Source organism: Variovorax sp. 160MFSha2.1 (assembly GCF_048305075.1).
GTDB lineage: Bacteria > Pseudomonadota > Gammaproteobacteria > Burkholderiales > Burkholderiaceae_C > Variovorax > Variovorax guangxiensis.
In genome coordinates, this window is record NZ_CP157624.1 from 2,780,281 (window position 1) to 2,891,685 (window position 111,405).

The window sequence follows — 111,405 nt, forward strand, 5'->3', positions numbered from 1 at the left end:
ATGGCCATCCGGCACAGTGAAGAGACGTCCAGTGACGCTTGGGAAGTGCTGTATGCGAGGGCGGCGATACGCCGACCGGATTGCAAGAGCCTTCCCGCTCCGTTCGCAAAAAGCAGTGTATCAGCCGATGTGGGCGGTGGTCCTTTCCTGGTCTGTCGTTGTTGTTGTCGTCGTGTTCGCGGTGATCGAAGGCGCGGCCGACAGGCGCAGCGCGAGCATGTGCTCGCACGGCCCCTTGGTCATGCGGTGGCGCACGAAGTGGCTGCACTGGCATTCGCCCGAGGCGACGCGCTGGTCGGCGTCGAGCTGCAGGCTCATGAAGTACTCGCGCTGCCCGGACGCGCCCTTGCACTTGCCGCTGATGGAAACGCCGCCGTCGGCGCGCGCCTGCGTCTTCACGCCCGCGATGCGGCGCGCGCGCACCAGTTCGGCCGCGGCTTCCTCCTCGGGGCTGGCGTAGCGCAGCTTGTCCATGGGCAGCGGCTCGCGGCTGAGCTCGCGCAGCCGCCACACGCCGTGCGCGATGTCGTACACCACGCGCCCTGCCTGCACGTAGCCGCCGAGCGCGGCATCGACCGTGAGCGTCGAAAGACCCGTGGCCGCCGCCAGCTCGGCGGTGGTGGCGCGCCAGCGTTCGCCCAGCGCCGCGAACACGCGCAGCAGGCTGTCCTGGTCGACCGCCTGCCGCGGCTGCAGCAGTTCGAAGTGGCCGTTGCGCGACCAGTCGTTGGCGGTCCAGCCCGAGAGGCCGAGGGTGAATTCCATGTCGGGCATCTGCGCGACCCAGAAGCTGGGCATGCCGGTGCCCAGCAGGTGCACGGTGAAGCCCTGTGCCACCGGCACCAGGCGTTCGAGCTGCAGCAGGCGGCGCCGGCCCCACACGCGGATGTCGATGTCGGCGGCGGCACTGTGCGTGGAGCGCGGGCACACCAGCTCGTGGCCCCAGGGCTCGAACACGATGCGCACCGGCTGCCCCGGCCGAAGCACGAAGCGTAGCGAACGCGGGCCCACGCGCTCCTTGCGGCGGCGCAGCACCAGGCAGATGTTGTGGATGTCCATCGGGTGCAGCTGCAGCCGGTGCGCGGGCAGCAGCATCGCGCTGCTCACCTGCAGGAAGCCGCGCACCCAGCTGTCGGGCACGTCGATCTTTGGCTCGTGGAAGGCCGGATCGTTGTCGCTCTGAACCTGGAAGCCGCCGGGGTCGATGGCCAGCCGAGTCGTCTTGTAGTCGCGGATCTTCTGGAACTCGTCGTACAGCGACTCGGAGTAGTCGACGTTGGTGGTGCCGTACGCATGGTCGCTCACCCGGTCGAAGATGTCGTGGCTGCACGAGAACATGCCGTAGCTCGACTCGTCCTGGCTGAAGCACTCGAAGAACACGCGGTCGGGGTGCACCGTGATGACCGGATCGAGCACGAACCACGCCTCGCGGTTGACCCTGTAGAGGTGGTCGAAGTAGCGCTTCTGCGCGCTCATGAAGGGCTGCAGCACCGACTGCTTGCGCTTGCGCAGCTCGGCCAGCTCCTTGCTGATGGGCTCCATCTGCGCCTTGAGCTCATCGCTGCGCGCCATGAACTGCGCGAGCAGCTGGCCCTCCTGCCCGGCCAGCCATTCGAGGTACGCGCTCTTGTCGCGCGGCTTGAAGCGCAGGTCGCCTACCACCACGTCGTGCAGCGCCGACATGCCTTCGCGGAACGGCAGGTGGCGGTTGATGTCGGCGACGAAGTGCACCGGCGCGCGCAGCGTATCGGGCGCGAACTGCAGCGCGGTGCTGTTGGCCGTGTGCTGTGCGCCTGAATGGCCGAAGTAGCGGTACTGGAATCTCATGCGGCGGGCCCTCCGGTCAGGGCGGAGGAAGAGGGCGGAGGCGCGCGGCGCGGCGCGATGCTGCGCACCGGCGCGGTCTGCAAGGGGTTGTCCAGCCCGGGGAAGGCTTCCTGGATGCTGCGCAGCCCCGCCACGTATTGCGCGCGCTCCGTGATCGCGCCGGTCACGGCCTGCCGTGCGAACACGCGGGCGACGATGCGCGCGATGTCTTCCGAGTGCATCGCCTGCGCGGCCAGGAACTCCATGACGCGCGCCTTGGCCAGCCGGCCCCGGTTGGCCTGCGAGAGCACGCTGAGGAAGTAGGGCTCCAGCCGCGCGAGCACGTCGGCATTGCGGCTCGCGGCCGAGGCCAGCCAGTTGGTCACGAAGAGCTGCATGCCCGGCGAAGGATGCTGGCTCAGCTGCAGCATGTAGGTGGTGACGTCGGTCACGTCGAAATGCGTGGTGAGCAACTCGCGGCCCAGGCGCTGGGCGCCGGCGTCCTTGTGGTCGCACAGGCGCACGAGCAGCGCAGGCGTCCACAGGCTGGATTCGCCCTGGGCGCCGAACCACTGGCGCGCCCAGTCGCGCGCGTCGTCCCAGCGGCTGTCGAAGATGCGCAGCGCGTCGCCGAGTTCGGCGAGCGTGCGTTCCGGGCTCGCTGCCAGCTGCTCGGTGGCCCACTGCCGCGCGGCGGCGGTGTCGACAAGGCCGAAGCTCGCGGTCTGCAGCACGCTGAAGCTCAATGCATCCTGTTGCGGCAGCAGCCATGCACCCAGGCGCTGAGCACCCTTGCTGCGCGCTTCGAGCAGGCGCAGCGTCACGGCGGGCTCGCCGCGGCGCGTGTGCTCGGCCAGCGGGCCGCACAGCCATTGCAGCAGCGAATCGAACACGCCCTCGGCGGCTTCGGCGCGGAACAGCTCGTCGCGCAGCAGCGGCATCAGCGCGGCGGCGAAAGCCGGGTGCGCGGGCAGCAACTGCGCAAGGCGCGGTGCGACGGCGGCACGCACGACCGGCATCGGGCTGCTGCAGAAGGCGGCAAAGAGTTCGGGCTGGGTGACCAGCGACTCGTCGGGCAGCGATGTGAAGAGCCTCACGCCGGCGCCGCGCAGCCGCTCGTCGTCGGAATGCAGCAGCCGCGTGAGCACGCTCACCGGCAGGCCCTGCACCGAGGCCGGATGCAGCAGCAGCCACTCTGCGGCGGTGCGCACGACTTCGGGGCTCGCATGATCGAAGAGCGCCAGCAGCCTGTCGAGCGGCGCCTTGGCGGCAGCCGTGCGCAGCAGGCCCTGCAGCGCCCATTGCACGTTCTCGCAGATGGCGTCGAGCTGCGGCTGCGCGGCATCGCAGGCCGACAGCCACGAGAGCAGTTCGGAGGCGAGCACATCGAGCGTCGAAGGGTTCGGCGCGGCGGCCTGCAGCAGCAGGCGCGAGGCGCGGCGCACTTCGGCGTCGGCCGAGGTCAGCAGCATCAGCAGCAGGCCGACGTGCTGGCTGTAGAGGCCCGGGTCCTGCCCGATGTATTCGAGCGCGAGCGTGCGCGCCTCGGCCAGCGGGGAGCCCAGCAGCGCTGGCAGCCAGGGTAGGGGGGCTTCGCCCGCCGCGATGCGCCGCCGTGCGATGCCCAGCGCGAAGCGCGCCGTGTCTTCCCAGGTGCTGGCCAGCAGGCGCCAGACGGTGGGCGCTTCGAGCGCTTCGCAGAAGGGCTTGTTGTCCTGCAGCGCGCGCGCGGCGAAGGCGTGCACGGCGGCGCAGCGGCCCTGCTGCATCAGCTGCAGCAGTGCCTGCGGATGGCGATCCCAGCGTTCGGGCCAGGCTTCGGTGCGGTTCAGGCGCTGCGCGGGCAGCGGCGTGCCGCGGCGCCACTGCAGGCCACCGCGCTGGGCTTCCCATTCGGGGTCGTGGCGATGCAGCAGCTGCATCAGCACCAGCCAGCGGCTGTAGGGGCCGGTGTGCCAGCTGCGCGGCTCGGGCGTCCAGCGCGACTCGCGCTGTTGGCCGGCGGTGCCGGCTTCGGCGTCGTCGGCCGCGAGCAGCACGCCCATGGCGAGCCGGAGCCAGTCGGCTTCATCGGCCGCGCCGGCCAGGGCAAGCCTGCGCAGGTTGCGCCAGGTGCGGCGGCGCAGGTAGTCGCGTGTGCGCTGGCTGTAGGCGAGGCGGCTGTCGGGCCGCACGATTTCCTTGGCGATTTCGACGTAGCGTCCGTTGACCTGCGCCCAGCGACCGCCGGTGCGGAATGCCGCGCGCTGCGTTTCGAGGCGCTGGTGCAGCACGCCGAGCAACTCATAGTCGCCCGCGAACTCCGCGCCCTTGTAGAGGCGCCGCCATGCGCGGAAGCTGCCGGCCGCGAGCTGCAGCGTCGGCGCGATCTGGAGCAGCGCGGCATGCGCGAGCCCGTCGGCGCGGCGGCCTTCGAGCAGCGACAGGTCGAAGAGCTGTTCGACCCAGACGGCGTACTTCAGTCCGTTCCAGAGCGCCGGGTCGGCCAGGTGTTGCTGGAGCAGCGGCATGGCCTGTGCGGCAGGCACTTTGCCCATCGCGGCCCAGGCGCGTCGCAGCGGGGCGGGCCAGTCGTCGATGATGCGCGCCGCCTCGGCTGCGCGCTGCTCCTCGGGCCAGAGTGCGAGCGCTGCCCATCGCGCGGCGCGCGTGACCACCGGCGTGCGGCCGCGCTTCGACAGCTCGCGCATCGCCTCGAAGGCGCCAGCGTCGCCGCATCGGCCGACGGCCCAGGCGATGCAGTAGTCGAGCATCGGCTCGCCGGTCTCGATGTGGTCGATGAGCTGCGGCACGGCGGCAGCGAGCCGGCGTTCCCCGATGCGCCACACGACTCGGGTGCGGCGCACTGGGGGCAGCAGCCGCCATGCGTCGGGGCGGATGGCTGCCAGCAGCACGGCGTCGCCGGGGTGCGCGACGGCGGCAGCGGTGGGCGGGGTTGCCGCCGGAGCCGGTGAGGCGGAGCCTTCGGGCACATAGCCCTGCGCGATCTGCGCGGCAACGGCATGCTCGAATGCGGTGCTGGCTGCCTCGAAGGGCAGCGGCGACGGGGTGAAGACCGTTTCCTTCCATTGCAGCCCGTCGCGGCTGGTGCTCACGTGCACCACATGGCCGGGAGCTTCCGGCAGGGCGAACAGTTCCACTGTGCTGAAGCCGGCGGCGCCTGCCACGCCGGGCTTCGTGCGGATCAATTTCTCTGAGCGAATGCGCTTCACGCGGAGGCCTCCCCTGCCTTCGGTTGGTGCTTGTGCTGCTTTCTTGTGTCGCCGCGCATCTTAGCGGGCGTTTGCGGAGTTCACGGCGATCACTTCGCTCTTGCCTGTGTAGCATGCGCGCTCCGGCAACCACGCAGCGATTCTCCAGATGTCGAACACCGCGCAGACTCCGCAGTCGAGCTTTCTCTACTTCACGGGCGCAGGCTCGGACAAGGTCTACCAGGTGCACCTGCGTCCCAAGGACGACGGATGGGTGGTCGACTACGGCAACGGCCGGCGCGGCGGCACGCTATCCACCGGCACCAAGACCAGCAGCCCGGTCGCCTACGAGGCCGCGCTGAAGATCTACGACAAGGTCGTCAAGGAGAAGACTTCCAAGGGCTACACGACCGACCAGTCCGGCGCGCTCTACACCTCCACCGACCTTGCTGGCCGCGTGAGCGGGGAGCTGCCGCAGCTGCCCACGCTGATCCTCGAGGAGCAGGCCGCGCGCTATTTCGACGACCCGGGCTGGGGCCTGCAGGAAAAGGCCGATGGAGAAAACCGCATCCTGCTGATCGAGGGCGAGACTGTGCGCGGCACCAACCGGCGCGGACTGTTCGTCGACATTCCGCAGGCCTGGCTCGCAGCGGCCGCAGCACAGCCTGGGCGCACCGTGATCGCGGGCGAGCACGTGGGCGATGCCTTCATGGCCTTCGACCTCCTGGAGTTGCACGGCGAGGACCTGCGCGGCGTGCCCTTCATCGAGCGATTCGGCCATCTGCGCACGGTCGCGCCGTCGATGCCGTGGATCAGCCTGCTCGAACTCGAGCTCACGGCCGAGGGCAAGCGCCGCCGTGCTGCCGAGCTGCTGGCCGCGCACGGCGAAGGCTATGTGCTCAAGTCGCTCGACGCACCCTTCGCCGCAGGCCGCAGCACGAGCAGCCTGAAGTTCAAGTTCAACCAGAGCGCGACCTGCGAAGTGATCCGTGTGAACGCCCAGCGCTCGGTGGCCGTGGGACTGCGCGACGATGGCGGCGAAATGATCGACCTGGGCAACGTGACGGTGCCGCCCAACGAGGCGCTGCCGGCCGTGGGCACGCTGGTGGAGGTGCGCTATCTCTACCGCTATGCCGGCGGCAAGTTCGAGCAGCCGGTCTACAAGGGGCAGCGGCCGGACATGACGGCGGAAGACGCTGTGCTGTCGCAGGTCACGCGCATCAAGGACCGAAGCGCCGCGGCTGGCGACGACGACGCCTGACGCCGGCCATTCAGCCCAGCGCCGCGCGCAGCCTGGCAGCGAGCCGGTTGGCCTCGGCGGCGGTCGCGATGTTGGTGAAGCCCATCAGCAGCCCCTGCGCGCCGGGCCCCGAGACGCCGCGTGCCGACAGCGGCTGGCAGTTGAGCCCCGCCTGCTGCGCGCGGCGGGCCAGCGCGACGTCGTCTTCCTCGCGCCCGTCGAAGCGCGCGATGAGGTGCATGCCGCCGCTGCGCAGGTCGAGGTGCACTGCATCGCCGAAAGCCTTCTGCAGCGCGGCAACGAGCATCGCGCGGCGGCGCGCATAGAGCAGGCGCATCTTCTTCAGGTGGCGCGGGAAGTGGCCCTCGCGCATGAAGTCGGCCACCACTGCCTGCGTGCTCTGCGGGCTGCCGTTCGACCATGTGCGCGCCGCTTCCTCGAAGCGCGGGCACAGCGATTCGGGAACGACGAGGTAGCCCAGCGCCAGCCCGGGGAAGAGCACCTTCGAGAAGCTGCCGGCGTACAGCACGCGGTCGTGGCCATCCAGGCTCTTGAGCGCGGGCAGCGGTGCGCCGGCGTAGCGGTACTCGCCGTCGTAGTCGTCCTCGACGATCCAGGCGTTCGCCTTCGAGGCCCAGTCGAGCAGCTGGAGCCGCCGCGCGAGCGTCATCGACACGCCCAGCGGTGCCTGGTGTGAAGGCGTCACGACAGCCATCCGGGCTTCGGGCGCCTTGCGCAGGCCGCGCGCGACGACGAGGCCGTCTTCGTCCACGGGCACCGGCACCGTGCGGTGGCCGGCAGCGCGCAACACCTCCTGCGTCGGCGGAAAACCGGGGTCCTCGATCCACACGCGCTCGTCCTTCTTCAGCAGCGTGCGCGCGACGAGCGCGAGCGAGGCGCGGTAGCCGCCCGTCACCAGCACCTGCGAGGCATAGCACGAGACGCCGCGCGACACCTGCAGGTAGGCCGCGATGGCTTCGCGCAGCGGCGGGTAGCCGCCGGGGTCGCCGTAGAACATGTCGGCCGCGTTCATGGCCCGCGCGCGGCGGGCGGCGAGGCGCGACCACAGCTTGCGCGGAAACGCATCGAGCGCCGGGATGCCCAGCTGCATGAGCGGCGGCTCGCCCGGGTGCTTGAGCGCATCGGGCGCCGGCTTGTCGATGCGGCGGGGCGGCTCCCGCCTTGCCGGCCGATGCTGCGGCAGCGATGGCGACACCACCGTGCCCGCCTGTCCGCGAGAAGAGAAATAGCCTTCGCCGGTCAGCTGGTTGTAGGCGGCCTCGATAGTGCCGCGCGCCACGCCGAGCTCGGCCGCGAGGCTGCGCGCCGAGGCGACGCGGTCGCCGGGGCGCAGCGTGCCTTGCTCGATGGCGCTGCGGTAGCGCTCGTAGATCTGCCGGAACAGCGGCGTCTTCCTGGCCCGGTCGATTCCCGGTACGTCCTTCGGTGCTTGGGGCTGGGTCATCATGGCCTGGTCATTTTGGCGAATCTTGGCTCTTTTGGATGGGGCATCGTAGACCTAAGCTCGTCCTCATGGACAGCCTGGAAGGAAGAATGCAATGAGCGAGAAGGTATTTCTGGCGGGAGCGACCGGCGCGGTGGGCGTCGCGCTGGTGCCGATGCTGATCGAGGCGGGCTACACCGTTCACGGCAGCACCCGGCGCGCGAACCGGGTGGGTGCATTGGAGGCGATGGGCGTGCACCCGGTCGTCGTCGACGTGTTCGACGCGGCGGCCCTGCGCGAGGCGCTGGTGCGCATCGCGCCCTGGGGCGTGATCCACCAGCTCACCGACCTGCCCAAGGACCTGGACCCGGCCCGCATGGCCGATGCCGCCGTGCTCAATGCGCGAGTGCGCACCGAGGGCACGCGCAACCTCGTGGCCGCGGCGCAGGCGGCGGGCGCGAAGCGGCTGGTGGCGCAGAGCATCGCCTGGGCCTACGCGCCGGGGCCGAAGCCCTTCACCGAAGCGCAGCCGCTGGACATCGGGGCCGAAGGCGCGCGCCGCGTCAGCGTGGGCGGCGTGGCCGCCCTGGAGCAGAGCGTGATGGGCGCACATGGCATGACCGCCACGGTGCTGCGCTACGGCCTGCTGTACGGGCCGAACACTTCGACCGAGACATCCAAGGGCCCGAGCCCGCTGCATGTGGAAGCCGCCGCGCGAGCCGCCTTGCTGGCGCTGCAGCGCTCCATGGGCGGCATCTTCAACATCGCGGAAGACGGCAACGAAGTCAGCAGCGAGAAGGCGAAGCAGGCGCTGGGCTGGCGGGCCGAGGCGCGGTCGGGAGCCACGCCGTGAATGCGCTGCCGCTGTTGATGCAGCGCCGCGCGGGCATCGGCTTTGCCGCGCTGGCGTTCGTGGCGGCGGGCTGGGCCTTGCTGCCGCATGCGAACAGGCAGTCGACGGCGCGGCTCATCGACGACATCTGCAGCACCGTGAGCCGCCCGATGTTCTCGTCGGCGCCCGCGCCCGAAGGCTCCGCCGCCGCCGCGCGGCCGCGCACCTCGGTGAAGGTGATCTCCTGCGAGGCGCTGCCCCATGTGCCCGGCAAGTCGGTGACCACTGCGATCGTCGACTTTCCGCCCATGGCTTACTCGCCGGCGCATCGGCATCCCGGCTCGGTGACGGCGATCATTCTCGAAGGCATGGTGCGCTCGCAGCTGGCCGGTGGACCGGCGGGCGACTACAAGCCCGGCGAGACCTTCTTCGAGCCGCCCGGCACGCTGCACCTGTTCGCGGAGAACCCCGATCCGGTGAAGCACGCCAGGCTGGTGTCGGTGTTCGTGACCGAGGAGAACTGCGGCCCGCTGGTGCTGCCGCCCTGATCAGGCGGTCGCTTCGAAGGCCGCGTGATACGCGACTGTGCCCGATGGCATCGTGCCGTTCAGGAGCAGCGCCTGGAAATACTGCGGCGGTACGCCGGGGTAGACCAGCGCGGGCGTTGCCGCGAAGCCGAAGCGGCCGTAATAGGCCGGCTCGCCCAGTACCACGCAGCCGGCCGCGCCCAAATCGCGCAATGCAGCCAGCGCCTTGTTCACGAGCTGCGCGCCGATGCCTTGCCCTTGATGTTCGGGCGCAACCGAAACCGGCCCGAGCCCGTACCAGCCGGCCGAGTCGTCCGAGATTCGTACCGGCGAGATGGCGACATGGCCGACGACTTGCCCGCCGGCATTCTCGGCAACGAGCGAGACGGAAAGCTGGCCGGCACTGCGCAACGCATTGACGATGAATTGTTCGGTGCGGCTCGAATGCCCGGCATCGAGAAATGCCGCGGCCGTCACTGCCTCGATGGCTGGCGCGTCGGACGCCGCTTCGTTCCTGATCGTGATGTTCATCGTGGTCTTGCGGCTGCCGGCTATCGCATCTTCTCGCCGTCGCGCACCGATTCGACAGCGCCGTTGTAGAACCGGACGATGCCGAGGAAGTTGCCCTGGCCCCGGTGGTACACCCAGTCTTCCATCGGCACGCACTGCTGCGTCACCACCTGCTGCGCCGGGCCGCCCGGGTAGGGCGAGAGCACCCACGCCACCTGCGGGCGCGGCACGCAGACGAATTCCTTCGACATCGGCTCGCCGCATTTCTGCACCACCGAGAACTTGGAGTCGCCCACGCCGGAAAGCGTGCCGCCGCAGCTCAGCGACTGGGCCGATGCGCCGTTGGCCTGCATGAGGGCGACAAGACAGAAGAGGGCGCTTGCGGCGAATGTGCGCATGGTGCGAATGGACTCCTTGTGCGGGCTGGGACCGTGGCCGGCTCCGATAGTTTCCCCGGGCTTCATCAGGACCTCGGCCCGCGCAGTCTGGTGACTCCGAAGCCCAGTGCGATGGCCGCGCAAAGAAAGACAAGCAGCGTCAGCCAGATAGAGCGCGTGAACGCATAGGTTCCCAGCGCCGCGCCCGATGACAGCGCGACAGCCAGCCATTCGAGCACCGGGTCGATCCAGCTCCTGGGTTTGCTCTTGCGTTCCTCCGCGTGCCGGGCGCTTCCTTGTTTGCGAGGCGCTCGCTGCCTCGGGTCGGGAAAGATGGCTCTCACCGCCGGCGTGGGCCAGGGGCCGCCCGGCGAGGCGCCGATGCCCGCGAGCTGCCAGACCGGGTCGGTGTCATGGCGCGAGAGATCGGACACGAGCCCGGCGAGTGCGCCGGTGTCGTTCAGCTTGTCGACGAGGGCCAATTCGGAGCGAAGCCACGGCTCGGCATCGGCGGCATCGGGCAGGCCTTCGGTCCGCAGCAGGATGTGGTCCGCGAAGCCTTGCGCGGTCCAGGTCTCGAAGCCTTCGTAGAGAGGCCTGTAGCGCTCGCCGATGGCCGCGACGATGGCTTCGCGCCGCGCAGCGAGCCGCGACAGCGCCGTGGCCTTGTCGGTGACGAGGTAGGGATAGGCGGCTTCGGGGCCGTAGTCCTGCTGGCACTCCTCGCGTTCGATGGCGCTGTCTTCGTCATCGATGTCGTAGGTCTCGACGAAGCGTGCGTGGCGGATGTCGCCTTCGCTGAAGAGCGCCCGCCAGAACAGCGGGAAGAAGGCGTTGGCCTCCAGTTCCCCGCCGTGGCCGAAGAAGCTGCGCCACTCGTTGCGGCTGCCTTCGGGCATGCGTGGCTGCTTCGAGCTGGAAAGGTAGACGGGGTGGGACATCTTTTTCTTCTTCGCTCCAGGATGGCCCCGGGAGGGGGGCGGGCGCCATCTTACGGGCGGGTGCGCGGATTACGCCCTTGTAATCCGCGCGAAAGGCGCTGGCCGGATGGGCTTTCCAGAATCCGATGCGTTGGTCTGACTTCTTTCTTATTCATTCGCCAATCGTCCATTGCGTCCATCGCCACTTCAAGGAGCATCGAATCATGAAACACGCATTCCTCGCCACCTCCGTCTTCGCAACGCTGCTGGCTTTGTCTGCCACCGGCGCGTCGGCCTCGGGCTCGCACAGCGACGCCATCGGCAAACCCGGCGTGGCCGCCAAGGCGACCCGCACGGTAGAGGTCGACATGACGGACAGCATGCGCTTCACGCCCGCCGACATCACGGTCAAGAAAGGCGAGACCGTGCGCTTCGTCGTGAAGAACTCGGGCAAGCTGAAGCACGAGCTGGTGCTCGGCACCGCGCAGGAACTGAAGTCGCACTACGCCGCGATGATGAAGAACCCCGAGATGGAGCACGCCGAGCCGAACATGGTGACGCTGGCGCCGGGCAAGACGGGCGAAGTCGTCTGGCAGTTCACGAAGGCAGGGAAGGTCGATTTCGGCTGCCTGCAGCCGGGGCACTACGACGCGGGCATGAAGGGTGTGGTGAACGTGGCGCAAGCCGGCCAGTAGTTGGCGGGATAGGGGAATTGGGCGCGTGGCCGGCGGAACTGGATAGGCTCCTTCGCATGAGTCTGCCCACATCGGCCCTTCCTGATCCCCGTCTCCTTCTTCCCGCATTGCCAGTCGGCATGGAGTGGCTCTGCGTGAATCATGGAGAGTCGGGCGACAGCGTCTATCGCCGCAGCGATGCCTCGGTGTTCGCCAAGGTCTCCGTCGGCGGTGTGGAGTCGCTGGCCGGGGAGCGGCTTCGCACCGAGTGGCTCGCGCCTTTCGATCTCGGGTCCGCGAAAGTGCTCGACTGGCATGCGTCGCACGAGGGCGCTTGCCTCGTCATGAGCGCGGTGCCGGGCATACCGGCCAGCGAGCTGCCGGCCGACAAGCTGCTGCGGGCGTGGCCCTCCATGGCGCGGCGGCTCAGGCTGCTGCACGAAGTTCCCGTAGCGGATTGCCCCTTCGCGCGCCCCCTCTCGGCGATGTTCGATCGCGCTGTCGACGTGGTCGGGCGCAATGCGGTCAACAAGGAGTTCCTGGATCCGGACCAGCAGGACATTCCGCCGCCGCAACTTCTGGAAGTCGTGCGCATGCAGATGCCGCAGCGCCTTGCGCAGGAGGCGCGCGATCGTGTCGTGTGCCACGGCGATGCATGCATGCCGAACTTCATGGTCGATCCGCGGACGCTGCGCTGCACGGGGCTCATCGACCTCGGCCGGCTCGGCACCGCCGACCGGTATGTGGATCTCTCGCTCTTTCTTGCGAACGCTCGCGACAGCTGGCGCGGACCCGACGACGAACTTGCCGCGCGCAGGAGCCTGTTCGACACCCTGGAGATCGGCGAGCCCGACGACGCGCGCCTCGACTTCTATCTGCGCCTGGACCCATTGACCTGGGGCTGATGAAACGCGCCTTCGGGTGCGGCGATTGTTTCCACCGCATGAACACCGCGGTTCTTTTTGCTTCGGGTTTTTACCTATCTGCAGGCTCACAATTCATCTCACAGACCAGCCCACGACAAACAAGCAAGCCAGTCTGGATGAACAGGCCCCGAGCGAGGTGGCTGCCCCCGAGAGGGACGGCGCCCCACCCAAGACCGGTTCGAAACCATCCCGTATGCAAAGAACTGAATTGAAGGAAATCCAAATGACCGCCTCGAAGCTCCTCTCCGCCATCTCCCTCGCCCTGCTGGCCGCCGCCGGTGCCGCCCATGCCGAAAGCTATGACGGCGTGCATCAGCTGACCTCGGCCGCCAGCCGTGCCGACGTTGCCAGCCAGGCTGTGGTCGCCGCGCGCAGCGGCAACCCGTATGCAGACGGCGCCAACCAAGGCCCCGTGCAACTGATCGCATCGACCACCAGCCGCGCCGCCGTCCGTGCCGAAGCAGTGGCCGCTGCCCACAGCGAGAACCCGTATGCCGAAGGCGTGACCTCGCGCGTCGCGCCGGTATTGGCCAGCGGCCTCGATCGCTCCACCGTGCGTGCCGCTGCCCGTGCGGCGGCCCGCGGTGACGCACTGCCGCTGTAATAGGCGCCGGCGCTGGAAGAAGCGCAAAAGAAAAAGCCGGGCCCTGCGAAAGCGGGGCCCGGCTTTTTGTTTGCTTTGCTGAAAGATGCGTGCTCGCGTGCAATGGTCAGTAGACGCGCTCTTCGATCGGCCCGACGCGATCGGGATAGAACGCCACGTAGTCCTTGAGCTGCGAGACCGAGTCGTACGGCGACTCGTAGGTCCACACCGCATTCACCGAGCGCTCGCCGCCGGCCGGGATGCTGTAGTAGTTGCACTCGCCCTTGTACGGGCAGTAGGTTGCGTGAGAGGTGCGTTCCAGCAGCGACATCTTCACGTCCTTGCGAGGGAAGTAATGCACGGTGCCGAAATGGGCTTCACGCACTGTCAGCGCCTCGCGGGTATCGGCGACGATGCAGCCATCGACCGACACCACCACGCGCAGCGGGTTCGGTGTGATGGTGATGGGATGGTCGGGGCCGGGGGTCTTGATGGTGCGCTCTGCTGTAGCGAACATGGAAAGCTCCTTAGTCCTCAGGTCAGATCGGGTGACACAAGAATCGGGGGATGCGCATATTGCCGCGACCGGATGTCGATTTGAAGTCCCCCGAAAATCAGCCCATTCCCGACGTGGTTAAAGACCGAATGCCTGTCAGAAGCGCTCTGCAAGCCTTTCGGCTTCATTTCGTGCCCGGGCCAGCGAGGCCGCGACAGCCTGCGGCGATGCGAGCGTCGGTGCCGCCGCTATCTCGGCAACGTCGTGGATTCCGAGGAAGCCGAGCCAGGCGCGCATATACGGTTTCTGGAAATCCTTATCGTGCGACGGCATGCCTACCGGATAGTCGCCCGCACTCGAATAGACGAGGGCTGCACGCTTGCCGCGCAGCAGTCCGCTATAGCCTTCCTGGGGCGTCCAAAGCCAGTTCTCGCCGGGCAAGGTAACGATATCGATGTAGTGCTTCAGTATGTAAGGAATGCCGAAGTTCCACATCGGAAGGCTGAAGACGTATTTGTCCGCGGCATTGAAGGCGCGCGCGAACTGCACGGCGCTCTGCCAGCGGCGCCTCTGGTCCTGGGTGGCACCGGTGGAGCGCAGCACCGCGAACTTGGCTTCGATCATCGTGGCGTCGAAGGCGGGCAGGTCCAGGTCCCAGAGGCGCAACGTCTCGACTTCCACCTCGGGATGCAGCGCCCGATGTTGCTGAAGGAAGTAACGCGCCGTATCCGCGGAGCGCGATCTCTCGCCGGAAGGTGATGCCTCGATGTGCAGGATGCGTGTGGTCACGATTGTGTTTCCTTTCCGCATCACCCATTGACCAGGCGCAGGCCCACGGTGCCGCCGATCACCATTGAGATGCATGCAAGCCGCGCGGCGGAGAGCGCTTCGCCGAAGAAGAGCACGCCCATGAGCACGACGCCCACCGAGCCGATGCCGGTCCAGATCGCGTAGGCCGGCCCCAGCGGCAGGTAGCGCAGCGCCCGTGCCAGCAGGTAGATGCTGAGCAACGCGGTCAGCACGCCGACCACCGAGGGCACGAGCCGCGACCAGTCTTCCGATTGCTTGAGCGCGGCGGCCATCGCGATCTCGACCAGGCCCGCTGCCAGCAGAAATATCCAACCCATGAAAAAACTCCTTCGTTGTCGTTGGTTGCTGAAAAGAGGAACTGGATAATTCCGGCCCGGGCACCGAGCTACAAGTACGCACCTTCTGGTAACCATGGGAAATTCAAAGATGCCGTCGAAGAAGAACCTGGATGTGGCAGAGGCGGAGGCAGAAGCCGAAGCAGCCTCCGCCGACGTGTGGAGCGCGGACTGCCCCTCGCGCCGCGTCCTGGAACTCATCGCCAACAAGTGGGCACTGCTGCTGATTCCGCTGCTGCGCGGCAAGCCGCAGCGCAACAACGAACTGCTGCGCAAGGTGGGCGGCATCTCTCAGAAGATGCTCACGCAGACCCTGCGCGACCTGGAGCTCAACGGGCTGGTGCTGCGCGAGGACCACCAGACCGTGCCGCCGCACGTCGATTACAGGCTGAGCCCTCTGGGCCTGTCGCTGAGCAGGACGCTGATCGCGGTCGACCGATGGGCCGAGGCCAATCATGCGCAGATCGATGCCGCGCGGGAGGAGGCGAGAAAGTGAAGATGAAGAACCCGCTCCCGTTTCTTGCCGTCTTTCTGTTCGCCGCCGCTCTCTCGGCGGGCGCATGGGCGCAGCAGCAACAGGCATGGCCCTCGAAGCCGGTGCGCGTGATCGTGCCCGCGCCGGCCGGCAGCTCGCTCGACCTGATCGCCCGCACGCTCGCCGACCGCCTGCGCGTGACGTGGAAGCAGCCCGTGGTGATCGAGACCAAGGCCGGCGCCGGCGGCCTGATCGGCATGGACACCGTGGCCAAGGCGCCGCACGACGGCTACACGCTGGGCATCGGCTTCAACGGGCCGATCGCCTTCGGACCCTACATGTACGCCCGCATGCCCTATGCGCCGGCGCGCGATCTCATCCCGATCGTGCTCACCACCTCGCAGCCCAATGTGCTCGCGGTGCAGGCCGACAACCCCGCGAACACGCTGCCCGAGTTCGTCGAATGGGCGAAGAAGCGCGGCAACAGATTCAGCTACGCGTCGGTGGGCGCGGGCAGTTCGTCGCACCTCACCATGGAGCTGTTTCGCAGCGCGACGCACATCGAGGCGGTGCACGTGCCGTACTCTGGCTCGCCGCCGGCCGGTCTCTCGCTCGCGGCCGGCGACACGCAGGCGCTGTTCACGGTGGCGCCCGCGCTGCTGCCGCTGATCCAGGGGCAGCGCGTGAAGCTCATCGCCATCACGAGCGCGAAGCGCTCCGAGCTCATGAAAGACCTGCCGACCGTGGCCGAGTCGGGCTACCCCGGATTCGAATCGCTGGCCTGGAACGGCCTTTTCACCGCTGCCGGCACGCCGCCCGAAGTGGTGCAGCGCATCAACGCCGACGTCAATGCCGTGCTGCAGGAGCCCGCGGTGCGCGAACTTCTGGCCAACCAGGGGCTGGTGGCGGGCGGCGGTTCGCCCGAGGAGTTCAGGGCCTTCATCGATGCCGAGGGGCGCAAGTGGGGCGCGATCATCGCGAAGGTCGGCATCCGGCTCGACCAGTGAGCGGCAGGCGAGTCAGGGAAGCCGAAGGTTGATGAGCGACACTCCTGCCCCATACAGCAAGCCCCTTCGAGGAGAGAAGAACATGGAACAGCAGCAAGCCGCGACGCAATTCCCGCGCGACATTTACACAGAGCCGGAACCCGATCCGAACACGCTCGCCAACCTGGGCCCGCTCACCGCGCTGGCCGGCATCTGGACCGGCTCGGCCGGCCACGACGTGAGCCCGAAGGAGGACGGCCCCGAGGCCGAGGCCTACATCGAGCACGCGGAGTTCCAACCCATCGATGCGCAGACCAACGGCCCGCAGATCTTCTACGGCCTGCGCTACCACCTGCGCATCGTCAAGCCCGACGACGTGGAGACCTTCCATGACCAGGTCGGCTACTGGCTCTGGGAGCCCTCCACCGGCGCGCTGATCCAGACGCTCACCATTCCGCGTGGCCTCACCGCCATGGCCACCGGCCGTGCGAAGGCCGACGACCGCAGCTTCAGGCTCGAAGCCGTGCGCGGCAGCGAGAACAACGGCATCGTGGACAACCCCTTTCTGCAGCATGCGTTCAAGACGCTGCGCTACGGCATCGAGGTGACGGTGCACGACGACGGCAGCTGGTCGTACGAGCTCGAAACGGTGCTCGAGGTGCTCGGCAAGCCCGAGCCCTTCAGCCACACCGACCGCAACACGATGCGCAAGATCGGCGAGCCCACGCCGAACCCGACCGCGCTCGCCGCGATGAAGGCGCAGGCGGAGGCCGCGGTGGAGTCGGTGGTGGAAGCCGCAGTGGAGGCGGTGGCGGCGACCGGGAAGGCAACGGACAAGGCGACAGGAACGGGCACCGAGGCTGGCACCGAACCAGCCTGAACCGTTTTCGATTTCTCCTGAGGCGGCGAGCAGCGCTCGCCCGCCTTCAGTCCAGCCGCAGCGACCCGAGCCGCTCCACGATGAGGTCGTGCAGCGTCTGCGCCGCCACCGACAGGCTGCCCTCGCGCCGCTGCACCAGGTAGAGCGTGCGTGTGAGCGAAGGCAGCGGCAGCGGCCGCGTCACCAGCGTTTCGCGCTGGAAGTGGAAGAGCGTGAGCGCGGGCACCACGCTGATGCCCAGGCCGGCTTCGATGAGCCCCATCACCGTGGCGAGGTGTTCCACCTCGAACACCGAGTTCAGCCGCTGCGGATGCAGCGCCGCGTCGAGCGCCTGGCGCACGCTGCTGTTGCGCGTCATCTGGATGAACGGGTGCGGCGCGATCTTCTTCAGCGTCAGGCGCGGTTCGTGCGCGAGCGGGTGGTCGGCGCGGCACACGAGATGGAAGCGGTCGGTGCACAGCCTGCTCGCGCGCAGGTCGCTGTCGGCCGTGCCGCCCGCGCCCGAGGCGGCGAGCGCGAAGTCGGCCTGGCCGCTGCGCACGAGCGCGATGCAGGCGTCCGACAGCGCATCGTCCAGGTCGACGCGGATGCCGGGCCACGCCTGCATGAACTCGGCGAAGACGGCGGGCAGCCAGCCGGCCGCGAGCGAGGGCAGGGCGGCCACGCGCACACGGCCCTTGCGGCGCTCCACGTGATCGGCAAGGTCGTCCATGGCGCTGCCCATGTCGTCGAGCAGCCGGCGCGCCGAGCTTTCGAACAGCCGGCCTTCGGGCGTGAGCTGCACGCTGCGCGTGTCGCGATCGAACAGGCGCGTGCCGACGGCGTCTTCGAGAGTGCGGATCAGCGCGCTGAAGGCGGGCTGCGAGAGATGGCTGCCCTGCGCCGCGCGCGTGAAGTTGCGGTGCTCGGCCAGCGCGAGAAAGGCGCGCAACTGGCGCGTGGAGAGGTCGGGCGTCTTTCGCATGTCTGTCCTGTCTCTGGTGCTGGTAGCTGGCTTCTTATTTGAAAAGCAGATCAATCGATCCGTATTTTCGATTTTACGGATGAGAACACGCTGCCTACAGTGCACGGCGATGAATCCCATAGACACGCCAACGCTGCTGATCGGCTGCGCCGCAGGCTTCTCGGGCGACCGCACCGACGCCGCCGGACCGGTGGTCGACACGCTGATCGCGCGGCTGGCCGCAGGGCCCGAAGGCCGGCGCGCCTTCCTGATCTTCGAGACGCTGGCCGAACGCACGCTCGCGCTGGCCCAGCTGCGCCGGCGCGACAACCCCGAGGCGGGCTACGAGCCGCTGCTAGACCCCATGCTGCGGCCCGTGCTGGCGCGCTGCCTGGCGCACGGCATCCGCATCGTCAGCAACTTCGGCGCAGCGAATCCACGTGCCGCTGCCCGGCACATCGCACGCATGGCGCGCGAGTTGGGCGCGAGCGCGCCGCGCATCGCGGTGGTGGAGGGCGACGACCTGTCGGGGCCCGAGCATCGCGCGATGTTCCAGGAAGCTCTGGGCGCACGGATGGAAGGCCTGCGCGTGGTCAGCGCCAACGCCTACATTGGTGCCGAGCCCATCGCCGCCGCGCTCGACGCGGGCGCGCAGATCGTGGTGTGCGGCCGCGTGGCCGATCCGTCGCTCACGGTCGGCCCGGCCATGTCGCACTTCGGCTGGCGCGCCGACGACTGGAACAGGCTCGCCCGCGCGACCATGGCGGGCCATCTGCTCGAATGCGGCGCGCAGGTGTGCGGCGGCTACTTCGCCGATCCGGGCTACAAGGACGTGCCCGGCCTGGAGTCCGTCGGCTTCCCCATCGCCGAGATCGACGCCGAAGGCCGCTGCACCATCGGCAAGGCCGACGGCACCGGCGGCCTCGTGAGCGAGCCGACGGTGAAGGAGCAACTGCTCTACGAGGTGCACGACCCGGCCGCCTACTTGACCCCCGACGTGGTCGCCGACATCTCGGAGGCCGAGGTGCACGCGTTCGACGGCATCGAGCGAGTGGCGCTCTCGGGCGTGCGCGGCCATGCGCGGCCTGAGCGCTACAAGGTCAACGTGTGCCATGAAGGCGGCTGGCTGGCCGAGGGCGAGATCTCCTACGCCGGCCCGCGTGCCGAGGCCCGTGCGCGGCTCGCGGCGGAGGTGCTGAGGAAGCGCCTCGACGGCCTCTCGCTGCGCGTGGACCTCATCGGCGCGCTGAGCATCTTCGGCGACGACGCCGGCCGCGCGCTGGCGGACACGCCCGATGCCGGCCTGCGCGACGTGCGCCTGCGCGTCGCGGCCTCGCACACCGAGCGCGCGCAAGCCGAGCGGCTGGCGCGCGAGGTGATGGCGCTCTACACCTGCGGCCCGGCGGGCGGCGGCGGCGTGCGCACCGCGCTCACGCCGCGGCTCAACACGCTGTCGTGCCTGCTGCCGCGCGAGGCGATACCGGTGCGCTTCGCGCTGCTCTCGCAGGAGGAACTGGCATGACGAACACGGCAGACACCATCGAAGTGCCGCTGTACCGCGCCGCCCACGGCCGCACTGGCGACAAGGGCGACCGCTCCAACATCAGCGTCATCGCCTGGCATGCGCAGCTGTATCCCATGCTGGTCGAGCAACTCACGCCCGAGCGCGTGGCGGCGCAGTTCCACCACCGCTCGCCCTCACAGGTGCAGCGCTTCCTGCTGCCGAAGCTCAGTGCGATGAATTTCGTGCTCGACGCGGTGCTCGACGGCGGCGTCAACGACGCGTTGAACCTCGATGCGCACGGCAAGGCGCTTTCCTTCCTGCTGCTCGACATGCCGGTGCGCGTGCCGCGCGAGCTGGTGCCGCTGCTGGCGGGGCCGTAGCGGCAACCCTTTTTTCCTTCCCCAAGCCATTCCATACGGAGACAAGACAATGAAGCGATTCCCCCTCACCGTGCTGACCGCCGCGCTGGCCGTGGTGCCATTGCTGGCACAGGCGCAAGCCTTTCCCGAGAAGCCGATCACCTTCGTCGTGCCCTTCGCGGCCGGCACCGCCACTGACCAGATCGCGCGCGCGCTTGGCACCCAGATCACCGCGGAGACCAAGCAGGCCGTGGTCATCGACAACAAGGCGGGCGCCAGCGGCTTCATCGCCTCGCAGAGCGTGGCGAAGGCGCCGGCCGACGGCTACACGGTGCTCATCACCACCAACACCACGCACGCCGCCAACGAGCACCTGTTCAAGAAGCTGCCCTATGACCCGGTGAAGGATTTCGCGCCCGTCGCCGCGCTCGGCAAGGGCGGCCAGATCATGGTGGTGAACCCCAGCTTCCCCGCGAAGAGCGTGGCCGAGTTCATCGCGCTCGCCAAGAAGGAGCCGGGCAAGTACAGCTTCGGCAGCGGCAGTTCATCGAGCCGCATGGCGGGCGAGCTGCTGCAGCAGATGGCCGACATCAAGCTGCTGCATGTGCCTTACAAGAGCAACACGCTCGCCGTGACCGACCTGCTGGGCGGGCAGATCAACATGATGATCACCGACACCGCCACCGGCCTGCCGCAGGTCAAGGCCGGCAAGCTGCGCGCGCTGGGCTTCTCCAGCTCCACGCGCTCGGCGCTCGCGCCCGACGTGCCCACCATCGCCGAGGCGGGTGTGAAGGGCTACGAGATGGGCTACTGGTTCGCCGCCTACGCGCCCGCGAAGACGCCGCCGGCCGTGGTCAAGCGGCTCAACGAGCTGCTGGTGAAGGCCGCGAAGAGCGAAGCCGCGAAGACCGCGTTCTACGAGCCGACCGGCACGGAGGTGTTCACCAGCTCGCCCGAGGAACTGGCGAAGTTCCAGGCCGGCGAGTCGCAGAAATGGGGCCGCATCGTGAAGGCGGCCGGCATCGAGGCCGAGTGATCTGACGGCCCACGCGCCGTAGCGGGGATCGGCGCCGCACGCAGACAAAGACCCACAACGAAGGAGACAAACCATGAAACGCTGGAGCCTCAGGGCTGCCACGGTGGCTTCGGCCGCCCTTTTTCTTCTGAGCGCCTGCGGCGGAAGCGGCGGAGGAGGGGGCGGCCTGCTGCTGCCGCCGTCCACCGGCACGCCGCCTGCCACCACGCCGCCCGCAGCCGCCACGGCGCCGAAATACAAGCTCGTCGTTACCGCGACGGAAGACGTGGCGGGCACCTTCGGCAGCGTCGGTGCCTACGAGAAGATCACCGGTACCTTCACCGGCGAGGTCGACCCGAAGGACGCGCGCAACGCGATCATCCAGGACCTGCAGCTCGCGCCGCTCAACGCCAACGGCAAGGTCGAGTACACCTCCGACTTCGTGCTCTTCAAGCCCAAGGACATGGGCAAGGCCAGCGGCGTGCTGCGCTACGACGCGCCGAATCGCGGCAACATCGTGAACCTCGATCCGTACTTCGCCTCGCGCGGCTACGTGTTCCTCACGGCCGCATGGCAGGGCGACGTGCCGGCGGCAGCCGGCAAGCTCACGCTGAAGGTGCCGGTCGCGAAGAATGCCGACGGCAGCAGCATCACCGGCACCTACCGCGCCGAACTGCTGCCCACCGCGGCCACCAACGATTCGCTGCCGCTGCCCGGCGGCCCGTTCAACGCGGCGATGCAGGCCTACCCGACCGCGAGCCTCGACAACACGAAGCCCGGCTACGTGCTCACGCGTCGCATCAACGAAGGCGATGCGCGCCAGCTCATTCCCGCGAGCGACTGGAAGTTCGCCAAGTGCAGCGCCGCCACGCCATTCCCGGGCACGCCCGACGAGACGAACGTGTGCCTGAAGGACAAGTGGGACCCGGCCTACCTGTACGAGCTGGTCTACGTCGCGAAGGACCCGAAGGTCATGGGCCTGGGCCTGGGCCTCGCGGCGCTGCGCGACATGATCAGCTTCTTCCACCGCGACGCGAGCGACTCGTCCGGCACGGCGAACCCGGTGGCCGCGGCGATCAAGAACACGATCGCCTCCGGCGTCTCGCAGTGCGGCAACTTCATGAAGACCTTCGTGCACCTGGGCTTCAACGAGGACCGCGCGGGCCAGAAGGTGTTCGACGGCGTGTTCGCGCAGATCGCGGCGCGGCAGACCAACATCAACATGCGCTTCTCCATTCCGGGCGGCGGCGGCGGCGTGCGTGCCGACCACACGGCCTTCGGGCAGGCCGGCACGCGCGGCCTCTCGAAGGACTACGTGGACGACGTGGCGCAGCGCCGTGGCGGCATCCTGTCGCGCTGCGAGGCCAGCGGCACCTGCCCGAAGCTCTTCATCGGCTTCAGCGGCACCGAGTTCTACGTGCTGCAGGGCTCGCCGCTGCTGACCGACGCCTGGGGCACCACCGACCTCGTGCAGCCCTCGAACGCCCGCGTCTACTACTACGCGAGCACGCACCATCTGCTGGGCCTGGCCTCGCTGCCGGGCTCGAGCGCCGGCGCGCTCTACGCGACCAACGGCAATGCCGGCGTGATCCCGGTGGTGCGCGCGCTGTACCAGAACCTGGAAGACTGGGTCGTCAAGGGCACGACGCCGCCCGACAGCCAGGTGCCGAAGATCGCCGACACCACACTCGTGCGGCCGCAGCAGGTCAAGTTCCCGGCCATTCCCGGCGTGAGCTACACGGGCCTGGTCAACAACTACTCGCTGCTCGACTGGGGCCCCAGCTACCGTCCGCAGGACGAGAGCGGCATCGCAACCCAGGTGCCGCCGGCCTACCTGGGCCGCGACTACGCGATCCTGGTGCCGCAGGTGGACACCGACGGCAACGACCTCGCCGGTATCCGCAGCCTCGACGTGGCCGTGCCGCTGGGCACGAACACCGGCTGGAACTACACGGGCGTGCCGGGCCGCATCGACCAGGCGGGCCTGTTCGGCTCGTACTTCCCGTTCGCGAAGACGGCCGCCCTGCGCGGTGCCGATCCGCGCCCCTCGCTGCAGGAGCGCTACACCGACCAGGCCGGCTACGTGGCCGCGGTGACCGCCGCCGCCAACGACCTGGTGGCGAAGCGCTTCATGCTGCGCGTGGATGCCGATGCGGCCATCGCGAACGCGGTGGCGAATCCGGTGCTGCCCTGAGGCTGGCTCAGCCGGCGGTGTGCGCCGCGAAGCCCGTCTTGCCCGGCGCGATGTGCTCGCGCAGGGTGAGCGCGGGGATCTCGTAGTCGCCGGCATTCTGGCGACGGAACGGAATCGGCTCGGCGGTGAAGAGCGTGTCGAGCCGCTCGCCCAGTTCCTGCGTGATGCGCGCATACGCGGCCTCGTCGACCTTGTGGGTACGGTGCACCACGTAGGGTGGCAGCACGTCGAAGCCGGGGTAGTAGAGGATGCCGTGGTGGATCGGGAAGAGCAGGTCGTCCATCGGCCCGTTGATGCCGCGCGGCGCGTAGTGCGAGGCCCAGCCGCCGGTGGTCACGACCAGCATGGCGCGCTTGCCGGCCATGACGCCTTCGCCGAAGCGGTCGCCCCAGTGGGTGTCGGAGTGCTCGCCGACGCCGTATGCGAAGCCGTAGGCGTAGATGCGCTCGATCCAGCCCTTGAGGATGGCGGGCATCGAGTACCACCAGAGCGGGAACTGCAGCACCACCGCGTCGGCCCAGAGCAGCTTTTCCTGCTCGGCGGCGATGTCGGCGGTTTGCGTGCCGGCCTGGAAGGCCTGCTGCGAATCGAGGGCGGGGTCGAAGCGCGTGGCGGTGTCGCGCGCGGGAAAGTCGTCGGCGTCGAGCGCGGGTTTCCAGCGCATGGCATAGAGGTCGGACACGCGCACCGTGTGGCCGGCGGCCGTGAGGCGGTCGACCATGAAGCGGTGCAATGCGCCGTTGAGCGAAGCTGTTTCGGGATGGGCGAGGACGAGCAGGACGTTCATGATTTCTGGAAGGTTCGAGTGGAGATGCCCTCAGGTTAGGTGCCGCGGCGATATATTGGAAATGAATAGTCTGAATTCCAGGAATTGCCATGAACAATTTCAGCCGCCTCGACCTGAACCTGCTGGTCACGCTCGACACCCTGCTGGCCGAACGCAACGTCACCCGCGCGGCCGAGCGGCTGAACCTGTCGCAGCCCTCGGTGAGCGTGCAGCTCGCCAAGCTGCGGGAGGTATTCGGCGATCCGCTGCTGCTGCCCGCGCAGCGCGGCATGCGGCCCACCGCGCGGGCCGACGAACTGCGCGAGCCGCTGCGCGAAGCGCTGGAGGCGCTGGGCCGCGCGGTGGCGCCGACGCGGCCCTTCGAGCCGGCCGGGGCCAGCACCACCTGGCGCGTCGCCGCGGCCGACTACGCCGAGTCGGCCATCCTGCTGCCGTCGCTGGCCGGGCTGCGCGCCGCCGCGCCGAACACGCGGCTGGCGGTGGTGGAGGCGGTGCCTTCGCGCATGGCGCGGCAGCTGGAGAGCGGCGAGATCGACCTGTTCTTCCACACCAGCGTGGGCGCGCCGCCGGGCCTGCACGCGCGGGTGCTCTTCAACGAGCGCTATGTGCTCGTCGGCCGAGCCGGCCATCCGCGCCTGAAGCGCCGGCCGACGCTGGCGCAGTTCTGCGCGCTGGAGCACGTGGTGGTGTCGCTGGCCGGCGGAGGCTTCGCGGGGCCCACCGACGAGGCGCTGGCCGAGAGGGGCCTGGCACGCCGCGTGGTGCTGTCGGTGCCGCACTTTCTCTTCATGATGTCGGCGGTGGCCGGCACCGACATGGTCGCGATGCTGCCCGAGCGGCTGGCGCGCAGCGCACCCGGGCTGAGCGTGGTCGAGGCGCCGCTGGAGGTGCCGGGCTACGAAATGGCGATGCTCTGGCACGAGCGCCGGCATCGCGATCCTGCGCACCGGTGGCTGCGCGAGCATATCGCGTCGAGTCTCTGAGCCGTCAGGCCACGCCCAGGACCCTGCCGGCTCCGGCCGTGCGCTCCAGCGGGAGCCAGAGCACGAAGCGAGTTCCTGCGGCGCCGGCCTCCCAGCTCACGGTGCCCCCGATTTCCTGCGCGCGACGCTGCTGGTTGCGCAGGCCGCGGCCGCCGCGCCGCAGGGCTTCGCTCACGTCGAAGCCGCCGCCGTTGTCTTCGACGATCACGCACACGCCTTCGTCCACAACGGTGGTGCTCACGCAGATGGTGGTCGCGCGCGTGTGGCGCAGCACGTTGGCCACGCACTCCTGCACGATGCGCAGGATGTGCAGCGCGCCATCCGGGTCCAGCCAGTCGAGGGCGGGCACGGGCTGCACTTCCCACTGGAGCGTGATGCCGGCGCTCTCGATGCGCGGCGCGAGGCGGAAACGCATGGTCGCCAGCAGCAGCAGCAGGTCGGCGTCGACGCTTTCCATGGAGTCGATCACCAGCCGCAGGTCTTCCATGCAGCCCTTGAGCACGTGGGAGATCTCGGCCTCCGTCATGGCGCCGCGCTCCACCGAGCGGATCGCGCTGATCAGCGATGAGCCCAGCCCGTCGTGCATGTCCTGCATCAGGCGGCGGCGCTCGGCGCTGAGCATGTGCTGGTTCTCGCTCGCGCGAAGGCGCTGGTAGCTCTGCTCCAGTTCGGCCTCGCGCTCCTTCAGCCGCAGCGCCAGGCCCCGGTTGAGCCGGCCCACCTCGGCGAAGGCGCCGGTGTAGCGCTGGAACATGATGTACGAGAAGACGAAGAACAGGCTGATGATGGCGTAGGGCGACATGTACACGCTCTCCGGGCTCACCAGGTTGTTCTGCAGCAGCCCGTCGTAGGAAGTGAGCGCGAGCGCGAACACCGTCCAGACCGCCACCAGCCGCCCCTCGGTCTGCTGGGTGCCCAGCGACCTGCGCAGGTTGACGGTGAAGATCAGCACCGCCACGGGCAGTACCGCCAGGTTGAGCAGCGGCGTGAACAGGTACAGGCTGACGATCTTCGACGACAGGTGCGGCAGCGTCGAGACGCTGCAGGCCACGGCCAGCGTGACCGCGATGCGGGTGAGCCACACCGAGGGCTGCTGGTGCAGGCGCTGCAGGAAGAGGTGGATGAGGATCACCAGCCAGAGCAGGCTGGAGACGGTCATCCATTCGAACCATTCGTCCGAGATCGGTATGTAGCTGCCGCCCGCGTAGTAATGCAGCGTCCTGAAGAAGGCGAGCGCCGAGATGGCGAAGAACAGCAGGTAGAGCAGCTCGCGCCGACGGCCCACCCAGACCGCGAAAGCGAAGGCACCGACCGCGAGGAAGGCGGCGCTGCCCATGAAAGGCAACTGCACCTGCAGCAGCTGGCGGATCTGGTAGCGCCAGCTCAACGACTCTTCGCTGCCCACCCAGACGGTGGAGAAGCCGCTGCCGCTGTTGCGCAAGCGGTCGATGCGGATCAGCACGGTCTTCGGCGGCGGCGTGTCGGCGGTCGGGTTCAGCGGCAGCAGCAGCGGATGGTTGTAGCCGTTGTGGATGGGGCTGCCATGCGACTGGTAGAGCAGGGTGCCGTCGCCGTACACCGCGATGTGGCCCAGTGTCTTCCAGCGCGGGAGATAGAGCAGCTGAGGCTCGCGCACCGAAGCCCTTCCGGACAGGTCGATGCGGTACCAGTCGGTCACGGTGCGTGCGCCGCTGCCTTCGTCGGGCACCAGCTCGCGTCCCACCGTGTACGGGAGGTTGACCTTCCTCCAGCCCTTTTCGGGCAGCGCCGCTTCCTGCACGTTGCGTGGAGGCGCGGTGTAGCCGCGGCCCGGCACGGAAAGCAGCTCGGCCCGGGTGATGTGGACGGCTTCGTCGGCTTCGGGTGATTGCTGCGCGACCGGCTCGGCGGCATTCGCGCAAGGCAGGAGTACCGGCGCGGCGGCCAGCAAAAGCTTTGCGATCCACCTGCCGATTCGCCAACAGCTCTTGCTGCCAAGCCTCATAGATCGCTCTGCCTTGGAAGTCGCTTCTTTGTGATTTGCACCGGCCCGAAACCGCTGCGTTGCGGCTTCGGGCCGTGGAGCCCGGATCCCGCCCTCGCGAGACGGGCGCGATTATGTTCCCCGTCGAATACGCGCGCGATTACGACCTCTAACACGGCCGCGACCCGGGGCGGGCCGCGAGCCGGGGCCGTGCACAACGGGTGCCCGGCGGGGTGTCCGACGGGTGGTGCGCGGCATAGGCCGTCCGTCGAATGCACAGCGACGGCGGCATTGCCTAGCATGGAAAGGACGCCGCTTTCCGCCTCCATTCATCTTCCAGGCCCGCCGATGAAACAGTCCGCCTTCATGGTTCTCGTTGCCCGCCTGGCCGCAGGCGCGCTGCTGATCTCGGCTTCCGCAGGCAGCTTCGCCGCCGAGCCGGCCAAGGACAACCCCCTCGTCGGCCGCTACGAAGGCTCGGTGCTCGACGGCTACAAGGCCGCCGCCTACGACGAGGTCGGCCTGATCAAGGAGCCGTTGCAGAACTGGGGCGGCGGCAAGCCCGACCTGCTCAAGGTGGAGGGCAAGGTCACGCTCTATCTATACAGGCTGCCCAAGGAGCGCTCGCTGCTGGAAGTGCAGCGCAACTACGAGTCCAGCCTCAAGGCCAAGGGCTTCGAGATCGTGTTCAGCTGCGGCACCGCCAATGGCTCGTGCTACAAGCCGCGCGACGGCAGCGTGGACACCACCACGCCCTACGACTTCGCGCTGGCCTTCGACCAGCCCGAATGGCCGCGCCTGGGCAGCCGGGGCGACTATGCGCGCAACTATTTCGCAGTGAGCGGGCGCTATCTGCTCGCGCGGAAGACCGGCCCCTCGGGCACCGTCTACGCCAGCATCGCGCTGGCCGAGCACAACGCCGAGGTCGGCAACCATGCCTTCGTGCGCGTGGTGGAAAGCAAAGCGATGGAGGAGAACAAGATCGTGTTCCTCGACGCCACGGCCATGCAGAAGAGCCTGGCGGAGACGGGGCGTGTCAATCTCTACGGCATCCTGTTCGACCTCGACAAGGACGTGATCCGCCCCGAGTCGCAGCCCACCCTCGACGAGATGACCAAGCTGATGCGCAACAACCCGCCGCTGAAGCTCTCGGTGGTCGGCCACACCGACGCGCAGGGCGAGGCGAAGCACAACGACGATCTTTCGAAGCGCCGCGCGCTGGCGGTGATCTCGGTACTCGTGAAGGCCGGCGTCGATCCGCGCCGCTTCACCACCCGCGGCGCGGGCGCCTCGGAGCCGGTGGCGCCCAACGACAGCGAGGCGGGGCGGGCGAAGAACCGCCGGGTGGAGCTGATCCGGCTCTGAGCCCGGCCACGGCGGCGTGCCTCAGATGATGGGCACGCTCGCTTCCTTCAGCACCCGCAGCACGAAGTGCGACTTGCTGTGGCGGATGCCCGGGATCTTGTAGAGCTTCTCTCGCAGCAGCCGCTCGTAGTCGCGCGTGTCGCGCACCGCGATGCGGATGTAGTAGTCGTAGTCGCCCGAGACCAGATAGGCCTCTTGGATCTCCGGAATGGTGGCGAGCGTGCGGCCGAAGTCGTAGAGGGTCTCGTCGGTGTGGCTCTCCAGCGTGACCTGCACGATCACCGAGTCGTGATAGCCCAGCTTGGCCGGGTCGACGTCCACCGTGTAGCGCTTGATGACGCCCGTGGCCTCCAGTTTCTTGATGCGCGTCCAGCAACTGGTGGGCGAGAGGCCGACCTCGTTGCCGATCTCCTGCAGGGTCTTGCGCGAGTCGAGCAGGAGCACCCGCAGGATCGCCAGGTCGGTCTTGTCGAAAGATCCTTCGCTGTCGCTCGGTGTTTGCCGATTGGTTTTCATGAATCGAGCTTAAAGGGCCAAAAGAAAGATGCATATTCTGCGCCCGAAACGGAAAAATTGACGGCATGCGACTGCTCGACCTACCCCCCACGTCCTCCCCGTCCCTTCACCCCGACACGACGCCGGTTCGCATCCGCAACGGCGCCGAAGCACTGCTCGACACCCTGGTCGAGTGCGGCGTGGACACCATCTTCGGCTACCCCGGCGGGGCGGCGCTGCCGCTGTACGACGCGCTGCACGGCGAGCCCCGGCTGCGCCACGTGCTGGTGCGCCACGAGCAGGCGGCCGTGCACGCGGCCGAGGGCTATGCGCGCAGCACCGGCCGCGTGGGCGTGGTGCTGGTCACCTCGGGGCCGGGCGTGGGCAACACCATCACCGGGCTGCTGGACGCGATGAGCGATTCGGTGCCGGTGCTGTGCATCAGCGGGCAGGTCGCCACCGCCGTCATCGGTACGCAGGCGTTCCAGGAAAGCGATGCGCTGGGCATGTCGCGCCCGGTGACGAAGTGGAACCGCCAGGTCCGTGCCGCCGACGACGTGCCCGCGCTGGTGCGCCGCGCGCTGGAGATCGCTTCCACCGGCCGCCCCGGACCCGTGCTGCTGGACGTGCCGAAGGACATCCAGCTGCAACGCCTGGGCCGTGCCCCCGAGCCCGCCCCGCTGCGCGCCCTGCGCACCAGCCGTACCGCCTTGCCGCCGAAGGCCATGGTGCAGCGCGCGGCCGACCTGCTTTCCACCGCGCGCCGGCCCGTCATCTATGGCGGGGGCGGGCTGGTCAACTCGGGGCCGGCGGCCTGCGAGGCCTTCACCAAGCTGGTGAACCTGATGCATGCGCCGTGCACGCTCACGCTGATGGGGCTGGGCGCCTTTCCGGCGTCGGACCCGAAGTTCATCGGCATGCTGGGCATGCACGGCATGCTCGAAGCCAACCTCGCGATGCACGAGGCCGACCTGGTGGTGTGCGTCGGCGCGCGCTTCGACGACCGCGTGACCGGCAAGCTCGACGAGTTCTGCCCGCACGCCCGCAAGATCCACATCGACATCGACCCCGGCAGCATCAACAAGGTGGTGCGCGTGGACGTGCCGATGGTGGGCGATTGCGCCGCGATCCTGGAAAGCCTGCTCGCGCTGCTGCCCGCCGAGGGCTTTGCGCCCGAGCGCCTGGCGCCGTGGTGGGAGCGCATCGAACGCTGGCGCGCCGTCGACTGCCTGGCCTTCGAGCCGAAGGCCGGCTCGATCCTGCCGCAGCAGCTGATGTCTTCGCTGCAGCGCGCCATCGCCGGGCTCGCCGGGCGCGACGCCATCGTGTCGACCGACGTGGGCCAGCACCAGATGTGGGCCGCGCAATACCTGCGCTTCGACAGCCCGCGCCGCTGGCTCACCTCGGGCGGTGCCGGCACCATGGGCTACGGGCTGCCCGCCGCCATCGGCGCGCAGATCGGCCACCCCGGCGCGCTGACCGTGTGCGTGAGCGGCGACGCCTCGGTGCTGATGAATATCCAGGAGCTTTCGACAGCGGTGCAGCACCGCGTGCCGGTGAAGCTGGTGCTGAGCAACAACGGCTACATGGGCATGGTGCGCCAGTGGCAGGAGCTGAACCACGGCAACCGCCTGAGCCACAGCTGGAACGAGGCGCTGCCCGACTTCGTGGCGCTGGCCAAGGCCTTCGGCTGGGGTGCGCGGCGGGTGAGCGACCCGGCGGAGCTGGAGGATGCTTTGGCCGAGTGCCTTGCCAGCGAGGGCCCGTTCTTCCTCGACGTGCAGGTCGAAGCGCAGGAAAACTGCTTTCCGATGATGCCCTCGGGGCATGGGCACCACCGGGTGATGCTGGCGAAGGACCGGTGGTACGAGGAGGTCTGAAAGTCTTGTCCCCTCTCCCTCAGGGAGAGGGCCAGGGTGAGGGCGCTGTGCCATCGATGAGGCGCGGCCTTGGCGTTGAGGCCGATGCCCTCACCCCAACCCTCTCCCCGAGGGGAGAGGGAGCAGTGCGCGTCAGACGCTCTGCAGCCGCACGTCGTTCGCCGGAATGGCGCTGAGTTCGGCCCAGTCCATCTCCTCCTCGAGCTGGTGGTAGGCGTCGTCCTCGATCTCGCCGGCGCGGCGCAGCGAGTCGAGCGCCTCCCGCTGCGCGCGGATGGCCACGGCGCGCAGCCGGTCGTGCGCGGTCTTGGCCTGCGGCTGGCGCTGGTCCTGCGCGAGGGCGCGCGCGGCGCGGTATTCGTCGCGCACGGCGTCGGCCTCGCGCCCGTCCTCGGCTTCGATGGCGGCGAGCGCCGCATCCATCATCGCGGTGCGGGCGAGCGAGAGTTCCCTGTCCAGCGAGTCGTCGGGCTCGATCTTCAGCGCGCGGATCAGCGGCCCGATGGTGAAGCCCTGGATCACCAGCGTGCCCAGCACCACCGAGAACGCGCTGAGCACGATGAGATCGCGCCCCGGAAAGTCCGCCGGCAGCGCGAAGGCGGTGGCCAGCGTGACCAGCCCGCGCATGCCCGACCAGCCGACCAGCAGGCTGATGCGCTTGGAGGGCAGCGCAACCTTGCGTCCGCGCGCGATCAGCCGCAGCTTGTACCGGTGCATCGCCGCGCCATAGATCAGCACCCACGCCACCCGCACCGCGATGACCAGCACCAGCACGAGGACCGCGAACTCCAGCGCATGCGCCAGCTGCGGCCCCGACAGGCGCGTGATGATGCCGCGCGCCTGCAGCCCCATGAGAAAGAAGGCCAGCACGTTGAGCGTGAACACCACCGCGCCCCACACCGCGTAGGAATGCACGCGGTCGCGCGGTGCATGGCGCTTCGGCGCGAACTGGCCCAGCGTCATGCCGAAGGCCACCACCGAGATGATGGGCGACAGGTGTAGCCGCTCGGCCACGATCCACGCGCCGAAAGTCATCACGAACTGGAAGATGATGGCCGAGCGCGTGCCCGCGAAGAGTGGCGCGCCGAAGTGCAGATTGAGCTTGGCGAAGGCGAAGCCCACCAGCGCGCCGCCCGGCACCGCCACCAGCAGCATCGGCAGCGAGCTCGTCATCGGCACATGCGCGGCGCCGGCCGCCGACACCGCCACGCCGAACACCAGCAGCGCCACCGCGTCGTTGAGCAGGCTCTCGCCGTTGATGAGCGACAGCGTGCGCCGCGGAATGCGGAACTGCTGCATCACCGCTGCCGCGGCCACCGCGTCGGGCGGCGCGACGATGGCGCCGAGCGTGATCGCCGCGGCCAGCGGCAGCCCCGCGAAAGCCCAGCCGGCCCACGCGACCACGGCGGTGGTCAGCAGCACCGCCACCAGCACCAGCGAGACCAGCGACATCCAGTTGCGCCGCAGCTCGCGCGGCGAGGTGTCGAAGGCCGAGTCGAGCAGGGCGGGCGCGATGAAGAGCGCCAGCGCCAGGTGCGGATCGAGGCTCACGTGCGGCACCCAGGGCATCGCGCCCAGGCATACGCCGGCCAGCGCCAGCATCGACGGGTAGGGCAGTGCAAGACGTCGCGAGAGCTGCAGCAGCAGGCAGGCGGCGATCAGCATGACGAGCACGTTCTCGAAGACGTCCATCGGGGCCTCGGTCTTGGTGTTGTTTGCCCCGAATACTAAGAGGTCGCGTTGTCGCGCCCGGCAAAAGAAGAAGGGGCCCGTGCGGGCCCCTTCTTCGTCAACGCATCAGCGCATCAGGACTTGACGAACGCCAGCAGGTCGGCGTTGAACTTGTCCTTGTGCGTGTCGGTCAGGCCGTGCGGCGCGCCGGGGTAGACGATCAGCTTGTTGTTCTTCACCAGCTTGGCCGAGGCCAGGCCGGCGGCGCCGATCGGCACGATCTGGTCGTCGTCGCCGTGCACGATGAGCGTGGGCACGTCGAACTTCTTCAGGTCTTCGGTGAAGTCGGTTTCCGAGAAGGCCTTGATCGAGTCGTAGGTGTTCTTGTGGCCGCCCATCATGCCCTGTGCCCACCACGAGTCGATGAGGCCCTGCGACACCTTCGCGCCGGGGCGGTTGAAGCCGAAGAAGGGGCCCGAGGGCACGTCCTTGTAGAACTGCGAGCGGTTCGCCAGCTGCGCGGCGCGCAGGCCGTCGAACACTTCGATCGGCAGGCCGCCGGGGTTGGCGGCGGTCTTCAGCATCTGCGGCGGCACGGCGGAGATCAGGGCCGCCTTGGCCACGCGCTTCGTGCCGTGGCGGCCGATGTAGCGCGCCACCTCGCCGCCGCCGGTCGAGAAGCCGACCAGGATCGCGTTCTTCAGGTCCAGCGTCTCGATGACGGTGGCGAGGTCGTCGGCGTAGGTGTCCATGTCGTTGCCGTTCCACGGCTGGCTGGAGCGGCCGTGGCCGCGGCGGTCGTGCGCCACGGTGCGGAAGCCTTGCGATGCGAGGAAGAGCATCTGCGATTCCCAGCTGTCGGAGTTCAGCGGCCAGCCGTGGCTGAACACGACGGGCTGGCCGGTGCTGGGGCCCCAGTCCTTGTAATAGAGCTCGGTGCCGTCCTTGGTGACGATGATGTTCTTGCTCATGGTTTGCTTTCCTTTCGAAGAGGCGTTGGCCGCGCCCGATGCGGGCGCGGCGGCGGATGCGGCGGATGCCGCGCTGGAGAAGCCGGTGCCCACGAGGGCGCCGGCTGCGACGGAGGCTCCGCCCAGCAGCAGGCTGCGGCGGGTGGGAGCGGTGGAGTCGATGGTCTGGGTGCGTTGTTCGGTCATGGTGCTTTCCTTTTGCTGGCAGGTCGAGTGGTGAAGTGGTGCGATGCGGTAAATATCGTATGAATTAATATCGCATGCGATGTATTTGTCTTGAAAAAGCAGGAACGGCGAAGCTGCTGTGCATCACGCGTTCCTGTCGAGGCTTGTGCGCAGGCTCAGCAACTGGGTGCGCAGTTCGCCGATCTGTTCGGGGGAGAGCTCCATGGCCTGCGCCACGCAGCCCGGCAGCCCCTGTGCCCTGGCGCGCAATGCGCGCCCATCGGCCGTGAGCGACACGATGACCTGTCGCTCGTCCTTGGGCGAACGCACGCGCTGGATGAGTCCGCGCGCTTCGAGCCGCTTGAGCAGGGGAGTGAGGGTGGTGGTTTCGAGCGCCAGGCGCGTGCAGATCTCGGAGACGTTGATTTCGTCCTTCTCCCACAGCACCAGCATGACGAGGTACTGCAGGTAAGTGAGATCGAGATCGCGCAGCAGGCCGCGGTACACCTTGTTGAGGCTCAGCATCGTCGAGTAGACGGCGAAGCAGAGCTGCTCGTCCAGCGCCAGCGCATTGCTCGCCGGGGCTTCGGTGGATGGGGCGGTGATGCGCTTGGCAGGCATGGCGCGAATATTAGATCGCATGCGATCTAATGGCAAGCAATATTTATCGGCCGGACGATTTCTCAGGCTGGCGACTTGCGCAGGCCTCCAGGAGGCACGCCGAACCGGTCCCTGAAGCTTCGGCTGAAATGGCTCGCGTCGCCGAAGCCGTTGCGATAGGCGATCTGGGCCACGCTCAAATGGTCGAGCCGCCTGTTCCGCAGATCGTCTTTCGCGCGTTCCAGGCGGCGCATGCGCAGGTACGCGCCATATTGCGTGCGCTGCGTCTCGAAGAGCCGATGCGTGAGCCGCCTCGAGATGCCGAGCTCCCTCGATACCGCATCGACCGAGAGTTCCGGATCGCCCAGGTTCGCCTCGATGAAGGCCACCAGCCGCTGCCAGCGGTCGCGCTCGCGGTGCTTGCCGTCGACCGCGTCTTCGTCCACCGATTCGCAATAGGCCGCAGCCAGCAGCGAGACGAAGGACTGCTCGGAGAAGTACGCCAATGCCGGCAACGCCTGCGCATTGCCCGGAAACACATGCCCCATGTGCACACGGGCCGCCTCGGCCAGGCGCGAATCCGCCCGCGAGATCGAAGGCACGAAGCGGTCGTGCAGATCGGCGTAGATGCCGAAGAACCGGTCCGACGGCACCCGCAGCACCACCAGCCTGCCGGGCGTGGTCAGTGTGCAGGCCGAAGGAAGCCGCGTGGTGCGGAAGGTGATGTCGCCCTTGCGGAAAGGCATGCAGCGCCCGCCCTGCTCGATGGTGCCTTCGCCCTCGACCGCGATCATCGCGAGCACATCGCCCGCGCCGCCGATGGAAGCCAGCGCCGTGTCATGGCGAACCGCCAGCGGCGTGGAGGCGAAGCTGATCGCCAGCCCGCCGCCCACGAGCCGGCAGGCCTCCAGGCTCATGCGCGGGTTGCTGTCCCGCACGCTGAGCTCGCCGGGGTACACCAGCGAGTCGAGCGCATTCGAGTAGCCCTGCACGTCGCCCATGTAGAACGGACGGAAGCATGGCGCGAAGCTCAGGTCGGAGGCTGCTGCTGTGTCGTGGTGCATGGCTGTGTTTCCTGCCGCCGATGCGCATGCTTCGTGCCAGGCAGCGTCGGCAGGGGCAGTCTAGGCGGCCGACATCCGATCCGGGGCTGAGGCTTTCCACTAGTTGGCACGCCGGATCAATGCGCGTGCACCCACGCGCAAGAGCAAAGCGGGGGCCGCTTCTTACATTGGCCGCACCCCCCCACGAATGCACACAGGAGCCAACGCGTGAGCGACGACACCCGCACCACAACCCACGAAAGCCCCGCGCCGTCCCTCGACGGCCTCAGCTACGGCAATTGGACCGAGGCCGAGAAGCTCGCGCTGAGCTGCCGCATCCTCGCGAAGGAAGGGCATTGCGAAACTCTGGCCGGCCAGATCACCGTGCGGCAGCCCGACGGCAGCTTCCTGACCACGCCGCTCGCGCATGCCTTCAGCGAGATCCGCCCCGACTCGGTCATGCGCATCGACGATTCGCTGCGCGTGCTCGAAGGCCGCGGCGTGCCCAACCCGGCCGTGCGCTTCCACCTGTGGGTCTACAGGCGCAGGCCGGACGTGAACTGCGTGATCCACACGCATCCGCCATACGTCTCCGCGCTGTCGATGACCGGCGAGCCGCTGCAGATTGCGCACATGGACGCCACCCCGTTCTTCGACGATTGCGCCTTCCTGCCCGAGTGGCCCGGCCTGCCGATCGCCGACGTCGAGGGCGAGATCATCTCGGCCGCGCTCGGCACCAAGCGCTGCGTGCTGCTTGCCAACCACGGTTTCCTGGCCGCCACGCCGACCATCGAGGAGTCGCTGTACATGTCGGTGCTCATCGAGCGCGCGGCGCGCAACCAGCTGATCGCGCAGTCGGCCTACGGTCGCCTCAAGCTGGTGGACCCGGCACTGGCCAGGGAGTCGCACGACTTCCTGCTGCAGCGGAGCATCGTCAACGCCAGCTTCGCGATGTTCGCGCGGCAGATCACCGGGGAGCGCCCATGAACAGCATCGCCACCCCGCTGCAGGGCACCGTGGAGAAGAAAAAGCACCAGAGCGTCTGGAAGATCGGCGCCGCCACCATGGTCGGCACGGCCATCGAGGCCTTCGACTTCCTCGCATACGGCACCGCCGCGGCGCTGGTGTTCAACAAGCTCTTCTTTCCCAACTTCGACCCCACCGTCGGCACGCTGGCGGCCTTCGGCACCTTCGCCAGCGGCATGCTAGCCCGGCCGCTGGGCGGCATCATCTTTGGGCACTATGGCGACCGGCTGGGCCGCAAGTCGATGCTCACGCTGAGCCTGCTGATGATGGGCATCTGCACGGTGCTGATCGGCCTGCTGCCGACCTACGAGTCCCTCGGGCTGTGGGCGGCCGTGCTGCTGGTGCTGCTGCGCATCGGGCAGGGCCTGTCGTTCGGCGGCGAGCTCGGCGGGGCGATGCTCATGGCGGTAGAACACGCGCCGCCGCGCTGGCGCTCGCTGGTCGGCAGCATGCCGCAGATGGGCGCTCCCATCGGCGTGCTGCTGTCCTCGGGCGCCTTCGCGCTGGTCACGCAGCTGCCCGAGTCCAGCTTCATGAGCTGGGGCTGGCGGCTGCCCTTCCTTGCGAGCGCGGTGCTGATCGTGCTGGGCGTCTTCATCCGCATGAAGGTGGACGAGTCGCCCGAGTTCATGCAGGTCAAGGTCCACCGCAGGACGGCGGTGCTGCCGGCGCGCGAGGTGGTGGTGGCACACCTCAGGCCCCTGCTGCTGACCATCGGCGGCAAGCTGGCCGAGGTGACGCTGATCTACACCGTGCTGGTGTTCTCGATCTCCTACGCGACCAGCCGGCTCGGCTTCTCGCGCTCCGATGCGCTGCACGCCCTCATCGCCGGTTCGGCGGCGATGGTCTTCACCATTCCTGCCAGTGGCTGGCTTGCGGACAAGGTGGGCGCGCGGCGGCTCTACGTCTTCGGCGGACTGCTGCTGGCGCTCATGGCGGTGCCGCTCTTCCAGGCCATCGGCAGCGGCTCGCTCACGGCCTACACGGTGGCGATGGTGCTGGCGCTGTCGCTCAACTACCCGCTGATGTTCGCGCCGCAGTCCAGCCTCTATGCGGCGCAGTTTCCGCCCGAGCTGCGCTACTCGGGCATCTCCATCGGCATCCAGTTCGCGGCGGCCATCGGCGGCGGGCTGGCGCCGATCATCGCGGCGACGCTGGTGGCGAACTATTCGAGCATCGTGCCGGTGGGCGTCTACGTCGCGGTGCTTGGCGTGGTGGCCGCGGGGTCGGCCTGGCTGATGCGCCCTGTCGCGAACGAATGACCGGCCGCCCTCAGGAGTGCCCGTCCACCCGCATCTGGAAGAGGAAGTAGGGCGGAATGCAGGCGCCTTGCCCCTCGGGCTTGCCATCGGCCTGCGCGCAGATGTAGTCGTCTCGGCAGGCCTGCTGCGCCGAACAGCTGCGCAGGTTGCCGGGGCGCGTGTGCTTGGCCAGGCATTCGCCGAAGGGCTTCTTCGCGGCCAGGCAGCTGTTGAAGTCGCTGAGGATCGCGATGGCGCCGCAGGTGCCGTTCGGGTCCCTGGGGTCGCAGGGGCCGGAGCACATGCCGCCCGGAAAGCCGACCGAGGTTTTCTCGCACACCGAGGCCGCGCCTTCGCAGGCAACGGGCGGCAGCTTCTCGGCGCGATCGGTCCACGCGTTGGCCGACTGCGTGATGCGCGTGGGCTCGCAGCGCGCGCCGACCGTCGCGCGTCCGGCGGCGGCATCCGCTTCCATCGGCTCGGCCAGGGGCCGGAACGGATCGGGCCGCGGCGTGGAGAGCGCGGCCTGCACATAGCTTTTGCGCCGCGCGAGCTCGTCCTGCACGTGCGGCGAGTGCGGCACCGCCAGCGCGTTGCCGGTGGTGAAGGTCCGCGAGGCGCCGCGCCGGTCGACACCCAGCAGGTGGAAGCCCGCGACCGCGCGGCTCTGGTGGCAGCCCATGCAGCTCAGGTCGTCGAGGCGGCGCAGCACCGCCTGCGGCGACTGCAGCGCGCGGCTGCCGGGCACGGCCTGCCATTCGCCGGGCGCGAAGATCTGCGCGAAGGGCCGGTTGGCCTGCCGTTCGAGTCCGCGCGGCGCGACCGAAATGGCTTCGGTCGCGAGGAACCTGTCGGGAATCTGCAGCGTGGCCTCGTCCAGCGCGCGCAGGTTGGCGGGTTGCCGAAGCCACTGCTGCAGTTCCTTGCGCAGCGGGGCATTGGCCTTGAGCCTGGCGACGTCGGGCGTGTTCTCCAGCGGCGCGACCTCGAAGCGCCTGGCGCCCGAGTTCCAGCGGAAGGCGCGCAGCATGTATTCGGCATGGCCGCCCAGGTCGGGCCGCACCGCCGAGGGCCAGCGCACGCTCTGCAGGTTGGTGGTGAGCTGCGCGATGCGCGCGTGCTCCAGCCGCTTCGGCGCGAGCGGGCCATCGGCCGAGGTCAGCCAGCGGCCCAGCGCCTCGTCGGCCATCGTGGCCTGCGGCGGCTGCCATCGCTTCGCGGCGGCGGCGCAGCTTCCGTCTGCATCGGGCGCGTCGCCGCGCAGTTCGACGTTGACAGTCATCGGCAGGCGAGACTGCATCGCGGCTGTGCGATAGGCCAGCCGGTACACCAGCCGCGTCTCGCCGCAGGCGCCGCTCTGGAAGGGCCGGCGGTCCATGCGGTTGGCGACGCCGACCAGCTCGAAGAAGGCATCGGGGCTCGCGAGCCAGCGCGCGTCGAACAGCCGGTGCGGATAGCGCGAGATGCCCACGCCCGCCTGCCTGTCGCGCCGCTGGATGCCGGAAAGGCTGGCGCCCAGCGGTTCGGTGATGGAGCGCCAGGCCGGAGTGCGCATCAGCGCCTCGTTGGCGGTGACGCCATCGGCCGACTGTGCCGATTCGCCGTTCATCCAGCGCGCGAAGCCGGCGCCGGATTTCTCGGCCGCCTGCAGCGCGGCGGGCGAAGTGACGAGCAGCACCGGCTCCGCCGCTTGCGCCATGGGCACAGCGGAAGCAAGCGTCAGTGCGAGGAGGGCGGCGGGCAGGTGATGTCGGATGAGCGGCACGCGGCCGATTGTGCCGCTGTGCCGCCCGTCATCACGCGAAGGCCCGACCCGCTTCGGGCATTGCCTGTGCCGTGTCCAGCGCATCCAGCGCCGCCAGCGGCCGCGGCGTGGCTGCGAGCAGCGCCTGCGTGTATGCATGGCGCGGATCGTCGAACACCGCGTCGCGTGGGCCTTGCTCCACGATGCGCCCGCGCTCCATCACGATCACGCGGTCGGCGATCTGCTCCACGGCCGCGAGGTCGTGGCTGATGAACAGGCATGCGAAGCCGTGGTGCTGCTGCAGGCTCTGGAACAGCTTGAGCACCTGCGCCTGTATCGTCATGTCGAGCGCCGACACCGGCTCGTCGGCAACCACGAAAGCGGGGCGCCGTACCAGCGCGCGGGCGATCGCCACGCGCTGGCGCTGGCCGCCCGAAAGCTCGTGCGGGTAGCGCGCGCCGAGGCCGTCCAGGCCGACCTCGTCCAGCGTTTCCTTCACGCGCCGCGTGCGCGCCGTCGCATCGAGCTCGGGCAGGTGGCGCAGCGGCTCGGCCACGATCTCCTGCACGCGCATGCGCGGGTCCAGCGAGGAGAACGGGTCCTGGAACACCAGCTGGCAGGCCAGCCTGAAGCGATGCAGCGCGGCACGGCCGGCGCTGCGAACGTCCTCGCCGCGAAACAGGATCTGCCCGGCCTGCGAGGGCGCGAGCCGCAGGATGGCGCGGCCCAGCGTGGTCTTGCCCGAGCCGCTGCCGCCCACGAGCGCGACCATCTCGCCCGGATGGATGTCGAGGTCGAGCGAGTCGATCACGCGAACCGGCGCGTGGCGTTTGAAGAAGCCGGCGCGTGCGCCGGCGTAGCTCACGCACAGGCCGCGCACCTGCACCAGCGGCTGCCGCTGCTCGGCGGGTTCGGCCTTGGCCGCCTGCCGGCGCGGCAGCGCGTCGACCAGCTTGCGGGTGTAGGGCTGCCTCGGTGCCAGCAGGATGCCCGGCACCTCGCCGGTCTCGACCAGCCGGCCCTTCTCCAGCACGATGGCGCGCTGCGCATAGCGCCCCACCAGCCCGAGGTTGTGCGTGATGAGCAGCACGGCAGTGCCGTTGTCGCGCGCCAGGCCCACCATCAGGTCGAGCACCTCGCGCTGGCTCAGCGTGTCCAGCGCGGTGGTCGGCTCGTCGGCGATAAGCAGGCGCGGCTTCAGCAGCATCACGCTGGCCAGCATGATGCGCTGGCGCATGCCGCCGGAGAACTCGTGCGGATAGGCGTGCATGCAGCGCTCGGGGTTGGCGATCTGCACGCGGCGCAGCATGTCGACGATGCGCGCGCGGATCTCCGCCGCCGGCAGTTGCGTGTGCATGCGCAGGCCCTCGGCCATCTGTTCGCCGATGCGGTGCACCGGGTTGAGCGAGACCATCGGCTCCTGGAACACCATGCCGATGCCCGGCCCGCGGATGGGGCGCATGGCCTTCGCGTCGCGCGCGGCGAGGTCTTCGCCGTCGAACACGATGCGCCCGCCGGTCTGCGAGATGCCCGGCGGCAGCAGCTGCAGGATGGCGCGCGCGGCCATGGTCTTGCCGCTGCCCGATTCACCCACCACAGCGAGGAATTCGCCGGCCTTCACCTCGAACGACAGGTCGTGCACCAGCGGCTGGGCGCCGTTGCGCAGCTCGATCCTCAGGTGCTCGACGGAAAGCACGGTCTGACTCGATTGAACGCTCATGACTTCTCCGTTCGCGGATCGAGCCGGTCGCGCAGCGATTCGCCCAGCAGGTTGATGCCCAGCAGCGTGAGCGCGATGCACAGGCCCGGCACCACGCACAGCCACACGGCCGAGGCCATGTAGGGCCGCGCGCTCGCGAGCATGTTGCCCCAGGTCGGCGCGGGCGGCGGCACGCCCAGGCCGAGGAAGCTCAGCGCGCTTTCCGACAGCAGCACCCAGCCGAACATGCTGGTGGCCAGCACCGCCACCGGCGCCATGCAGTTGGGCAGCACGTGGCGCCACATGGTGTAGAGCTCGCCGTTGCCGATCATGCGCGAGGCCTCCACGTACTCGCGCTCGCGCAGCGACAGCACCGTGCCGCGCACCACGCGCACCACCGAAGGCGCATAGGCCATGCTCAGCGCCAGCACGATGCCCCACTTGTTGGCGCCGACGATCACCATCACGCCCAGCGCCAGCAGCAGGCCCGGAAAGGCCAGCAGCGTGTCGTTGAAGGCCATCAGCACGCGGTCTGTCCAGCCGCGCACGAAACCCGCGACCACGCCGACCACCAGCCCCATGGCGGTGGCCAGCGTCACGGTGAGCAGCGCCACCAGGCAGCTGGTGGCCGCGCCCTGCATCGCGCGGCTGGCCACGTCGCGGCCGAATTCGTCGGTGCCCAGCCAGTGCGCCATCGAGGGCGGCTGCAGCTTGGAGCGCAGGTCGATGCCCAGCGGGTTGTAGGGCGTCCACAGCGCGGCGACCACGGCGACGGCCAGCAGCACCGCGACCAGCGCGCCGCCGATGAGGGTATGGGTCTTGAACTTCGTCTTCACTGCACAGTGACCCGTGGGTCGAAGAGGGGGTAGCACATGTCGACGATCAGGTTGATCACGACGTAGATGCAGGCGGTGAACAGCAGGCAGCCCTGCAGCACCGGGTAGTCGCGCGCGAAGATCGAGTCGATCATCAGGCGCCCGAGCCCGGGCAGGGTGAACACCGTCTCCAGCACCGCGATGCCGCTGAGCAGGTGCCCGAGGATCAGCCCGATCATGGTGAGGGTCGGGTTGAAGGCGTTGGGCAGCACGTGGCGGCGCAGCACCTGCGACTCGGGCACGCCCTTGGCTCGCGCATGCGTCACGTATTCGAGCCGCAGGATCTCGATGGTGCTGGCGCGCGACATGCGCGTGAGCACGCCGGTCTCCACCAGCAGCAGCGTGGCGATCGGAAGAATCACGTAGAGCACGCCCTGCGAGAAGTTCTCCGACATCGGCACGTAGCCCACCACCGGCAGCCAGCCCAGGTACTGGCCGAAGAACATCAGCAGCAGCAGGCCCAGCCAGAAGCTGGGCACCGAGAGCATCAGCGTCGCGGCGCCGATGATGGCGAGGTCGGTGGGCTTGTCCTTGCGCCAGGCGGCGACCAGGCCGGCGGGCACGGCGATCAGCGAGGCCAGCGCCACCGCGACGAGCACGATGACCGCGCTGACGTGAAAGCGCTCCCAGATCAACGGCAGCACCGGCAGGCCGTTGGTGGTCGATACGCCCAGGTCGCCGGCCAGCGCGTGCCTCAGCCACACGAGGTACTGCACGGGCAGGGGCTGGTCCAGCCCCATCTGGTGGCGCATGAGCGCCAGCTGCGCGGGGTCGGCGCCTTCGCCCAGCATGAGCAGCACCGGGTCGCCCGGAATCAGCCGCATCAGGGTGAACACCGCGATGGAAACCAGCAGCAGCGTCGGGATCGTCATCGCGATCCGGCGCAGGAGGTAGGCGGGCATTGCTCGCGCGGCTCCGTTCAGCCGGCGGCGGCCAGCCGCACGTTCCAGAACCTGGGCTTGGCCGGCGCCCAGCCCTTGAAGCCGGTCACGCTCTTGCGCATGGCGGTGGCGTCGCTGGCATTGAAGAGCACGATCATCGGCACGTCCTGCAGCATCTGCTTGTGCATCTCGTCGAACAGCACCTGGCGGCGCACCTTGTCGCGCGTGACCATCGACTCCGCCAGCCGCGTCTGGCCGTAGGCGCTGTCCCAGACCTTGCGCGGCTGGGCGGCCTTGTCGCCCGACACCATCTCGAAGTTGAGCGAGGGATCGATGCGCGCCGAGTAGATGAAGGCCATGCTCTGGTACTGGCCCTTGGTGTAGCGGTCGAGCTGGGTGGCCCAGTCGAGCACCTCCAGCTCGATGTTGATGCCCGCCTCGGAGGCCATGGCCTGCACCAGCACGGCGGCCGAGTACAGGGCCTCGTAGCGCTTGTTGGCGATCATGCGGATCGGCTGGTTGCGGTAGCCCGCTTCGGCCAGCAGCTTCTTCGCGGCGGCGATGTCGCGCTTGAAGCCGCCCGCCTGCACTGCGTCGTAGTAGGGGCTGGAAGACGGCACCACCGAGTTGTTGACCGGCGAGAGGCCCTCGGTGACAGAGCGCGCGATCTCGGGCGTGTCGAGCGACAGCGCCAGCGCGCGGCGGATGCGCACGTCCTTCAGCACCGGGTCGTTGGTCTGCAGCAGCAGCGCGACCATCGACATCACCGGCGTGGTGTCGACCAGCACGTCGGTGCGCTTGCGCATCTCGACCACGTCGGCCGGGCTGGGGTTGACGAAGGCGTCGATGCCGCCGCTGTAGAGCGCGGCCTTGGCCGCGGCCGAGTCGGGGATGACGACGAAGCGCAGGTTCTCGATCTCGGCCTTCTTGCCGCCCGCGAGGCCGTCGCGCGGCTCGGCGCGCGAGGTGTAGCCGTCGAAGCGCGTGAGCTCCACGTACTGGCCGCGCTTCCATTCCTTGAGCTTGTAGGGGCCCGTGCCCACGGGCTCCTTCCACTGGCCGTCGGCACCGACCGAACTGCGGTGCAGGATGGCTGCGCCGCCGCAGTCGGGCCGGGCCATCATCGTGAGGAAGAGGGCGCTCGCGCGCTCCAGCTTGAACACCACCGTCTTCGGGTTCGGCGCCTCCACCGACAGCACCTTGGTCATGCCCTTGCCGTCGAATTCGGGCAGGCAGCGCCAGCCGCTCGTGGGCTTGAGGTAGCGCTGCCAGTTCCAGACCACGTCGTCGGCCGTGAGCGTGGCGCCGTTCTGGAACTTCACGCCGTCGCGCAGCGTGAAGGTGTAGGTCAGGCCGTCGGCCGAGGTGTCGACCTTGCTCGCGAGCATCGGGCCCACCGAGGTGTCCTCGCGCAGCGCGACCAGCCCTTCGGCCACGTGCAGCAGCACGTTGTCGGTGTTGTCGTCGCGGTTGCCGCCGGGGTCGGTGCTGCGGATGTCGGAGTTGATCTGGATGCGCAGCGTCTGGCCCGCGCCCACCGTCGGCTGGGCGACGGCGGGAGCCGCGGCTGCCAGGCCGAGCGCCAGGGCGGCAATCAGCGATGCAGGCGATGCGGAGGGCGGGCGGGAAGGGGGAACGGGGACTTTCATGGCAACACTCCTGGCATGGACTGGGCGGTCGATAGAGCGGTCGGACTCAGAGGGAATATTCGGTGAAGCGGTGCTCCTTGAAGGGCGCCGGTGCAATGCGCATCTTCCGTGCCGCCGGGTCCATCACGATGGTCGCCACCGTGGCCGACGAGGCGCCGCCGGGGCCCGCGCTGGGGCTGCGGCACACGGCGCGCGGCGCGCCGAATCGGTCCTGCAGCGCGTCGATCACGTCCTGCTCGCCGAGCAGGCCGGCGGCGCGCCGGTTGTGCAGCGCCTCGGTCACGCGGCGGTCGCGGTAGAGCGAGTCGGGCGTGGTCTCAAGGCTGCGGTCCACCACGCGCGCGAGCGCGGCCGGCGTCTTGAAGTGGTTTGCGTGCACCAGGATGCCGCCTTCGGGCTGCTGCCAGAACACCTGCTCGGGGCAGGTCTCCAGGCTCACGGCCTCGCCCTCGGCGTGCGTGACGATCATGTTGTTGGAGATGGAGCGCGCGGTACGGCACACCACGCCCAGCGCGTTGGCATACAGCTCCGACTGCAGGATGCCGCGGCGGATCAGCGCCAGCGGCACGCCCTGCTGCCTGCCGTCGCTGTCGGCCTTGATGAAGTTGCCGGTGACGGCGATGCCCGCGCTGTTGAGGCCGGCGCGCGCGAGTGTGCCCGCCTCCGCGAAGGTCAGCATCGACGGACCCTTGGCGGGCTGGATGCGCAGCACGATGCCCAGCTCCAGGCTTTCCACGCGCCAGTCCCAGTTCTGCGCGTGGATGAGCCGGCCTTCGCGCGAGGCCGACGGCATCACCACCACGCCGGTGCAGCCGTCGGGCGGCTCGGTGGCTTCGAGCTGCTGGAAGGCGTAGAGCATCTCGCTGCGCGCGTTCAGCGCCACGATGTCCTCGGCCGGCACGCCCGCGCCTTCGGCCACGCCTTCGATCTCGCGCAGCATGCCGGCGTCGAAGGCCTCGATCACCGGCATGAAGCGGCGCGCCAGCGCGCGGGTGCGGTCCCAGCTGAGGCCCACGCGTTCGAAGGCGGCGCGGTAGGTGCGCAGGCTCAGGTCGATGCGCTCGCCTGCCGCGCGGCCGTACTGCTGGCCGCACTGGCGGGCGTCGCCTTCGATGTCGTAGAGGGGGAACGATTCGATGTCCATCTGGTGCTTTCGTGTGTGTTCAGGCTGCGGCGTCGGTCGGCCGGGCGGTCTGCGCGATGGCGGCGCGCAGGCTGTCGACGATCTGGTCGACGTGCCGGCGCTCCAGCGTGAAGGGCGGCGACAGCGCGATGGTGTCGCCCACGGAGCGCACCAGCACGCCGCCCTGGTCCACGCAGTGCTGGGCCACCGCCTGTGCGTGCGTGCCCGCGCCCTCGGCCCAGGGCTGCAGCTCGATGCCGGCGAGCAGGCCGACGTTGCGCACGTCGATCACGCCCGGCAGGCCGCGCAGCGTGTGCAGGCATTCCTCGAAGTAGGGCGCGGTGGCCGCCGACTGGGCGATCAGCCCGTCCTGCGTGTAGGCGTCGAGCGTGGCCATCGCCGCCGCGCAGGCCAGCGGGTGGCCCGAGTAGGTGTAGCCGTGCGAGAGCTCGATGCCGCTCACGCTGCCCTGCATGAAGGCGTCGTGCACCTCGTCGCGCATCAGCACCGCGCCCATGGGCACCGCGCCGTTGGTGAGGCCCTTTGCGGTGGTGATGAGGTCGGGCCTCACGCCGAACAGGTCGGCCGCGAAGTTGGTGCCCAGGCGGCCGAAGCCGGTGATGACCTCGTCGAATATCAGCAGCACGCCGCGCTTGTCGCAGATTTCGCGCAGGCGCCTGAGGTAGCCGCGCGGCGGCGGCAGCACGCCGGTGGAGCCGGCCACGGGCTCGACGATGACGGCGGCCACGGTCGACGGGTCGTGCAGCGCGAGCAGCGCCTCCAGCGCGTCGGCCTTCTCGATGCCGTGCGCCGGCTCGCCGCGCGAGAAGGCGTTGCGCGCCAGGTCGAGCGTGTGCGGCAGGTGGTCAACGCCGTTGAGCAGCGGGCCGAAGGTGCTGCGCTGGCGGCCGATGCCGCCCACCGAGATGCCGCCGAAGCCCACGCCGTGATAGGCGCGCTCGCGGCCGATGAGGCGGTAGCGGCCCGCGTCGCCGCGTGCGCGGTGGTAGGCCAGCGCGATCTTCAGCGCGGTGTCGACCGACTCGGAGCCCGAGTTGGTGAAGAACACGTGGTTCATGCCCGCGGGCGCCATTTCGGCCAGCCGCTGCGCGAGCACGAAGGCAGCCGGGTGGCCGATCTGGAAGCTGGAGGCGTAGTCGAGCACGTCGATCTGCGCCTTCATCGCGGCGCTGATGCGCGGGTGGCGGTGCCCCGCGTTCACGCACCACAGGCCGGCGATGGCGTCGAGCACGCGGCGGCCGTCGGCCAGATCGTAATAAAGGCCTTCGCTGCCGACGATGAGGCGCGGCGACTGCTTGAACTTGCGGTTGGGGGTGAAGGGCATCCAGAACGCGTCGAGCGACGCGGGGGAGGCGGGGGTGTCGGCAAAGGCCACGAGATGGTTCTCCGTTGGGAAGCGACCCGGCTCTCGGGTCGTCGTGGAGCCGATCTTGAAACTCGAATTGTATTTTTGGCGCGAGATGTACATGGTTTTTTCGGGTCAAAAATACAAAACCCGGGCGATGATCGGCGCCCAAGCCCCGCGATTCCGGAGAACCCCTGGATGGCCGCATCCCAGACGGACGACAAACCCCTTGCATCGCCCCTTGCGCCGGTCGCTCCGCTCGTCCAGCGCGTGAGTCGCTACGTGCTCGACCAGGCGTTGGCCGGCGGCTACGAGAACGGCAGCCGCCTCACCGAGGCCGAGCTCGCGAGCCGGCTCGGCATCTCGCGCACGCCGGTGCGCGCGGCGCTGCGGTTCCTGCACGAGCGGGCCTTGCTGGCCCACACGCCGAACCGCGGCTACACGCTGGAGGCCGACCGCCAGGCACTCGCCAAGGCCCGGCGCGAAATGCCCGAAGACGAGGAGAAGACGCTCTACTACCGCCTGCTGCGCGATCGCCTGGCCGGCAAGCTGCCCACGCGCGTCAATGAACTGGAACTGGCGCAGGCCTACGCCGTGCCGCGCCCGCTGCTGCGCACCGTACTCACCACGCTGCTGCAGGACGGCGTGCTGCGCGGGCGCCACTACCAGCGCTGGGAGTTCACCGAGACGCTGGATTCGGTGGAAAGCGAGCGCGAGAGCTACCGGTTTCGCCTGACCGTCGAATGCGCCGGGCTGCGCGAGCCCGGCTTCAAGGTCGACCTGCAACGGCTGCGCGCCTGCCGCGAGCGCCAGCAGGGGCTGCTCGCGCAGGCTTCACGCTATTCGTGGATGGATTTCTTCGAGGCCAACGCGCAGTTCCACGAACTGCTGGCCAGCGCCTCGGGCAACCGCTTCTTTCTCGATGCGGTGCAGCAGCAGAACCGGCTGCGGCGCATGTCCGACCTCTCGGACTACCCGCTGGTGAACATCGACCTGCTGCACAAGTCCTGTCACGAGCACCTGGAAATCCTCGACGCGGTGGAGCGTGGCGACCTCGAAGCCGCCGCCGGGCACATGCGCCGGCATCTCAGCCGCGCCAGCGACCTGGTCGAACAGCGGGTGACGGGCGTGCTGGGCGACTGACTTACCCTGCGGCGTTCAGCTTGCGGCGCGGCGAGATGTTCAGCGTCCTGCAGAAGTCGTAGAAGGCTTCGAGCTGCAGCGACTTGTCGAACACCGCGTCCACCCCTGCGGAAAGCGCACCTTCGCGCACTTCGGAGGTGGCATGGTTCATGAGCACCACCGTGCGCTGCGCCGGCGACTTGTGCTCCTGCAGATACTGCGCAACGGTGAGGCCGTTGCCTTCGGCCAGGAAGATATCGATGACCGCCGCGTCCCATTCCTGCGGGTTCTTCCTGAGCCAGTCGATGGCGTCGACCGATGTGGTGGCGGTGCCGATCACGTCGCAATCGGAAAACTCCTGCAGGCCGTCGGTCAGCGTGGTGGCGATCAGGGGGTTGTCTTCTATCAGGTAGATGCGGGTCATTGTTCGCAGTCGGGGCTTCTCGTTCTGAGCGGTCTTCGTTCGTTCTCGTCGGCTTGTCTCGGGCCGATGCGGGCATTGTCCCTGCCGGGGCGGCGTGTCGAGTCGGACAACGCCTTCATCTGCCGTAGAACCCTGCGCTGGAGGATCACTGGCGTACAAGACGCGTCGGCATGCGCAGCCATATCGTGGGGTCTTCATCAACAACCGCCCGCACGGTACGCATGGCCACGCCGCAATCTTTTACGCCTCCTTTCACATCCTCCGGCCGCAGCGCGCTGGTGCAGGCGCCGCCCTGGCACTACGCGGGCTGGCTCGTCAACGTGGCCTTCGAGTTCGATGCCGCGAACGGCGCCGTGCTGGTGCCGGCCGGATTGGGCGCGGCCACCGGCAAGGGCTGCGTCCATTTCGCGGACTGGCAGTTCTGCGGCGACGACGGCCGCGAGCTGCTCGACCCGGTGTATGCGCAATACCGCGAGACCATCGTGGTGCTCGAAATCGAGCAGAAGAAGCGCGGTGACGGCGATGTGCCGCGCTCCTTCTATTGCCCGCTGATCTACGTCGACCAGGACGTCTCGCTTCTGCGCGGCTGGCTGCAGGGCTGGCCCAAGAAGATCGGGCAGACCTGGCTTACGCGCAGCATGCCGCTGATCCACCCGGCGGCCGCGCCGCTCGCGGCGGGAAGCCGGCTCGGTGCGAGTCTCAGCGTGAAGGAGCGGCGCCTGGTGGACGCGACAGTCACACTATCGGGCGAGCAGACCGGGCGGCTGGGTTTTCTTTCCGCGCCGACCGTGGGTGCCATCGGCTGGCCCGACCTGACACAGCCAGGCATCGCGGCGGTGCCGCGCTACCTGCGCGCCGACATCATCGACCGCGTCGAGCCCGGCTGGACCGCCGGCAGCGCGACGCTGAAGTTCCACGAACATCCGGTCGAGGAACTGGCATCTCTCGGCCCTGTGGAGGCGACTGCCGCCAGCGCCGGCTGGATGGGCATCACCGTGCGCGGTGCGATCGCCGTGTGACGCGGCCGGCCGCGCTACCCTTCGCGGGATGACCCGCAACCCGCCCTCGAACCCGCCGGCTTCGCACGTGATCGGCCTGCCGATGGAAGGCGGCGCGCAGATCGAGGCCATGTTCGCGGCCGACCCCAAGGCGCGCTTCGAGCTGCACTGGCATGCGGAGTGGAGCGTGGGCGCCATCCTCGAAGGCCGCTGCGAATTCACCTGCGCCGGCGAGCGGCAGGTGGCGCAGGCGGGCGACATCGTGCTGATGGCGCCCTTCATGCTGCATACGGCCGGCGTCAGTGCGCAGGGCTTTCGCATGGTGATGCTCTACGTGCCACACGCCTGGGCGAGCAGGCGCCTCGCGTGGCCGCCGGGCCTGCGAGGCACGCTGAGGCAGGGCGTGTGGCGCGACGAGGTCATGGCAGGCGAGCTGGCATCCGCTGCGCAGGCGCAAGACGGTGCGCAGGTCGGCCGCTTGCTGGAAGAGATTCTTCGCGCGCAGGCCGATGGCGGACTCGTGCCGGTCGAGCGCCACATGGGCGATGCGCGCGTGGAAGCCGTCTGCGAGGCGCTGGCGACGGAAGATGCTTGCCGCATCGATCCGGCCGGGCTGGCGCAGCGACTGGGCGTGTCGCGAGAGCATTTCCATCGTCTGTTCCGCCTGGCCGTGGGCATGACGCCGGCCCACTACGCTCGGCTCGCGCGCATCGGCCGAGCCAGGGCGCTGCTGCGCGAGGGCCACGCGGCGGCCGAGGTTGCTGCGCAATGCGGCTTCACCGACCAGGCGCACTTCTCGCGCTGGTTCCGCCGCTGCTTCGGCGTGACGCCGGGCAACTACATGGCCGGGCGGGAGCGGACGGAAAGGCGCGCGTGAGAAACTAGCGGGCTTGCCAGCCCGGCCCGATCGAGGTCGGGGCACTGCTGCCAACCACAGGAATCCCGCGTTTTGGAAGAGAAGGTCGTCTCCGTTGCACCCATGATGGACTGGACCGACAGACACTGTCGTTACCTCCATCGCCTGCTGTCGCGCCACGCGCTGCTCTACACCGAGATGGTGACGACCGGCGCGCTGATGCATGGCGACGTGCCGCGCCATCTGCGCTTCAACGCCGAGGAACACCCCGTTGCGCTGCAACTCGGCGGCAGCGAGCCGGCCGACCTCGCGCACTGCGCGAAGCTCGGGGAGGAGTGGGGCTACGACGAGATCAACCTGAACTGCGGCTGCCCCAGCGAGCGGGTGCAGCGCGGCGCCTTCGGCGCCTGCCTCATGAACGAGCCGCAGCTGGTGGCCGATTGCGTGAAGGCGATGGTCGACGTGGTCGGCATTCCGGTGACTGTCAAGCATCGCATCGGCATCGACAGGATCGAAAGCTACGAGTTCGTGCGCGACTTCGTCGGCAAGGTGAGCGAGGCCGGCTGCAACACCTTCATCGTGCATGCGCGTAACGCCTGGCTGCAGGGGCTGAGCCCGAAGCAGAACCGCGAGATCCCGCCGCTGCGCTACGAGCTGGTGCACCGGCTGAAGCACGAGTTTCCCGATCTGCACATCGCCATCAACGGCGGCATCACGGTCGACGCACAGGTGCACGAGCATCTGCGGCTGCTCGACGGCGTGATGGTGGGGCGAGAGGCGTATCACAACCCCTGGTGGCTGGCCGGATGGGACGCCGAGTTCTTCGGCGCCGGCGAGCAGACGCTCACGCGCGAGGAAGTCGAGTCGCTGATGTGCGACTACATGGCCCGCGAGGCGGCCGAGCACGGCACGCACTGGTGGCCGATCGCGCGGCACATGCTGGGTTTGCGCAACGGTCTTCCGGGTGCGCGCCGCTGGCGGCAGGTCTGGAGCGACCATCGGCTCAAGACACTGCCCGCGCACGAAGTCATGGCGCTGGCGCGTGAGCCTGCCGCGGCGCAGGCAGCCTGAATCCGTAGCGCCGCGCGCGCTTCCATCGGCACGGCATCAGGGGTCGGAATCGGCCTCCAAGCCTTTCCTGAAACGATGTTTCGAAATCGCTACTTCACGATAAGTGGCGCGTCAACCGTTTTTTGCTGAAAAATGAGGACATCAGGGACATAAAAAGGTTTGGATACATGAGTGACGCGATTGGCGGCAAAGAAGAAGTGAGCGCGCTCGCCAGAGGACTGGCTCTCCTGAGAGTCATCGGCATGGCATCGGCACCGATAGGCAATCGCGAACTGGCAGACACCACCGGCATCCCCAAGGCCACGGTGTCCAGGCTCACCGCAACGCTGGTGAGTGCGGGGTATTTACGACAGTCTCAGGACAGCGAGCGCTTCAGCCTCGGCCCCGCGCTGCTCGACATGAGCAGCCGCTACCTGCGCCATTTCGACCTGCGCACCGTGGCGCGGCCGCACCTGGCGGCGCTTTCGGAAGCGGCGGGCGTGAGCGTGCACCTTGGCGTGCGCGACGAGCTCGACATGCTGGTCATCGATTCGCTGCGGCCGCGCTCGGTGGTCATCAGCTCCCGCATCGAGGTGGGCACGCGCATGACCATCGCGACCTCGGCTGCCGGGCGCGCCTACCTGGCGGCGCTGCCCGAGGCGGAGCAGTCCGAGCTGCTGGCGCAGATCCGGACCGAGAGCGGAGAAAGCTGGGGCGTCATCGAGCCGGGCCTGATCTCGAGCCTGGACGAGTACGGCGCGCTGGGCTACTGCGGCTCCTTCGGCGAATGGAATCCGCACATCCACGCCATCGGCTTCGCCCTGGAAGGCCCGCGCGGCGAGCGTTATTCCGTGAGCTGTGGGGGCCCCGCCTACCTGCTGCCCAAGGAAACCATGGTGGGGCGCATAGCTCCGCTGCTGCTCGAAACCGCCCAGCGCCTGGCCAACGAAACCGGCACCCTCAGCCTGGATTGACCTTCTTCCCGCAGGGAGACAACGCGCCCGAGGATTCGCGAAATACCGCGGAGCCGGCTTTGCCCGGCCGCAGGTCTGGCTTCCTTTCCGGGGGATGCGAAGCGACCCGAGAATTCGCGGGATACCGCGGAACCGGCTTCGCCGGGCCGCAGGTATCGCCCCCGTGAGGGGGTGGCGAAGCGACACGAAGTGCGCAAGCCTGGGGGCGGACCTAGTTCGCCGCTTCCAGCCCGTTCTGGAAGTGCTCGCGCATGCGGGCCATGGCGGCTTCCGCGTCGCGTGCTTCGATGGCAGCCATCACCGCGCGGTGCTCCGCCAGCGATTCGCCGATTCGGCCGGCCTTCAGCAGCGAGTTGTGCCGGTTGAGCTTCATCACCTTGCGCAGGTCGGCCACCATCTGGTCGCGCCACTTGTTGTTGGCGATGGCCAGCAACTGCATGTGGAAGCGCTCGTTCACGGCGAAGAAGTGCTCTCGGTCTTCAGGCGAGGCCGCCGCCTCCAGCTCGGCGTGCAGCGCCTTCAACTCGACGCGCTGGGCGTCGGTGGCGCGCTCGGCCACCACGCCGGCGGCATCGCTCTCCAGCAGCGAGAGCAGGTGATAGACGTCGGCCAGATCCTGTTCCGACACCTCGGTCACGTAGGCGCCGCGCCGCACCTTCATCGTCACCAGGCCCTCGGCCGCGAGCACCTTCAGCGCCTCGCGCAACGGGGTGCGGCTGATGCCGTATTCCTCGGCCAGCTTGAGTTCGTCGATCCAGCTGCCGGGCTCCAGCTCGCGGCGAAAGATCCGCTGGCGCAGCAGTTCGGCGACCTCTTCGTAGAGGGCGCGGGGGGTGAGGGTGACGGCGGACATGGGCCGGACTGTACTTCAAAAAAGGCGTTTGAATTAATAATTATGGATCGGTTAGACTCGCGGCCGGCTTGCAGATCCCTGCAGGCGAATTTGCGAACACCCTGCAAGACTCTGCGAACGGCCCCTTCATGAGCAGCAAACCCGAACCCTCTTTCAAGCAAGCCGACCTCGAAGCCTGGGCCAAGGCCGCAGCCAAGTCCGCACCCGGCGGCGACGTGAGCGCGCTGAACTGGATCACGCCCGACGGCATTGCCGTGAAGCCGCTGTACACCGCCGCCGACCTGCAGGGGCTGAAGTACACCGACACGCTGCCTGGCTTCGAACCCTACCTGCGTGGCCCGCAGGCCACCATGTACGCGGTGCGCCCCTGGACCATCCGCCAGTACGCCGGCTTCTCCACCGCGGAGGAATCGAACGCCTTCTACCGCAAGGCGCTGGCCGCGGGCGGGCAGGGCGTGAGCGTGGCCTTCGACCTCGCCACCCACCGCGGCTACGACAGCGACCATCCGCGCGTGACCGGCGACGTCGGCAAGGCCGGCGTGGCCATCGACTCGGTCGAGGACATGAAGATCCTGTTCGACCAGATCCCGCTCGACAAGGTGAGCGTGTCCATGACGATGAACGGCGCCGTGCTGCCGGTGCTGGCGGGCTATGTTGTTGCGGCGGAAGAGCAGGGCGTGGCGCAGGACCAGCTCAGCGGAACCATCCAGAACGACATCCTCAAGGAGTTCATGGTCCGCAACACGTACATCTTCCCGCCCGGGCCGAGCATGCGGATCATCGGCGACATCATCGAGTACACGGCGCAGAAGATGCCCAAGTTCAACTCGATCTCGATCAGCGGCTACCACATGCAGGAAGCCGGCGCCAACCAGGCGCTGGAGCTCGCCTTCACGCTGGCCGACGGCAAGGAGTACGTGAAGACCGCGCTGGCCAAGGGCTTGGACGTCGACGGCTTCGCCGGCCGCCTGAGCTTCTTCTGGGCCATCGGCATGAACTTCTATCTCGAAGTCGCCAAGATGCGCGCGGCGCGCCTGCTGTGGTGCCGCATCATGAAGGAGTTCGAGCCCAAGAACCCCAAGAGCCTGATGCTGCGCACCCACTGCCAGACCTCGGGCTGGAGCCTCACCGAGCAGGACCCGTACAACAACGTGGTGCGCACCACCATCGAGGCGATGGCCGCGGTGTTTGGCGGCACGCAGAGCCTGCACACCAACGCGCTCGACGAGGCCATCGCGCTGCCCACCGAGTTCAGCGCGCGCATCGCGCGCAACACGCAGCTCATCATCCAGGAAGAGACCCACATCACCAACGTGATCGACCCCTGGGCCGGCAGCTACATGATGGAGAAGCTCACCCAGGACATGGCCGATGCGGCCTGGGCCATCATCGAGGAGGTCGAGGCCATGGGCGGCATGACCAAGGCGGTCGACAGCGGCTGGGCCAAGCTCAAGATCGAGGCGGCCGCCGCCGAGAAGCAGGCGCGCATCGATTCCGGCAAGGACGTGATCGTCGGCGTCAACAAGTACAAGCTCAAGAACGAAGACCCGGTGGAAATCCTCTCCATCGACAACGTGAAGGTGCGCGAGCAGCAGGTCGCGCGCCTGCAGAAGATCCGCGCCTCGCGCGACAGCGCCAAGGCGCAGGCCGCGCTCGACGCGCTCACCGAAGCCGCCGAGAACAACACCGGCAACCTGCTGGCGCTGAGCATCGACGCGGTGCGCCTGCGCGCCACGGTGGGCGAAATTTCCGACGCGCTCGAAAAGGCCTTCGGCCGCCACCGCGCCGACACGCAGAAGGTCACCGGCGTGTATGCCGCCGCCTACGACTCCGCCGAGGGCTGGGAAACGCTCAAGACCGAGATCAACGCCTTCGCCGAAGAGCAGGGCCGCCGCCCGCGCGTGATGATCTCCAAGCTGGGCCAGGACGGCCACGACCGCGGCGCGAAGGTTGTCGCCACCGCCTTCGCCGACCTGGGCTTCGACGTGGACATGGGGCCGCTCTTCCAGACGCCGGAAGAATGCGCGCGCCAGGCCATCGAGAACGACGTGCACGCCGTCGGCGTGAGCACGCTCGCGGCCGGCCATAAGACTCTTGTGCCCGCCATCATCGACGAGCTGCGCAAGCAGGGCGCCGACGACATCATCGTGTTCGTCGGCGGCGTCATCCCGCGGCAGGACTACGAGTTCCTCTACGACGCCGGCGTCAAGGGCATCTACGGGCCGGGCACGCCCATTCCCGCCAGCGCCAAGGACGTGCTGGAGCAGATTCGCGCGGCGGTCACGGCCTGAGGCGCGCCGTCGTGAGCGATCTCTTGTCGCGGCTGTCGCTGCAGCCGGTGGATTCCAGCGATTTCGAGGCCATGCTGGCCCTGCGCATCGACGCGATGCGCCCGAGCCTGGAGCGCGTGGGCCGTTTCGACGCGGCCCGCTCGCGCGAGCGCCTGAACGCGGGCTTCGTGGTGCCCTACATGCACCACATCGTGCTCGACGGTGGCCAGCGCATCGGCTTCGTCACGCTCAAGCCCGAGGACAGCGACGCGCTGCGCCTCGACCATCTCTACCTGCGCACCGGCTTCCAGGGCCTGGGCATCGGTGAATGGGTGCTCGAATGGGCCAAGTCGCAGGCGCGCGAGCAGCGGCTGGACATCAAGCTCACCGCGCTCGTGGAGAGCGACGCCAACCGCTTCTACCTGCGCCACGGCTTCGTGCTCGAAGGCGGCGAGGGCGTCGACCTGCATTACCGCTGGCGCGTGGCGTCGGAGGCTGCGTGCTGAGCGACAAGGCGAAGGCTTTGGAGAACGCGATCGCCGGCACCGAAGGCATGCCGCAGCGACGCGCCATCGCCAAGGCGATCACGCTGCTCGAATCGACGCGCGACGACCATCGCGCGCAGGCCGACGAACTGCTCACGGCGCTGCTGCCGCGCACGGGCAATTCGTTCCGCCTCGGCATCTCGGGCGTGCCGGGCGTCGGCAAGTCGACCTTCATCGAGACGCTGGGCCTGCTGCTGATCGGCAAGGGGCATCGCGTGGCGGTGCTCACCATCGACCCGTCATCTACCGTTTCGGGCGGCTCCATCCTCGGCGACAAGACGCGCATGGAGCGCCTCTCGGTCAACGAGCGCGCCTACATCCGTCCGAGCCCGTCGAGCGGCACGCTGGGCGGCGTGGCGGAGAAGACGCGCGAGGCCATGCTGGTCTGCGAGGCCGCCGGCTACGACATCGTGATCGTCGAGACCGTCGGCGTGGGCCAGAGCGAAACGGCCGTGGCCGGCATGACCGACATGTTCGTGCTGCTGCAACTGCCCAACGCGGGCGACGACCTGCAGGCCATCAAGAAGGGCGTGATGGAGCTGGCCGACCTCGTCGTCATCAACAAGGCCGACATCGACAAGGACGCCGCCACGCGCGCGCAGGCGCAGATTACATCGGCGCTGCGGCTCTTCGGCCACCAAGGCAACCCCGAGCACGCGCATGCCGCGCACGACGCCCACAGCGGCGCCGAAGTGCGCTTCTGGCTGCCCAAGGTGCTGCAGCTCAGCGCACTGGCCAACACGGGTGTCGACGCCTTCTGGGACGCAGTCACCCAGTTCAGGCAGCTGCAGACCGTCAACGGCCGCCTCGCGAAACGCCGCGAGAAGCAGGCCACCGCGTGGATGTGGGAGCGCATCGACGCCGGCCTCAAGCAGGCCTTCAGGCATCACCCCCAGGTGCGCGAACTGCTGCCGCAGCTCACGCAGCAGGTGGCGCAGGGCACCCTGCCGGCCTCCACGGCCGCGCGCAACCTGCTCGCCGCGGCCGCCATCACAGCCAGGCCATGAAGAAAAGACACGGAATCCAGGACCACAGCTTCGAAAGCACACCATGCAAGAACTGATCGAACAACTCGAAAAGCGCCGCGCCCAGGCGCGTCTCGGCGGCGGGCAGAAGCGCATCGACGCGCAGCACGCCAAGGGCAAGCTCACGGCGCGCGAGCGCATCGAGCTGCTGCTCGATGACAACACCTTCGAAGAGTGGGACATGTTCGTCGAGCACCGCTCGGTCGATTTCGGCATGGCCGAGCAGAAGGTGCCGGGCGACGGCGTGGTCACCGGCTACGGCATGATCAACGGCCGCCTGGTGTTCGTGTTCAGCCAGGACTTCACCGTCTTCGGCGGCGCGCTCAGCGAGGCGCATGCCGAGAAGATCTGCAAGGTGATGGACCAGGCCATGAAGGTCGGCGCACCGGTCATCGGCCTGAACGACTCCGGCGGCGCGCGCATCCAGGAAGGCGTGGCCTCGCTCGGCGGCTATGCCGACGTGTTCCAGCGCAACGTGATGGCCTCGGGCGTGGTGCCGCAGATCAGCATGATCATGGGCCCCTGCGCCGGCGGCGCCGTGTATTCGCCGGCCATGACCGACTTCATCTTCATGGTGAAGGACTCCAGCTACATGTTCGTCACCGGCCCCGAGGTGGTGAAGACCGTCACGCATGAAAGCGTGACCGCCGAGGAACTGGGCGGCGCCATTACCCACACCACCCGCAGCGGCGTGGCCGACATGGCCTTCGAGAACGACGTGGAGGCGCTGATGATGCTGCGTCGCCTCTACAACTACCTGCCGCTGAACAACCGCGAGAAGCCACCCGTGCGCCTGGGCAACAACGGCCTGGGCGACCCGGCCGACCGGCTCGACTACTCGCTCGACACGCTCGTGCCCGACAACCCGAACAAGCCCTACGACATCAAGGAACTGATCCTGAAGGTGGTGGACGACGGCGACTTCTTCGAGTTGCAGCCCGACTACGCGAAGAACATCGTGATCGGCTTCGCCCGCATGGAAGGCCAGACCATCGGCATCGTCGCCAACCAGCCGCTGGTGCTGGCGGGCTGCCTCGACATCAAGAGCAGCATCAAGGCCGCGCGCTTCGTGCGCTTCTGCGATGCCTTCAACATCCCGGTGGTCACCTTCGTCGACGTGCCCGGCTTCATGCCCGGCACCGGCCAGGAGTACGGCGGCATCATCAAGCACGGCGCCAAGCTGCTGTACGCGTACGCCGAGTGCACGGTGCCGAAGATCACCGTCATCACGCGCAAGGCCTATGGCGGCGCCTACGACGTGATGGCCTCCAAGCACCTGCGCGGCGACGTCAACCTCGCCTGGCCGCGCGCCGAGATCGCGGTGATGGGCGCCAAGGGCGCGGTGGAAATCATCTTCCGCGAGGACAAGAACGACCCCGAGAAGCTCGCCGCCCGCGAGGCCGAGTACAAGGCCCGCTTCGCCAACCCCTACGTGGCGGGCGCGCGCGGCTACATCGACGACGTGATCCTCCCGCACGAGACCCGCAAGCGCATCTGCCGCTCGCTGGTGATGCTGCGCGAGAAGAAGCTCGAGAACCCGTGGCGCAAGCACGGCAACATCCCGCTGTGAGCGAAACGGAGAAGAAGAACATGTTCAAGAAGATCCTGATCGCAAACCGTGGCGAGATCGCCTGCCGCGTCATTCAAACGGCCAAGAAGATGGGCATCCTCACCGTCGCCGTCTATTCCGACGCCGACAAGGAAGCCCGCCATGTCGAACTCGCCGACGAGGCCGTGCACATCGGCGCCGCGCCCAGCCGCGAGAGCTATCTGCAAGCCGACCGCATCATCGCGGCCTGCAAGAAGACCGGGGCCGAAGCGGTGCACCCGGGCTATGGCTTCCTGTCGGAGAACGAGGCCTTCGCCCGGCAGGTCGAGGAAGAGGGCATCGCCTTCATCGGGCCCAAGCACTATTCGATCGCGGCCATGGGCGACAAGATCGCCTCGAAGAAGCTCGCGAACGAAGCCAAGGTCAACACCATTCCGGGCTGGAACGACGCCATCGAGACGGCGGAGCGCGCGGTGGAGATCGCCAGGGACATCGGCTATCCGGTGATGATCAAGGCCTCGGCCGGCGGCGGGGGCAAGGGCCTGCGCGTGGCCTTCAACGACAAGGAGGCCTTCGAGGGCTTCACTTCGTGCCGCAACGAAGCGCGCAACAGCTTCGGCGACGACCGCGTGTTCATCGAGAAGTTCGTCGAGGAGCCCCGCCACATCGAAATCCAGGTGCTGGGCGACTCGCACGGCAACGTCATCTACCTGAACGAGCGCGAGTGCTCCATCCAGCGCCGCCACCAGAAGGTGATCGAGGAGGCGCCGTCGCCCTTCATCAGCGACGCCACGCGCAAGGCGATGGGCGAGCAGGCCGTGGCGCTGGCCAAGGCGGTGAAGTACCAGAGCGCGGGCACGGTGGAGTTCGTGGTCGGCAAGGACCAGAGCTTCTACTTCCTCGAAATGAACACCCGCCTGCAGGTGGAGCACCCGGTGACGGAGTGCATCACCGGCCTCGACCTGGTGGAGCTGATGATCCGCGTGGCCGCCGGCGAGAAGCTGCCGCTCACGCAGGAGCAGGTGAAGCGCGAGGGCTGGGCCATCGAGTGCCGCATCAACGCCGAAGACCCGTTCCGCAACTTCCTGCCTTCCACTGGCCGGCTGGTGAAGTTCCAGCCGCCGGGCGAGACCATGTTCGCGAGCGACACGCAGCGTCTGAACGGCGTGCGCGTGGACACCGGCGTGTACGAGGGCGGCGAGATCCCGATGTACTACGACTCGATGATCGCCAAGCTCATCGTGCACGGAAAGGATCGCCAGCACGCGATCGCCCGCATGCGCGAGGCGCTCAACGGCTTCGTGATCCGCGGCATCAGCAGCAATATCCCGTTCCAGGCGGCGCTGCTGGCCCATCCGAAGTTCGTGGCGGGCGACTTCAACACCGGCTTCATCGCCGAGCACTACGGCAAGGGCTTCCACGCGGAGGACGTGCCGCACGCCGATCCCTCGTTCCTGGTCGCGCTGGCGGCGTACGTGCATCGCCGCTACCGTGCACGGGCTTCCGGCATCAGCGGGCAGCTCGAAGGGCATGGCGTGAAGGTGGGCGAGCAGTTCGTCGTGGTCGAGCTGGGACACGAGGGCAAGCATGTGCACCACCCGGTGTCCGTCTCCGACTTCCACGGCAAGACCGGCGCGAGCTCGGTGACCGTGAACGGCAAGACCTACAAGATCGACAGCAGCCTCGCGCTGGGTTCGATCCGGGTGCAGGGCATCGTCAACGACAGGCCTTTCACCGCGCAGGTGGAGCGTGGCGCGGGCAAGAACCCGCTGGCGCTTCGTGTGTCGCACGACGGCACGCAGATCGAGGCGATGGTGCTGTCGCCGCTGGGCGCGCGGCTGCTCGAACTCATGCCCTACAAGGCGCCGCCGGACCTCAGCAAGTTCCTGATGTCGCCGATGCCGGGGCTGCTGGTGGAGGTGTCGGTGCAGCCGGGGCAGCAGGTGCGCGCCGGCGAGAAGCTGGCCGTCATCGAGGCGATGAAGATGGAAAACGTGCTGTTCGCCGCGCAGGACGGCGTGGTGGGCAAGATTTCGGCGAACAAGGGCGAGTCGCTCGCCGTCGATCAGATCATTCTGGAGTTCAACTGATGGGGGCCAACGACTTTCAACAGGCAGTCACGCTGCATCGCCCGGCCAAGATCGCGACGCCGCAGGGCCCGTGGTCCGTCGAGGCGATCCAGGCGCTGCTCGACAAGCCGCTGATGGACCTGCTGTTCGAGGCGCAGACCGTGCACCGCCAGCATTTCCCCGAAGGCGACATCGAGCTGGCGACGCTGCTGTCGGTGAAGACCGGCGGCTGTCCCGAGAACTGCGGCTACTGCCCGCAGTCGGCCGAGTTCGACACCGGCGTGAAGGCGCAGAAGCTCATGGAGGTCGACGAGGTGGTCCGCGCCGCGCAGGCCGCGAAGGACGCCGGCGCCACGCGCTTTTGCATGGGCGCCGCATGGCGCGCGCCCAAGGACCGCGACGTCGAGAAGGTGGCGGTGCTGGTCGAAGCCGTGAAGGGGCTGGGCATGCAGACCTGCGCCACGCTCGGCATGCTGGAGCCGCATCACGCGCACCAGCTGAAGGCCGCCGGCCTCGACTACTACAACCACAACCTCGACACCGCGCCCGAGTACTACACCGACGTGGTCGACACCCGCACTTATCAAGATCGGCTCGACACGCTGGCCAACGTGCGCAGCGCCGGCATCAGCGTGTGCTGCGGCGGCATCGTCGGCATGGGCGAGCAGCCGGTGCACCGCGCGGGGCTGATCGCGCAGCTGGCCAACCTGAATCCGTATCCGGAATCGGTGCCCATCAACAGCCTGGTGCGCGTGCCCGGCACGCCGCTGGCCGACTCGGAGCCGGTCGATCCCTTCGACTTCGTGCGCATGATCGCGGTGGCCCGCATCACCATGCCTACCGCGCGCGTGCGGCTGTCGGCCGGCCGCCAGCAGATGGGCGACGCGGTGCAGGCGCTGTGCTTCATGGCGGGCGCGAATTCGATCTTCTACGGCGACAAGCTGCTGGTCACCGGCAACCCCGACGTCGAGGCCGACACGGTGCTGCTGCGCAAGCTCGGCCTGAATTCGCGCCAGGTGCAGGAGCAGGCGGAAGGGTGCGCAGCATGACCGCCGCTACCGAGCGCCCCTTCAAGGTGCTGGGCATCCAGCAGATCGCCATCGGCGGGCCCGACAAGCTGCGGCTGCAGAAGCTGTGGGTCGACATGCTGGGGCTTGAAGTCACCGGCACCTTCAGGAGCGAGCGCGAGAACGTCGACGAAGACATCTGCGCGATGGGCGTGGGGCCCTTCAAGGTCGAGGTCGACCTGATGCAGCCGCTGGACCCCGAGAAGAAGCCTGCTGTTCACACCACGCCGCTGAACCACGTCGGCCTGTGGATCGACGACCTGCCCAAGGCCGTCGAATGGCTCACCGCGCAGGGTGTGCGCTTCGCGCCGGGCGGCATCCGCAAGGGCGCGGCGGGCTTCGACATCTGCTTCCTGCACCCGAAGGCGAACGACGAATTCCCGATCGCGGGTGAGGGCGTGCTCATCGAGATGGTGCAGGCGCCGCCCGAGGTGGTGGCGGCCTTCGGCGCGCTGGCCGCTACGCGTTGACGATCTTCTTGATGGGCGGCTTCACGTCCGAACTGCGCGGCGGCAGCATCGGCTGGTGCTCGCGCGCCGGGTTCAGGATGATCGAAGTCGCCGTCTCGGTGAGGATGCAGAACTTGGTGACCACCGCGTCGAGGTGGCTCACATCGATCACCGCGATTTCGAGGATCCAGCTGTCCTCGCCGGTCACGTTGTAGGCATTGACGCACTCGGGCGTCTCCTGCACCAGCTTGACGACGAGGTCGTAATCGGCGCGGCCGACGCGAATGATGGCGCGGATACCGTAGCCCAGCTTGCCGAGGTTGACGGTGGCGCGGTAGCCGCTGATGACGCCGGCCGCCTCCAGCTTCTTCACGCGCTCGGTCACGGCCGGCTGGCTCAGGTGCACACGGCGGCCCAGTTCGGCCATGGTCAGGCGTGCGTCGGCCTGCAGCTCGGCGAGGATGCGGGTGTCGTGGGCGTCCAGGGCGGGGTTCAAGGAAAAGTCCATGCAAGTCCTTCAATTTGACGGTGAAGCGGTGGCAGAACCATGAAAACTGCATGGCTGCGGGAGGATGGCTTTCATACCATGACCGGCACTCGATACCAACAAGAGACGCCATCGACATGCCGACCCTCGCTTCTCCCGCCCAAGCCGCATCCGGCACCGCCCGTCACGGGCTGCCGCCGCTGCTGTGGCTTTGCCTCGCCGCCACATGGGTGGTGTGGGGCTCCACCTATCTCGCGATCAAGTACGCGCTGATCAGCTTTCCGCCCTTCCTGCAGATGGGCTCGCGCTTCCTGGTCGCGGGCGTGCTGCTGGCGGCCTGGATGCGCTGGCGCGGGGCGCCGTGGCCCTCGCTCGTGCAGTGGCGCAATGCGCTGATCGTCGGCGCGCTGATGCTGGGCGGCGGCATGGGCGGCACGGCCTACGCGGAGGTGTCGATCGGCTCCGGTCTGGTGGTGGCGTTCATCGCGGTGATCCCGCTGCTGATCGCGTTGCTCAACCTGATCTGGGGCGTGAAGCCATCGAAGCTGGAGGCCGCCGGCATCGCGCTCGGCCTCGTCGGCGTGCTGATGCTCACGCAGGGCAGCGGATTCCGCTCGTCGCCAGAAGGCCTTGTCGCCATCTGCATCGCCACGGCCTGCTGGTCTCTGGGCAGCGTGCTGAGCCAGCGCAGCCTGCCGCTGGCGCCCGGCGCGATGGGCTTCGCGAGCGAGATGCTCTGCGGCGGCGTGGTGCTGATGGGGCTCGCGGCCGTGTCCGGCGAAACCATGAGCTGGCCGCCTCAGCCCGAAGCGCTCGCCGCCTGGGTCTACCTGGTGGTGTTCGGCTCGCTGATCGCCTTCAACGCCTACATGGTGCTGCTGGCCAGGGCTCCGGCCGCGCTCGCCGCGAGCTACACCTTCGTCAACCCGGTGATCGCGATGCTGCTGGGCGTGTGGATCGCCAACGAGGCCGTGACCCGCTTCGAGTGGTACGCCGTGGCCGTGGTGCTGGCCGGCGTGCTGCTGATGCTCTTCAAGCGCAGAGGTTGAACCGGGCTGGTCAGGAACACCGCGGAACCGGCTCCGCCGGGCCGCAGGTGTTGTCCCCGGAAGGGGGGCGCAGCGACACGAAGTGCGCGAAGCCTGGGGGGAGCCTTGCTATGCGCCGGGGCGGCGCCACACGGCCAAAGTAGCCGCGAGCAGCCACATGCCGGCTGCGCAGCCGCGGTTCATCAGCCTGATGCCCCGCTGCGAGAGGAAGCGCACGGCCTGCGTGCCGGCGCCCGCGTAGGCCAGCATCACGCAGGTGTCGAGCACGACGAACACGGCGCCGAGCAGCAGGTATTGCGGGCCCTGCGGCTTCGTGATGTCGACGAACTGCGGCAGGAAGGCCGCGAAGAACAGCACCGTTTTCGGGTTCGACAGCGCCACCGCGAGGCTGCGCACGAGGGCGATGCGCCCCTGCGGCCGCATCTCGAGCGGCGACTTGGCCAGCGCGGTGCGCAGGTCGGTCGCCTCGCTGCGCCAGAGCTTGATGCCCAGCCACACGAGGTAGGCGACACCGGCCACACGGATGGCATTGAAGAGCCATTCGGAAGCCGCCAGCAGCGAACCCAGTCCGAGCGCCACGACCGCGATCAGCGTGATGCTGCCAAGCGATGCCCCGGCAATGCCCCAGCTCGCGCGGCGCATGCCGCCTTCGATGCCGTTGGACAGCGCCAGCAGCATCGTCGGCCCCGGAATCAGGGCCAGCGCGAGCGAAGCGATCACGTAGATGAGCAGGGTGTCGAGCGTCATAGTTTGGCAGCCGGAGGGCGTCGTTGTTGGGAGGCGGCGCGGGCGCGCGCCAGGGCGGCTTCGACGACGGAGCGCTTGCGGGCGTCGGCGTCTTGCGGCGCATTTTCGGGCTCGGGGGCGGTTTCGGCCAGCCGGGCGTCGGTGTTGCGGTGCCTGCCGTGCACCTCGTAGCGGCTGCGCGCGCTGCGGGCCTGCTCGGCCGACCAGGCCTGCCAGCCGCTGAGGCCCGGCGTTTCCACTTCGAGCGAGATGCAGTCGACCGGACAGACCGGAATGCACAGCTCGCAGCCCGTGCAGTGGGCTTCGATCACCGTATGCATGCGTTTGTTGATGCCGACGATGGCGTCTGTGGGACAGGCGTCGAGGCACAGCGTGCAGCCGATGCACCAGGCCTCGTCGATGACGGCCATGGCGCGCGGGCCTTCGGTGCCGAACCGGGGATCGAGGGGCAGGGCGGGGCGGCCGGTGATGCGGGAGAGCCGCTCTATGCCTTCCGCGCCGCCGGGCGGGCACTGGTTGATGCCGGCCTCGCCGTCGGCCACGGCCTGCGCGTAGCCTGCGCAATCCGGGTAGCCGCAACGTGTGCACTGCGTCTGAGGCAGTGCGTCGTTGATCCGTGCGGCGAGCCCGTTCACTTTGCGTTGTCGATGCGCTGCCGCTTCAGCGGGCGGTGCGCTTCTTCGCCGCCACGGTCGCGGCCTTCTTCACCGGCGCCTTCTTGGCGGCCACGGAGGCGGGGATCCTGCGGCCGGGTTTGACGGTGTCTTCGGCACCCAGGCCGCCGCGGCTGCTGGCACGGCTTTGCGGCTGGTCGTTGGCCGCGATGAACTTCAGCACCTTCGGATAGACCAGTTCGCGCCAGCGGCGGCCGCTGAAGATGCCGTAGTGGCCGGCGCCCTTGACCTCGTAGTGCTCGCGCTTGTCGTCGGCGATGCCGGTGCACAGGCTGTGCGCGGCCTCGGTCTGGCCCGAGCCGGAGATGTCGTCGAGCTCGCCTTCGACCGTCAGCAAGGCGGTGGCGTGGATGTCCTGCGGCCGCACGCGCTCCACCTGGCCCTTGGGGTTGCGGACGTCCCAGGTGCCGTTGACCAGGTCGAACTCCTGGAACACCGTGCGGATGGTCTCGAGGTAGTAATCGGCGTCCATGTCGAGCACGGCGTTGTACTCGTCGTAGAACTTGCGGTGGGCCTCGGCGCTGGCGTCGTCGCCCTTGATGAGGTCCTTGAAGTAGTCATAGTGGCTGCTGGCGTGGCGGTCGGGGTTCATCGCCACGAAGCCGGTGTGCTGCAGGAAGCCGGGGTAGACCTTGCGGCCCGCGCCGGGGAAGCCCTGTGGCACGCGATAGATCACGTTGTTCTCGAACCACTCGAAGCTCTTGTTCATCGCGAGGTTGTTCACCGCCGTGGGCGACTTGCGAGCGTCGATGGGGCCGCCCATCATGGTCATGGTGAGCGGCAGCGGTTCGCCGCGGCTGGCCATGAGCGACACGGCAGCGAGCACCGGCACCGTCGGCTGGCACACGCTCACCACGTGGCAGTTGCCGTACTCGGCCTGCAGCCGGCGGATGAATTCCTGCACGTAGTTGATGTAGTCGTCGAGGTGGAACTCGCCCTCGGCCAGCGGCACCATGCGCGCGTTCTTCCAGTCGGTGATGTAGACCTTGTGGTCCTGCAGCATGGTGCGCACCGTATCGCGCAGCAGCGTGGCGTAGTGGCCCGACAGGGGAGCCACGATCAGCACCACGGGCTGGCTCTTGAGCGTCTTGAGGATGTGCGGCTCGTCGGTGAAACGCTTGAAGCGGCGCAGCTCGCAGAAGGGCTTGTCGAGCTCGACGGCTTCCTGGATCACGACCTCCGCGCCGTCGACCTTGACGGACTTGATGTTGAACTCGGGCTTCTCGTAGTCCTTGCCCAGCCGGTAGAGCAGGTCGTAGCTCGCGGCCATGCGCTGGGAGATCGGAAGCTGGCCCCACACGGCACCGGGGCTGTAGAGCTTGGAGGCCGCCTGTGCGAAGTCCGCGAAGGGCTCCATCAGGGAACGCTGGGCTTCGTAGAGTTGATAGAGCATCGGAGTCTTGGAGTGGAATGTTGCGGCGCAATATATCAGCGCATCCGCTGCATTGCAGGAGGCCTAACCCCTACATTCACCCGCCGCCGGGGCTCTTCTCGGAGGGAGTGTGAAGGAATCGTCGCCCCGGGCGGATTCCCTCACACATTGCTGTCACCTAGATGACTTTGGCGATCGAAGCGCAGACGTGCCCGATGTTCTTGCTGTTGAGCGCGGCCACGCACATGCGGCCGGTGTCGGTGCCGTACACGCCGAACTCGTTGCGCAGGCGGACCATCTGGTCCTTGGTGAGGCCCGAGTAGCTGAACATGCCGATCTGGGTGGTGATGAAGCTCATGTCTTCCTTCACGCCGGCGGCCTTCAGGCCGTCGACCAGCGCCTGGCGCATGGCCTTGATGCGCACGCGCATCTCGCCCAGTTCTTTCTCCCACAGGGCGCGCAGCTCGGGGTTGCCGAGCACCGCGGCCACCACGGCGCCGCCGTGCGTGGGCGGGTTGCTGTAGTTGGTGCGGATGGCGATCTTGAGCTGCGACAGCACGCGGCCGGCTTCTTCCTTGTTCTCGCACAGCACCGACAGGGCGCCTACGCGCTCGCCGTACAGGCTGAAGCTCTTGGAGAAGGAGGTCGAGACGAAGAAGGTCAGGCCGGCTTCGACGAACTTGGCGACGGCGGCGCCGTCTTCCTTCAGGCCGTAGCCGAAGCCCTGGTAGGCCATGTCGAGGAAGGGCACCAGGCCCTTGGCCTTGACGGCGGCGACCACCTGGTCCCACTGGGCCGGGGTGATGTCGTAGCCGGTCGGGTTGTGGCAGCAGGCGTGCAGCACGACGATGGTGCCGGCGGGGGCTGCGTTGAGGGCGGCCAGCATGCCGTCGAAGTTGATGCCGCGCTTTGCGGCGTCATAGTAGGGGTAGCTCTCGACTTCGAAGCCGGCGTTGGTGAAGAGCGCGCGGTGGTTTTCCCAGCTCGGGTCGCTGATCAGCACCTTGGCGTTGGGGTTGAGCTTCTTCAGGAAGTCGGCGCCGACCTTCAGGCCGCCAGTGCCGCCGATGGCCTGGATGGTGGCCACGCGGCCGGAGGTGACGGGTTCGCTGTCGGCACCGAAGACCAGCGCCTTGACGGCGTTGTCGTAGGCGGCGATGCCGTCGATGGGGAGGTAGCCGCGCGCGGTGGGCGCCTTCATCATGTTCTGCTCGGCCGCCTGCACGCACTGCAGCAGGGGCAGCTTGCCGTTGTCGTCGTAATAGACGCCGACGCCGAGATTGACCTTGTTGGGGTTGGTGTCGGCTGCGAATTGTTCGTTGAGGCCGAGGATCGGGTCGCGCGGTGCCATTTCGACCGCGGTGAACATAGACATGGAAAGGTCCTTTGGGATGAAAGCTGCGCTGCAACCGGATGTGGCTTTATGCTTTCCGGTTGCCTTGAATTTTACCGGCGCGAGCGCCACCTGTCGGGAACAGCCATGCCAGACAACAACGAAGCCATAGCAGACCTGAAGAAACTCGACCCGATCGGGCCGGCGAAGCAGGGCGAGTTCGTCAAGTTCCCGGGCTCGCCCTTCGAGCTCTACCAGCCCTATCCGCCGGCCGGCGACCAGCCCACGGCCATCGAGGGGCTGGTGGAAGGCGTGAAGGACGGCGAGTCGTTCCAGACCCTGCTGGGCGTCACCGGCTCGGGCAAGACTTTCACCATGGCCAACGTGATCGCCCGGCTGGGGCGTCCGGCCATCGTGTTCGCGCCCAACAAGACGCTGGCTGCGCAGCTCTACAGCGAATTCCGCGAGTTCTTCCCCAAGAACGCCGTCGAGTACTTCGTCAGCTACTACGACTACTACCAGCCCGAAGCCTACGTACCCCAGCGCGACCTGTTCATCGAGAAGGACTCGTCGATCAACGAGCACATCGAGCAGATGCGCCTGTCGGCCACCAAGAGCGTGCTGGAGCGGCGCGACACGGTCATCGTGGCCACGGTGAGCGCCATCTACGGCATCGGCACGCCCGAGGACTACATGGAGATGCGGCTGATTGCCCGCGTCGGCGACAAGGTCGGCCAGCGCGACCTGATCTCGCAGCTGATCCGCATGCAGTACACGCGCAACGAGCAGGACTTCGCTCGCGGCACGTTCCGGGTGCGCGGCGACACCATCGACGTCTTCCCGGCCGAGCACAGCGAGCTGGCGATCCGCTTCGAGCTGTTCGACGACGAGATCGAGTCGCTGCAGCTCTTCGACCCGCTGACCGGGCGCGTCCGGCAGAAGGTGCCGCGCTTCACGGTGTACCCGTCGAGCCATTACGTGACGCCGCGCGACAAGGTGCTGGCGGCGGTGGAAACCATCAAGCTCGAGCTGGCCGACCGGCTCAAGGAACTCGTCGGCGCCGGCAAGCTGGTGGAGGCGCAGCGGCTGGAGCAGCGCACGCGCTTCGACCTCGAGATGCTTTCGGAAATCGGCCACTGCAAGGGCATCGAGAACTACACGCGCCACCTCTCGGGCGCCGCGCCGGGCGATCCGCCGCCGACGCTGACCGACTACCTGCCGAAGGACGCGCTGATGTTCCTCGACGAGAGCCACCAGATGGTCGGCCAGCTCGGCGGCATGTACAACGGCGACAGGGCGCGCAAGGTCACGCTCGTCGAGTACGGATTTCGCCTGCCGAGCGCGCTGGACAACCGGCCGCTCAAGCTGGAGGAGTTCGAGGCCCGGGTGCGCCAGTGCATCTTCGTCTCGGCCACGCCGGCGCAGTACGAGAAGGACCATGCCGGCAACGTGGTCGAGCAGTTGGTGCGGCCCACCGGGCTGATCGACCCCGAGGTCGAGGTGCGCCCCGCCACGCACCAGGTGGACGATGTGCTGGGCGAAATCCGCACCCGCGTCGAGAAGAACGAGCGCGTGCTGATCACCACGCTGACCAAGCGCATGGCCGAGCAGCTGACCGACTACCTGGGCGACAACGGCGTGAAGGTGCGCTACCTGCACAGCGACGTCGACACGGTGGAGCGGGTGGAGATCCTGCGCGACCTGCGCCTGGGCACTTTCGACGTGCTGGTGGGCATCAACCTGCTGCGCGAGGGGCTGGACATTCCGGAGGTGTCGCTGGTGGCGATCCTCGACGCCGACAAGGAAGGCTTCCTGCGCGCGGAGCGCTCGCTGATCCAGACCATCGGCCGCGCCGCGCGGAACCTGAACGGCAAGGCCATCCTGTACGCCGACAGGATGACCGACTCGATGAAGAAGGCCATCGGCGAAACCGAGCGCCGCCGCGCCCGGCAGATCGCCTACAACGAGGCCAACGGCATCACGCCGCGCAGCATCGTCAAGCAGGTGCGCGACCTGATCGACGGCGTCTACAGCGAAAAGAGCGGCAAGGAAGCGGCCAAGCTCGACCTGGAGCGCGCCAAGGTCGAGGACATGAGCGAGAAGGACATCGCCCGCGAAATCAAGCGGCTCGAGAAGCAGATGCTGGAGCACGCACGCAACCTCGAATTCGAGAAGGCAGCCCGGGTTCGCGACCAGCTGGCGCTGCTGCGGGAGCAGGCGTTCGGGGCCTCTGGCGGCGACAACATCGCAGGTCTGGCGCAGTAAGCCGGACGTTCGCATCTCCCCGCAAACCCGCGCTGGGGTTTACCCGAGCAGACCTCGGGGGCTTCTGTTATACTTGAGCGAAATACTCAACAACAAAGAGAAGAACTTCGCGATGAAGGACCGACTCCTACCGGCTGGTTCACCAGCGTCAGGGGTCGGGCAGGGCGGAGACGAGGTCACCGCGGTCCTGGACCAAGGTGTCATTTCAACGGTAAGCACTTGAAGGAGCTTGCGATGCGTCTCACTACCAAAGGCCGTTTTGCGGTCACAGCCATGATCGATCTGGCGTTGCGTCAGAACACCGGTCCGGTCACGCTGGCCGCGATCAGCCAGCGGCAGCAGATCTCGCTGTCGTACCTCGAACAGCTGTTCGGCAAGCTGCGCCGCCACGAGCTGGTCGAGTCGACCCGCGGCCCCGGGGGCGGCTACAGCCTCGGCCGCAAGGCAGCGGACATCACCGTGGCCGACATCATCGTCTCCGTCGATGAGCCCATCGACGCCACCCAGTGCGGCGGCAAGGAAAACTGCCTCGGCGAAGCCGGCCGCTGCATGACTCACGAGCTCTGGGCCTCTCTGAACCAGCGCATGGTCGAGTTCCTCGACTCCGTCACCCTGCAGAAGCTGGTCGACGACCAGATCGCCAAGGGCGTGCAGATCGAGAACAAGCCGGTCGTCAAGCGCGCCATCTCCGCGCAGCCGGTGGTCAAGCCGATTCGCGTGAACGCGCCGAATTCGGTGTTCGCGCTCGGGAACGCATTCGCGAAGTCCTGAAAGCGCTGAGTCAGAGTCCCGGCGGCGCCTTCGGGCGCCGGCCTGAGCAGCCCAGATCAAAGAACAACCCCACGCCAGCACGAGCCAGCCATGGACGTAACTCCTCATTTCCCGATCTATCTCGATTACGGCGCGACCACGCCGGTCGACCCCCGTGTGGTCGACGCCATGATTCCCTGGTTGCGCGAGCACTTCGGCAACCCGGCATCGCGCAGCCACGCATGGGGCTGGGAGGCTGAAGAGGCGGTCGAGAAGGCGCGCGGCCAGGTGGCGGAGCTGATCAACGCCGACCCGCGCGAGATCGTCTGGACCTCGGGCGCCACGGAGTCGATCAACCTCGCCCTGAAGGGCGCGGCCAATTTCTACAAGGGCAAGGGCAAGCACCTCATCACCCTGAAGACCGAGCACAAGGCCGTGCTCGACACCATGCGCGAACTGGAGCGCCAGGGCTTCGAGGTCACCTACCTCGACGTCGAGGAAAACGGCCTCGTCGACCTCGAAAAGTTCAAGGCAGCGATCCGCCCCGACACCATCCTGGTCAGCGTGCTCTTCGTGAACAACGAGATCGGCGTGATCCAGGACGTGGTCTCCATCGGCAACATCTGCCGCGAGAAGGGCATCGTCTTCCACGTCGATTCGGCCCAGGCCACCGGCAAGATCGATATCGACATCACGAAGCTGCCCATCGACCTGATGAGCCTGGCCTCGCACAAGACCTATGGCCCCAAGGGTATCGGCGCCCTGTACGTGCGCCGCAAGCCGCGCGTGCGCCTCGAGGCGCAGATGCACGGTGGCGGCCATGAGCGCGGCATGCGTTCGGGCACGCTGCCCACGCACCAGATCGTCGGCATGGGCGAGGCCTACCGCATCGCCAAGCTGGAGATGCACAAGGACATCGAACACGCGCGCCGCCTGCAGAAGCGCCTGCTCGACGGCCTGAAGGACATCGAGCAGGTGTTCATCAACGGCGACCTCGAGCACCGCGTGCCGCACAACCTGAATATGAGCTTCAACTACGTCGAGGGCGAGTCGCTGATCATGGGCATCAAGGGCCTGGCGGTGTCGTCGGGTTCGGCCTGCACCTCGGCCAGCCTGGAGCCCAGCTACGTGCTGCGCGCCCTGGGCCGCAGCGACGAACTGGCCCACAGCAGCCTTCGCATGACCATCGGCCGCTTCACGACCGAAGAAGAGATCGACTACGCCATTTCGACCATCAAGCACAACGTTGCCAAGCTGCGCGAGCTGAGCCCCCTGTGGGAGATGTTCCAGGACGGCGTCGACATCAGCACGATCCAGTGGTCGGCCCACTGACGCGAAGAGCGGCAGGTCAGGCCCGCACCCGGCACCACGATTGAACAAAGTTTGAGAGGTACACCATGGCATATTCTTCCAAGGTCATCGACCACTACGAGAACCCGCGCAACGTCGGCTCCTTCGAAAAGGGCGACGACTCCGTCGGCACCGGCATGGTCGGCGCGCCGGCCTGCGGCGACGTGATGAAGCTGCAGATCAAGGTCAACCCAGAAACCGGCGTGATCGAAGACGCACGCTTCAAGACCTACGGCTGCGGCTCGGCCATCGCCTCGTCGTCGCTCGTGACCGAATGGGTCAAGGGCAAGACGCTCGACGAAGCGGCTGCGCTCAAGAACGCGCAGATCGCCGAGGAACTGGCGCTGCCGCCGGTGAAGATCCACTGCTCCATCCTGGCCGAGGACGCCATCAAGGCAGCGGTGAACGACTACAAGGCCAAGCACGGCGCGAAGACCGAATCCGCTGCCGGCGCCGCCGAAGCTGTCCACTGACATGGCCGTCACGCTGACCGAAGCCGCTGCCCGACACGTCACCCGCTACCTCGGCAAGAGGGGCAAGGGGCTGGGCGTGCGGCTGGGCGTGAAGACCACGGGCTGCTCGGGCTTGGCCTACAAGCTCGAGTATGTGGACGAGCTGACGCCTGAGGACGTGGTCTTCGAGGACCATGGCGTGAAGGTGCTGGTCGATCCGAAGAGCCTCGCCTACATCGACGGCACGCAGCTCGACTTCGTGCGCGAGGGCCTGAACGAGGGCTTCAAGTTCAACAACCCCAACGAGCGCGACCGCTGCGGTTGCGGGGAAAGCTTCCGCATCTGAGTTGATGCGCCGTCGCTGACTGCGACCACAGCCGCCAACATGTCATGTGCTGGCGGTTTTTTCTTGCCATGAACCTGAACGACACCGACTTTCAACTGTTCGCCGTCCCGGCGACCTTCGCGCAGGACCGCACAGTGCTCGACGCGCGCTGGAAGGAACTGCAGCGCGAGGCCCACCCGGACCGTTTCGCCGCGCAAGGCGCCGCAGCGCAGCGCGTGGCCATGCAGTGGTCGGTGCGCATCAACGAGGCCTACCAGCGGCTGAAGGACCCGATCCGCCGCGCCAGCTACATCTGCGAGCTGAATGGCGCGCCGCTCGATGCCGAGAACAACACGGCGATGCCGTCCGATTTCCTGATGCAGCAGATGGAGTGGCGCGAGGCGCTCGACGACGTCGCCGATATCGCTTCTCTCGAAAAGCTCAACGCCGAAGTCGAGGCCGGCCGCACCCGTGCGCTCTCGTCGCTCGACTGGCTGATCGACGAGAAGGGTGACTACCCGGCGGCGGCCAGGCAGGTGAGAGCCCTCATGTTCATTGAGCGCTTCGCGCAGGACGTCGAAGCCAAGTTCGATCAGTTGGGACAATAACGGCATGGCTCTTCTCCAGATTTCAGAACCCGGCCAGGCGCCCGACCCGCATCAGCGCCGCATCGCCGTGGGCATCGACCTCGGCACCACGCATTCGCTGGTGGCCTCGGTGCGCAACGGCGTGGCCGAATGCCTGCCCGACGACCAGGGCCGCCTGCTGCTGCCTTCGGCCGTACGCTACCTCGAGGGCGATCGCCGCCAGATCGGCTTCGACGCGCTGGCCGCTCGCGCACAGGACCCGGCCAACACCATCACTTCGGTGAAGCGCCTCATGGGCCGCGGCCTGGCCGACATCGCGAACCGCGAGTCGATGTCGTACCGCATCGGCAGCGGCGACGGCGGCATGGTCAAGGTGCAGACGCTGGCAGGCGAGAAGTCGCCGGTCGAGATCAGCGCGGAAATCCTTGCCACGCTGCGCTTCCGCGCGGAAGACACCTTCGACGACGAGCTCTACGGCGCCGTCATCACCGTGCCCGCGTATTTCGACGAAGGCCAGCGCCAGGCGACCAAGGACGCGGCGCAGCTCGCCGGCCTCAACGTGCTGCGCCTGATCAGCGAGCCGACGGCCGCGGCCATCGCCTATGGCCTGGACAACGCGAGCGAAGGTGTCTATGCGGTCTACGACCTCGGCGGCGGCACCTTCGACATCTCGATCCTGCGTCTCACACAGGGCGTGTTCGAGGTGATCGCCACCGGCGGCGACTCGGCCCTCGGCGGCGACGACTACGACCATGCGCTGGCCGACTTCGTGCTCGCGCAGACGGGCGTGCAAGCCGCCAGCGATGCCGACAAGGCTGCGCTGCTCGTGGCCGCGCGTGCCGCCAAAGAGGCGCTGACCGATTCGGAGACGGTCGTGTTCAAGGCCCAGGTCGCAGGCAAGACGATTTCGTTCGAAGTCACGCGCGAGCAGTTCTACGCCGCCACGCAGCCGCTCACCGACCGCACCATCGCCGCCGTACGCAAGGCGCTGCGCGACGCGAAGCTCAAGGCCGAGGAGCTCAAGGGCATCGTTCTGGTCGGTGGCTCCACGCGCATGCCGCAGATCCGCCGCGCGGTGGCCGATTTCTTCGGCCGCGAGCCGCTGGTCAACCTGAACCCCGACGAAGTCGTGGCGCTGGGCGCCGCCATCCAGGCCAACCAGCTGGCCGGCAACAACGGTGCGGGCGAACTGCTGCTGCTCGACGTGATCCCGCTGTCGCTCGGCATCGAGACCATGGGCGGCCTCGTCGAGCGCATCGTGCCGCGGAACCAGACCATCCCGACTGCGATGGCGCAGGACTTCACCACCTACCAGGACGGCCAGACCGCATTGGCGCTGCACGTGGTGCAGGGCGAGCGCGACCTGGTGTCCGACTGCCGCAGCCTCGCGCGCTTCACGCTGCGCGGCATTCCGCCGATGGCGGCCGGCGCCGCGCGCATCCGCGTGACCTTCACGGTCGACGCCGACGGCCTGCTGAGCGTGAGCGCGAAGGAGCAGACCAGCGGCGTCGAGGCCAGCGTGGCGGTCAAGCCCTCGTACGGCCTGTCGGACGACCAGATCGCGACCATGCTGCAGGAGAGCTTCTCCACCGCCCAGCAGGACATGCAAGCCCGCGCGCTGGTCGAGGCGCGCGTCGATGCCGACCGCATGCTGCTGGCGACGCAGAGCGCGATCGATGCCGACGGCGACCTGCTGAGCGACGAAGAGCGCGCGGCCATCGATGCATCGATGGCCCAGTTGCGCGAAGCCGTCAAGGGCAGCACGGACGCCGCCACCATCGAAGCCGCGACCAAGAAGCTGGCCGACGACACAGAGGCCTTCGCCGCACAGCGCATGAACGCGGGCATCGCGCGCGCGCTCGCCGGGCGCAAGGTCGAATCTCTCTAGAACAACAGCATGCCCACGATCAAGATCTACCCGCATCCCGAGTACTGCCCCGAAGGTGCAGAAATCACCGCGCCCGCCGGCACCTCGATCTGCGAGGCGCTGCTCGACAACCACATCGACATCGAGCACGCCTGCGAGATGAGCTGCGCCTGCACCACCTGCCACGTGATCGTGCGCGAGGGCTTCAACTCGCTGAACGAGGCGGAAGAGGGCGAAGAAGACCTGCTCGACCGCGCCTGGGGCCTGGAGCCGCAGTCACGCCTGAGTTGCCAGGCGATCCTGGCGCAGGAGAATGTGACGATCGAGATCCCCAAGTACACGATCAACCACGCCAAGGAAAACCACTGATGCGCGCACGCGCCGCAGTGCGAAGCACGGAGGTACTCCAATGACCCGCCAGATCGTCTTGGACACCGAAACCACCGGTCTTTCCGCCGAGAACGGCGACCGCATCATCGAACTCGGCTGCGTGGAGCTGTTCAACCGCAAGCTCACCGGCAACGACCTGCACATCTACTTCAACCCCGAGCGCGAGAGCCACGAGGACGCGCTCAAGGTCCACGGCCTGACGACCGACTTCCTGCGCGACAAGCCGAAGTTCGGCACGCTGGCCAACGACATCGTCGAGTACCTGCGCGACGCCGAGATCATCATCCACAACGCGGCGTTCGACGTCGGCTTCCTCAACAAGGAGTTCGAGCGCGTGGGCCTGCCGCCGCTGCGCACTTTCGTCAGCGAAGTGACCGACACGCTGGCGATGGCCAAGCAGGTGTACCCGGGCAAGCGCAATTCGCTCGACGCGCTGTGCGACCGCTTCGGCGTCGACCGCTCCAACCGCACCTTCCACGGCGCCAAGCTCGACGCGCAGTTGCTGGCCGATGTCTACATCAACCTCACGCGCGGGCAGGACGCGCTGCTCATCGACGTGGCGGCCGCGGAGCCAGTGCAGGGGACGACCGTCGTTGCCGTCGACCTGAGCCAGTTCGAACTGCCGGTGATCATGGCGGCCGAGCACGAGCTGACCGCGCACGAGGCCGTGCTGGCCCAACTCGACAAATCCAGCGGTGGCCGAACGCTGTTTCGCGAAAACATTGCAGTTTCTTGAAAGCAGCTGAAAAGCTATGGCATAATCTGAGGCTTCGCAGAACGCGATACGTTTTCTAGGCACTGAAGCAAAAAGCAGCGGTGCCGAGGGCGGTTAGCTCAGGGGTAGAGCACAGCATTCACACTGCTGGGGTCGGAGGTTCGAAGCCTCCACCGCCCACCAATCAAAAAGCGACCTGGATTTCCGGGTCGCTTTTTTGTTTTGTGCGCCGAGAGGGGCTTCGGTTCGCCTCTCTCTGCTTCTCTATCCGTTGACTACTTCGTGGCGCCGAAGAGGTCGCCGCAGTTGTCGCACGCGAAGTACAGCTTCTGCTCTGCGCACTGCACCGAACCCGTCGCACCGGCGCGGATCTGCCAGTCGCACGATTTGCCCTGTCTCACAAGCGTGCCTTCGGCGTAGCAGGGCGCCACTTCGTAGTTGTCGTGCAGCGTCTTGTAGTCGACCTCGCGTGCCTTCGAGAAGAACTCGCGCGCCTGTCCATGGCTGCGTGGCACGTCGGAGCTGCGGCAGGTGGCCGGCGAGTCGGAGTGGAAGTCCGCAACGTAGATGTTGCTGAAAGCGGTGTCGCGAGTCGTCGCGCAAGAGGAAAGCAGCACGGCCCCGATTGCGAGACCCACCGCGCGGAGTCTCACTTCCATATCGCCGAACTCGCTTCGCTAGGGTTCTTGTACGACACCGTCGGATGCCGGTAGACATCTTCCGGCTTGAGATTGAACTGCGCATACAGCACCTCGATGAGCCACTGCAGCGAGCTGTTCTGCGCAGCGGTCACGGCCTCGTAGTTCTTGTCGTCGATGTGCATGCCGACCAGCTCGATGCCGATCGAGTCGCTGTTCACCGGATAGCGGTCCGGATACGGCTTCGCGCGCTCGTGCGCGTCGATGGCGTTGATCTGGTTGACCCACGACATCGCCAGCATCTTTGCCATTGCACCCGTGTCGCAACTGCTCTTGTTGATGGTCAGGCACTTCGACTTGATCAGCTTGCCGACGTGATAGCAGCGCGCGAGAACGCTTGCCGTCTGGTAGATCTGGCCGTTCTTGTCGATGAGGAAGTGGGCGCCGTTGCCGCCCACCTGGTAGCCGTTGAGACTGGATTCGGCGGTGCCCGAGTCGGTCTGGTGGACGACGATGGCGAGCACGCTGGGAAGGGTGCCGTGTTCGATTCCCGGTGATCGTCGCAGGATCACCTTGGGGTCGATCAGCATCCCGTTTGCATCGATGGTGGACATTTCTCTCCCTGAAGAAAGTGACGCGATGACGGTTGCCTGCCGTGCTCCGGCAGCACGGGCCAGTACAACACATCCACCGTCGATGCCCAAGTCGCAGGAAGTAGTAACGCGACCTCCGGGCGACGATCCTGCAACAGTCGTCATTACCGTGTCACGAAGCTCGTGTTGCCCGTTGTCGGCCCGCGCCGACGGCAGATGCAGCCCGCAGCTGTCGAATTTCTCGCACCGATGACCTAGAACCATTTGGAAAGGAGCGCAGCCATGGCCACTCATCCCGACATTCCACCGCCCGTCGCGCCCGACCTGCCCGTCGAGCCCGACGAAGGACCCGAGACGCCGCCCGACGAGCCCACCGATCCCGAGCCGCCCCCGTCCGCGCACTGAGATAGCGAAGCTCCCGCGCAAGCCGCGCTAAGCTCGCGCGATGGACGAAATTGATTGCGCCGTCATCGGCGGTGGTGTGGTGGGCTTGGCAGTGGCACGCGCCTTGGCGCTCGCGGGCCGGGAGGTGCTGGTGCTCGAATCCGAAGGAGCCATCGGCACAGGAACGAGTTCGCGCAACAGCGAAGTCATTCATGCCGGCATCTACTACCCGCAGGGCTCGCTCAAGGCGAAGCTGTGCGTCGAGGGCAAGCAGTTGCTTTACGCCTACGCGGCCGAGCGCGGCGTGCCACACCAGCGCTGCGGCAAGCTGATCGTCGCCACCTCGCCCGAGCAGGCCGGCCAGCTCGAAGCCATCCAGCAGAAGGCGGCGGCGAACGGCGTCGATGACCTTGTCCTGCTCACGGCACAGCAGGCCATTGCGATGGAGCCGCAGCTGCACTGCGTGGCTGCGCTGCATTCGCCCAGCACCGGCATCGTCGACAGTCATGCCCTCATGCTGAGCTTGCTGGGCGATCTGGAGAACGCGGGCGGGATGCTGGCGCTGAAGTCGCCGATCACGCGCGCGGAGTGCGGTGATGGCGCCATCGTGCTGGCGGCCGAAGACGGCACCGTGCTGCGCTGCCGCAGCGTGGTCAATGCGGCGGGCCTCGGGGCCCCGGCATTGGCCCGGCGCTTCAAGGGCCTGCCGCCGTCGTCGGTGCCGAAGGAGTACTTCGCCAAGGGCAACTACTTCACCCTGTCGGGGCGTGCGCCGTTCGGCCGGCTCGTCTACCCCGTGCCCGAGCCGGGCGGGCTGGGCGTGCATCTCACGATCGACCTGGGCGGCCAAGCCAAGTTCGGGCCGGACGTGCAATGGGTTTCATCGCCCGGCGAACTGGTGGTGGATCCCTCGCGCGGCGAGGGTTTCTACTCCGAAGTCCGCAAGTACTGGCCCGCGCTGCCGGATGGCGCGCTGATTCCGGGCTATGCGGGCATGCGGCCCAAGATTTCGGGGCCCGGCGAGCCGGCCGCCGACTTCATGATCGACGGGCCCGCATCGCACGGTGTGCCGGGGCTGGTGAACCTGTTCGGCATCGAGTCGCCCGGCCTCACGAGCAGCCTGGCCATCGGGCTGTACGTCGCCCGGCTGCTGGCCGAAGCATGACTGCGGAGGGGCAGGCGTCAGCCGATACCCATCGTGCGACAAAGTCTGCACATCTGTAGCGCCTGAGGGCCTTTCGAGCCTGTAACATGACAGCACGCCACTTGCTGGCGCGAAGCCGCCGGCGCGGTGCCGGTGTCATCACGGAGGAAAGTTTCCAATGAGTGCATCCCAAAATCTTGAAGCGGCAGCCGAAGACATTGCAAGCGACGTGCGCGGCGTGCTGGCGAGCAAGGACCTGGATTCGGTTCCCCACATCAAGGCGCTGCGCCAGCGCATCGACACCAAGCTGGCCATCGCACGCGAACTCGCGGCGGAGAAGAGCAAGCTCGCCGCCAAGAAGGCCCGCGAAGCGGCCAGCTCCGCCAACGCCTACGCCCACGACGAACCATGGCAGATCGCCGGCGCCGCATTGGCCGTCGGCGTGCTGGTGGGCCTGCTGCTTGGCCGCCGCTGACCCGGTAGTGCACGGCAGCAGCGGCGTTCCCGTTCACCCGGGCATGACAGGGGCCAGCCGATGAGGCTGCTCTCCCTGTTCGGACTGAACGCCCGCATCCGTCGGCTGCGCATCGCCGCGGCCGAGGGCGCCCTGGCGGCCGAGGACCGGGTGCAACTGCTGCGCATGGCCTGGGAAGACGAGAAGCAGCGGCTAAAGCTGATGCTCGTCCTCGGCTTGGCCGTGCTGGGGCTGACCACGGTCACGGTGGCTCTGCTGTCCGTGGCGGTGGTGGTGAACTTCTGGGACACGCCTCACCGCGTCACCGCCGCATGGTCGGTGGCTGGCGTATGGATCGCGCTCTGGCTGGCGGCCGTCATCGGGCTGCTGCTGACCCTGCGCAATGCGTCCAACAGTTTCGTGCCTGCTCGCCGGGAGTTCGAGCGTGACTGGGCCTGGGCCCAGGAGCGTTTCGGCCTCGGCAAGGACCCAGGGGAGGACGAGGAAGCACCGCGCCGCGTTCGCCGTCCGGCCACGCGCGAAGAACTGCTTGCTCGCATGGAGATCCAGCGCCAGCGCATCGCGACGATGCAGGGCGGGCGCGAGACTCAGCCCGCGCCCGAGGCGGATGCCCCTCCGCCCAACGAGTCCGCCGCCGCTGCCGCGCTGCGCATCGCGCGTGCGCACCCGGTGGCCACCGGCGTCGTCGCGGCGGCTGCCGTGGTGGTGATCCGGCCGAAGCGTCTGCTGCGCTGGGCTGCGGTCATTGCGCCAGTGCTCTGGCGCATGCGCTGAGAGACTGAGGAGAAAAGGCGCTCAGGCCTTGCTGCCGCGATCGCGCAGCAGCGCCTGGGTCGCTTCGCGGACCAGCGCCGGGCCGCGATAGATCAGGCCGGTGTAGATCTGCACCACGTCCGCGCCTGCGGCGATCTTCGCCTTGGCATCGGCGCCGCTGAGGATGCCCCCCACGCCGATGATCGGAAAGTCCTTGCCCAGCGCCGCACGCAACTGCGCGACCACGCGGTTGCTGGCCTCGCGCACCGGTGCGCCCGACAGGCCTCCCGCTTCCTCCGCATGAGGCAAGCCCTTTACCGCATCGCGCGCCAGCGTGGTGTTGGTCGCGATCACGCCGTCCATGCCGTGGCGCTTGAGCGTGGCGGCGATCACCGAGACCTGTGCTTCGTCGAGGTCGGGCGCGATCTTCACGAAGAGCGGCGAGCGCTTGCCGCCATGGCGCGTGGTCAGGGTTTCGCGCCGATCGGCCACTGCGCCGAGCAGGGCGTCGAGGGCTTCGTCGCTCTGCAGCGAGCGCAGGTTGGCGGTGTTGGGGCTGGAGATGTTGATCGTCACGTAGTCGGCATGCGGGTACACGCCGTCGAGGCAGGCCAGGTAGTCGTCCACCGCGCGCTCGATGGGCGTGGCGGCGTTCTTGCCGATGTTGAGGCCCAGCAGCATCGGCGACTTGGCACTGCTGGCGTTCTTGCGGAAGCGTGCCTTCTGCACGTTGGCCAGGAAGGCGTCCAGCCCCTCGTTGTTGAAGCCCAGCCGGTTGATCAGCGCGTCGCGCTGGGGCAGCCGGAACATGCGCGGCTTGGGGTTGCCCGGCTGGGCCTTCGGCGTCACCGTACCGACCTCGACGAAGCCGAAGCCCATGGCGGAGAAGGCGTCGATGCAGCGGGCGTTCTTGTCCAGCCCGGCCGCCAGGCCCACGCGGTTGGGAAAGGTCAGGCCGGCGAGCTCGACGGGATCGTCGACGCGCGGTGCCGAATAGGCGCAGGCCAGGGGCGTGTTCTGGGTGCGCGCCAGCCCGTCCAGCGTGATTTCATGGGCGTGTTCGGGGTCGAAGCCGAACAGGAAGGGGCGGGCCAGGCCGTAGAGCGAGGAGGGCATCAGCAGGGGCATCGGATAATTCGGGGCTTCAATGAGCCAAGGATTGTCCGTGATGACCGCACCCGCCTCCCCAACCCCCTCCAAACTGCTTTCCCAGGACGAACTCAAGGCCCAGGTCGGCCGTGCCGCGCTGGCCTACGTGGTCAAGGGCGAAATCGTCGGCGTGGGCACCGGCTCGACGGTGAACAAGTTCATCGACGCGCTGGCCACGATCAAGGACGAGATCAAGGGCGCGGTCTCCAGCTCGGTCGCCTCGACCGAACGCCTGCGCGCGCTGGGCATTCCGGTGTTCGACAGCAACGAGGTGGAGGAACTGTCGGTCTACATCGACGGCGCCGACGAGATCGATCACCGCGGTTTCATGGTCAAGGGCGGCGGCGCCGCGCTCACGCGCGAGAAGATCGTCGCGGCGCAATCGCGCAAGTTCGTCTGCATTGCAGATGAGTCGAAGCTGGTGCAGGTGCTGGGCGCGTTCCCGCTGCCGGTGGAGGTGATCCCGATGGCCGCGCAACGCGTGATGCGCCAGTTCGCGGCCATGGGCGGCATCGCCCAGGTGCGCGAGAAGGACGGCCTGCCGCTGGTGACCGACAACGGCCAGCACATCGTCGACGTGACGGGGCTGCGCATCACCGATCCGCTGGCATTCGAGTCGACCGTGAGCCAATGGCCGGGCGTGGTGACGGTCGGCGTCTTCGCGCACCAGAAGGCCGACGTGTGCCTGCTGGGCACTGCGGCCGGCGTGAAGACGATGGAGTTCGCGGCCTGAGGTTGAAGCCCAGGCCGTGGGGGCCTAGAACTTGATGCCGGCCGGGTTGCTCGGCGTCGGCTCGCTCGAGGCCGGAGGCGGTGGTGCGGGTTGCGCGGCCGGGGCGGGCGCTTCGGCCCCCCGGGGCGCCGGCGTCGCCTGCTGAGCCACCAGCGGCCGGACCGGGCCGTTGCGGTAGCCCGCGGGCAGGCTGTTGCTCTTGGGATAGCCGGCCGCGTCGAGGTACTGCGACCATTCCACGTCCGAGAAGCCCTTGAGCTGCTGCGAACCGATCGTCAGCAGCGGCAACGCATTCTGGTTGCTCAGGCGCTGCAGGGCTTCGATGTCCGCGTTGCTCTTGACGGTTCGTTCCTCGAAAGGAATGCCGCGCGTCGTGAGCAGGGTGCGCGCCGCGCCGCAGGGGCCGCATTCGTCCCCGCTGTAGAGGGTGACGGGATAGCGCTGCGCCACCTGGCGCAGTTCATAGGGCAGGCCGGCGGCGTTGGCGCCGGAAGGGGCCGTCGCGCCTTGCTGGCCGGCCGACGCCGGCTCGGTGCTCGCGCTCGGGGCGCGGTCGGAGAAGGTGACCTTGCCGTTCTTGTCCACCTGGCGGTAGATGGGTTGCGCCATCGCGCCCGCGGCAACGAGCACGAGGGCAAGGCCGGTCAGGCGATGCAATGGTGAGATTTTGTAAATCGTATGCATCGCCCGAGTATCGCAAGCTTCAGCGCCGCATCAAGCGGGCTGGGCCTGCGCCATGCCCTGGTGTCGCAGCAGCGCATCAAGCTGGGGCTCGCGGCCTCGGAACGCCTTGAACGAGTCCATCGCGCTGCGGCTGCCGCCAGCCTCCAGGATGGCCTGGCGGTACTTGCGGCCGGTCTCGATGTTCGGCTCGCCGTCGGCGCCCACGGTTTCCTCGAAGGCCGCGTAGGCATCGGCGCTCAGCACCTCGGCCCACTTGTAGCTGTAGTAGCCGGCCGCATAGCCGCCCGCGAAGATGTGGCTGAACGTGTTTGGTGTACGGCTGAAGGGCGGCGACGGCATCACCGCGACTTCGGCACGCACGCGGCCCAGCAGGGCCATCACTTCGCCGGGCTTGGCGGTGGCGACGTGGTACTCGGTGTGAAGCAGCATGTCGAACAGCGAGAACTCGATCTGGCGCAGCGTCTGCAGGCCGCTCTGGAAGTTCTTGGCCGCCGTCATCTTGTCGAAGAGGGCGCGCGGCAGCGGCTCGCCGGTGTCGACGTGGGCCGTCATGTGCTTGAGCACGTCCCACTCCCAGCAGAAGTTCTCCATGAACTGGCTCGGCAGTTCGACCGCATCCCACTCGACGCCGCTGATGCCCGAGACGTCGCGCTCGTTCACCTGCGTGAGCATGTGGTGCAGGCCGTGGCCGAACTCGTGGAAGAGGGTGGTCACGTCGTCATGCGTGAGCAGCGGCGGCTTGCCATCGACGCCGCTGGCGAAGTTGCACACCAGCTGAGCGACGGGCGTCTGCAGCACGCCGTTGTCGGGGCGCAGCCAGCGGGCGCGCACGTCGTCCATCCAAGCACCGCCGCGCTTGGCTGCACGGGCGGAGGGGTCGAGGTAGAACTGGCCGACCTTCTGGCCGGCGCGCTCGATGCGATAGAACTCCACGCTCGGGTGCCAGGTGGGCGCCGAGTCGCGGCGGATCGACACCTCGAACAGCGTCTCGACGATCTTGAACAGGCCGGCCATGACCTTCGGCGCCGGGAAGTACTGCTTCACCTCCTGCTCGCTGAAGGCATAGCGCGCCTCCTTGAGCTTCTCGCCGATGTAGCTCCAGTCCCAGGGCTGCGGATCGGTGATGCTCAGCTGCTCGGCCGCGAAGACGCGCAGGTCGGCAAGGTCGCGCTCGCCGTAGGGCTTGGCCTTGGCAGCGAGGTCGCGCAGGAACTTCACGACCTGCTCGGGCGACTCGGCCATCTTCGGCACCACCGACAGCTCGCCGTAGTTCTTGTAGCCCAGCAGCCCGGCTTCTTCCTCGCGCAGCGCGAGGATCTCGGTGATGAGGGACGTGTTGTCGAAAGCCGGGTCGCCGAACTCGCTGGCGCGCGTGACGTAGGCGCGGTAGAGCTTCTCGCGCAGCGCGCTGCTCTTTGCGAACTGCATCACCGGCAGGTAGCACGGCATCTTCAGCGTGAGCTTGTAGCCTTCCTTGCCGTCGGCCTCGGCGGCCGCGCGCGCGGCGCTCACCACATCCTCGGGCACGCCTTCGAGCTCACCGAGAGCGGCGTAGTAGGCGAAGGCGTCGGTCGCGTCGAGTGCGTTCTCGCTGAACTTCTGGCTCAGCTCGGCCAGGCGTTCCTGGATGTCGGCGAAGCGCTTCTTGGCCTCGCCCTGCAGCTCGGCACCGCCCAGCACGAAGTTGCGCACCGCATTGCTGTGGGCCTGGCGCTGCTCGGCATTGAGCGTCGTGGCGTCGATGGCCTTGTACTTGGCGTACAGGCGCTCGTCGGAGCCCAGGCGGGTCCAGAAGGCGGTAACGCGCGGCATGGCCTCGTTGTAGGCGGCGCGCAGCTCGGGCGTGTCGGCCACGGCGTTGAGATGGCCGACGGCGCCCCAGGCGCGGCTGAAGCGCTCGGAAGCCACGTCGAGCACCTTGGAGATCGCGTTCCAGTCAGCGGGAAAGTCGGGCGCGGTGACGGTCTGCAGCGCGGCCTCGGCATCGGCCAGCAGTGCATCGACGGCAGGAGCGACGTGCTCGGGCTTGACTCGGTCGAACAGCGGGAGATCGGTGAAATCGAGAAGCGGGTTGGTCATATGGGGGATCCTGTTCGAACGTGGCGAGACCATTTTTCGGGTGCCACCGCGGAACCGGCTCTGCCGGGCCGCCGGTGGCGCCCCTCGAGGGGAGGCGGCTACACGAAGTGAGCAAGCAACGGGGTGGTTCTCATGTTGCGGCGCGCTCGGCCGCTTCAAGGGTGTTGACCAGCAGCATGGCGCGCGTCATCGGGCCGACGCCGCCGGGCACGGGCGTGATCCAGCCGGCCACTTCCTTCACGCCGTCGAAGTCGACATCGCCGGCGAGCTTGCCGTCGGGCCGGCGGTTCATGCCCACGTCGATGACGACCGCGCCGGGCTTCACCATGTCGGCAGTCAGCAGGTCGAGCTTGCCCACCGCGGCGACGATCACGTCGGCCTGGCGCGTGATGGCGCCCAGGTCCTTGGTGGCGCTGTGGCAGATGGTCACGGTGGCGCTCTTGGCGAGCAGCATCATGGCCATCGGCTTGCCGACGATGTTGCTGCGGCCGATGACCACCGCATGCTTGCCGCGCAGGTCGTAGCCGATCGATTCGAGCATCTTCATGCAGCCGTGCGGCGTGCAGGGCCAGAAACCGGGAGCGCCGGTCATCAGCGCGCCGGCGCTGGCGACGTGGAAGCCGTCGACGTCCTTGGCCGGAGAAATCGTCTCGATGACCTTCTGGCTGTCCATGTGCCTGGGCAGCGGCAACTGCACCAGGATGCCGTGCACCTTCGGGTCGTCGTTGAGCGTGCGGATGCGGGCCAGCAAGTCGGCCTCGCTCATGTCGGCGGGGTAGGTCTCCAGCGTGGCGTCGAGGCCGGTCTGCGCGCTGTCGTTGACCTTGTGCTTGGTATAGACCTGGCTGGCCGGGTCCTCGCCCACGAGGATGATGGAAAGGGCAGGGTTCACGCCACGGGCCTTGAGCGCCGCGGTGCGGCCGGACACCTCGGCGCGGATGGTTTTGGCGAGGGCGTTGCCGTCGATCAGTTGGGCGGTCATCGGTTTCGATTTTCCAAGTAAAAACGCCCGCTTTCGCAGGCGTGGGGTTCATTCGTCGCTATCGGGCGGATAGCTGTTTCTAGGCCTTGGCTGCTGGCGCCGCCTGCCCCAGCGCGATCTTGAGCAGATCGGCCACGGTGTTGGCGTTGAGCTTTTCCATGATGTTGGCGCGGTGCGCCTCGACCGTCTTGATGCTGATGCCCAGGTCGTCGGCGATCTGCTTGTTCAGGCGGCCGGCGACGATGCGTTCGAGCACCTGCGCCTCGCGGCCCGTAAGCTTGGACAGCAGCGCGTCGCGGCTGGCCGACTGCTGGTGCTGCGTGAAGGCGCCGCGCGCATGTTCGAGCATGCGCTCGACCAGCGTGACGAGTTCCTCGTCGTTGAAGGGCTTCTGAATGAAGTCCATCGCGCCCTTCTTCATGCTGTCGACGGCCATCGGCACGTCGCCGTGGCCGGTGATGACCACGATCGGCAGCGGGGAGCGTCGCTCGATGAGCCGGTCTTGCAATTCAAGGCCGGTCATGCCCGCCATGCGGATGTCGACGATCAGACAGGCGACTTCGCGCGGGTCGTATCGGGAGAGAAAGGATTCGGCGGAATCGAAACAGCGGACTCTGTAGTCCTTGCCTTCGAGCAGCCATTGCAGCGAATCGCGTACGGCTTCGTCGTCGTCGACGACATAGACCGTGCCCTTCTTCGGAATCAAACTCATGCAGGTACCTTTGCCTCGTCGCTAGCTACGGAACTGATAGCGTCCAACACCGGAATCCAGAAGGAAAAACGGCATCCGATCACATCCGGGCCATTGTAGATGTTCTCCGCCTGCATCCGGCCGCGGTGCGACTCTACGATGGTGCGGCACAAATTGAGCCCGATGCCCATGCCCTCGGGCTTGGTGGAGAAGAAGGCTTCGTAGAGCCGGTCCATCACTTCCGGGGCCAAGCCCTTGCCGGTGTCCTGCACCGAGAACTCGATGGCGTTGTGCCCCTCGATCACCTTGGGCAGCACCCGCAATTCCACGCTGCGACGCGCCAGCGGGCGGTCGGCGAGGTCGATGGATTCGGCGGCATTCTTGAGCAGGTTGACCATCACCTGCTCGATGAGGATCGGGTCGACCCGCACCACCGGCAGCCGCGCCGCCACGTAGTGGTTAAGGCGCACGTTGCGCCGGCGCAGCTCGATGCCGGCGAGCTCGACAGCCTCGCTCACCATGGTGGCCACGTCGGCCGGCGTGCGGTTGGGCTCGCTGCGCTTCACGAAGGAGCGGATGCGCTGGATGATCTGGCCCGCGCGCTGGGCCTGCTTCGACGTCTTCTCGAGCGCGGCGAGCAGGGCGTCGTTGTCGATCGACTGGCCCTTGATGCGCGACATCATCCCGTTGCAGTAGTTGGTGATGGCGGTCAGCGGCTGGTTGAGCTCGTGCGCCACGCTGGAGGCCATCTCGCCCATGGTGATGAGGCGGCTGGCGGCCTGGGCCTTGTCGGCCTGCGCGGCGGCCTGCTCCTCGGCGTCGCGGCGCGGCGTGATGTCGGTGGCGATCACCAACTGCGCGAGGCGGCCGTCCACCCAGGTCAGGTAGCGCGAGCGCACTTCGAGCCACTTGCCGAGGTGGGGCACGAAGATCTCGTTGTTGGCGGTCTGTGCGGCGGTGAGGGTGTCGATCGGCAGGCCGGCGTACGGGTCGACGTCGTCCAGGCCCTCGTCGTGCGCGTTCGACGCGGGCACGCCGGCCTGCGCGACCATGCCGAGGTGGCCCACGGTGTCGGAGCCGAACCAGAGCCGGTACAGCTTGTTGGCGAACAGCAGCTCCTCGCTGCCGATGGGGGCCACCGACACGGCCGCGTCGAGCGCTTCCAGCACGGTGGTGAAGCGCTCGTAGGAGGCCGAGAGCTGCTCGCGGATGCGCGTGGGCTCGGTGATGTCGGTCATCGACGTCATCCAGCCGGTCTGGTGGCCGCGCGCGTCGATCAGCGGCGACACATAGAGGCGGGCGTTGAACACGCTGCCGTTCTTGCGCTTCACCCGCACCTGGAAGCCACCGGGCAGGGCGCGGCCATGCAGTTCTTCTTCGAGCCGTTCGTTCATCACCTCGCGATCGGATTCGAGCCAGTAGGGGAAGGGCGGCGACTGGCCGACCAGTTCTTCCTCGCTCCAGCCGGTCATGGCGCAGAAGGCGGCGTTGACGTAGGTGATGCGGCCCTGCAGGTCGAGCACGCGCATGCCGGTGAGCATGGAGTTCTCCATCGCCCGGCGGAAGTTGGTCTCGGCCACCAGCCGCTGCTGCGCCTGCAGGCGGCGGCGCGTGTGGCGCCAGGTGCCGATCAGCATCCAGCTGGTGAGCACGCTCAGCGCGCAGACCAGCCAGAAGAGCCCGTTGCCGACCACGCCCTGCGAAGTGCGGTAGGCCTGAGCCCGCAGCACCAGCGCATTGCCGACGGGCGACACTGGCACTTCATATTCGTTGGTCCGCTCCGACCAGGGCAGCAGGCGCGTGCCGCTTTCCTTGAGGTTGGCGGTGTTGCCGGCGATCACATGCCCCTTGGCGTCGAGCAGCGACACCGCGTAGCGCGCCTGCACCTCGGAGGGCATGCCGTAGCGCAGCAGGCCGTCGACCGAGAACTCGCCCAGCACCACGCCGGCGAACAGGCCCTGGTCGAAAAGGGGAATATGGAGCTGGAGCATCGCCGGCGGGTCTCCGCCGGCCACGGGCTGCGAGAAGACGGGCTGGCGCAGTTCGCGGGCCAGCGCATAGTTGCTCTCGATGTCGCCAGGGCGCAGCACGTCGCCGATCAGGTGCTGCTGCGCCGGGTGCACGCTGGGCGCCGCGTAGCCGGCCTTGAAGCGGCGGCGGTCGTCGATCCAGGTGATGGTCTGCAGCTCTGGGAACTGGCTCACCAGCGACTCGGCGCGGCTGGTGAATTCGATCGGGTCGATCTCGCGGTTGGAGGCGTCGCGCGCGATGCGCATCAGCTGCTCCTGCCGCTCCAGCAGCCGCAGGCGCATGCGCTGCTGCGCGTATTCGACGTCGCGGCGCACAGATTCCTGCTCGCGCTCGACCTCCTCGGTGCGCAGGTACCAGAAGGCGGAAACGATGGCGGCGAGGAACAGCAGCACGGCCGCCATCGGCGCGAGCATCGCGACCGCGTCCTGCAGGACCGGTGTCTGGCGTCGCCACCACCTGCGCCACCAGGACAGCGGCGAGGCGTTCACGGCACTGCGGGCAACCGCCAGCGGGGAGGAGAGAGGCATGGGGCGGATTCTAGGCTTGCCCCCTCGGCTTGCCATGTCCCGTGCGGACATCCGTTCCTGCTCTGATTTCTTTTGAATTTCACATTGGAAAATCAATGAGCACTATTTGAAATTGCGATGTTTCTATGAGAAACTCCGCCGCGTTCGCTGCACAGCGCACTTAAATTACTGCCACAGCCCTAAAAGGAGACACAAGCATGTCGGCAAATCCCGAGAACCTGTTCGGCTCGGCCGCTAACGACGCGGACGCCCAGGAGACCCGTGAATGGATGGATGCACTGTCTTCCGTCATCCAGAGCGAGGGGCCTGAGCGGGCTCACTTCCTTCTCGAGCAGCTGCTCGAACATGCCCGCCAGAACACGGTCGACATGCCGTTCTCGGCCAACACCGGCTACGTCAACACCATCGAACCCTCGCAGGAAGCCCGAAGCCCCGGCAACCTCGAGATCGAACAGCGCCTGCGCGCCTACATGCGCTGGAACGCGATGGCCATGGTGGTCAAGGCCAACCGCCACCATCCGGCAGAAGGCGGCGACCTGGGCGGCCACATCGGCTCCTTCGCTTCGCTGGCCAGCATGTTCGGAGCCGGCTTCAACCACTTCTGGCACGCCGAGAGCGAGAACCATGGCGGCGACCTGCTCTACATCCAGGGCCACGTTTCTCCAGGCATCTATGCCCGCGCCTATCTCGAAGGCCGCCTTTCCGAAGAGCAGCTGCTCAACTTCCGCCAGGAAGTCGACGGCAAGGGCCTCTCCAGCTACCCCCACCCCAAGCTGATGCCGGAGTTCTGGCAGTTCCCCACCGTGTCGATGGGCCTGGGCCCGCTGATGGCCATCTACCAGGCGCGCTTCCTCAAGTACCTGCACGCACGCGGCATCGCCAACACCGAGAACCGCAAGGTCTGGGTCTTCTGCGGCGACGGTGAAATGGACGAGGTCGAATCGCTGGGCGCCATCGGCCTGGCTGCGCGCGAGAACCTCGACAACCTGATCTTCGTCATCAACTGCAACCTGCAGCGCCTGGACGGCCCGGTGCGCGGCAACGGCAAGATCATCCAGGAGCTCGAAGGCGAGTTCCGCGGCGCCAACTGGAACGTCGTCAAGCTGGTCTGGGGCAAGGGCTGGGACGCCCTGCTCGAGAAGGACCACGACGGCGCGCTGCGCAAGATCATGATGGAGTGCAACGACGGCGACTACCAGTCGTTCAAGGCCAACGACGGCGCCTACGTCCGCAAGAACTTCTTCGGCCGCGATCCGCGCACGCTGAAGATGGTCGAGCACATGACCGACGACGAGATCTGGAACCTGCAGCGCGGCGGCCACGACTCGCAGAAGGTGTACGCCGCCTTCCACGCCGCGCAGAACCACAAGGGCCAGCCCACCGTGCTGCTCGTGAAGACCGTCAAGGGCTTCGGCATGGGCAAGATCGGCGAGGGCAAGAACACGGTCCACCAGACCAAGAAGCTCGGCGACGAGGACATCAAGGCCTTCCGCGACCGCTTCAACATCCCGATTCCCGACAGCCAGATCGCCGAGCTGCCGTTCTACAAGCCGGCCGACGACACGCCGGAAATGAAGTACCTGCATGAGCGCCGCAAGGCCCTGGGCGGCTACCTGCCGCACCGCCGCGTGAAGAGCGACGAGAGCTTCACCGTGCCCGCGCTCGACACCTTCAAGGCGGTGCTCGAACCCACGGCCGAAGGCCGCGAGATCTCGACCACCCAGGCCTACGTGCGCTTCCTCACGCAGCTGCTGCGCGACAAGGCGCTCGGCCCGCGCGTCGTGCCCATCCTGGTGGATGAGGCCCGCACCTTCGGCATGGAAGGCCTGTTCCGCCAGGTCGGCATCTACAACCCGCACGGTCAGCAGTACACCCCGGTCGACAAGGACCAAGTCATGTACTACAAGGAAGACAAGGCCGGCCAGATCCTGCAGGAAGGCATCAACGAAGCCGGCGGCATGTCGAGCTGGATCGCTGCCGCGACCTCGTACAGCACGAACAACCGCATCATGGTGCCGTTCTACGTGTACTACTCGATGTTCGGCTTCCAGCGCATCGGCGACCTGGCATGGGCTGCCGGCGACATGCAGGCGCGCGGCTTCCTGCTGGGCGGCACCTCGGGGCGCACCACGCTGAACGGCGAAGGCCTGCAGCACGAAGACGGCCACAGCCACATCCTGGCCAACACCATCCCGAACTGCGTGAGCTACGACCCGACCTTCGCGCATGAAGTCGGCGTGATCCTGCACCATGGCCTCAAGCGCATGGTCGAGAAGCAGGACAACGTCTACTACTACCTGACGCTGCTCAACGAGAACTACGCGATGCCCGGCCTCCAGCCCGGCACCGAAGAGCAGATCATCAAGGGCATGTACCTGTCGAAGCAGGGCCCCGCGCTGAAGGCCAAGGCACCCACGGTGCAACTGCTGGGCAGCGGCACGATCCTGCGCGAGAGCTTTGCCGCGCAGGAGCTGCTCGAGAAGGACTGGGGCGTGTCGGCTTCGGTGTGGAGCTGCCCGAGCTTCAATGAGCTGACCCGCGACGGCCAGGACGCCGACCGCTGGAACCTGCTGCACCCCGACCAGACCCCGCGCGTTCCCTTCGTGGCCGAGCAGCTGGGCGCCACGACCGGCCCGGTGGTGGCATCGACCGACTACATGAAGGCCTATGCCGAGCAGATCCGTCCCTTCGTGCCGAAGGGCCGCAACTACAAGGTGCTGGGCACCGACGGCTTCGGCCGCAGCGACTTCCGCAACAAGCTGCGCGAGCACTTCGAGGTCAACCGCCACTACATCGTGGTGGCGGCGCTCAAGGCGCTGAGCGAAGATGGCACCGTGCCGGTGGCCAAGGTGGTGGAAGCGATCAAGAAGTACGGCATCAATGTCGACAAGGTCAACCCGCTCTACGCCTGATCCCCAATCAACAACCAATCAACGAACGAACGGCGCCTGACGGCGGGAGACAACGATATGGCAGCAGTGGAAGTGAAGGTGCCGGACATCGGCGATTTCGATGAAGTCGCGGTGATCGAGGTGCTCGTGAAGGTGGGCGACACGGTGAAGGCCGAGCAGTCGCTCATCACGGTCGAATCGGACAAGGCGTCGATGGAGATCCCGTCGTCGGCCGCCGGTGTGGTCAAGGAACTGAAGGTCGAAGTCGGCAGCAAGGTGAAAGAGGGCTCGGTGGTCCTCGTGCTCGAGGCCGAGGGAGCGGGTGCTGCGGCGGCTCCGGCCCCTGCGCCTGCAGCGGCTCCCGCGGCCGCCGCGCCTGCGCCCGCACCGGCCCCTGCGGCCGCGCCGGCGGCTTCGGGCCCGGTCGATGTCAAGGTGCCCGACATCGGCGACTTCAAGGACGTCGCCGTCATCGAAGTGCTGGTGAAGCCGGGCGACACGATCAAGGCCGAGCAGTCGCTGATCACGGTCGAGTCGGACAAGGCCTCGATGGAGATTCCGTCGTCGGCCGCCGGCGTGCTCAAGGAACTCAAGGTCAAGGTCGGCGACACCGTCAACATCGGCGACCTGATCGCCGTGCTCGAAGGCGCGGCTGGCTCCGCTGCCCCGGCCCCCGCGCCGGCTGCAGCCGCCGCTGCTCCGGCCACCGCCACGGCCAGCGCTCCTGCGCCGGCCGCGGCACCCGCGCCTGCAGCCGCTCCCGCGACGGCAGCACCGGCCCACAACCCGACGGTCGCGCCCACCGGCAAGCTGCCGCACGCCTCGCCCTCGGTGCGCAAGTTCGCCCGCGAACTCGGCGTGCCGCTCGAAGAGGTCAAGGGCTCCGGTCCCAAGGGCCGCATCACGCAGGAAGACATCCAGAGTTTCACCAAGGCGGTGATGAGCGGCCAGGCCAGCACCAAGGCCTCGGCGGCCAAGGCTCCGGCCGGTGGCGGTGGTGCCGACGGCGCGGCGCTGGGCCTCATCCCGTGGCCCAAGGTCGACTTCACCAAGTTCGGCACGGTCGAGCGCAAGGAGCTGTCGCGCATCAAGAAGCTCAGCGGCGCGAACCTGCACCGCAACTGGGTGATGATCCCGCACGTCACCAACAATGACGAGGCCGACATCACCGAGCTCGAAGCCTTCCGCGTCTCCACCAACAAGGAGAACGAGAAGTCGGGCGTGAAGGTGACGATGCTGGCCTTCGTCATCAAGGCGGTGGTCGCGGCCCTGAAGAAATTCCCCGAGTTCAACACCAGCCTGGACGGCGACCAGCTCGTCTACAAGCAGTACTACCACATCGGCTTCGCGGCCGACACGCCCAACGGCCTGGTGGTGCCCGTGCTGAAGGACGCCGACAAGAAGGGCATCCTGCAGATCAGCGCCGAGATGGGCGAGCTCGCCAAGAAGGCGCGCGACGGCAAGCTCGGCTCGGCCGACATGCAGGGCGGCTGCTTCTCGATCAGCTCGCTCGGCGGCATCGGCGGCACGCACTTCACGCCGATCATCAACGCGCCCGAGGTGGCCATCCTCGGCCTGTCGAAGAGCGCGATGAAGCCGGTGTGGGACGGCAAGCAGTTCGTGCCGCGCCTGACGCTGCCGCTGTCGCTGTCGTACGACCACCGCGTGATCGACGGCGCCCTGGCTGCGCGTTTCAACGCCTACCTGGGCCAGGTGCTCGCGGACTACCGTCGAATCCTCCTATGACCACGGTAGTGGCCGTCCGCAAGGGCGGCCAGGTCACGATGGCAGCGGATTCTCTGGTGACCTTCGGCGACACGCGGCTCTCGCACCGCGCCGAGACGAACCAGAAGATCTTCACCGTCGAGGACGCGGCGGGCACCAGCCTGTTCGCGCTGGCCGGCGCCGCCGCGCACTTCCTGGTGCTGCAGCACGCGCTGGCCGCGCAGCCGCGCGAGCAGTTGCTGTTCGGCAGCAAGCACGAGATATTCCGCACCTTCACGATGCTGCATCCGGTGCTCAAGGACTCGTTCTTCATGCAGACCAAGGAAGACGACCACGAGCCCTACGAGTCGAGCCAGTTCACGATGCTGATGGCCAACCACAGCGGCATCTACGGCATCTACAGCTACCGCGAGGTGTTCGAGTTCAAGGAGTTCTGGGCCATCGGCTCGGGACGCAGCTTTGCGCTCGGCGCCATGCACGCGGCCTATGACATCAAGTCGCGCACTTCGCGCGAAGTGGCGGAGGCGGGGATCGCCGCCGCCTGCGAATTCGATCGCAATTCGGCCCCACCGGTCGACGTTCTCACACTCAAACTGAAAGTGTCCAAATGAGCGAACAACAAATCAAGGTGCCCGACATCGGCGACTTCGACGAAGTCGCGGTCATCGAGGTGCTGGTCAACGTCGGAGACACGGTCAAGGCCGAGCAGTCGCTGATCACGGTCGAATCGGACAAGGCCTCGATGGAGATTCCGTCGTCCGCCGCCGGCGTGGTGAAGTCGCTCGCGGTGAAGGTGGGCGACAAGGTCAGCGAAGGTTCGGTGGTGCTGACGCTGGAAGTCGACGGTGCCGCGGCACCCGCGGCCGCCGCGGCTGCGCCTGCCCCGGTGGCTGTCGCTCCCGCGGCGAAGGCTGCAGCACCCGCACCGGCCCCTGCCGCGCCGGCCGTGGCTGTGTCCAGCTACGGCGGCAAGGTCGACGTCGAGTGCGACGTGATCGTGCTTGGCGCCGGCCCCGGCGGCTACTCGGCCGCCTTCCGTGCCGCCGACCTCGGCCTGAAGGTCGTGCTGATCGAACGCTACGCCACCCTCGGCGGCGTGTGCCTGAACGTCGGCTGCATCCCGTCGAAGGCGCTGCTGCACGTGGCTTCGGTCATGGACGAGGTCAAGCACTTCGCCGACCTCGGCGTGAGCTTCGGCGCGCCCACGGTCGACCGCGCCAAGCTGCTCGGCCACAAGAACAAGGTGGTGGGCAAGCTCACCAGCGGCCTCACGGCCATGGCCAAGATGCGCAAGGTGACGGTGCTGCGCGGCGTCGGCAACTTCATCGACCCGCACCACATCGAGGTCGAGGAAACCTCCGGCACCAGCTGGGACACCACCGGCAACAAGCAGACCGTCAAGTTCCGCAGCGCGATCATCGCGGCCGGCTCGCAGGCCGTGAGCCTGCCCTTCATGCCGAAGGACCCGCGCGTGGTCGACTCGACCGGTGCGCTGGAGATGGGCACCGACCCCAAGCGCATGCTGATCCTGGGCGGCGGCATCATCGGCCTCGAAATGGGCACGGTGTATTCCACGCTGGGCGCGCGCCTGGACGTGGTCGAAATGCTCGACGGCCTGATGCAGGGCGCGGATCGCGACCTGGTGAAGGTCTGGCAGAAGATGAACGCGCCGCGCTTCGACAACATCATGCTCAAGACCAAGACGGTCGGCGCCGAGGCCACGAAGGAAGGCATCAAGGTCACCTTCGAGGGCGAGAACGCCCCGAAGGAGCCGCAGGTGTACGACCTTGTGCTTCAGGCCGTGGGTCGCAGCCCCAACGGCAAGAAGATCGGCGCCGAGAAGGCCGGCGTGACGGTGAGCGACCGCGGCTTCATCCCGGTCGACATCCAGATGCGCACCAACGTGCCGCACATCTTCGCCATCGGCGATATCGTGGGCCAGCCCATGCTGGCGCACAAGGCGGTGCATGAAGCGCACGTCGCGGCCGAAGTCATCGCCGGCGAGCTGAAGGGCGACAAGGAGCTTTCGAGCGCCGCCTTCAACGCTCGCGTGATTCCGAGCGTGGCCTACACAGACCCCGAAGTGGCGTGGGTCGGCCTGACGGAAGACCAGGCGAAGGCCGAAGGCATCAAGATCAAGAAGGGCCATTTCCCGTGGACGGCTTCGGGCCGCGCCATCGCCAACGGCCGCGACGAAGGCTTCACCAAGCTGCTGTTCGACGCCGAGACACACCGCATCCTGGGTGGCGGCATCGTCGGCACGCATGCCGGCGACATGCTGGGCGAGATTGCGCTGGCCATCGAGATGGGCGCGGACGAAATCGACATCGGCAAGACGATCCACCCGCACCCGACGCTGGGCGAGAGCATCGGCATGGCGGCGGAAGTGGCGCACGGCACCTGCACGGACCTGCCGCCGCAGAAGAAGGGCTGAGAAGCCGAAAAGAGCGCCCGTCGATCGGGCGCCCATAAAAAATCCCGCCTAGGCGGGATTTTTTTCGTCCTTGATCAGGAAGCGAGGCTCAGTTGCCGGTGTTCGCGACGGCCGCAGCCTTCACTTCGTCCGCCGATCCGCCCATTACGCGGCGCGCGCCGTCGAAGCGGCGCTGCCAGTAGCTGCCATTCATGTCTTCGACACGAACCTGGGCGCCCGAGCGGGGGGAGTGGATGAACTTGCCTTCACCGACGTAGATGCCGACATGGCTGAAGGCGCGGCGCATGGTGTTGAAGAACACGAGGTCGCCGGGCTTGAGCTGGCTGCGGTCGATCTTCTCGGTGGCTGCGGCTTGCTCTTCGGCGCGGCGGGGGAGCATGTGGCCGACCGTCTCGTTGTACATGGCGCGGACGAAGCCGCTGCAGTCGAAACCCGATTCGGCGGTGTTGCCGCCACGGCGGTAGGGGACGCCGAGAAATCCGATGGCGGTGACGACCAGATCGGAGGTGCGTTCCGTGACGGTTTGACGAACCTGCTTGAGTTGTCCGATCAGGCCTTTGTCGGCAAGCATTCGTGCCAACTCGTCATCGGTTTTTTCCTGTTGGGGGGCTGCATGGACTGCAACGGCAAAGAGGAGGGATGCGGGTAGGACGAAAAAACGCATGGCGCGTAGGATATTGATGACGCGCGGTTATGTCAATTTAAACAGAATTAGCGGATCCCTCTGTAAGTCGTTGATTTACATAGAAAATTCCGATCCGGTCAAAGAAAAAATGTAACGGCGAACGTTTATGGTCCATAAACGGTTGACGGCCGAAAGGCCTTGGAACCTCGGGTGGATCGGTGCTCACGCTGGATTCGGTCGCTATTTCTCGTCAAGATCGCCTCAACTTCACGGAAAAGCCATGAACTTGCCGCGCTTGCCTCTTCCCTCATCCCATTGTCGTTGGGCATTTGTCACAGTAATCGGGTTCTGCGGACTCGCCGCCGCGCAGCCGCGACCCGAAACCGTGGCGACAGGGCTCGAAAACCCATGGGGCGTCACCTTCCTTTCGGGCGGCCGTTTCGTGGTGACCGAGCGGCCGGGCCGCATGCGGCTGGTCGGTGCCGACGGCAAGATCGGTGCACCCATCGCAGGCCTGCCGCCCATCGCGGCGGGCGGGCAGGGCGGCCTGCTCGACGTGCTCGCCGACTCCGGCTTCGAAAGGAACCGCACGCTGTATTTCTGCTTCTCCGAACCGGATGCCGGCGGCTCTGCCAACAGTACGGCGCTGGCGCGCGCCAACCTGTCGGCCGACGGCACGAGGCTGGAGGAGCTGAAGATCATCTTTAGCCAGCAGCCCAAGGTGGCGAGCCGCGCCCACTTCGGCTGCCGCATCGTCGAGGCGCGCGACGGAACGCTCTTTCTCACGCTCGGCGACCGCTTCAGCCGCAAGGAAGACGCGCAGAAGCTCGACAACCACCTGGGCAAGATCGTGCGCATCGGCAAGGATGGCTCGGTGCCCAAGGACAACCCCTTCGTCGCCAAGGCAGGCGCGCTGCCCGAGATCTGGAGCTACGGCCACCGCAACGGGCAGGGCGCCACGCTCGCGCCCGACGGCCGCCTCTGGATGACGGAGCACGGCCCGCAAGGCGGCGACGAAATCAATATTCCGCAGGCCGGCCGCAACTACGGCTGGCCCGTGATCACCTACGGCGAGAACTACGGCGGCGGAAAGATCGGCGACGGCATCACGGTCAAGGAGGGCATGGAGCAGCCGCTGCACTACTGGGTGCCGTCGATCGCGCCATCGGGCATGGCCTTCCTGACCAGTGACCGCTACGGCGCCGCCTGGAAGGGCAACCTGTTCGTGGGTTCGCTGAAGTTCGGCTACCTGGATCGCATCGAACTCAAGGGCGGCAAGGTGGCGGCCGAGCACAAGCTGCTTGCCGAAGGCCGCGCCCGCATCCGCGACGTGAAGCAGGGGCCGGACGGACTCCTCTACGTGCTGACCGACGAGGCCGACGGCAAGCTGCTGCGCCTGCGGCCGAACTGATTCAGCCGGGGCAGCCTGGCAGCGGCAATGTCGGCAGCATCCGGCGCCAGAGCCGGTTCCATTCGGGCCAGTCGTGGCCGCCTTCGGTCGTGAAGACGCGTTCGGGCGGCAGCACGCCCGCCAGCAGCCGGTTGCTGAAGGCAAAACGGTCGTCCACGCCATAGCCCAGATACAGCGGCGGCCGTGCGCCCGCCGTGTCCGTGAAGCCCGCATAGCCGCGCAGCCATTGCCAGAGCTGCGTTTCGTTGGGTGTCCGGGGAGGCTCGGCGGCCGGGTCGGTCAGCGGCCCCTTCCATTTGGCGAGCCCGCCGGCGTTGGCGATGTCCGTGCCGAGCGCGCGCTCGCCGAGGTAGGGGGCCAGCGTCACCAGCCCTGCGAGATCGCCGGGGTGCGTCTGCGCATAGAGCATGCCGCCGAAGCCGCCGAGGGAAATGCCGACGAACCAGATGTGGCGGTAGCCCTGGCTGCGCGCCGGCGCCACCACGTCGGCGTCCAGGCGGTCGAGGATGGTCTTGTCGTTGAAGTAGCCGAGATGGGCGTCGACCAGCATCACGTCCGCCGCGATGCGGTTTTCGGCGACCGCGCGGACGAAGCCCTCGCGCTCGAACTCGTCTGGCGTCGAATAGGCGCCCGGCAGCATGACCAGCAGCGTGTCGACCTTCCCGCGCGCGCAACTGCTCTTTTCGAGCGAGGTCGTCATCGGCGCCGTGGTCTTGCGCACCGCACCGCAGGCCGTGACGAGGAGGGCGGCGCCGATTCCCAGCGCGGCGAGGCAGAACCGTTTCGAGAAGAGCTTCTTCATCCGCCGGAGTCTAGGCGCGCCGCGAGACGGGCAGCTCGATCATCACGGCCTGGCCGGGCGTGGTGCAGCCGGTGTCGCAGCACTTGCCGGGCTGGCGGTTGCGGGTGATCGCGCGGGCCGGGTCGTGCGGCGCGGCGGCGGGCGAGCCATCGGCCGCGATGCCGCGCTCCAGGATGCGTTCGACCAGCTCGACCTTGGAGCCGACCGGGTAGTTGCGCCAGATCTCCTGCTTCATCGCCGCGGGCGAGCCGCCGCCGTGCAGGCTGATCACGCTGTACCAGCCGCCCTGGTAGCCGGCCGTCAGGTCCTCGATGAAGCGGGCGGTCTCGATGCGCTGCTCGTAGGGAATGGCCGGGTTGGCGCGCAGCACGTCGGACAGGCGGGCCGCGGTCTCGGGGTTGTGGTCTTCGTCAGGGCCGGGCAGGGTGACGATCAGGCCGCCGCTCACGTAGTGCGCAATGCGGTGCATGTCGTAGATCTTCGTGGCCAGCAGCAGCTTGCCGATGTTGCTGAACACCGGGTCGGGCATGAACACTTCGCAGTGCTCATCGGCCTTGCCATAGACGCTGGCCGCCACGCCGCAGGCGAAGAAGCTCTCGGTGATGGTGATGAGCTCCACCATCTGCTCACGCAGGTGGCTTTCCTTGCCCGGGTCGAAGCCGTTGGCCTCGCACATCAGCGCCCCCGCACCGATCAGCAGGTCGCCGAAGCCGGCGCGCGCGCCGATGCAGCTGTGGCGGTGGTGCGTGGCGTAGCTGTAGGTCAGGTGGCCGGAATGCTCCCACTCGCCCGCGTAGAACACGCGCTCCCAGGGCACGAAGACGCGGTCGAACATGCACACGCCGGTGCTCTGGCCGTACTTGCGGCTGAAGAGGGCGTCGCCGTGCTCCAGTTTCTCGCCGGGCCGGCCCGCCGGTCGCGCGACGATGGTGAGGCCGGGCGCATCCAGCGGCACGGCGCAGCAGACGGCGAAGTCGGCGTCTTCCTTGCCCATGTTGCGGCAGGGCATGACCAGCAACTCGTGCACGTAAGGCGCGCCGGTCACGATGGCCTTGGTGCCCGAGATGACGATGCCGCGCGCGTTGCGTTCCACCACGTGCATGTAGCTGTCGACGTTCGCCTGCTCGTGCGGCCGGCGGCTGCGGTCGCCCTTGGCATCGGTCATGGCCACGCCCAGGGTCAGGTCCTGGTCCTGCACGCGGTGCAGGTACTCGTGGAAGCGCGCGGCGTGCTCGGTGCTGCCGCGCGCGTCGTCGATGCGGGCCGACACCTGGGCGATGGCGTTGAGCGCATCGTGCGTCAGGTAGCGCTGGGCGCAGCCTGTTTCCTGGCAGACCAGCCGCACGGCTTCGAGCTTGTTGAGCAGGTCGCCCGCGCTCGTGTTGATGTGGGACAGCCGGTTGACCCGCTTGCCGCTGGTGTGCTGCACGGCGGTCATCAGCGGCTCGTGCTCGCTCCTGCGGGCGTAGTCGTAGGTGAGGGCGATGGCATTGATGCCTGGCTGGAAGGCGGCTTCGTCGGCCACGCTGTCGACGCGGCGGCCGTCGACGAACACGGTGGGCTTGTAGCGGCGCAGCGATTCGCGGTAGTCGGCGCCGGACATGAGGGAGGTGCCGGGGAGTGGGGCGTTCATCGTGTCTGTCTCCTGATCGGATGGGTTTTATCAAGATTTAAACACTGTTCAATTTTTCAATCAATGATCAAAAAATTGGGCGTGCGATCAATCGAGGGCTATAGTCCCGTCCATGGAAGCCAAGACCCAGCGCCGCCAGGCGCTCAGCGACGCCCGCCGCGCCCTCGTGCTCGATGCCGCCCGCGCGGTCTTTCTGGAAGCCGGCATCGAGGGCGCCAGCGTTCGGGAGATCGCCAGGAAGGCCGGCTACACGCCCGGCGCCATTTATTCGTACTTCGAGAGCAAGGAGGCCATCTACGCGGCCCTGCTGAACGAGTCCATCCAGCGGCTGCAGGCCGCGGTGGCCGAGGCCTCCGCGCCGCAGGACGGCCCCGGCCAGGCCCTCGCCGCGAGGGCCCAGGCCTGGTTCGACTTCTATGCCGCGAACCCACGCGAGCTCGACCTGGGCTTCTATCTGGTGCAGGGCATGCGCCCGCGCGGGCTGACCAGCGAGCTCGACCACGAGTTGAACGACCATCTCTACCAGGCCCTGCGGCCCTGCGAAGAGGCGCTGCAGGACATGGGGCTGGACGCCGACGCAGCCCTGCGCGAGAACACCGCGCTCTTCGCGCACGGCGTCGGCCTGCTGCTGCTGCTGCACACGGGGCGCATCCGCATGTTCAGGCAGTCGGCCGACGCGCTGTTCAAGGCCTACGTGGCGCAGCTCGTGGAGCGCGTTGCCGGCGGCGCGCGCCAACCGGGTCTTTTCGGTGGTACGGTTCAGCCCGATTCAACCGATTCCTGAAAAAGAAAGAACCCGTTCATGCTGCTCGACGCCTCGCAATCCCAACTCGTCCTGGTCGATTACCAGGCGCGCCTGATGCCGGCGATCTTCGAGGGGGAAGCGGTCGCGCAGAACGCCGTGCGGCTCGGCAGGATGGCCAAGCTGTTCCAGGTGCCGGTGTTCGGCACCGAGCACAACCCCTCCAAGCTGGGCCAGAACCTGCCCGACATCCGTGCGCAATGCCAGCGCACCATGTCGAAGATGCATTTCAGTGGCGTGGAAGAGGGCCTGGGCGAGTGGCTGCGCGTGCCGGCCAAGGCACCGCAGGGCAATGCGCGCAGCCTGCCAAAGCACCTGCAGAAGCCCGCGGCGCCCGCCGAGGAGCGCAACAGCATCGTCATCGCCGGTTGCGAAGCCCATGTCTGCCTGCTGCAGACGGCGCTCGACCTGCTGGAAGACGAGTTCGAGGTCTGGGTCGTGACCGATGCCTGCAGCTCGCGCACCGAGCGCAACCGCGATGCCGCCTTCGACCGGCTGGCCGGTGCTGGCGCCGAGTTGGTGACGACCGAGATGGTCGGCTTCGAGTGGCTGCGTACGGCGGAGCATCCCGCGTTTCCTGAAGTGCTCTCGCTCGTCCGCTGAGCCGGGCGGCGGAGCAAAGCCGGGTTGCCCCGGCTGTCAGCTTGCTGCAAGATCGGTCTCCATAATTATGAATTCAGTTTTGGCGCCTGCCAGGACTGGACGAATAACAGGAGACAACCGAGATGAGCCGCTACGAAGAGTTCTATCGCCAATCCGTCGACGCGCCCGAGGCCTTCTGGGCCGAGCAGGCGAAGCTGATCGACTGGCAGACGCCCGCGCAACAGATCCTCGACGCCAGCCAGCCGCCTTTCGCGCGCTGGTTCGTGGGCGGCACCACCAACCTCTGCCACAACGCCGTCGACCGGCACCTGGCGGCGCGTGGCGACCAGCCGGCGCTGATCTTCGTGTCCACCGAGACCGGCGTAGAGAAGAGCTACAGCTTCGCCGAGCTGCACGCCGAAGTGCAGCGCACCGCCGCCAGCCTCCTCGAGCTGGGTGTGGGCAAGGGTGACCGCGTGCTCATCTACATGCCGATGATTCCGGAGGCCGCCTTCGCGATGCTGGCCTGCGCGCGCATCGGCGCCATCCATTGCGTGGTGTTCGGCGGCTTCGCCAGCGGCTCGCTCGCCACGCGCATCGAGGACGCCGAGCCCAAGGTGATCGTGAGCGCCGACGCGGGATCGCGCGGCAACAAGGTCATCGCGTACAAGCCGCTGCTCGACGAGGCGATCCGGCTGTCGAAGCACAAGCCATCGGCCGTGCTGCTCACCGACCGGGGGCTGGCGCCTATGGACCTGACGGCGGGGCGCGACCACCTGGCCGCCGAGCTGCGCCGCAAGCACCTCGACGCCAAGGTGCCCTGCACCTGGCTGACCTCTACCGACATCAGCTACACCATCTACACGAGCGGCACCACCGGCAAGCCCAAGGGCGTGCAGCGCGACGTGGGCGGGTACGCGGTCGCGCTGGCTGCGAGCATGAAGCACATCTTCGACGGGCGGCCCGGCGAAACCTACTTCTCGACCAGCGACATCGGCTGGGTGGTAGGGCACAGCTACATCGTCTACGGCCCGCTGATCGCCGGCATGGCGACGATCATGTACGAGGGCCTGCCCACGCAGGGCATCGACCGGCAGCCCGACGGCGGCATCTGGTGGCGCCTCGTCGAAAAGTACAAGGTCACGGTGATGTTCAGCGCGCCCACGGCGGTGCGCGTGCTCAAGAAGCAGGACCCGGCGCTGCTGAAGAAATACGACCTCTCCACGTTGCGCGCGCTGTTCCTGGCCGGCGAGCCGCTCGACGAGCCGACCGCACGCTGGATCAGCGAGGGCCTGGGCGTGCCGATCATCGACAACTACTGGCAGACCGAATCGGGCTGGCCGATGATCACCATCGCCAACGGCGTCGAGCCCAAGCCCAGCAAGTTCGGCAGCCCCGGGGTGCCGATGTACGGCTACCGCATCAGGATCGTGCACGAGTCCACCGGCGAGGAGTTGACCGGCGCGAACGAGAAGGGCGTGGTCGTGGTCGAGGGGCCGACCCCGCCGGGTTTCATGCAGACCGTGTGGAAGGACGACGCGCGCTTCGTCAACACGTACTGGAAGAGCGTGCCGGGCAAGATGGTCTATTCGACCTTCGACTGGGGCATCCGCGACGAGGACGGCTATTTCTACATCCTCGGGCGCACCGACGACGTGATCAACGTGGCGGGCCACCGGCTGGGCACGCGCGAGATCGAGGAAAGCATCTCGGGCCATTCCAACGTCGCCGAAGTGGCGGTGGTCGGCGTGGCCGATGCGCTGAAGGGACAGGTCGCAATGGCCTTCGTGGTGCCCAGGGACGGCAAGGCCGTGACCGATGCCGACGTGGCCCTCAAGCTCGAAGGCGAGATCATGAAGCTGGTGGCCGACCAGCTCGGTGCCCTGGCCCGGCCGGCCCGCGTGCGTTTCGTCTCCGGCCTGCCGAAGACCCGTAGCGGCAAGCTGCTGCGTCGGGCCATCCAGGCCGTCTGCGAGCAGCGCGACCCCGGCGACCTGACCACCATCGACGACCCCGCCACGCTGCAGCAGATCAAACAGTTACTTTCTTGAGCCGAATGAGCGGGGAATGAGCAACAGCGGGGGGTTGCGAAGCCGGGTTGGACCGTCATATGGTTGACGTGGCACAATGCCAAGGTACTCAGGCCCTTCCCCAGCCACAGTCGCATCCGCCAATCGGTTCAGCCGTGTCGCGGAAGGTTTCTTAAACCAGCTAGTGCTTCCCTCAGGGAAGCGAAGGTCAGCGGATCATGAGCGATTCTTCTACGCCCACGGCGTACACCGCCTATCAAGGCAACACGTACCTCTTCGGCGGCAATGCGCCGTACGTCGAGGAAATGTACGAAAACTACCTCGCCAACCCAGGCAGCGTTCCCGACAACTGGCGTTCGTACTTCGACGCGCTGCAGAACGTTCCCGCCGCCGACGGCACGAACACCCGCGACGTCCCCCACCAGCCGGTCATCAACGCCTTCGCCGAACTCGCGAAGCAGGGCACGACCAAGGTCGTGCAGGCCAGCGGCGCCGACTCCGAACTCGGCCGCAAGCGCACCGCGGTCCAGCAACTGATCGCCGCCTACCGCAACGTCGGCGCCCGCTGGGCCGACCTCGATCCGCTCAAGCGCGCCGAGCGTCCCTCCATTCCTGAACTCGAGCCCTCGTTCTACGGCTTCGCCGACGCCGACCTCGAGACGGTGTTCAACACCAGCAACACTTTCTTCGGCAAGGACACCATGTCCTTGCGCGAACTGCTCAACGCACTGCGCGAAACGTACTGCGGCACCATCGGCGCCGAGTACATGTACACCACCGACCAGAACCACAAGCGCTGGTGGCAGCAGAAGCTCGAGAGCGCCCGCACCAATCCCAAGCTGAACGCCGACCAGAAGAAGCGCGTTCTCGACCGCCTGACCGCGGCCGAAGGCCTGGAGCGCTTCCTCCACACCAAGTACGTCGGCCAGAAGCGCTTCTCGCTCGAAGGCGGCGAGAGCTTCATCGTCGCGATGGACGAACTCATCAACCGCGCCGGTGAGAAGGGCGTGCAGGAAATCGTGATCGGCATGGCCCACCGCGGCCGCCTGAACGTGCTGGTGAACTCGCTGGGCAAGATGCCTGCCGACCTGTTCGCCGAGTTCGACCACACTGCCCCCGAAGAGCTGCCCAGCGGCGACGTGAAGTACCACCAGGGCTTCAGCTCCGACGTCAGCACCCCTGGCGGCCCGGTGCACCTGTCGCTGGCCTTCAACCCCTCCCACCTCGAGATCGTCAACCCGGTCGTCGAAGGCTCGGTGCGCGCCCGCATGGACCGCCGCGGCGACAAGGAAGGCGACTCGGTGCTGCCGGTGCTCGTGCACGGCGACGCCGCCTTCGCCGGCCAGGGCGTGGTCATGGAAACGCTGGCGCTGGCCGAAACCCGCGGCTACTACACCGGCGGCACGGTCCACATCGTCATCAACAACCAGATCGGCTTCACCACCAGCGACCCGCGCGACAGCCGCTCGACGCTGTACTGCACGGACATCGTCAAGATGATCGATGCGCCGGTGCTGCACGTGAACGGCGACGATCCCGAAGCCGTGGTGCTGTGCATGCAGCTCGCGCTGGAGTTCCGCCAGGAATTCAACAAGGACGTGGTCATCGACATCGTCTGCTACCGCAAGCTGGGCCACAACGAGCAGGACACCCCCTCGCTCACCCAGCCGCTGATGTACAAGAAGATCGCCCAGCACCCCGGCACCCGCCGCCTGTACGCAGACAAGCTGGCCGCGCAAGGCCTGGGCGAGACGCTCGGCGACGACATGGTCAAGGCCTACCGCGCCGCCATGGATGCCGGCAAGCACACCATCGACCCGGTGCTGACCAACTTCAAGAGCAAGTACGCGGTCGACTGGAGCCCCTTCCTCAACAAGAAGTGGACCGACGCCGGCGACACCGCCATCCCCACCACCGAGTGGAAGCGGCTGGCCGAGAAGATCACAACCGTGCCGCAAGGCTTCACCGTGCACCCGCTGGTGAAGAAGGTGCTGGACGACCGCGCTGCCATGGGCCGCGGCGACGTCAACGTCGACTGGGGCATGGGCGAGCACATGGCCTTCGCCTCGCTGGTGGCCAGCGGCTACCCGGTGCGCCTGTCGGGTGAAGACTCCGGCCGCGGCACCTTCACGCACCGCCACGCGGTGCTGCACGACCAGAACCGCGAGAAGTTCGACGAAGGCACCTACGTGCCGCTGCAGAACGTGGCCGACAACCAGGCTCCGTTCGTCGTCATCGACTCCATCCTCTCGGAAGAAGCGGTGCTGGCCTTCGAATACGGCTACGCCTCGAACGACCCGAACACGCTCGTCATCTGGGAAGCGCAGTTCGGCGATTTCGTCAACGGCGCGCAAGTGGTGATCGACCAGTTCATCGCCTCGGGCGAAGTGAAGTGGGGCCGCGTCAACGGCATCACCATGATGCTGCCGCACGGCTACGAAGGCCAGGGCCCCGAGCACAGCTCGGCCCGCCTGGAGCGCTTCATGCAGCTGGCCGCCGACGCCAACATGCAGATCGTGCAGCCCACCACGGCCAGCCAGATCTTCCACGTGCTGCGCCGCCAGATGGTGCGCAGCCTGCGCAAGCCGCTGATCATCATGACGCCGAAGTCGCTGCTGCGTAACAAGGACGCGACCTCCCCGCTGTCCGAGTTCGTCAAGGGCGGCTTCCAGACCGTGATCCCCGACAGCCGCGACCTGAAGGCGGAGAAGGTCAAGCGCCTGATCGCTTGCTCGGGCAAGGTCTACTACGACCTGGCCAAGAAGCGCGAGGAGAAGGAAGCCGACGACGTGGCGATCATCCGCGTCGAGCAGCTCTATCCGTTCCCGCACAAGGCATTCGCCGCCGAGATCAAGAAGTACCCGAATCTCGTCGACGTGGTGTGGTGCCAGGACGAGCCGCAGAACCAGGGCGCCTGGTTCTTCGTGCAGCACTACATCCACGAAAACATGCAGGAAGGCCAGAAGCTCGGCTATTCCGGCCGTGCCGCCTCGGCATCGCCGGCGGTGGGCTACTCGCACCTGCACCAGGAACAGCAGAAGGCGCTGGTCGACGGCGCGTTCGCCAAGCTCAAGGGCTTCGTGCTGACCAAGTAAACCTGTCCTCTTTCACACGAACACCCTGAAGAACAAATCGGAGCCCACTCCAAATGTCTATCGTTGAAGTCAAAGTCCCCCAGCTTTCCGAATCCGTGGCCGAAGCCACCATGCTCACCTGGAAGAAGAAGGCCGGCGAAGCCGTCGCCGTCGATGAAATCCTGATCGAGATCGAGACCGACAAGGTCGTGCTCGAAGTGCCCGCTCCCTCGGCCGGCGTGCTGGCCGAAATCATCCAGCCCGACGGCGCCACCGTGGTCGCCGACCAGCTGATCGCCAAGATCGACACCGAAGGCAAGGCCGGCGCGGCCGCTCCCGCAGCGGCACCCGCCGCCGCGGCGGCCCCGGCGCCCGCGGCCGCTCCGGCAGCGGCTGCTGCAGCCACCGGCGGCTCGAAGGCCGACGTCGCGATGCCCGCCGCCGCCAAGCTGCTGGCCGACAACAACCTGAAGACGGGCGACGTGGCCGGCACCGGCAAGGACGGCCGCGTGACCAAGGGCGACGTGCTCGCCGCAGTCGCCTCGGGCGCCAAGCCTGCAGCACCTGCCGCCACCGTCGCCGTGCCGGCCGCCAAGCCTGCACTGCCGCAGGTCGCCGCTCCCGCCAGCGCCCCCGACCTGGGCGAGCGCCCCGAGCAGCGCGTGCCGATGAGTCGCCTGCGCGCCCGCATCGCCGAGCGCCTGATCCAGTCGCAGTCGACCAACGCCATCCTGACGACCTTCAACGAAGTCAACATGGCGCCCGTCATGGAACTGCGCAAGCGCTTCCAGGACAGCTTCACCAAGGAACACGGCGTGAAGCTCGGCTTCATGTCCTTCTTCGTGAAGGCTGCCGTGCATGCCCTCAAGAAGTACCCGGTGCTCAACGCCTCGGTGGACGGCAACGACATCCTGTACCACGGCTACTTCGACATCGGCATCGCCGTCGGTTCGCCGCGCGGCCTGGTGGTGCCGATCCTGCGCAATGCCGACCAGATGAGCTTCGCCGACATCGAGAAGAAGATCGCCGAGTACGGTAAGAAGGCCCAGGACGGCAAGCTGGGCATCGAGGAAATGACCGGTGGCACGTTCTCCATCTCGAACGGCGGCACTTTCGGCTCGATGCTCTCGACCCCGATCATCAACCCGCCCCAGTCGGCCATCCTCGGCGTGCACGCCACCAAGGACCGCGCCGTGGTCGAGAACGGCCAGATCGTGGTCCGTCCGATGAACTACCTGGCAATGAGCTACGACCACCGCATTATCGACGGCCGTGAAGCCGTGCTGGGCCTGGTGGCCATGAAGGAAGCCCTCGAGGATCCGTCGCGCCTGCTGTTCGATATCTGACCCACCCCCGTTGCTTGCTCACTTCGTGTAGCCGCCTCCCCCCTCGAGGGGGCGCACCCGGCGGCCCGGCAAAGCCGGTTCCGCGGGTGCCTCCGAGATGGCCTGCGCTTCGCGCGGCCGTGGCGGAAGGCGGTACACCGAATTACGAAAGAACCTATGTCCAAACAATTTGACGTGATCGTCATCGGCGGCGGCCCTGGCGGCTACATCGCTGCCATCCGCGCCGCGCAACTCGGCTTCAACGTCGCCTGCATCGACGAGTGGAAGAACGGCAAGGGCGGCCCCGCACCGGGCGGCACCTGCACCAACGTGGGCTGCATTCCCTCGAAGGCGCTGCTGCAGTCGTCTGAGCACTTCGAGCAGGCCGGCCACCACTTCGCCGACCACGGCATCAAGGTCGAAGGCCTGGGCCTGGACATCGACAAGATGCTGGCCCGCAAGGACCAGGTCGTGAAGCAGAACAACGACGGCATCTTGTACCTCTTCAAGAAGAACAAGATTTCGTTCTTCCATGGCCGTGGCTCGTTCGTGAAGGCGGACGCCGGCGGCTACGAGATCAAGGTGGCCGGCGCCGCCGAAGAGTCGATCGTCGGCAAGCACATCATCGTGGCCACGGGCTCCAACGCCCGCGCGCTGCCGGGCACGCCGTTCGACGAGGAGAACATCCTCTCGAACGACGGCGCGCTGCGCATCGGCGCGGTGCCGAAGAAGCTGGGCCTGATCGGCTCGGGCGTCATCGGCCTGGAAATGGGCTCGGTGTGGCGTCGCCTCGGCGCTGAAGTCACGGTGCTCGAGGCACTGCCGACCTTCCTCGGCGCGGTGGACGAGCAGATCGCGAAGGAAGCCAAGAAGGCCTTCGACAAGCAGAAGCTCAAGATCGAACTCGGCGTGAAGGTCGGCGAGATCAAGTCGTCGAAGAAGGGTGTGAGCGTCGCCTGGACCAACGCCAAGGGCGAAGCCCAGACGCTGGAAGTCGACAAGCTGATCGTGTCGATCGGCCGCGTGCCCAACACCATCGGCCTGAACGCCGAAGCCGTGGGCCTGAAGCTCGACGAGCGCGGCGCCATCGCGGTGGACGACGAGTGCAAGACCAGCCTGCCCAACGTGTGGGCCATCGGCGACGTGGTGCGTGGCCCGATGCTGGCGCACAAGGCCGAGGAAGAGGGCGTTGCCGTGGCCGAGCGCATTGCCGGCCAGCATGGTCACGTCAACTTCAACACGATCCCGTGGGTGATCTACACCAGCCCCGAGATCGCGTGGGTCGGCCAGACCGAGCAGCAGCTCAAGGCCTCGGGCCGCGCCTACAAGGCCGGCACCTTCCCGTTCCTGGCGAACGGCCGCGCACGCGCGCTGGGCGACACGACCGGCATGGTCAAGTTCCTGGCCGACGCCGCGACCGACGAGATCCTGGGCGTGCACATCGTGGGCCCGCAGGCCAGCGAGCTGATCTCCGAAGCCGTTGTGGCGATGGAGTTCAAGGCCAGCGCCGAGGACATCGCGCGCATCTGCCACGCGCACCCGTCGCTGTCGGAAGCCACGAAGGAAGCGGCACTCGCCGTGGACAAGCGCACGCTGAACTTCTGATCCCACCGATCTTTTGACCAGCGTCAAACAGGCCTACGAGGCGGAACTCGCTGCGCGCGGGTTCAAGAGCGATCCCGCGCAGCTGCGCGCCGTGGAGGCGCTGGATCGCTGCGCCAGCGAATGGGCCGAGTACAAGGCCCAGCGCTCGAATGCGCTGAAGAAGTTCATCAACAGGCCGGAGCTCCCGCGCGGCGTCTACATGTACGGCGGCGTCGGGCGGGGCAAGAGCTTCCTGATGGACCTGTTCTTCAACGCCGTGCCGCTGCGGCGCAAGACGCGCCTGCACTTCCACGAGTTCATGCGCGAGGTGCACCGCGAGCTGCGCGAGCTGCAGGGCACGGTGAACCCGCTCGACGAACTGGGGCTGCGCATCTCGAAGCGCTACAAGCTGATCTGCTTCGACGAGTTCCACGTGGCGGACATCACCGACGCGATGATTCTCCATCGCCTGCTGGTGTCGCTCTTCGACAACGGCGTGGGGTTCGTCACCACCTCGAACTTCAAGCCCGACGACCTGTACCCGGGCGGCCTGCACCGCGACCGCATCCTGCCTGCCATCGAGCTGCTGAACGAAAAGCTCGAGGTGCTGAGCGTGGACAACGGCACCGACTACCGGCGCCGCACGCTGGAGCAGCTGCGCATGTATCTCACGCCCAACGACGCGGCGGCCGAGAAGGAGATGCGCAAGGCCTTCGAGAAGCTCGCCGAGACGGCGGACGAGAACCCGATCCTGCACATCGAGCAGCGCGAGATCCGCGCGCTGCGCAAGGCCGGCGGCGTGGTCTGGTTCGATTTCAAGACGCTGTGCGGTGGTCCGCGCTCTCAGAACGACTATCTGGAGATTGCGAGCCAGTTCCACACCATCCTGCTGTCCGACGTGCCACACATGCCGGTGCGCATGGCTTCCGAAGCACGCCGTTTCACATGGCTGGTCGACGTCTTGTACGACCGGCGATGCAAGCTCATCATGTCGGCTGAGGTTCCGCCCGAGGCGTTGTACACCGAGGGCCCGCTGTCGCATGAGTTTCCGCGCACGGTCTCCCGGCTCACCGAGATGCAATCGAGCGAGTTCCTTGCCCTGGAACGCCGCGTCGTCGATACCCGACTTACATGAAAAAAATCGTTCTTGCCCTGTTCATGGCGTTGGCCAGCCTGCCGCTGTGGGCGCAGTCCAACGCCACGGCGGGCAACGCCGACCTCGACGCCGAGAAGCGCCGGCTGTCGGCCGAGCGAGAGGCCATAGAGAAGCGCTACGTCGAGGAGCGGGCCGCCTGCTACAAGAAGTTCGCGGTGGAAGACTGCCTGCGCGAGAGCCGCACCCGTCGCCGCGCCGAAACGGACAACATCAAGCGGCAGGAAACCGCGATCAACGACATCCAGCGCCAGCGCAGCGGTGCGGCCGAGCTGAGGAAGCTCGACGAAAAGGCGGGCACGC

The 111,405-nt window shown here is 67.5% G+C and carries 100 protein-coding genes and 1 tRNA gene (1 of these 101 only partly in view); 59 read left to right on the plus strand and 42 right to left on the minus strand.

Annotated features, from left to right (window positions below):
* Positions 1 to 120: 120 nt before the first annotated feature.
* A complete protein-coding gene (locus ABL838_RS12445) occupies positions 121 to 1,827 on the minus strand; it encodes an SWIM zinc finger family protein (protein ID WP_418125506.1) in 1,707 nt (568 codons plus the stop codon).
* Positions 1,824 to 5,018 (minus strand): hypothetical protein, encoded by a 3,195-nt coding sequence (locus ABL838_RS12450; protein ID WP_418125507.1) that lies wholly within the window; start codon positions 5,016 to 5,018, stop codon positions 1,824 to 1,826. The genes ABL838_RS12445 and ABL838_RS12450 overlap by 4 nt, the downstream gene beginning before the upstream one ends.
* Positions 5,019 to 5,166: 148 nt before the next feature.
* Here ABL838_RS12450 and ABL838_RS12455 point away from each other — a divergent pair, with 148 nt between their 5' ends.
* Positions 5,167 to 6,258, plus strand: a complete 1,092-nt coding sequence (locus tag ABL838_RS12455; protein ID WP_418125508.1) for an ATP-dependent DNA ligase — start codon at positions 5,167 to 5,169, stop codon at positions 6,256 to 6,258.
* Between the two features lie 10 nt (positions 6,259 to 6,268).
* Here the strand turns inward: ABL838_RS12455 and ABL838_RS12460 are convergent, their stop codons facing one another.
* On the minus strand, positions 6,269 to 7,705 hold the full coding sequence (locus tag ABL838_RS12460) for a PLP-dependent aminotransferase family protein (protein ID WP_418125509.1): 1,437 nt from the start codon (positions 7,703 to 7,705) through the stop codon (positions 6,269 to 6,271).
* Positions 7,706 to 7,796: 91 nt separating this feature from the next.
* Here ABL838_RS12460 and ABL838_RS12465 point away from each other — a divergent pair, with 91 nt between their 5' ends.
* Together ABL838_RS12465 and ABL838_RS12470 are read left to right on the plus strand one after the other, a co-directional pair.
* Complete coding sequence (locus ABL838_RS12465) at positions 7,797 to 8,534, plus strand: NAD-dependent epimerase/dehydratase family protein (RefSeq protein ID WP_418125510.1); 738 nt, start codon at positions 7,797 to 7,799, stop codon at positions 8,532 to 8,534.
* Positions 8,531 to 9,061 carry a cupin domain-containing protein gene (locus ABL838_RS12470; RefSeq protein WP_418125511.1) on the plus strand — a complete coding sequence of 177 codons (531 nt, stop codon included), beginning with the start codon at positions 8,531 to 8,533 and terminating at the stop codon, positions 9,059 to 9,061. Before ABL838_RS12465 ends, ABL838_RS12470 begins: the two co-directional genes overlap by 4 nt.
* On the opposite strand, the gene ABL838_RS12475 is transcribed toward ABL838_RS12470, so the two are convergent.
* From ABL838_RS12475 to ABL838_RS12485, 3 genes are all read right to left on the minus strand, one after another.
* Positions 9,062 to 9,571: a GNAT family N-acetyltransferase gene (locus ABL838_RS12475; RefSeq protein ID WP_418125512.1), complete on the minus strand. Its 510-nt coding sequence runs from the start codon at positions 9,569 to 9,571 to the stop codon at positions 9,062 to 9,064.
* Between the two features lie 20 nt (positions 9,572 to 9,591).
* Positions 9,592 to 9,948 (minus strand): DUF2845 domain-containing protein, encoded by a 357-nt coding sequence (locus tag ABL838_RS12480; RefSeq protein WP_418125513.1) that lies wholly within the window; start codon positions 9,946 to 9,948, stop codon positions 9,592 to 9,594.
* A 65-nt stretch (positions 9,949 to 10,013) separates the two neighbouring features.
* Positions 10,014 to 10,868, minus strand: coding sequence for a hypothetical protein (locus tag ABL838_RS12485; RefSeq protein ID WP_418125514.1), 855 nt, complete (start codon positions 10,866 to 10,868; stop codon positions 10,014 to 10,016).
* Between the two features lie 203 nt (positions 10,869 to 11,071).
* Here ABL838_RS12485 and ABL838_RS12490 point away from each other — a divergent pair, with 203 nt between their 5' ends.
* The 3 genes from ABL838_RS12490 (at position 11,072) to ABL838_RS12500 (ending at position 13,051) form a co-directional block, all read left to right on the plus strand.
* Positions 11,072 to 11,542, plus strand: a complete 471-nt coding sequence (locus ABL838_RS12490; RefSeq protein ID WP_418125515.1) for a cupredoxin domain-containing protein — start codon at positions 11,072 to 11,074, stop codon at positions 11,540 to 11,542.
* 119 nt (positions 11,543 to 11,661) lie between these two features.
* Positions 11,662 to 12,426, plus strand: coding sequence for a phosphotransferase (locus ABL838_RS12495; protein ID WP_418120099.1), 765 nt, complete (start codon positions 11,662 to 11,664; stop codon positions 12,424 to 12,426).
* 244 nt (positions 12,427 to 12,670) lie between these two features.
* Complete coding sequence (locus ABL838_RS12500) at positions 12,671 to 13,051, plus strand: helicase SNF2 (protein ID WP_126020343.1); 381 nt, start codon at positions 12,671 to 12,673, stop codon at positions 13,049 to 13,051.
* 106 nt (positions 13,052 to 13,157) lie between these two features.
* On the opposite strand, the gene ABL838_RS12505 is transcribed toward ABL838_RS12500, so the two are convergent.
* From ABL838_RS12505 to ABL838_RS12515, 3 genes are all read right to left on the minus strand, one after another.
* On the minus strand, positions 13,158 to 13,547 hold the full coding sequence (locus tag ABL838_RS12505; RefSeq protein ID WP_126018631.1) for a DUF427 domain-containing protein: 390 nt from the start codon (positions 13,545 to 13,547) through the stop codon (positions 13,158 to 13,160).
* 135 nt (positions 13,548 to 13,682) lie between these two features.
* Entirely contained in the window at positions 13,683 to 14,315 is a 633-nt protein-coding gene (locus tag ABL838_RS12510; RefSeq protein ID WP_418125516.1) for an FMN-dependent NADH-azoreductase, read from the minus strand.
* Between the two features lie 20 nt (positions 14,316 to 14,335).
* Entirely contained in the window at positions 14,336 to 14,653 is a 318-nt protein-coding gene (locus tag ABL838_RS12515; RefSeq protein WP_126018637.1) for a DMT family transporter, read from the minus strand.
* Positions 14,654 to 14,762: 109 nt separating this feature from the next.
* On the opposite strand from ABL838_RS12515, the gene ABL838_RS12520 reads away from it, so the two are divergent.
* The 3 genes from ABL838_RS12520 (at position 14,763) to ABL838_RS12530 (ending at position 17,012) form a co-directional block, all read left to right on the plus strand.
* Entirely contained in the window at positions 14,763 to 15,167 is a 405-nt protein-coding gene (locus ABL838_RS12520; RefSeq protein WP_126020345.1) for a winged helix-turn-helix transcriptional regulator, read from the plus strand.
* A gap of 2 nt (positions 15,168 to 15,169) precedes the next feature.
* A complete protein-coding gene (locus ABL838_RS12525) occupies positions 15,170 to 16,153 on the plus strand; it encodes a Bug family tripartite tricarboxylate transporter substrate binding protein (RefSeq protein WP_418125517.1) in 984 nt (327 codons plus the stop codon).
* A gap of 82 nt (positions 16,154 to 16,235) precedes the next feature.
* Entirely contained in the window at positions 16,236 to 17,012 is a 777-nt protein-coding gene (locus ABL838_RS12530) for an FABP family protein (protein ID WP_418125518.1), read from the plus strand.
* A 46-nt stretch (positions 17,013 to 17,058) separates the two neighbouring features.
* On the opposite strand, the gene ABL838_RS12535 is transcribed toward ABL838_RS12530, so the two are convergent.
* A complete protein-coding gene (locus ABL838_RS12535) occupies positions 17,059 to 17,976 on the minus strand; it encodes a LysR family transcriptional regulator (protein ID WP_369658516.1) in 918 nt (305 codons plus the stop codon).
* Positions 17,977 to 18,085: 109 nt separating this feature from the next.
* Here ABL838_RS12535 and ABL838_RS12540 point away from each other — a divergent pair, with 109 nt between their 5' ends.
* The 4 genes from ABL838_RS12540 (at position 18,086) to ABL838_RS12555 (ending at position 23,027) form a co-directional block, all read left to right on the plus strand.
* Positions 18,086 to 19,477, plus strand: a complete 1,392-nt coding sequence (locus ABL838_RS12540; RefSeq protein WP_418125519.1) for an acyclic terpene utilization AtuA family protein — start codon at positions 18,086 to 18,088, stop codon at positions 19,475 to 19,477.
* Entirely contained in the window at positions 19,474 to 19,839 is a 366-nt protein-coding gene (locus ABL838_RS12545) for a hypothetical protein (protein WP_418125520.1), read from the plus strand. The genes ABL838_RS12540 and ABL838_RS12545 overlap by 4 nt, the downstream gene beginning before the upstream one ends.
* A 49-nt stretch (positions 19,840 to 19,888) precedes the next feature.
* A complete protein-coding gene (locus ABL838_RS12550) occupies positions 19,889 to 20,854 on the plus strand; it encodes a Bug family tripartite tricarboxylate transporter substrate binding protein (RefSeq protein WP_418125521.1) in 966 nt (321 codons plus the stop codon).
* A gap of 73 nt (positions 20,855 to 20,927) precedes the next feature.
* On the plus strand, positions 20,928 to 23,027 hold the full coding sequence (locus ABL838_RS12555; RefSeq protein ID WP_418125522.1) for an alpha/beta hydrolase domain-containing protein: 2,100 nt from the start codon (positions 20,928 to 20,930) through the stop codon (positions 23,025 to 23,027).
* Positions 23,028 to 23,034: 7 nt separating this feature from the next.
* Here the strand turns inward: ABL838_RS12555 and ABL838_RS12560 are convergent, their stop codons facing one another.
* Positions 23,035 to 23,814 carry an NAD(P)H-dependent oxidoreductase gene (locus ABL838_RS12560; RefSeq protein ID WP_126018652.1) on the minus strand — a complete coding sequence of 260 codons (780 nt, stop codon included), beginning with the start codon at positions 23,812 to 23,814 and terminating at the stop codon, positions 23,035 to 23,037.
* Between the two features lie 89 nt (positions 23,815 to 23,903).
* Between ABL838_RS12560 and ABL838_RS12565 the strand changes: the two genes are divergently transcribed.
* Positions 23,904 to 24,797 carry a LysR family transcriptional regulator gene (locus tag ABL838_RS12565; RefSeq protein WP_418125523.1) on the plus strand — a complete coding sequence of 298 codons (894 nt, stop codon included), beginning with the start codon at positions 23,904 to 23,906 and terminating at the stop codon, positions 24,795 to 24,797.
* Positions 24,798 to 24,801: 4 nt separating this feature from the next.
* Here the strand turns inward: ABL838_RS12565 and ABL838_RS12570 are convergent, their stop codons facing one another.
* Positions 24,802 to 26,727, minus strand: coding sequence for an ATP-binding protein (locus ABL838_RS12570; RefSeq protein ID WP_418125524.1), 1,926 nt, complete (start codon positions 26,725 to 26,727; stop codon positions 24,802 to 24,804).
* 381 nt (positions 26,728 to 27,108) lie between these two features.
* Here ABL838_RS12570 and ABL838_RS12575 point away from each other — a divergent pair, with 381 nt between their 5' ends.
* Positions 27,109 to 28,125, plus strand: a complete 1,017-nt coding sequence (locus ABL838_RS12575; RefSeq protein WP_369658510.1) for an OmpA family protein — start codon at positions 27,109 to 27,111, stop codon at positions 28,123 to 28,125.
* 21 nt (positions 28,126 to 28,146) lie between these two features.
* Here the strand turns inward: ABL838_RS12575 and ABL838_RS12580 are convergent, their stop codons facing one another.
* Positions 28,147 to 28,641, minus strand: coding sequence for an Lrp/AsnC family transcriptional regulator (locus ABL838_RS12580; protein WP_184641982.1), 495 nt, complete (start codon positions 28,639 to 28,641; stop codon positions 28,147 to 28,149).
* A 65-nt stretch (positions 28,642 to 28,706) separates the two neighbouring features.
* Between ABL838_RS12580 and ilvB the strand changes: the two genes are divergently transcribed.
* Positions 28,707 to 30,500 carry a biosynthetic-type acetolactate synthase large subunit gene (ilvB, locus tag ABL838_RS12585; RefSeq protein ID WP_126018661.1) on the plus strand — a complete coding sequence of 598 codons (1,794 nt, stop codon included), beginning with the start codon at positions 28,707 to 28,709 and terminating at the stop codon, positions 30,498 to 30,500.
* Positions 30,501 to 30,632: 132 nt separating this feature from the next.
* Here the strand turns inward: ilvB and ABL838_RS12590 are convergent, their stop codons facing one another.
* The 4 genes from ABL838_RS12590 to ABL838_RS12605 all read right to left on the minus strand — a co-directional run bounded on the left by ABL838_RS12590 (position 30,633) and on the right by ABL838_RS12605 (position 34,971).
* Positions 30,633 to 32,192: a cation:proton antiporter gene (locus tag ABL838_RS12590; RefSeq protein WP_418125525.1), complete on the minus strand. Its 1,560-nt coding sequence runs from the start codon at positions 32,190 to 32,192 to the stop codon at positions 30,633 to 30,635.
* Between the two features lie 113 nt (positions 32,193 to 32,305).
* Positions 32,306 to 33,328 (minus strand): alpha/beta fold hydrolase, encoded by a 1,023-nt coding sequence (locus ABL838_RS12595; protein ID WP_184641985.1) that lies wholly within the window; start codon positions 33,326 to 33,328, stop codon positions 32,306 to 32,308.
* Between the two features lie 123 nt (positions 33,329 to 33,451).
* Positions 33,452 to 33,928, minus strand: coding sequence for a MarR family winged helix-turn-helix transcriptional regulator (locus ABL838_RS12600; RefSeq protein ID WP_418125526.1), 477 nt, complete (start codon positions 33,926 to 33,928; stop codon positions 33,452 to 33,454).
* A 62-nt stretch (positions 33,929 to 33,990) separates the two neighbouring features.
* A complete protein-coding gene (locus tag ABL838_RS12605) occupies positions 33,991 to 34,971 on the minus strand; it encodes a helix-turn-helix domain-containing protein (RefSeq protein ID WP_418125527.1) in 981 nt (326 codons plus the stop codon).
* Between the two features lie 207 nt (positions 34,972 to 35,178).
* On the opposite strand from ABL838_RS12605, the gene ABL838_RS12610 reads away from it, so the two are divergent.
* Together ABL838_RS12610 and ABL838_RS12615 are read left to right on the plus strand one after the other, a co-directional pair.
* The gene (locus ABL838_RS12610) at positions 35,179 to 35,937 is read left to right on the plus strand and encodes an aldolase (protein ID WP_240650464.1); all 759 of its coding nucleotides are present in this window, start codon (positions 35,179 to 35,181) and stop codon (positions 35,935 to 35,937) included.
* Between the two features lie 77 nt (positions 35,938 to 36,014).
* Positions 36,015 to 37,238, plus strand: coding sequence for an MFS transporter (locus ABL838_RS12615; protein ID WP_418125860.1), 1,224 nt, complete (start codon positions 36,015 to 36,017; stop codon positions 37,236 to 37,238).
* A gap of 10 nt (positions 37,239 to 37,248) precedes the next feature.
* On the opposite strand, the gene ABL838_RS12620 is transcribed toward ABL838_RS12615, so the two are convergent.
* From ABL838_RS12620 to ABL838_RS12650, 7 genes are all read right to left on the minus strand, one after another.
* Positions 37,249 to 38,916 carry a hypothetical protein gene (locus ABL838_RS12620; protein ID WP_418125528.1) on the minus strand — a complete coding sequence of 556 codons (1,668 nt, stop codon included), beginning with the start codon at positions 38,914 to 38,916 and terminating at the stop codon, positions 37,249 to 37,251.
* Between the two features lie 97 nt (positions 38,917 to 39,013).
* A complete protein-coding gene (locus tag ABL838_RS12625) occupies positions 39,014 to 40,681 on the minus strand; it encodes an ABC transporter ATP-binding protein (RefSeq protein WP_418125529.1) in 1,668 nt (555 codons plus the stop codon).
* Positions 40,678 to 41,496: an ABC transporter permease gene (locus ABL838_RS12630; protein WP_184641990.1), complete on the minus strand. Its 819-nt coding sequence runs from the start codon at positions 41,494 to 41,496 to the stop codon at positions 40,678 to 40,680. The genes ABL838_RS12625 and ABL838_RS12630 overlap by 4 nt, the downstream gene beginning before the upstream one ends.
* Positions 41,493 to 42,437, minus strand: coding sequence for an ABC transporter permease (locus ABL838_RS12635; RefSeq protein WP_184641991.1), 945 nt, complete (start codon positions 42,435 to 42,437; stop codon positions 41,493 to 41,495). Before ABL838_RS12635 ends, ABL838_RS12630 begins: the two co-directional genes overlap by 4 nt.
* Before the next feature lie 17 nt (positions 42,438 to 42,454).
* Positions 42,455 to 44,065, minus strand: coding sequence for an ABC transporter substrate-binding protein (locus ABL838_RS12640; protein ID WP_418125530.1), 1,611 nt, complete (start codon positions 44,063 to 44,065; stop codon positions 42,455 to 42,457).
* 46 nt (positions 44,066 to 44,111) lie between these two features.
* On the minus strand, positions 44,112 to 45,209 hold the full coding sequence (locus ABL838_RS12645) for a C45 family autoproteolytic acyltransferase/hydolase (RefSeq protein ID WP_369658501.1): 1,098 nt from the start codon (positions 45,207 to 45,209) through the stop codon (positions 44,112 to 44,114).
* A 19-nt stretch (positions 45,210 to 45,228) separates the two neighbouring features.
* The gene (locus ABL838_RS12650) at positions 45,229 to 46,584 is read right to left on the minus strand and encodes an aspartate aminotransferase family protein (RefSeq protein WP_418125531.1); all 1,356 of its coding nucleotides are present in this window, start codon (positions 46,582 to 46,584) and stop codon (positions 45,229 to 45,231) included.
* 168 nt (positions 46,585 to 46,752) lie between these two features.
* On the opposite strand from ABL838_RS12650, the gene ABL838_RS12655 reads away from it, so the two are divergent.
* Positions 46,753 to 47,697, plus strand: a complete 945-nt coding sequence (locus ABL838_RS12655; RefSeq protein ID WP_418125532.1) for a GntR family transcriptional regulator — start codon at positions 46,753 to 46,755, stop codon at positions 47,695 to 47,697.
* A 1-nt stretch (position 47,698) separates the two neighbouring features.
* On the opposite strand, the gene ABL838_RS12660 is transcribed toward ABL838_RS12655, so the two are convergent.
* The gene (locus ABL838_RS12660) at positions 47,699 to 48,100 is read right to left on the minus strand and encodes a response regulator (protein ID WP_126018691.1); all 402 of its coding nucleotides are present in this window, start codon (positions 48,098 to 48,100) and stop codon (positions 47,699 to 47,701) included.
* Between the two features lie 170 nt (positions 48,101 to 48,270).
* On the opposite strand from ABL838_RS12660, the gene ABL838_RS12665 reads away from it, so the two are divergent.
* The 4 genes from ABL838_RS12665 to ABL838_RS12680 all read left to right on the plus strand — a co-directional run bounded on the left by ABL838_RS12665 (position 48,271) and on the right by ABL838_RS12680 (position 51,978).
* On the plus strand, positions 48,271 to 49,119 hold the full coding sequence (locus ABL838_RS12665) for an acetoacetate decarboxylase family protein (RefSeq protein WP_418125534.1): 849 nt from the start codon (positions 48,271 to 48,273) through the stop codon (positions 49,117 to 49,119).
* A 28-nt stretch (positions 49,120 to 49,147) separates the two neighbouring features.
* Positions 49,148 to 49,975: an AraC family transcriptional regulator gene (locus tag ABL838_RS12670; RefSeq protein WP_418125535.1), complete on the plus strand. Its 828-nt coding sequence runs from the start codon at positions 49,148 to 49,150 to the stop codon at positions 49,973 to 49,975.
* 102 nt (positions 49,976 to 50,077) lie between these two features.
* Positions 50,078 to 51,025: a tRNA dihydrouridine(20/20a) synthase DusA gene (dusA, locus tag ABL838_RS12675; RefSeq protein WP_240650517.1), complete on the plus strand. Its 948-nt coding sequence runs from the start codon at positions 50,078 to 50,080 to the stop codon at positions 51,023 to 51,025.
* A 167-nt stretch (positions 51,026 to 51,192) separates the two neighbouring features.
* Positions 51,193 to 51,978, plus strand: coding sequence for an IclR family transcriptional regulator (locus tag ABL838_RS12680; protein ID WP_369658496.1), 786 nt, complete (start codon positions 51,193 to 51,195; stop codon positions 51,976 to 51,978).
* A 211-nt stretch (positions 51,979 to 52,189) separates the two neighbouring features.
* On the opposite strand, the gene ABL838_RS12685 is transcribed toward ABL838_RS12680, so the two are convergent.
* Positions 52,190 to 52,831, minus strand: coding sequence for a GntR family transcriptional regulator (locus tag ABL838_RS12685; protein WP_184638655.1), 642 nt, complete (start codon positions 52,829 to 52,831; stop codon positions 52,190 to 52,192).
* Positions 52,832 to 52,959: 128 nt separating this feature from the next.
* On the opposite strand from ABL838_RS12685, the gene scpA reads away from it, so the two are divergent.
* Genes scpA through ABL838_RS12720 form a run of 7 tightly spaced genes read left to right on the plus strand, consistent with a single transcriptional unit; the run spans position 52,960 to position 61,826 of the window.
* On the plus strand, positions 52,960 to 55,122 hold the full coding sequence (scpA, locus tag ABL838_RS12690; protein WP_418125536.1) for a methylmalonyl-CoA mutase: 2,163 nt from the start codon (positions 52,960 to 52,962) through the stop codon (positions 55,120 to 55,122).
* 11 nt (positions 55,123 to 55,133) lie between these two features.
* Complete coding sequence (locus ABL838_RS12695) at positions 55,134 to 55,607, plus strand: GNAT family N-acetyltransferase (protein ID WP_418125537.1); 474 nt, start codon at positions 55,134 to 55,136, stop codon at positions 55,605 to 55,607.
* Positions 55,608 to 55,654: 47 nt separating this feature from the next.
* The gene (gene meaB, locus ABL838_RS12700) at positions 55,655 to 56,653 is read left to right on the plus strand and encodes a methylmalonyl Co-A mutase-associated GTPase MeaB (RefSeq protein WP_418125861.1); all 999 of its coding nucleotides are present in this window, start codon (positions 55,655 to 55,657) and stop codon (positions 56,651 to 56,653) included.
* 43 nt (positions 56,654 to 56,696) lie between these two features.
* A complete protein-coding gene (locus ABL838_RS12705) occupies positions 56,697 to 58,241 on the plus strand; it encodes an acyl-CoA carboxylase subunit beta (protein WP_019653176.1) in 1,545 nt (514 codons plus the stop codon).
* Positions 58,242 to 58,261: 20 nt separating this feature from the next.
* A complete protein-coding gene (gene accC / locus ABL838_RS12710) occupies positions 58,262 to 60,310 on the plus strand; it encodes an acetyl-CoA carboxylase biotin carboxylase subunit (RefSeq protein WP_184638649.1) in 2,049 nt (682 codons plus the stop codon).
* Positions 60,310 to 61,338: a biotin synthase BioB gene (gene bioB / locus ABL838_RS12715; protein WP_126018707.1), complete on the plus strand. Its 1,029-nt coding sequence runs from the start codon at positions 60,310 to 60,312 to the stop codon at positions 61,336 to 61,338. The genes accC and bioB overlap by 1 nt, the downstream gene beginning before the upstream one ends.
* Positions 61,335 to 61,826 (plus strand): VOC family protein, encoded by a 492-nt coding sequence (locus ABL838_RS12720; RefSeq protein ID WP_184638646.1) that lies wholly within the window; start codon positions 61,335 to 61,337, stop codon positions 61,824 to 61,826. The genes bioB and ABL838_RS12720 overlap by 4 nt, the downstream gene beginning before the upstream one ends.
* Here ABL838_RS12720 and ABL838_RS12725 read toward each other — a convergent pair.
* Positions 61,816 to 62,313, minus strand: coding sequence for an Lrp/AsnC family transcriptional regulator (locus ABL838_RS12725; protein ID WP_126018711.1), 498 nt, complete (start codon positions 62,311 to 62,313; stop codon positions 61,816 to 61,818). The two genes, ABL838_RS12720 and ABL838_RS12725, sit on opposite strands and share 11 nt — an antisense overlap.
* A gap of 116 nt (positions 62,314 to 62,429) precedes the next feature.
* Here ABL838_RS12725 and yedA point away from each other — a divergent pair, with 116 nt between their 5' ends.
* A complete protein-coding gene (gene yedA / locus ABL838_RS12730) occupies positions 62,430 to 63,341 on the plus strand; it encodes a drug/metabolite exporter YedA (protein ID WP_184638643.1) in 912 nt (303 codons plus the stop codon).
* 108 nt (positions 63,342 to 63,449) lie between these two features.
* Here yedA and ABL838_RS12735 read toward each other — a convergent pair whose 3' ends face one another.
* The 4 genes from ABL838_RS12735 to ABL838_RS12750 form a co-directional block, all read right to left on the minus strand.
* Positions 63,450 to 64,088 (minus strand): LysE family translocator, encoded by a 639-nt coding sequence (locus ABL838_RS12735; RefSeq protein WP_369658488.1) that lies wholly within the window; start codon positions 64,086 to 64,088, stop codon positions 63,450 to 63,452.
* Positions 64,085 to 64,723, minus strand: a complete 639-nt coding sequence (locus ABL838_RS12740; RefSeq protein WP_418125539.1) for an RnfABCDGE type electron transport complex subunit B — start codon at positions 64,721 to 64,723, stop codon at positions 64,085 to 64,087. Before ABL838_RS12740 ends, ABL838_RS12735 begins: the two co-directional genes overlap by 4 nt.
* Before the next feature lie 25 nt (positions 64,724 to 64,748).
* Complete coding sequence (locus ABL838_RS12745) at positions 64,749 to 66,155, minus strand: polyhydroxyalkanoate depolymerase (protein WP_184638637.1); 1,407 nt, start codon at positions 66,153 to 66,155, stop codon at positions 64,749 to 64,751.
* Positions 66,156 to 66,312: 157 nt separating this feature from the next.
* On the minus strand, positions 66,313 to 67,509 hold the full coding sequence (locus ABL838_RS12750; protein WP_126018722.1) for an amino acid aminotransferase: 1,197 nt from the start codon (positions 67,507 to 67,509) through the stop codon (positions 66,313 to 66,315).
* A gap of 105 nt (positions 67,510 to 67,614) precedes the next feature.
* Here ABL838_RS12750 and uvrB point away from each other — a divergent pair, with 105 nt between their 5' ends.
* The 10 genes from uvrB (at position 67,615) to ABL838_RS12800 (ending at position 76,351) form a co-directional block, all read left to right on the plus strand.
* Positions 67,615 to 69,732 carry an excinuclease ABC subunit UvrB gene (gene uvrB, locus ABL838_RS12755; protein WP_369658486.1) on the plus strand — a complete coding sequence of 706 codons (2,118 nt, stop codon included), beginning with the start codon at positions 67,615 to 67,617 and terminating at the stop codon, positions 69,730 to 69,732.
* 234 nt (positions 69,733 to 69,966) lie between these two features.
* The gene (iscR, locus tag ABL838_RS12760; RefSeq protein WP_007828186.1) at positions 69,967 to 70,503 is read left to right on the plus strand and encodes a Fe-S cluster assembly transcriptional regulator IscR; all 537 of its coding nucleotides are present in this window, start codon (positions 69,967 to 69,969) and stop codon (positions 70,501 to 70,503) included.
* A gap of 90 nt (positions 70,504 to 70,593) precedes the next feature.
* Entirely contained in the window at positions 70,594 to 71,814 is a 1,221-nt protein-coding gene (locus ABL838_RS12765; protein ID WP_418125540.1) for an IscS subfamily cysteine desulfurase, read from the plus strand.
* A gap of 65 nt (positions 71,815 to 71,879) precedes the next feature.
* On the plus strand, positions 71,880 to 72,305 hold the full coding sequence (gene iscU, locus ABL838_RS12770; RefSeq protein ID WP_418125541.1) for a Fe-S cluster assembly scaffold IscU: 426 nt from the start codon (positions 71,880 to 71,882) through the stop codon (positions 72,303 to 72,305).
* Between the two features lies 1 nt (position 72,306).
* Complete coding sequence (gene iscA / locus ABL838_RS12775; protein ID WP_418125542.1) at positions 72,307 to 72,630, plus strand: iron-sulfur cluster assembly protein IscA; 324 nt, start codon at positions 72,307 to 72,309, stop codon at positions 72,628 to 72,630.
* Between the two features lie 68 nt (positions 72,631 to 72,698).
* Positions 72,699 to 73,217: a Fe-S protein assembly co-chaperone HscB gene (gene hscB, locus ABL838_RS12780; protein ID WP_418125543.1), complete on the plus strand. Its 519-nt coding sequence runs from the start codon at positions 72,699 to 72,701 to the stop codon at positions 73,215 to 73,217.
* 4 nt (positions 73,218 to 73,221) lie between these two features.
* A complete protein-coding gene (hscA, locus tag ABL838_RS12785; RefSeq protein WP_418125544.1) occupies positions 73,222 to 75,084 on the plus strand; it encodes a Fe-S protein assembly chaperone HscA in 1,863 nt (620 codons plus the stop codon).
* A 9-nt stretch (positions 75,085 to 75,093) separates the two neighbouring features.
* A complete protein-coding gene (gene fdx, locus ABL838_RS12790) occupies positions 75,094 to 75,432 on the plus strand; it encodes an ISC system 2Fe-2S type ferredoxin (protein ID WP_176667554.1) in 339 nt (112 codons plus the stop codon).
* Positions 75,433 to 75,472: 40 nt separating this feature from the next.
* Complete coding sequence (dnaQ, locus tag ABL838_RS12795) at positions 75,473 to 76,189, plus strand: DNA polymerase III subunit epsilon (RefSeq protein WP_418125545.1); 717 nt, start codon at positions 75,473 to 75,475, stop codon at positions 76,187 to 76,189.
* An 87-nt stretch (positions 76,190 to 76,276) separates the two neighbouring features.
* Positions 76,277 to 76,351: transfer RNA gene (locus tag ABL838_RS12800), tRNA-Val, on the plus strand.
* 92 nt (positions 76,352 to 76,443) lie between these two features.
* Here the strand turns inward: ABL838_RS12800 and ABL838_RS12805 are convergent.
* Both ABL838_RS12805 and ABL838_RS12810 read right to left on the minus strand, forming a co-directional pair.
* Positions 76,444 to 76,827, minus strand: a complete 384-nt coding sequence (locus ABL838_RS12805) for a hypothetical protein (protein WP_418125546.1) — start codon at positions 76,825 to 76,827, stop codon at positions 76,444 to 76,446.
* Positions 76,818 to 77,420 (minus strand): N-acetylmuramoyl-L-alanine amidase, encoded by a 603-nt coding sequence (locus tag ABL838_RS12810; RefSeq protein ID WP_418125547.1) that lies wholly within the window; start codon positions 77,418 to 77,420, stop codon positions 76,818 to 76,820. The genes ABL838_RS12805 and ABL838_RS12810 overlap by 10 nt, the downstream gene beginning before the upstream one ends.
* A 261-nt stretch (positions 77,421 to 77,681) precedes the next feature.
* Here ABL838_RS12810 and ABL838_RS12815 point away from each other — a divergent pair, with 261 nt between their 5' ends.
* The 4 genes from ABL838_RS12815 (at position 77,682) to ABL838_RS12830 (ending at position 80,176) form a co-directional block, all read left to right on the plus strand.
* A complete protein-coding gene (locus tag ABL838_RS12815; protein ID WP_126018747.1) occupies positions 77,682 to 77,804 on the plus strand; it encodes a stereocilin in 123 nt (40 codons plus the stop codon).
* Positions 77,805 to 77,844: 40 nt separating this feature from the next.
* Positions 77,845 to 78,948, plus strand: coding sequence for an NAD(P)/FAD-dependent oxidoreductase (locus ABL838_RS12820; protein ID WP_418125548.1), 1,104 nt, complete (start codon positions 77,845 to 77,847; stop codon positions 78,946 to 78,948).
* Between the two features lie 157 nt (positions 78,949 to 79,105).
* On the plus strand, positions 79,106 to 79,402 hold the full coding sequence (locus tag ABL838_RS12825) for a glycine zipper domain-containing protein (RefSeq protein ID WP_125949733.1): 297 nt from the start codon (positions 79,106 to 79,108) through the stop codon (positions 79,400 to 79,402).
* Positions 79,403 to 79,462: 60 nt separating this feature from the next.
* The gene (locus ABL838_RS12830) at positions 79,463 to 80,176 is read left to right on the plus strand and encodes a phage holin family protein (RefSeq protein WP_184638625.1); all 714 of its coding nucleotides are present in this window, start codon (positions 79,463 to 79,465) and stop codon (positions 80,174 to 80,176) included.
* Positions 80,177 to 80,197: 21 nt separating this feature from the next.
* Here the strand turns inward: ABL838_RS12830 and ABL838_RS12835 are convergent, their stop codons facing one another.
* A complete protein-coding gene (locus ABL838_RS12835; protein ID WP_418125549.1) occupies positions 80,198 to 81,283 on the minus strand; it encodes a quinone-dependent dihydroorotate dehydrogenase in 1,086 nt (361 codons plus the stop codon).
* Positions 81,284 to 81,323: 40 nt separating this feature from the next.
* Between ABL838_RS12835 and rpiA the strand changes: the two genes are divergently transcribed.
* Positions 81,324 to 82,037, plus strand: coding sequence for a ribose-5-phosphate isomerase RpiA (rpiA, locus tag ABL838_RS12840; RefSeq protein ID WP_418125550.1), 714 nt, complete (start codon positions 81,324 to 81,326; stop codon positions 82,035 to 82,037).
* Between the two features lie 24 nt (positions 82,038 to 82,061).
* Here the strand turns inward: rpiA and ABL838_RS12845 are convergent, their stop codons facing one another.
* The 5 genes from ABL838_RS12845 to ABL838_RS12865 form a co-directional block, all read right to left on the minus strand.
* Complete coding sequence (locus ABL838_RS12845) at positions 82,062 to 82,721, minus strand: glutaredoxin family protein (RefSeq protein ID WP_184638619.1); 660 nt, start codon at positions 82,719 to 82,721, stop codon at positions 82,062 to 82,064.
* A gap of 30 nt (positions 82,722 to 82,751) precedes the next feature.
* Entirely contained in the window at positions 82,752 to 84,800 is a 2,049-nt protein-coding gene (locus tag ABL838_RS12850; RefSeq protein ID WP_418125552.1) for a M3 family metallopeptidase, read from the minus strand.
* Positions 84,801 to 84,930: 130 nt separating this feature from the next.
* Positions 84,931 to 85,782, minus strand: coding sequence for a bifunctional methylenetetrahydrofolate dehydrogenase/methenyltetrahydrofolate cyclohydrolase FolD (gene folD / locus ABL838_RS12855; RefSeq protein WP_126018763.1), 852 nt, complete (start codon positions 85,780 to 85,782; stop codon positions 84,931 to 84,933).
* Positions 85,783 to 85,861: 79 nt separating this feature from the next.
* Entirely contained in the window at positions 85,862 to 86,494 is a 633-nt protein-coding gene (locus tag ABL838_RS12860; protein ID WP_012747279.1) for a response regulator transcription factor, read from the minus strand.
* Positions 86,491 to 89,031 carry a PAS domain S-box protein gene (locus ABL838_RS12865; RefSeq protein WP_126018766.1) on the minus strand — a complete coding sequence of 847 codons (2,541 nt, stop codon included), beginning with the start codon at positions 89,029 to 89,031 and terminating at the stop codon, positions 86,491 to 86,493. Before ABL838_RS12865 ends, ABL838_RS12860 begins: the two co-directional genes overlap by 4 nt.
* Before the next feature lie 197 nt (positions 89,032 to 89,228).
* On the opposite strand from ABL838_RS12865, the gene aceE reads away from it, so the two are divergent.
* From aceE to lpdA (ABL838_RS12885), 4 genes are read left to right on the plus strand one after another with little or no spacing between them, the layout of a single operon-like run.
* Positions 89,229 to 91,943 (plus strand): pyruvate dehydrogenase (acetyl-transferring), homodimeric type, encoded by a 2,715-nt coding sequence (aceE, locus tag ABL838_RS12870; RefSeq protein ID WP_126018769.1) that lies wholly within the window; start codon positions 89,229 to 89,231, stop codon positions 91,941 to 91,943.
* Positions 91,944 to 92,000: 57 nt separating this feature from the next.
* Positions 92,001 to 93,668, plus strand: coding sequence for a dihydrolipoyllysine-residue acetyltransferase (gene aceF, locus ABL838_RS12875; RefSeq protein WP_418125553.1), 1,668 nt, complete (start codon positions 92,001 to 92,003; stop codon positions 93,666 to 93,668).
* Positions 93,665 to 94,258 (plus strand): MFS transporter, encoded by a 594-nt coding sequence (locus tag ABL838_RS12880; RefSeq protein WP_369658477.1) that lies wholly within the window; start codon positions 93,665 to 93,667, stop codon positions 94,256 to 94,258. The genes aceF and ABL838_RS12880 overlap by 4 nt, the downstream gene beginning before the upstream one ends.
* Positions 94,255 to 96,081, plus strand: coding sequence for a dihydrolipoyl dehydrogenase (lpdA, locus tag ABL838_RS12885; protein WP_418125554.1), 1,827 nt, complete (start codon positions 94,255 to 94,257; stop codon positions 96,079 to 96,081). Before ABL838_RS12880 ends, lpdA (ABL838_RS12885) begins: the two co-directional genes overlap by 4 nt.
* A gap of 88 nt (positions 96,082 to 96,169) precedes the next feature.
* Here the strand turns inward: lpdA (ABL838_RS12885) and ABL838_RS12890 are convergent, their stop codons facing one another.
* Complete coding sequence (locus ABL838_RS12890) at positions 96,170 to 96,745, minus strand: C40 family peptidase (RefSeq protein WP_126018778.1); 576 nt, start codon at positions 96,743 to 96,745, stop codon at positions 96,170 to 96,172.
* A gap of 241 nt (positions 96,746 to 96,986) precedes the next feature.
* Between ABL838_RS12890 and ABL838_RS12895 the strand changes: the two genes are divergently transcribed.
* The gene (locus ABL838_RS12895; protein WP_418125555.1) at positions 96,987 to 98,117 is read left to right on the plus strand and encodes a PQQ-dependent sugar dehydrogenase; all 1,131 of its coding nucleotides are present in this window, start codon (positions 96,987 to 96,989) and stop codon (positions 98,115 to 98,117) included.
* A 1-nt stretch (position 98,118) separates the two neighbouring features.
* On the opposite strand, the gene ABL838_RS12900 is transcribed toward ABL838_RS12895, so the two are convergent.
* Positions 98,119 to 98,919 carry an alpha/beta hydrolase gene (locus tag ABL838_RS12900; protein ID WP_418125556.1) on the minus strand — a complete coding sequence of 267 codons (801 nt, stop codon included), beginning with the start codon at positions 98,917 to 98,919 and terminating at the stop codon, positions 98,119 to 98,121.
* 10 nt (positions 98,920 to 98,929) lie between these two features.
* The gene (locus tag ABL838_RS12905; protein ID WP_418125558.1) at positions 98,930 to 100,552 is read right to left on the minus strand and encodes a 4-hydroxyphenylacetate 3-hydroxylase family protein; all 1,623 of its coding nucleotides are present in this window, start codon (positions 100,550 to 100,552) and stop codon (positions 98,930 to 98,932) included.
* 112 nt (positions 100,553 to 100,664) lie between these two features.
* Between ABL838_RS12905 and ABL838_RS12910 the strand changes: the two genes are divergently transcribed.
* The 8 genes from ABL838_RS12910 to ABL838_RS12945 all read left to right on the plus strand — a co-directional run.
* Entirely contained in the window at positions 100,665 to 101,336 is a 672-nt protein-coding gene (locus ABL838_RS12910) for a TetR/AcrR family transcriptional regulator (RefSeq protein ID WP_418125560.1), read from the plus strand.
* 18 nt (positions 101,337 to 101,354) lie between these two features.
* Entirely contained in the window at positions 101,355 to 101,957 is a 603-nt protein-coding gene (locus tag ABL838_RS12915) for an isochorismatase family protein (RefSeq protein ID WP_184638599.1), read from the plus strand.
* A 122-nt stretch (positions 101,958 to 102,079) separates the two neighbouring features.
* Complete coding sequence (locus ABL838_RS12920; protein WP_418125561.1) at positions 102,080 to 103,987, plus strand: propionate--CoA ligase; 1,908 nt, start codon at positions 102,080 to 102,082, stop codon at positions 103,985 to 103,987.
* Positions 103,988 to 104,184: 197 nt separating this feature from the next.
* Complete coding sequence (locus ABL838_RS12925) at positions 104,185 to 107,061, plus strand: 2-oxoglutarate dehydrogenase E1 component (protein ID WP_369658468.1); 2,877 nt, start codon at positions 104,185 to 104,187, stop codon at positions 107,059 to 107,061.
* A 53-nt stretch (positions 107,062 to 107,114) separates the two neighbouring features.
* Positions 107,115 to 108,386: a 2-oxoglutarate dehydrogenase complex dihydrolipoyllysine-residue succinyltransferase gene (odhB, locus tag ABL838_RS12930; RefSeq protein WP_418125562.1), complete on the plus strand. Its 1,272-nt coding sequence runs from the start codon at positions 107,115 to 107,117 to the stop codon at positions 108,384 to 108,386.
* A gap of 156 nt (positions 108,387 to 108,542) precedes the next feature.
* Positions 108,543 to 109,970: a dihydrolipoyl dehydrogenase gene (gene lpdA, locus ABL838_RS12935; RefSeq protein WP_418125563.1), complete on the plus strand. Its 1,428-nt coding sequence runs from the start codon at positions 108,543 to 108,545 to the stop codon at positions 109,968 to 109,970.
* 13 nt (positions 109,971 to 109,983) lie between these two features.
* The gene (gene zapE, locus ABL838_RS12940; protein ID WP_184638592.1) at positions 109,984 to 111,084 is read left to right on the plus strand and encodes a cell division protein ZapE; all 1,101 of its coding nucleotides are present in this window, start codon (positions 109,984 to 109,986) and stop codon (positions 111,082 to 111,084) included.
* A protein-coding gene (locus tag ABL838_RS12945) for a hypothetical protein (protein WP_418125564.1) crosses the window boundary here: on the plus strand, positions 111,081 to 111,405 show its 5' end (the start). Its footprint extends 347 nt past the window's final position; only the first 325 of its 672 coding nucleotides appear in the window; it begins with the start codon at positions 111,081 to 111,083; its stop codon lies beyond the right edge, outside the window. The genes zapE and ABL838_RS12945 overlap by 4 nt, the downstream gene beginning before the upstream one ends.

What these genes read in the sequence shown, in the direction of transcription:
- ABL838_RS12445 (WP_418125506.1), bottom strand. Translation starts at nt 1,827, where the DNA reads ATGAGATTCCAGTACCGCTACTTCGGCCATTCAGGCGCACAGCACACG.
- ABL838_RS12455 (WP_418125508.1), top strand. Translation starts at nt 5,167, where the DNA reads ATGTCGAACACCGCGCAGACTCCGCAGTCGAGCTTTCTCTACTTCACG.
- ABL838_RS12460 (WP_418125509.1), bottom strand. Translation starts at nt 7,705, where the DNA reads ATGATGACCCAGCCCCAAGCACCGAAGGACGTACCGGGAATCGACCGG.
- ABL838_RS12465 (WP_418125510.1), top strand. Translation starts at nt 7,797, where the DNA reads ATGAGCGAGAAGGTATTTCTGGCGGGAGCGACCGGCGCGGTGGGCGTC.
- ABL838_RS12475 (WP_418125512.1), bottom strand. Translation starts at nt 9,571, where the DNA reads ATGAACATCACGATCAGGAACGAAGCGGCGTCCGACGCGCCAGCCATC.
- ABL838_RS12480 (WP_418125513.1), bottom strand. Translation starts at nt 9,948, where the DNA reads ATGCGCACATTCGCCGCAAGCGCCCTCTTCTGTCTTGTCGCCCTCATG.
- ABL838_RS12485 (WP_418125514.1), bottom strand. Translation starts at nt 10,868, where the DNA reads ATGTCCCACCCCGTCTACCTTTCCAGCTCGAAGCAGCCACGCATGCCC.
- ABL838_RS12490 (WP_418125515.1), top strand. Translation starts at nt 11,072, where the DNA reads ATGAAACACGCATTCCTCGCCACCTCCGTCTTCGCAACGCTGCTGGCT.
- ABL838_RS12495 (WP_418120099.1), top strand. Translation starts at nt 11,662, where the DNA reads ATGGAGTGGCTCTGCGTGAATCATGGAGAGTCGGGCGACAGCGTCTAT.
- ABL838_RS12500 (WP_126020343.1), top strand. Translation starts at nt 12,671, where the DNA reads ATGACCGCCTCGAAGCTCCTCTCCGCCATCTCCCTCGCCCTGCTGGCC.
- ABL838_RS12505 (WP_126018631.1), bottom strand. Translation starts at nt 13,547, where the DNA reads ATGTTCGCTACAGCAGAGCGCACCATCAAGACCCCCGGCCCCGACCAT.
- ABL838_RS12515 (WP_126018637.1), bottom strand. Translation starts at nt 14,653, where the DNA reads ATGGGTTGGATATTTCTGCTGGCAGCGGGCCTGGTCGAGATCGCGATG.
- ABL838_RS12520 (WP_126020345.1), top strand. Translation starts at nt 14,763, where the DNA reads ATGCCGTCGAAGAAGAACCTGGATGTGGCAGAGGCGGAGGCAGAAGCC.
- ABL838_RS12525 (WP_418125517.1), top strand. Translation starts at nt 15,170, where the DNA reads ATGAAGAACCCGCTCCCGTTTCTTGCCGTCTTTCTGTTCGCCGCCGCT.
- ABL838_RS12530 (WP_418125518.1), top strand. Translation starts at nt 16,236, where the DNA reads ATGGAACAGCAGCAAGCCGCGACGCAATTCCCGCGCGACATTTACACA.
- ABL838_RS12535 (WP_369658516.1), bottom strand. Translation starts at nt 17,976, where the DNA reads ATGCGAAAGACGCCCGACCTCTCCACGCGCCAGTTGCGCGCCTTTCTC.
- ABL838_RS12540 (WP_418125519.1), top strand. Translation starts at nt 18,086, where the DNA reads ATGAATCCCATAGACACGCCAACGCTGCTGATCGGCTGCGCCGCAGGC.
- ABL838_RS12545 (WP_418125520.1), top strand. Translation starts at nt 19,474, where the DNA reads ATGACGAACACGGCAGACACCATCGAAGTGCCGCTGTACCGCGCCGCC.
- ABL838_RS12550 (WP_418125521.1), top strand. Translation starts at nt 19,889, where the DNA reads ATGAAGCGATTCCCCCTCACCGTGCTGACCGCCGCGCTGGCCGTGGTG.
- ABL838_RS12555 (WP_418125522.1), top strand. Translation starts at nt 20,928, where the DNA reads ATGAAACGCTGGAGCCTCAGGGCTGCCACGGTGGCTTCGGCCGCCCTT.
- ABL838_RS12560 (WP_126018652.1), bottom strand. Translation starts at nt 23,814, where the DNA reads ATGAACGTCCTGCTCGTCCTCGCCCATCCCGAAACAGCTTCGCTCAAC.
- ABL838_RS12565 (WP_418125523.1), top strand. Translation starts at nt 23,904, where the DNA reads ATGAACAATTTCAGCCGCCTCGACCTGAACCTGCTGGTCACGCTCGAC.
- ABL838_RS12575 (WP_369658510.1), top strand. Translation starts at nt 27,109, where the DNA reads ATGAAACAGTCCGCCTTCATGGTTCTCGTTGCCCGCCTGGCCGCAGGC.
- ABL838_RS12580 (WP_184641982.1), bottom strand. Translation starts at nt 28,641, where the DNA reads ATGAAAACCAATCGGCAAACACCGAGCGACAGCGAAGGATCTTTCGAC.
- ilvB (WP_126018661.1), top strand. Translation starts at nt 28,707, where the DNA reads ATGCGACTGCTCGACCTACCCCCCACGTCCTCCCCGTCCCTTCACCCC.
- ABL838_RS12590 (WP_418125525.1), bottom strand. Translation starts at nt 32,192, where the DNA reads ATGGACGTCTTCGAGAACGTGCTCGTCATGCTGATCGCCGCCTGCCTG.
- ABL838_RS12595 (WP_184641985.1), bottom strand. Translation starts at nt 33,328, where the DNA reads ATGACCGAACAACGCACCCAGACCATCGACTCCACCGCTCCCACCCGC.
- ABL838_RS12600 (WP_418125526.1), bottom strand. Translation starts at nt 33,928, where the DNA reads ATGCCTGCCAAGCGCATCACCGCCCCATCCACCGAAGCCCCGGCGAGC.
- ABL838_RS12605 (WP_418125527.1), bottom strand. Translation starts at nt 34,971, where the DNA reads ATGCACCACGACACAGCAGCAGCCTCCGACCTGAGCTTCGCGCCATGC.
- ABL838_RS12615 (WP_418125860.1), top strand. Translation starts at nt 36,015, where the DNA reads ATGGTCGGCACGGCCATCGAGGCCTTCGACTTCCTCGCATACGGCACC.
- ABL838_RS12620 (WP_418125528.1), bottom strand. Translation starts at nt 38,916, where the DNA reads ATGGCGCAAGCGGCGGAGCCGGTGCTGCTCGTCACTTCGCCCGCCGCG.
- ABL838_RS12625 (WP_418125529.1), bottom strand. Translation starts at nt 40,681, where the DNA reads ATGAGCGTTCAATCGAGTCAGACCGTGCTTTCCGTCGAGCACCTGAGG.
- ABL838_RS12635 (WP_184641991.1), bottom strand. Translation starts at nt 42,437, where the DNA reads ATGCCCGCCTACCTCCTGCGCCGGATCGCGATGACGATCCCGACGCTG.
- ABL838_RS12640 (WP_418125530.1), bottom strand. Translation starts at nt 44,065, where the DNA reads ATGAAAGTCCCCGTTCCCCCTTCCCGCCCGCCCTCCGCATCGCCTGCA.
- ABL838_RS12645 (WP_369658501.1), bottom strand. Translation starts at nt 45,209, where the DNA reads ATGGACATCGAATCGTTCCCCCTCTACGACATCGAAGGCGACGCCCGC.
- ABL838_RS12655 (WP_418125532.1), top strand. Translation starts at nt 46,753, where the DNA reads ATGGCCGCATCCCAGACGGACGACAAACCCCTTGCATCGCCCCTTGCG.
- ABL838_RS12660 (WP_126018691.1), bottom strand. Translation starts at nt 48,100, where the DNA reads ATGACCCGCATCTACCTGATAGAAGACAACCCCCTGATCGCCACCACG.
- ABL838_RS12665 (WP_418125534.1), top strand. Translation starts at nt 48,271, where the DNA reads ATGCGCAGCCATATCGTGGGGTCTTCATCAACAACCGCCCGCACGGTA.
- ABL838_RS12670 (WP_418125535.1), top strand. Translation starts at nt 49,148, where the DNA reads ATGACCCGCAACCCGCCCTCGAACCCGCCGGCTTCGCACGTGATCGGC.
- dusA (WP_240650517.1), top strand. Translation starts at nt 50,078, where the DNA reads ATGATGGACTGGACCGACAGACACTGTCGTTACCTCCATCGCCTGCTG.
- ABL838_RS12680 (WP_369658496.1), top strand. Translation starts at nt 51,193, where the DNA reads ATGAGTGACGCGATTGGCGGCAAAGAAGAAGTGAGCGCGCTCGCCAGA.
- ABL838_RS12685 (WP_184638655.1), bottom strand. Translation starts at nt 52,831, where the DNA reads ATGTCCGCCGTCACCCTCACCCCCCGCGCCCTCTACGAAGAGGTCGCC.
- scpA (WP_418125536.1), top strand. Translation starts at nt 52,960, where the DNA reads ATGAGCAGCAAACCCGAACCCTCTTTCAAGCAAGCCGACCTCGAAGCC.
- meaB (WP_418125861.1), top strand. Translation starts at nt 55,655, where the DNA reads ATGCCGCAGCGACGCGCCATCGCCAAGGCGATCACGCTGCTCGAATCG.
- ABL838_RS12705 (WP_019653176.1), top strand. Translation starts at nt 56,697, where the DNA reads ATGCAAGAACTGATCGAACAACTCGAAAAGCGCCGCGCCCAGGCGCGT.
- accC (WP_184638649.1), top strand. Translation starts at nt 58,262, where the DNA reads ATGTTCAAGAAGATCCTGATCGCAAACCGTGGCGAGATCGCCTGCCGC.
- bioB (WP_126018707.1), top strand. Translation starts at nt 60,310, where the DNA reads ATGGGGGCCAACGACTTTCAACAGGCAGTCACGCTGCATCGCCCGGCC.
- ABL838_RS12720 (WP_184638646.1), top strand. Translation starts at nt 61,335, where the DNA reads ATGACCGCCGCTACCGAGCGCCCCTTCAAGGTGCTGGGCATCCAGCAG.
- ABL838_RS12725 (WP_126018711.1), bottom strand. Translation starts at nt 62,313, where the DNA reads ATGGACTTTTCCTTGAACCCCGCCCTGGACGCCCACGACACCCGCATC.
- yedA (WP_184638643.1), top strand. Translation starts at nt 62,430, where the DNA reads ATGCCGACCCTCGCTTCTCCCGCCCAAGCCGCATCCGGCACCGCCCGT.
- ABL838_RS12735 (WP_369658488.1), bottom strand. Translation starts at nt 64,088, where the DNA reads ATGACGCTCGACACCCTGCTCATCTACGTGATCGCTTCGCTCGCGCTG.
- ABL838_RS12745 (WP_184638637.1), bottom strand. Translation starts at nt 66,155, where the DNA reads ATGCTCTATCAACTCTACGAAGCCCAGCGTTCCCTGATGGAGCCCTTC.
- ABL838_RS12750 (WP_126018722.1), bottom strand. Translation starts at nt 67,509, where the DNA reads ATGTCTATGTTCACCGCGGTCGAAATGGCACCGCGCGACCCGATCCTC.
- uvrB (WP_369658486.1), top strand. Translation starts at nt 67,615, where the DNA reads ATGCCAGACAACAACGAAGCCATAGCAGACCTGAAGAAACTCGACCCG.
- iscR (WP_007828186.1), top strand. Translation starts at nt 69,967, where the DNA reads ATGCGTCTCACTACCAAAGGCCGTTTTGCGGTCACAGCCATGATCGAT.
- ABL838_RS12765 (WP_418125540.1), top strand. Translation starts at nt 70,594, where the DNA reads ATGGACGTAACTCCTCATTTCCCGATCTATCTCGATTACGGCGCGACC.
- iscU (WP_418125541.1), top strand. Translation starts at nt 71,880, where the DNA reads ATGGCATATTCTTCCAAGGTCATCGACCACTACGAGAACCCGCGCAAC.
- iscA (WP_418125542.1), top strand. Translation starts at nt 72,307, where the DNA reads ATGGCCGTCACGCTGACCGAAGCCGCTGCCCGACACGTCACCCGCTAC.
- hscB (WP_418125543.1), top strand. Translation starts at nt 72,699, where the DNA reads ATGAACCTGAACGACACCGACTTTCAACTGTTCGCCGTCCCGGCGACC.
- hscA (WP_418125544.1), top strand. Translation starts at nt 73,222, where the DNA reads ATGGCTCTTCTCCAGATTTCAGAACCCGGCCAGGCGCCCGACCCGCAT.
- fdx (WP_176667554.1), top strand. Translation starts at nt 75,094, where the DNA reads ATGCCCACGATCAAGATCTACCCGCATCCCGAGTACTGCCCCGAAGGT.
- dnaQ (WP_418125545.1), top strand. Translation starts at nt 75,473, where the DNA reads ATGACCCGCCAGATCGTCTTGGACACCGAAACCACCGGTCTTTCCGCC.
- ABL838_RS12805 (WP_418125546.1), bottom strand. Translation starts at nt 76,827, where the DNA reads ATGGAAGTGAGACTCCGCGCGGTGGGTCTCGCAATCGGGGCCGTGCTG.
- ABL838_RS12810 (WP_418125547.1), bottom strand. Translation starts at nt 77,420, where the DNA reads ATGTCCACCATCGATGCAAACGGGATGCTGATCGACCCCAAGGTGATC.
- ABL838_RS12815 (WP_126018747.1), top strand. Translation starts at nt 77,682, where the DNA reads ATGGCCACTCATCCCGACATTCCACCGCCCGTCGCGCCCGACCTGCCC.
- ABL838_RS12820 (WP_418125548.1), top strand. Translation starts at nt 77,845, where the DNA reads ATGGACGAAATTGATTGCGCCGTCATCGGCGGTGGTGTGGTGGGCTTG.
- ABL838_RS12825 (WP_125949733.1), top strand. Translation starts at nt 79,106, where the DNA reads ATGAGTGCATCCCAAAATCTTGAAGCGGCAGCCGAAGACATTGCAAGC.
- ABL838_RS12830 (WP_184638625.1), top strand. Translation starts at nt 79,463, where the DNA reads ATGAGGCTGCTCTCCCTGTTCGGACTGAACGCCCGCATCCGTCGGCTG.
- ABL838_RS12835 (WP_418125549.1), bottom strand. Translation starts at nt 81,283, where the DNA reads ATGCCCCTGCTGATGCCCTCCTCGCTCTACGGCCTGGCCCGCCCCTTC.
- rpiA (WP_418125550.1), top strand. Translation starts at nt 81,324, where the DNA reads ATGACCGCACCCGCCTCCCCAACCCCCTCCAAACTGCTTTCCCAGGAC.
- ABL838_RS12845 (WP_184638619.1), bottom strand. Translation starts at nt 82,721, where the DNA reads ATGCATACGATTTACAAAATCTCACCATTGCATCGCCTGACCGGCCTT.
- ABL838_RS12850 (WP_418125552.1), bottom strand. Translation starts at nt 84,800, where the DNA reads ATGACCAACCCGCTTCTCGATTTCACCGATCTCCCGCTGTTCGACCGA.
- folD (WP_126018763.1), bottom strand. Translation starts at nt 85,782, where the DNA reads ATGACCGCCCAACTGATCGACGGCAACGCCCTCGCCAAAACCATCCGC.
- ABL838_RS12860 (WP_012747279.1), bottom strand. Translation starts at nt 86,494, where the DNA reads ATGAGTTTGATTCCGAAGAAGGGCACGGTCTATGTCGTCGACGACGAC.
- ABL838_RS12865 (WP_126018766.1), bottom strand. Translation starts at nt 89,031, where the DNA reads ATGCCTCTCTCCTCCCCGCTGGCGGTTGCCCGCAGTGCCGTGAACGCC.
- aceE (WP_126018769.1), top strand. Translation starts at nt 89,229, where the DNA reads ATGTCGGCAAATCCCGAGAACCTGTTCGGCTCGGCCGCTAACGACGCG.
- aceF (WP_418125553.1), top strand. Translation starts at nt 92,001, where the DNA reads ATGGCAGCAGTGGAAGTGAAGGTGCCGGACATCGGCGATTTCGATGAA.
- ABL838_RS12880 (WP_369658477.1), top strand. Translation starts at nt 93,665, where the DNA reads ATGACCACGGTAGTGGCCGTCCGCAAGGGCGGCCAGGTCACGATGGCA.
- lpdA (WP_418125554.1), top strand. Translation starts at nt 94,255, where the DNA reads ATGAGCGAACAACAAATCAAGGTGCCCGACATCGGCGACTTCGACGAA.
- ABL838_RS12890 (WP_126018778.1), bottom strand. Translation starts at nt 96,745, where the DNA reads ATGCGTTTTTTCGTCCTACCCGCATCCCTCCTCTTTGCCGTTGCAGTC.
- ABL838_RS12895 (WP_418125555.1), top strand. Translation starts at nt 96,987, where the DNA reads ATGAACTTGCCGCGCTTGCCTCTTCCCTCATCCCATTGTCGTTGGGCA.
- ABL838_RS12900 (WP_418125556.1), bottom strand. Translation starts at nt 98,919, where the DNA reads ATGAAGAAGCTCTTCTCGAAACGGTTCTGCCTCGCCGCGCTGGGAATC.
- ABL838_RS12905 (WP_418125558.1), bottom strand. Translation starts at nt 100,552, where the DNA reads ATGAACGCCCCACTCCCCGGCACCTCCCTCATGTCCGGCGCCGACTAC.
- ABL838_RS12910 (WP_418125560.1), top strand. Translation starts at nt 100,665, where the DNA reads ATGGAAGCCAAGACCCAGCGCCGCCAGGCGCTCAGCGACGCCCGCCGC.
- ABL838_RS12915 (WP_184638599.1), top strand. Translation starts at nt 101,355, where the DNA reads ATGCTGCTCGACGCCTCGCAATCCCAACTCGTCCTGGTCGATTACCAG.
- ABL838_RS12920 (WP_418125561.1), top strand. Translation starts at nt 102,080, where the DNA reads ATGAGCCGCTACGAAGAGTTCTATCGCCAATCCGTCGACGCGCCCGAG.
- ABL838_RS12925 (WP_369658468.1), top strand. Translation starts at nt 104,185, where the DNA reads ATGAGCGATTCTTCTACGCCCACGGCGTACACCGCCTATCAAGGCAAC.
- odhB (WP_418125562.1), top strand. Translation starts at nt 107,115, where the DNA reads ATGTCTATCGTTGAAGTCAAAGTCCCCCAGCTTTCCGAATCCGTGGCC.
- lpdA (WP_418125563.1), top strand. Translation starts at nt 108,543, where the DNA reads ATGTCCAAACAATTTGACGTGATCGTCATCGGCGGCGGCCCTGGCGGC.